The sequence below is a fragment of the Actinomadura craniellae genome (assembly GCF_003289645.1).
GTDB lineage: Bacteria > Actinomycetota > Actinomycetes > Streptosporangiales > Streptosporangiaceae > Actinomadura_D > Actinomadura_D craniellae.
The window spans coordinates 166,840-278,451 of record NZ_QLYX01000008.1 but is presented as its reverse complement, the minus strand read 5'-3'; the positions used below and the strand labels follow the sequence as shown (position 1 = coordinate 278,451).

General features: G+C 70.0%; 112 protein-coding genes and 2 tRNA genes (2 of these 114 cut by a window edge). 62 read left to right on the top strand and 52 right to left on the bottom strand.

Annotated elements, in window-relative coordinates; genetic code table 11:
- The 6 genes from DPM19_RS19325 to DPM19_RS19300 form a co-directional block, all read left to right on the top strand.
- A protein-coding gene (locus DPM19_RS19325; RefSeq protein WP_111869341.1) for a response regulator crosses the window boundary here: on the top strand, window positions 1-449 show its 3' portion. It extends 232 nt beyond the left edge of the window; only the last 449 of its 681 coding nucleotides appear in the window; the start codon falls outside the window, past its left edge; its stop codon occupies window positions 447-449.
- 190 nt (window positions 450-639) lie between these two features.
- Window positions 640-1,059 carry a peptidase inhibitor family I36 protein gene (locus DPM19_RS37080; protein ID WP_111869340.1) on the top strand — a complete coding sequence of 140 codons (420 nt, stop codon included), beginning with the start codon at window positions 640-642 and terminating at the stop codon, window positions 1,057-1,059.
- Window positions 1,016-2,092, top strand: a complete 1,077-nt coding sequence (locus DPM19_RS19315; RefSeq protein WP_199485172.1) for a hypothetical protein — start codon at window positions 1,016-1,018, stop codon at window positions 2,090-2,092. The genes DPM19_RS37080 and DPM19_RS19315 overlap by 44 nt, the downstream gene beginning before the upstream one ends.
- Window positions 2,093-2,219: 127 nt before the next feature.
- Window positions 2,220-3,362 carry a peptidoglycan-binding domain-containing protein gene (locus DPM19_RS19310; protein WP_111869338.1) on the top strand — a complete coding sequence of 381 codons (1,143 nt, stop codon included), beginning with the start codon at window positions 2,220-2,222 and terminating at the stop codon, window positions 3,360-3,362.
- Window positions 3,359-4,075, top strand: coding sequence for an ABC transporter ATP-binding protein (locus DPM19_RS19305; protein WP_111869337.1), 717 nt, complete (start codon window positions 3,359-3,361; stop codon window positions 4,073-4,075). Before DPM19_RS19310 ends, DPM19_RS19305 begins: the two co-directional genes overlap by 4 nt.
- Complete coding sequence (locus tag DPM19_RS19300) at window positions 4,068-5,324, top strand: ABC transporter permease (RefSeq protein ID WP_111869336.1); 1,257 nt, start codon at window positions 4,068-4,070, stop codon at window positions 5,322-5,324. The genes DPM19_RS19305 and DPM19_RS19300 overlap by 8 nt, the downstream gene beginning before the upstream one ends.
- Before the next feature lie 40 nt (window positions 5,325-5,364).
- On the opposite strand, the gene nhaA is transcribed toward DPM19_RS19300, so the two are convergent.
- Complete coding sequence (gene nhaA / locus DPM19_RS19295; RefSeq protein ID WP_111869335.1) at window positions 5,365-7,203, bottom strand: Na+/H+ antiporter NhaA; 1,839 nt, start codon at window positions 7,201-7,203, stop codon at window positions 5,365-5,367.
- 178 nt (window positions 7,204-7,381) lie between these two features.
- Between nhaA and DPM19_RS36350 the strand changes: the two genes are divergently transcribed.
- From DPM19_RS36350 to DPM19_RS19275, 4 genes are all read left to right on the top strand, one after another.
- Window positions 7,382-8,344: an AraC-like ligand-binding domain-containing protein gene (locus DPM19_RS36350; RefSeq protein ID WP_111869334.1), complete on the top strand. Its 963-nt coding sequence runs from the start codon at window positions 7,382-7,384 to the stop codon at window positions 8,342-8,344.
- Between the two features lie 66 nt (window positions 8,345-8,410).
- Window positions 8,411-8,782 (top strand): hypothetical protein, encoded by a 372-nt coding sequence (locus DPM19_RS19285; RefSeq protein WP_111869333.1) that lies wholly within the window; start codon window positions 8,411-8,413, stop codon window positions 8,780-8,782.
- A gap of 379 nt (window positions 8,783-9,161) precedes the next feature.
- A complete protein-coding gene (locus tag DPM19_RS19280; protein ID WP_233510458.1) occupies window positions 9,162-9,539 on the top strand; it encodes a nitroreductase family deazaflavin-dependent oxidoreductase in 378 nt (125 codons plus the stop codon).
- 101 nt (window positions 9,540-9,640) lie between these two features.
- Window positions 9,641-10,099, top strand: coding sequence for a hypothetical protein (locus tag DPM19_RS19275; RefSeq protein WP_233510450.1), 459 nt, complete (start codon window positions 9,641-9,643; stop codon window positions 10,097-10,099).
- 152 nt (window positions 10,100-10,251) lie between these two features.
- Here the strand turns inward: DPM19_RS19275 and DPM19_RS19270 are convergent, their stop codons facing one another.
- Window positions 10,252-11,091, bottom strand: a complete 840-nt coding sequence (locus tag DPM19_RS19270) for a helix-turn-helix domain-containing protein (protein ID WP_111869330.1) — start codon at window positions 11,089-11,091, stop codon at window positions 10,252-10,254.
- A 112-nt stretch (window positions 11,092-11,203) separates the two neighbouring features.
- Here DPM19_RS19270 and DPM19_RS19265 point away from each other — a divergent pair, with 112 nt between their 5' ends.
- Entirely contained in the window at window positions 11,204-11,797 is a 594-nt protein-coding gene (locus tag DPM19_RS19265; RefSeq protein ID WP_111869329.1) for an NADPH-dependent FMN reductase, read from the top strand.
- A gap of 39 nt (window positions 11,798-11,836) precedes the next feature.
- Here DPM19_RS19265 and DPM19_RS19260 read toward each other — a convergent pair whose 3' ends face one another.
- The 4 genes from DPM19_RS19260 to DPM19_RS19245 are packed head-to-tail and all read right to left on the bottom strand — an operon-like array spanning window position 11,837 to window position 15,332.
- The gene (locus DPM19_RS19260) at window positions 11,837-12,370 is read right to left on the bottom strand and encodes a hypothetical protein (protein WP_111869328.1); all 534 of its coding nucleotides are present in this window, start codon (window positions 12,368-12,370) and stop codon (window positions 11,837-11,839) included.
- Window positions 12,371-12,404: 34 nt separating this feature from the next.
- Window positions 12,405-14,150, bottom strand: coding sequence for an ABC-three component system protein (locus tag DPM19_RS19255; RefSeq protein WP_111869327.1), 1,746 nt, complete (start codon window positions 14,148-14,150; stop codon window positions 12,405-12,407).
- On the bottom strand, window positions 14,128-14,397 hold the full coding sequence (locus DPM19_RS19250; protein ID WP_111869326.1) for an ABC-three component system middle component 6: 270 nt from the start codon (window positions 14,395-14,397) through the stop codon (window positions 14,128-14,130). The genes DPM19_RS19255 and DPM19_RS19250 overlap by 23 nt, the downstream gene beginning before the upstream one ends.
- On the bottom strand, window positions 14,394-15,332 hold the full coding sequence (locus DPM19_RS19245; protein WP_111869325.1) for an ABC-three component system protein: 939 nt from the start codon (window positions 15,330-15,332) through the stop codon (window positions 14,394-14,396). Before DPM19_RS19245 ends, DPM19_RS19250 begins: the two co-directional genes overlap by 4 nt.
- Window positions 15,333-15,615: 283 nt before the next feature.
- Between DPM19_RS19245 and DPM19_RS19240 the strand changes: the two genes are divergently transcribed.
- Window positions 15,616-16,125 (top strand): hypothetical protein, encoded by a 510-nt coding sequence (locus DPM19_RS19240; RefSeq protein ID WP_199485164.1) that lies wholly within the window; start codon window positions 15,616-15,618, stop codon window positions 16,123-16,125.
- On the opposite strand, the gene DPM19_RS19235 is transcribed toward DPM19_RS19240, so the two are convergent.
- A complete protein-coding gene (locus DPM19_RS19235) occupies window positions 16,107-16,664 on the bottom strand; it encodes a hypothetical protein (RefSeq protein WP_111869324.1) in 558 nt (185 codons plus the stop codon). The two genes, DPM19_RS19240 and DPM19_RS19235, sit on opposite strands and share 19 nt — an antisense overlap.
- Before the next feature lie 340 nt (window positions 16,665-17,004).
- On the opposite strand from DPM19_RS19235, the gene DPM19_RS19230 reads away from it, so the two are divergent.
- Complete coding sequence (locus DPM19_RS19230; RefSeq protein ID WP_111869323.1) at window positions 17,005-18,162, top strand: phosphotransferase family protein; 1,158 nt, start codon at window positions 17,005-17,007, stop codon at window positions 18,160-18,162.
- A gap of 91 nt (window positions 18,163-18,253) precedes the next feature.
- Entirely contained in the window at window positions 18,254-19,114 is an 861-nt protein-coding gene (locus DPM19_RS19225; protein WP_111869322.1) for a hypothetical protein, read from the top strand.
- On the opposite strand, the gene DPM19_RS19220 is transcribed toward DPM19_RS19225, so the two are convergent.
- A complete protein-coding gene (locus DPM19_RS19220) occupies window positions 19,111-19,683 on the bottom strand; it encodes a TetR/AcrR family transcriptional regulator C-terminal domain-containing protein (RefSeq protein WP_146778920.1) in 573 nt (190 codons plus the stop codon). The genes DPM19_RS19225 and DPM19_RS19220 overlap by 4 nt on opposite strands.
- Window positions 19,684-19,911: 228 nt before the next feature.
- Between DPM19_RS19220 and DPM19_RS19215 the strand changes: the two genes are divergently transcribed.
- Window positions 19,912-20,118, top strand: a complete 207-nt coding sequence (locus DPM19_RS19215; protein ID WP_111869320.1) for a hypothetical protein — start codon at window positions 19,912-19,914, stop codon at window positions 20,116-20,118.
- A gap of 5 nt (window positions 20,119-20,123) precedes the next feature.
- Here the strand turns inward: DPM19_RS19215 and DPM19_RS19210 are convergent, their stop codons facing one another.
- The 3 genes from DPM19_RS19210 to DPM19_RS19200 form a co-directional block, all read right to left on the bottom strand.
- Window positions 20,124-20,363, bottom strand: coding sequence for an EF-hand domain-containing protein (locus DPM19_RS19210; protein ID WP_111869319.1), 240 nt, complete (start codon window positions 20,361-20,363; stop codon window positions 20,124-20,126).
- Window positions 20,364-20,741: 378 nt separating this feature from the next.
- Window positions 20,742-20,999 (bottom strand): DUF1876 domain-containing protein, encoded by a 258-nt coding sequence (locus DPM19_RS19205; RefSeq protein WP_111869318.1) that lies wholly within the window; start codon window positions 20,997-20,999, stop codon window positions 20,742-20,744.
- 67 nt (window positions 21,000-21,066) lie between these two features.
- Window positions 21,067-22,035, bottom strand: a complete 969-nt coding sequence (locus DPM19_RS19200; protein WP_111869317.1) for a CapA family protein — start codon at window positions 22,033-22,035, stop codon at window positions 21,067-21,069.
- Window positions 22,036-22,155: 120 nt separating this feature from the next.
- Here DPM19_RS19200 and DPM19_RS19195 point away from each other — a divergent pair, with 120 nt between their 5' ends.
- The 5 genes from DPM19_RS19195 (at window position 22,156) to DPM19_RS19175 (ending at window position 27,791) form a co-directional block, all read left to right on the top strand.
- The gene (locus DPM19_RS19195) at window positions 22,156-23,466 is read left to right on the top strand and encodes an ATP-binding protein (RefSeq protein ID WP_111869316.1); all 1,311 of its coding nucleotides are present in this window, start codon (window positions 22,156-22,158) and stop codon (window positions 23,464-23,466) included.
- Entirely contained in the window at window positions 23,463-24,674 is a 1,212-nt protein-coding gene (locus tag DPM19_RS19190) for a tetratricopeptide repeat protein (RefSeq protein WP_158566826.1), read from the top strand. Before DPM19_RS19195 ends, DPM19_RS19190 begins: the two co-directional genes overlap by 4 nt.
- A gap of 215 nt (window positions 24,675-24,889) precedes the next feature.
- Entirely contained in the window at window positions 24,890-25,735 is an 846-nt protein-coding gene (locus DPM19_RS19185) for a hypothetical protein (protein ID WP_111869314.1), read from the top strand.
- A 635-nt stretch (window positions 25,736-26,370) separates the two neighbouring features.
- Complete coding sequence (locus tag DPM19_RS19180) at window positions 26,371-27,210, top strand: universal stress protein (RefSeq protein ID WP_111869313.1); 840 nt, start codon at window positions 26,371-26,373, stop codon at window positions 27,208-27,210.
- Window positions 27,207-27,791 (top strand): SRPBCC family protein, encoded by a 585-nt coding sequence (locus DPM19_RS19175; RefSeq protein WP_111869312.1) that lies wholly within the window; start codon window positions 27,207-27,209, stop codon window positions 27,789-27,791. Before DPM19_RS19180 ends, DPM19_RS19175 begins: the two co-directional genes overlap by 4 nt.
- Here the strand turns inward: DPM19_RS19175 and DPM19_RS19170 are convergent.
- Both DPM19_RS19170 and DPM19_RS19165 read right to left on the bottom strand, forming a co-directional pair.
- The gene (locus DPM19_RS19170; protein WP_111869311.1) at window positions 27,781-29,403 is read right to left on the bottom strand and encodes an ABC transporter permease; all 1,623 of its coding nucleotides are present in this window, start codon (window positions 29,401-29,403) and stop codon (window positions 27,781-27,783) included. The genes DPM19_RS19175 and DPM19_RS19170 overlap by 11 nt on opposite strands.
- The gene (locus DPM19_RS19165) at window positions 29,400-30,308 is read right to left on the bottom strand and encodes an ABC transporter ATP-binding protein (RefSeq protein ID WP_111869310.1); all 909 of its coding nucleotides are present in this window, start codon (window positions 30,306-30,308) and stop codon (window positions 29,400-29,402) included. Before DPM19_RS19165 ends, DPM19_RS19170 begins: the two co-directional genes overlap by 4 nt.
- A gap of 112 nt (window positions 30,309-30,420) precedes the next feature.
- Between DPM19_RS19165 and DPM19_RS19160 the strand changes: the two genes are divergently transcribed.
- Entirely contained in the window at window positions 30,421-31,809 is a 1,389-nt protein-coding gene (locus tag DPM19_RS19160) for an MBL fold metallo-hydrolase (RefSeq protein ID WP_111869309.1), read from the top strand.
- On the opposite strand, the gene DPM19_RS19155 is transcribed toward DPM19_RS19160, so the two are convergent.
- Window positions 31,806-32,159 carry a hypothetical protein gene (locus DPM19_RS19155; RefSeq protein ID WP_111869308.1) on the bottom strand — a complete coding sequence of 118 codons (354 nt, stop codon included), beginning with the start codon at window positions 32,157-32,159 and terminating at the stop codon, window positions 31,806-31,808. The two genes, DPM19_RS19160 and DPM19_RS19155, sit on opposite strands and share 4 nt — an antisense overlap.
- 219 nt (window positions 32,160-32,378) lie before the next feature.
- Here DPM19_RS19155 and DPM19_RS19150 point away from each other — a divergent pair, with 219 nt between their 5' ends.
- From DPM19_RS19150 to DPM19_RS19140, 3 genes are all read left to right on the top strand, one after another.
- Window positions 32,379-32,780, top strand: a complete 402-nt coding sequence (locus DPM19_RS19150) for a hypothetical protein (protein WP_146778919.1) — start codon at window positions 32,379-32,381, stop codon at window positions 32,778-32,780.
- Between the two features lie 52 nt (window positions 32,781-32,832).
- A complete protein-coding gene (locus tag DPM19_RS19145) occupies window positions 32,833-33,327 on the top strand; it encodes a hypothetical protein (protein ID WP_199485163.1) in 495 nt (164 codons plus the stop codon).
- A gap of 395 nt (window positions 33,328-33,722) precedes the next feature.
- Window positions 33,723-35,186 carry a peptide deformylase gene (locus DPM19_RS19140; RefSeq protein WP_111869306.1) on the top strand — a complete coding sequence of 488 codons (1,464 nt, stop codon included), beginning with the start codon at window positions 33,723-33,725 and terminating at the stop codon, window positions 35,184-35,186.
- A gap of 116 nt (window positions 35,187-35,302) precedes the next feature.
- Here DPM19_RS19140 and DPM19_RS19135 read toward each other — a convergent pair whose 3' ends face one another.
- Window positions 35,303-36,241, bottom strand: coding sequence for an NAD-dependent epimerase/dehydratase family protein (locus DPM19_RS19135; protein WP_111869305.1), 939 nt, complete (start codon window positions 36,239-36,241; stop codon window positions 35,303-35,305).
- A gap of 458 nt (window positions 36,242-36,699) precedes the next feature.
- Here DPM19_RS19135 and DPM19_RS19130 point away from each other — a divergent pair, with 458 nt between their 5' ends.
- The 4 genes from DPM19_RS19130 (at window position 36,700) to DPM19_RS19115 (ending at window position 45,192) form a co-directional block, all read left to right on the top strand.
- On the top strand, window positions 36,700-37,290 hold the full coding sequence (locus tag DPM19_RS19130) for a hypothetical protein (protein WP_111869304.1): 591 nt from the start codon (window positions 36,700-36,702) through the stop codon (window positions 37,288-37,290).
- Window positions 37,291-37,300: 10 nt separating this feature from the next.
- Entirely contained in the window at window positions 37,301-39,310 is a 2,010-nt protein-coding gene (locus DPM19_RS19125) for a flotillin family protein (RefSeq protein ID WP_111869303.1), read from the top strand.
- Window positions 39,307-44,169, top strand: coding sequence for a DNA repair ATPase (locus DPM19_RS19120; protein WP_111869302.1), 4,863 nt, complete (start codon window positions 39,307-39,309; stop codon window positions 44,167-44,169). The genes DPM19_RS19125 and DPM19_RS19120 overlap by 4 nt, the downstream gene beginning before the upstream one ends.
- A 258-nt stretch (window positions 44,170-44,427) precedes the next feature.
- On the top strand, window positions 44,428-45,192 hold the full coding sequence (locus tag DPM19_RS19115; protein WP_158566825.1) for an esterase/lipase family protein: 765 nt from the start codon (window positions 44,428-44,430) through the stop codon (window positions 45,190-45,192).
- Between the two features lie 172 nt (window positions 45,193-45,364).
- Here DPM19_RS19115 and modA read toward each other — a convergent pair whose 3' ends face one another.
- Window positions 45,365-46,132, bottom strand: a complete 768-nt coding sequence (gene modA / locus DPM19_RS19110; RefSeq protein ID WP_111869300.1) for a molybdate ABC transporter substrate-binding protein — start codon at window positions 46,130-46,132, stop codon at window positions 45,365-45,367.
- 222 nt (window positions 46,133-46,354) lie between these two features.
- Between modA and DPM19_RS19105 the strand changes: the two genes are divergently transcribed.
- The 5 genes from DPM19_RS19105 (at window position 46,355) to DPM19_RS19085 (ending at window position 53,559) form a co-directional block, all read left to right on the top strand.
- A complete protein-coding gene (locus DPM19_RS19105) occupies window positions 46,355-49,459 on the top strand; it encodes a BTAD domain-containing putative transcriptional regulator (protein WP_111869299.1) in 3,105 nt (1,034 codons plus the stop codon).
- A 30-nt stretch (window positions 49,460-49,489) separates the two neighbouring features.
- Window positions 49,490-51,031: an MFS transporter gene (locus DPM19_RS19100; RefSeq protein ID WP_111869298.1), complete on the top strand. Its 1,542-nt coding sequence runs from the start codon at window positions 49,490-49,492 to the stop codon at window positions 51,029-51,031.
- Between the two features lie 145 nt (window positions 51,032-51,176).
- A complete protein-coding gene (locus tag DPM19_RS19095; RefSeq protein ID WP_111869386.1) occupies window positions 51,177-51,818 on the top strand; it encodes an RNA polymerase sigma factor in 642 nt (213 codons plus the stop codon).
- Window positions 51,815-52,558, top strand: a complete 744-nt coding sequence (locus DPM19_RS19090) for a hypothetical protein (protein ID WP_146778918.1) — start codon at window positions 51,815-51,817, stop codon at window positions 52,556-52,558. Before DPM19_RS19095 ends, DPM19_RS19090 begins: the two co-directional genes overlap by 4 nt.
- 236 nt (window positions 52,559-52,794) lie before the next feature.
- The gene (locus tag DPM19_RS19085; RefSeq protein WP_111869296.1) at window positions 52,795-53,559 is read left to right on the top strand and encodes an SDR family NAD(P)-dependent oxidoreductase; all 765 of its coding nucleotides are present in this window, start codon (window positions 52,795-52,797) and stop codon (window positions 53,557-53,559) included.
- A gap of 27 nt (window positions 53,560-53,586) precedes the next feature.
- Here DPM19_RS19085 and DPM19_RS19080 read toward each other — a convergent pair whose 3' ends face one another.
- A complete protein-coding gene (locus DPM19_RS19080) occupies window positions 53,587-53,871 on the bottom strand; it encodes a putative quinol monooxygenase (RefSeq protein ID WP_111869295.1) in 285 nt (94 codons plus the stop codon).
- Between the two features lie 165 nt (window positions 53,872-54,036).
- On the opposite strand from DPM19_RS19080, the gene DPM19_RS19075 reads away from it, so the two are divergent.
- The 6 genes from DPM19_RS19075 (at window position 54,037) to DPM19_RS19050 (ending at window position 59,389) form a co-directional block, all read left to right on the top strand.
- A complete protein-coding gene (locus DPM19_RS19075) occupies window positions 54,037-54,693 on the top strand; it encodes a Uma2 family endonuclease (protein ID WP_158566824.1) in 657 nt (218 codons plus the stop codon).
- A gap of 343 nt (window positions 54,694-55,036) precedes the next feature.
- Window positions 55,037-55,588 carry an NUDIX hydrolase gene (locus tag DPM19_RS19070; protein ID WP_158566823.1) on the top strand — a complete coding sequence of 184 codons (552 nt, stop codon included), beginning with the start codon at window positions 55,037-55,039 and terminating at the stop codon, window positions 55,586-55,588.
- A 19-nt stretch (window positions 55,589-55,607) separates the two neighbouring features.
- Window positions 55,608-56,798 (top strand): class I SAM-dependent methyltransferase, encoded by a 1,191-nt coding sequence (locus tag DPM19_RS19065; protein WP_111869292.1) that lies wholly within the window; start codon window positions 55,608-55,610, stop codon window positions 56,796-56,798.
- 11 nt (window positions 56,799-56,809) lie between these two features.
- Window positions 56,810-57,793: a GDP-mannose 4,6-dehydratase gene (locus DPM19_RS19060; protein ID WP_111869291.1), complete on the top strand. Its 984-nt coding sequence runs from the start codon at window positions 56,810-56,812 to the stop codon at window positions 57,791-57,793.
- Window positions 57,794-58,019: 226 nt separating this feature from the next.
- On the top strand, window positions 58,020-58,634 hold the full coding sequence (locus tag DPM19_RS19055) for an RNA polymerase sigma factor (RefSeq protein ID WP_111869290.1): 615 nt from the start codon (window positions 58,020-58,022) through the stop codon (window positions 58,632-58,634).
- Entirely contained in the window at window positions 58,631-59,389 is a 759-nt protein-coding gene (locus tag DPM19_RS19050) for a hypothetical protein (RefSeq protein WP_111869289.1), read from the top strand. Before DPM19_RS19055 ends, DPM19_RS19050 begins: the two co-directional genes overlap by 4 nt.
- A gap of 39 nt (window positions 59,390-59,428) precedes the next feature.
- Here the strand turns inward: DPM19_RS19050 and DPM19_RS19045 are convergent, their stop codons facing one another.
- Entirely contained in the window at window positions 59,429-59,836 is a 408-nt protein-coding gene (locus DPM19_RS19045) for a winged helix-turn-helix transcriptional regulator (RefSeq protein WP_111869288.1), read from the bottom strand.
- Between the two features lie 94 nt (window positions 59,837-59,930).
- Here DPM19_RS19045 and DPM19_RS19040 point away from each other — a divergent pair, with 94 nt between their 5' ends.
- On the top strand, window positions 59,931-60,584 hold the full coding sequence (locus DPM19_RS19040; protein WP_111869287.1) for an NAD(P)-dependent oxidoreductase: 654 nt from the start codon (window positions 59,931-59,933) through the stop codon (window positions 60,582-60,584).
- A gap of 182 nt (window positions 60,585-60,766) precedes the next feature.
- Here the strand turns inward: DPM19_RS19040 and DPM19_RS19035 are convergent, their stop codons facing one another.
- The 5 genes from DPM19_RS19035 to DPM19_RS19015 all read right to left on the bottom strand — a co-directional run bounded on the left by DPM19_RS19035 (window position 60,767) and on the right by DPM19_RS19015 (window position 66,126).
- Complete coding sequence (locus DPM19_RS19035) at window positions 60,767-61,873, bottom strand: PI-PLC domain-containing protein (protein ID WP_146778916.1); 1,107 nt, start codon at window positions 61,871-61,873, stop codon at window positions 60,767-60,769.
- 508 nt (window positions 61,874-62,381) lie between these two features.
- Entirely contained in the window at window positions 62,382-63,413 is a 1,032-nt protein-coding gene (locus tag DPM19_RS19030) for a zinc-dependent alcohol dehydrogenase (RefSeq protein WP_111869285.1), read from the bottom strand.
- 309 nt (window positions 63,414-63,722) lie between these two features.
- Window positions 63,723-64,295, bottom strand: a complete 573-nt coding sequence (locus tag DPM19_RS19025) for a TetR/AcrR family transcriptional regulator (protein WP_111869284.1) — start codon at window positions 64,293-64,295, stop codon at window positions 63,723-63,725.
- 214 nt (window positions 64,296-64,509) lie between these two features.
- Window positions 64,510-65,319 carry an acyl-CoA thioesterase domain-containing protein gene (locus DPM19_RS19020; protein ID WP_233510447.1) on the bottom strand — a complete coding sequence of 270 codons (810 nt, stop codon included), beginning with the start codon at window positions 65,317-65,319 and terminating at the stop codon, window positions 64,510-64,512.
- A 36-nt stretch (window positions 65,320-65,355) separates the two neighbouring features.
- On the bottom strand, window positions 65,356-66,126 hold the full coding sequence (locus DPM19_RS19015; RefSeq protein WP_267900902.1) for an SAM-dependent methyltransferase: 771 nt from the start codon (window positions 66,124-66,126) through the stop codon (window positions 65,356-65,358).
- Between the two features lie 147 nt (window positions 66,127-66,273).
- Between DPM19_RS19015 and DPM19_RS19010 the strand changes: the two genes are divergently transcribed.
- Window positions 66,274-67,680 carry a DHA2 family efflux MFS transporter permease subunit gene (locus tag DPM19_RS19010; protein ID WP_111869282.1) on the top strand — a complete coding sequence of 469 codons (1,407 nt, stop codon included), beginning with the start codon at window positions 66,274-66,276 and terminating at the stop codon, window positions 67,678-67,680.
- Window positions 67,681-67,687: 7 nt separating this feature from the next.
- On the opposite strand, the gene DPM19_RS19005 is transcribed toward DPM19_RS19010, so the two are convergent.
- Window positions 67,688-68,440, bottom strand: a complete 753-nt coding sequence (locus tag DPM19_RS19005; RefSeq protein ID WP_111869281.1) for an enoyl-CoA hydratase family protein — start codon at window positions 68,438-68,440, stop codon at window positions 67,688-67,690.
- Between the two features lie 238 nt (window positions 68,441-68,678).
- On the opposite strand from DPM19_RS19005, the gene DPM19_RS19000 reads away from it, so the two are divergent.
- From DPM19_RS19000 to DPM19_RS18985, 4 genes are all read left to right on the top strand, one after another.
- Complete coding sequence (locus DPM19_RS19000; protein ID WP_233510445.1) at window positions 68,679-69,986, top strand: sensor histidine kinase; 1,308 nt, start codon at window positions 68,679-68,681, stop codon at window positions 69,984-69,986.
- 103 nt (window positions 69,987-70,089) lie between these two features.
- Window positions 70,090-70,167: transfer RNA gene (locus DPM19_RS18995), tRNA-Asp, on the top strand.
- Window positions 70,168-70,182: 15 nt separating this feature from the next.
- Window positions 70,183-70,256 (top strand) — tRNA-Phe (locus DPM19_RS18990).
- 87 nt (window positions 70,257-70,343) lie between these two features.
- The gene (locus tag DPM19_RS18985) at window positions 70,344-71,315 is read left to right on the top strand and encodes a tyrosine-type recombinase/integrase (protein ID WP_111869383.1); all 972 of its coding nucleotides are present in this window, start codon (window positions 70,344-70,346) and stop codon (window positions 71,313-71,315) included.
- A gap of 325 nt (window positions 71,316-71,640) precedes the next feature.
- On the opposite strand, the gene DPM19_RS34885 is transcribed toward DPM19_RS18985, so the two are convergent.
- The 7 genes from DPM19_RS34885 to DPM19_RS34875 all read right to left on the bottom strand — a co-directional run bounded on the left by DPM19_RS34885 (window position 71,641) and on the right by DPM19_RS34875 (window position 78,673).
- Window positions 71,641-72,378 carry a hypothetical protein gene (locus DPM19_RS34885; protein ID WP_146778915.1) on the bottom strand — a complete coding sequence of 246 codons (738 nt, stop codon included), beginning with the start codon at window positions 72,376-72,378 and terminating at the stop codon, window positions 71,641-71,643.
- Window positions 72,375-72,746 carry a DUF4282 domain-containing protein gene (locus DPM19_RS18975; RefSeq protein WP_158566822.1) on the bottom strand — a complete coding sequence of 124 codons (372 nt, stop codon included), beginning with the start codon at window positions 72,744-72,746 and terminating at the stop codon, window positions 72,375-72,377. The genes DPM19_RS34885 and DPM19_RS18975 overlap by 4 nt, the downstream gene beginning before the upstream one ends.
- A 14-nt stretch (window positions 72,747-72,760) precedes the next feature.
- Complete coding sequence (locus tag DPM19_RS34880; RefSeq protein ID WP_146778914.1) at window positions 72,761-73,111, bottom strand: hypothetical protein; 351 nt, start codon at window positions 73,109-73,111, stop codon at window positions 72,761-72,763.
- Window positions 73,108-73,842: a replication-relaxation family protein gene (locus tag DPM19_RS18970; protein ID WP_158566821.1), complete on the bottom strand. Its 735-nt coding sequence runs from the start codon at window positions 73,840-73,842 to the stop codon at window positions 73,108-73,110. Before DPM19_RS18970 ends, DPM19_RS34880 begins: the two co-directional genes overlap by 4 nt.
- 251 nt (window positions 73,843-74,093) lie before the next feature.
- Complete coding sequence (locus DPM19_RS18965) at window positions 74,094-76,310, bottom strand: type IV secretory system conjugative DNA transfer family protein (RefSeq protein ID WP_111869277.1); 2,217 nt, start codon at window positions 76,308-76,310, stop codon at window positions 74,094-74,096.
- A gap of 16 nt (window positions 76,311-76,326) precedes the next feature.
- Window positions 76,327-76,506 carry a hypothetical protein gene (locus DPM19_RS18960; RefSeq protein WP_111869276.1) on the bottom strand — a complete coding sequence of 60 codons (180 nt, stop codon included), beginning with the start codon at window positions 76,504-76,506 and terminating at the stop codon, window positions 76,327-76,329.
- 982 nt (window positions 76,507-77,488) lie between these two features.
- Window positions 77,489-78,673: a hypothetical protein gene (locus DPM19_RS34875; protein ID WP_146778913.1), complete on the bottom strand. Its 1,185-nt coding sequence runs from the start codon at window positions 78,671-78,673 to the stop codon at window positions 77,489-77,491.
- A 99-nt stretch (window positions 78,674-78,772) separates the two neighbouring features.
- Here DPM19_RS34875 and DPM19_RS18955 point away from each other — a divergent pair, with 99 nt between their 5' ends.
- From DPM19_RS18955 to DPM19_RS18910, 10 genes are all read left to right on the top strand, one after another.
- Window positions 78,773-79,186, top strand: coding sequence for an ATP-binding protein (locus DPM19_RS18955; RefSeq protein ID WP_111869275.1), 414 nt, complete (start codon window positions 78,773-78,775; stop codon window positions 79,184-79,186).
- 7 nt (window positions 79,187-79,193) lie between these two features.
- The gene (locus DPM19_RS18950; RefSeq protein WP_111869274.1) at window positions 79,194-79,982 is read left to right on the top strand and encodes a helix-turn-helix domain-containing protein; all 789 of its coding nucleotides are present in this window, start codon (window positions 79,194-79,196) and stop codon (window positions 79,980-79,982) included.
- A gap of 490 nt (window positions 79,983-80,472) precedes the next feature.
- Window positions 80,473-80,940: a hypothetical protein gene (locus DPM19_RS18945; RefSeq protein ID WP_111869273.1), complete on the top strand. Its 468-nt coding sequence runs from the start codon at window positions 80,473-80,475 to the stop codon at window positions 80,938-80,940.
- A complete protein-coding gene (locus DPM19_RS18940; RefSeq protein WP_111869272.1) occupies window positions 80,937-81,293 on the top strand; it encodes a hypothetical protein in 357 nt (118 codons plus the stop codon). The genes DPM19_RS18945 and DPM19_RS18940 overlap by 4 nt, the downstream gene beginning before the upstream one ends.
- A gap of 384 nt (window positions 81,294-81,677) precedes the next feature.
- A complete protein-coding gene (locus DPM19_RS18935; RefSeq protein WP_146778912.1) occupies window positions 81,678-82,292 on the top strand; it encodes a DUF6000 family protein in 615 nt (204 codons plus the stop codon).
- Between the two features lie 327 nt (window positions 82,293-82,619).
- The gene (locus tag DPM19_RS18930; protein ID WP_233510443.1) at window positions 82,620-82,886 is read left to right on the top strand and encodes a hypothetical protein; all 267 of its coding nucleotides are present in this window, start codon (window positions 82,620-82,622) and stop codon (window positions 82,884-82,886) included.
- Window positions 82,887-82,982: 96 nt separating this feature from the next.
- On the top strand, window positions 82,983-83,276 hold the full coding sequence (locus DPM19_RS18925; RefSeq protein WP_111869270.1) for a helix-turn-helix domain-containing protein: 294 nt from the start codon (window positions 82,983-82,985) through the stop codon (window positions 83,274-83,276).
- A gap of 292 nt (window positions 83,277-83,568) precedes the next feature.
- Window positions 83,569-83,850: a hypothetical protein gene (locus DPM19_RS18920; protein WP_111869269.1), complete on the top strand. Its 282-nt coding sequence runs from the start codon at window positions 83,569-83,571 to the stop codon at window positions 83,848-83,850.
- 225 nt (window positions 83,851-84,075) lie between these two features.
- Window positions 84,076-84,282, top strand: coding sequence for a type II toxin-antitoxin system HicB family antitoxin (locus DPM19_RS18915; RefSeq protein WP_111869268.1), 207 nt, complete (start codon window positions 84,076-84,078; stop codon window positions 84,280-84,282).
- Window positions 84,282-84,506 (top strand): type II toxin-antitoxin system HicA family toxin, encoded by a 225-nt coding sequence (locus tag DPM19_RS18910; RefSeq protein ID WP_111869267.1) that lies wholly within the window; start codon window positions 84,282-84,284, stop codon window positions 84,504-84,506. The genes DPM19_RS18915 and DPM19_RS18910 overlap by 1 nt, the downstream gene beginning before the upstream one ends.
- Before the next feature lie 305 nt (window positions 84,507-84,811).
- Here the strand turns inward: DPM19_RS18910 and DPM19_RS35330 are convergent, their stop codons facing one another.
- Both DPM19_RS35330 and DPM19_RS18905 read right to left on the bottom strand, forming a co-directional pair.
- A complete protein-coding gene (locus DPM19_RS35330; protein WP_158566820.1) occupies window positions 84,812-84,949 on the bottom strand; it encodes a hypothetical protein in 138 nt (45 codons plus the stop codon).
- Window positions 84,950-85,336: 387 nt separating this feature from the next.
- Window positions 85,337-86,153, bottom strand: a protein-coding gene (locus DPM19_RS18905) for an IS5 family transposase (protein ID WP_233510482.1) whose coding sequence is annotated in 2 segments (ribosomal slippage) — window positions 85,337-85,804 and window positions 85,806-86,153 — 816 coding nt in all. Because the reading frame shifts where the segments join, the coding sequence is not laid out codon by codon here.
- A 1,428-nt stretch (window positions 86,154-87,581) separates the two neighbouring features.
- Between DPM19_RS18905 and DPM19_RS18900 the strand changes: the two genes are divergently transcribed.
- A complete protein-coding gene (locus tag DPM19_RS18900) occupies window positions 87,582-87,956 on the top strand; it encodes a type II toxin-antitoxin system RelE/ParE family toxin (RefSeq protein WP_111869266.1) in 375 nt (124 codons plus the stop codon).
- Window positions 87,953-88,282: a helix-turn-helix domain-containing protein gene (locus DPM19_RS18895; protein ID WP_111869265.1), complete on the top strand. Its 330-nt coding sequence runs from the start codon at window positions 87,953-87,955 to the stop codon at window positions 88,280-88,282. Before DPM19_RS18900 ends, DPM19_RS18895 begins: the two co-directional genes overlap by 4 nt.
- A 560-nt stretch (window positions 88,283-88,842) precedes the next feature.
- On the opposite strand, the gene DPM19_RS18885 is transcribed toward DPM19_RS18895, so the two are convergent.
- Window positions 88,843-90,048, bottom strand: a complete 1,206-nt coding sequence (locus DPM19_RS18885) for a HEAT repeat domain-containing protein (RefSeq protein WP_111869264.1) — start codon at window positions 90,046-90,048, stop codon at window positions 88,843-88,845.
- Window positions 90,049-90,266: 218 nt separating this feature from the next.
- Here DPM19_RS18885 and DPM19_RS18880 point away from each other — a divergent pair, with 218 nt between their 5' ends.
- Together DPM19_RS18880 and DPM19_RS18875 are read left to right on the top strand one after the other, a co-directional pair.
- Window positions 90,267-90,473, top strand: coding sequence for a type II toxin-antitoxin system HicB family antitoxin (locus DPM19_RS18880; RefSeq protein WP_111869263.1), 207 nt, complete (start codon window positions 90,267-90,269; stop codon window positions 90,471-90,473).
- 591 nt (window positions 90,474-91,064) lie between these two features.
- Entirely contained in the window at window positions 91,065-91,502 is a 438-nt protein-coding gene (locus tag DPM19_RS18875; RefSeq protein ID WP_233510434.1) for an HflX-like GTP-binding protein, read from the top strand.
- 112 nt (window positions 91,503-91,614) lie between these two features.
- Here the strand turns inward: DPM19_RS18875 and DPM19_RS34870 are convergent, their stop codons facing one another.
- From DPM19_RS34870 to DPM19_RS18865, 3 genes are all read right to left on the bottom strand, one after another.
- Entirely contained in the window at window positions 91,615-92,061 is a 447-nt protein-coding gene (locus tag DPM19_RS34870; protein WP_146778911.1) for a hypothetical protein, read from the bottom strand.
- Window positions 92,062-92,317: 256 nt separating this feature from the next.
- Entirely contained in the window at window positions 92,318-92,920 is a 603-nt protein-coding gene (locus tag DPM19_RS18870; RefSeq protein WP_111869262.1) for a cysteine dioxygenase family protein, read from the bottom strand.
- Window positions 92,921-92,991: 71 nt separating this feature from the next.
- Window positions 92,992-93,612, bottom strand: coding sequence for a dihydrofolate reductase family protein (locus DPM19_RS18865; protein WP_111869261.1), 621 nt, complete (start codon window positions 93,610-93,612; stop codon window positions 92,992-92,994).
- A gap of 130 nt (window positions 93,613-93,742) precedes the next feature.
- Between DPM19_RS18865 and DPM19_RS18860 the strand changes: the two genes are divergently transcribed.
- Window positions 93,743-94,672 (top strand): LysR family transcriptional regulator, encoded by a 930-nt coding sequence (locus DPM19_RS18860; protein ID WP_111869260.1) that lies wholly within the window; start codon window positions 93,743-93,745, stop codon window positions 94,670-94,672.
- Here DPM19_RS18860 and DPM19_RS35325 read toward each other — a convergent pair.
- The gene (locus DPM19_RS35325; RefSeq protein WP_158566819.1) at window positions 94,655-94,804 is read right to left on the bottom strand and encodes a hypothetical protein; all 150 of its coding nucleotides are present in this window, start codon (window positions 94,802-94,804) and stop codon (window positions 94,655-94,657) included. The two genes, DPM19_RS18860 and DPM19_RS35325, sit on opposite strands and share 18 nt — an antisense overlap.
- 50 nt (window positions 94,805-94,854) lie before the next feature.
- Window positions 94,855-95,787, bottom strand: coding sequence for a LysR family transcriptional regulator (locus DPM19_RS18855; RefSeq protein WP_111869259.1), 933 nt, complete (start codon window positions 95,785-95,787; stop codon window positions 94,855-94,857).
- A gap of 123 nt (window positions 95,788-95,910) precedes the next feature.
- On the opposite strand from DPM19_RS18855, the gene hisD reads away from it, so the two are divergent.
- Window positions 95,911-97,236 carry a histidinol dehydrogenase gene (hisD, locus tag DPM19_RS18850; RefSeq protein WP_111869258.1) on the top strand — a complete coding sequence of 442 codons (1,326 nt, stop codon included), beginning with the start codon at window positions 95,911-95,913 and terminating at the stop codon, window positions 97,234-97,236.
- Window positions 97,237-97,321: 85 nt separating this feature from the next.
- On the opposite strand, the gene DPM19_RS18845 is transcribed toward hisD, so the two are convergent.
- From DPM19_RS18845 to DPM19_RS18785, 13 genes are all read right to left on the bottom strand, one after another.
- Window positions 97,322-99,121 carry an ABC transporter permease gene (locus DPM19_RS18845; protein ID WP_111869257.1) on the bottom strand — a complete coding sequence of 600 codons (1,800 nt, stop codon included), beginning with the start codon at window positions 99,119-99,121 and terminating at the stop codon, window positions 97,322-97,324.
- Between the two features lie 5 nt (window positions 99,122-99,126).
- Complete coding sequence (locus DPM19_RS18840; protein ID WP_111869256.1) at window positions 99,127-99,864, bottom strand: ABC transporter ATP-binding protein; 738 nt, start codon at window positions 99,862-99,864, stop codon at window positions 99,127-99,129.
- Window positions 99,861-100,394, bottom strand: coding sequence for a PadR family transcriptional regulator (locus tag DPM19_RS18835; RefSeq protein ID WP_111869255.1), 534 nt, complete (start codon window positions 100,392-100,394; stop codon window positions 99,861-99,863). The genes DPM19_RS18840 and DPM19_RS18835 overlap by 4 nt, the downstream gene beginning before the upstream one ends.
- 84 nt (window positions 100,395-100,478) lie before the next feature.
- Window positions 100,479-101,102, bottom strand: a complete 624-nt coding sequence (locus DPM19_RS18830; RefSeq protein WP_111869254.1) for an isochorismatase family cysteine hydrolase — start codon at window positions 101,100-101,102, stop codon at window positions 100,479-100,481.
- A gap of 181 nt (window positions 101,103-101,283) precedes the next feature.
- Window positions 101,284-101,523 (bottom strand): EF-hand domain-containing protein, encoded by a 240-nt coding sequence (locus DPM19_RS18825; protein WP_111869253.1) that lies wholly within the window; start codon window positions 101,521-101,523, stop codon window positions 101,284-101,286.
- Window positions 101,524-101,594: 71 nt separating this feature from the next.
- A complete protein-coding gene (locus DPM19_RS18820; RefSeq protein ID WP_111869252.1) occupies window positions 101,595-102,380 on the bottom strand; it encodes a hypothetical protein in 786 nt (261 codons plus the stop codon).
- Window positions 102,381-102,458: 78 nt separating this feature from the next.
- Window positions 102,459-104,006: a glycoside hydrolase family 13 protein gene (locus DPM19_RS18815; RefSeq protein WP_111869251.1), complete on the bottom strand. Its 1,548-nt coding sequence runs from the start codon at window positions 104,004-104,006 to the stop codon at window positions 102,459-102,461.
- Window positions 104,007-104,063: 57 nt separating this feature from the next.
- On the bottom strand, window positions 104,064-105,023 hold the full coding sequence (locus DPM19_RS18810; RefSeq protein WP_111869250.1) for a carbohydrate ABC transporter permease: 960 nt from the start codon (window positions 105,021-105,023) through the stop codon (window positions 104,064-104,066).
- A 12-nt stretch (window positions 105,024-105,035) separates the two neighbouring features.
- Window positions 105,036-105,947 (bottom strand): carbohydrate ABC transporter permease, encoded by a 912-nt coding sequence (locus DPM19_RS18805; protein WP_111869249.1) that lies wholly within the window; start codon window positions 105,945-105,947, stop codon window positions 105,036-105,038.
- A 55-nt stretch (window positions 105,948-106,002) separates the two neighbouring features.
- Window positions 106,003-107,388, bottom strand: coding sequence for an ABC transporter substrate-binding protein (locus DPM19_RS18800; protein WP_111869248.1), 1,386 nt, complete (start codon window positions 107,386-107,388; stop codon window positions 106,003-106,005).
- A gap of 209 nt (window positions 107,389-107,597) precedes the next feature.
- Window positions 107,598-108,641, bottom strand: coding sequence for a LacI family DNA-binding transcriptional regulator (locus tag DPM19_RS18795; protein WP_111869247.1), 1,044 nt, complete (start codon window positions 108,639-108,641; stop codon window positions 107,598-107,600).
- Between the two features lie 139 nt (window positions 108,642-108,780).
- Window positions 108,781-110,112 carry an ABC transporter permease gene (locus DPM19_RS18790; protein ID WP_111869246.1) on the bottom strand — a complete coding sequence of 444 codons (1,332 nt, stop codon included), beginning with the start codon at window positions 110,110-110,112 and terminating at the stop codon, window positions 108,781-108,783.
- A 1-nt stretch (window position 110,113) separates the two neighbouring features.
- On the bottom strand, window positions 110,114-110,863 hold the full coding sequence (locus DPM19_RS18785; protein WP_111869245.1) for an ABC transporter ATP-binding protein: 750 nt from the start codon (window positions 110,861-110,863) through the stop codon (window positions 110,114-110,116).
- Window positions 110,864-111,279: 416 nt separating this feature from the next.
- Here DPM19_RS18785 and DPM19_RS18780 point away from each other — a divergent pair, with 416 nt between their 5' ends.
- Window positions 111,280-111,612: the 5' end (the start) of an undecaprenyl-diphosphate phosphatase gene (locus DPM19_RS18780; protein WP_111869244.1), read on the top strand. 504 nt of this gene lie beyond the right edge of the window; only the first 333 of its 837 coding nucleotides appear in the window; it begins with the start codon at window positions 111,280-111,282; its stop codon lies off the right edge, out of view.

Genomic DNA, 111,612 nt, shown 5'->3' with positions numbered 1-111,612 from the left:
TGTCGGGCCGCACCGGCAGCCAGGACAAGGTGGACGCCCTGGACGCCGGCGCCGACGACTACGTGGGCAAGCCGTTCAGCGTGGACGAGCTGCTGGCCCGGATCCGCGCGGTGACCCGCCGCGCCCCCGGCACCGAGGCCCCGCCGGCCGTCACCGTCGGCGACCACGAGGTCGACCTGGCGCGCAAGACCGTCCGCCGCGTCTCCGACGGCGCCGAGGTGCACCTCACCCCCACCGAGTGGGGCGTTCTCGAACTGCTGGTGAGCAACCCCGGCAAGCTGATCAGCCAGCGCCGCCTGCTCGCGGAGGTCTGGTCCCCCCAGCACGTCAAGGAGACCCACTACCTGCGCGTCTACCTGGCCACCCTGCGCCGCAAGCTCGAACCCGACCCGGCCCGCCCCCGCCACCTGATCACCGAACCGGGCATGGGCTACCGCTTCGAACCCTGAGCCGGGCGGTCACAACAGACCAGCTCGACCACACGCCCATCAAGGTGTGCATCCATTCTGACAGTTGAGATGTCAACCATTCAGATAACGGCTAAATAACGTCACTCTATGCATATTGCTCACAGCAAAATGCATATGGTCGAATCGTCTGGTCACCGAAGTTTTACTACCTCTCTGACTGGGGATCAGCATGGCAGTAAGGGCAACGGTACTGGCAACCTCTCTATCCGCCGTGACGGTAGCAGGTCTCTGCCTCTCGGCTGCGACCCCGGCGGCTGCGGAGCCCGCCCCGGCGGCCGCGGCGAATCCCTGCGACATCGGCGCGCTGTGCGTGTACGAAGACGCGGAGTTCGGCGGCAAGCACTTCGAACACCAGGGAAACCAGTCGAACTGGCTCAACACCTCGGCACCGTCGCAACTTCGAAACAAGGACTCTTCCTGGGCGAACCGCTACCAGAGCTGGTACTGGAGTTGCGTCTACGACAGGCCCGGGTACGTGGCCGTGACAGTATGGGTCAGCCGAGGGCAGTACCTCCCCCGAGCAGGCTCCGGAATGTATGTCAACCGTGGCGAAAGTCACCACGGCTGGAACGCCGGCGTCTCCTGCTGACCTAACCGAAGGGTACGAAGACGTGCCGATTATTCGGCAAGCTCGCTGCCGCCCGGACAGCCGTTCCGGGCGGCAACGGGCCACCATGTCGAAATATTTGCAGATCGGCCTGGCCGCCGCCATTTCGGCGGTGCCGCTCGCCGGCTGCGGAGGAGACTCCCCGGACCGGGGTCCCGTCAAGGGCGGCCCCGAGGTTCCCTGGCAACTGCCCCGGTCTCCGGATCCCGGCGTCCGGGACGCCCTGCGCGGTCTCTTCGACGGCTTCAGCACGCGGTTCGCCGCGGAGCAGGAACTCGTCCACCGGTGCATGGCGGCCAAGGGCTTCCGCTACGTCAAGCTGACGGCCCCCGCCACCGACGCGCACCCCACCATGGGCAAGGACGACTACGGCATCGGCGTCGCCGCGGCCAAACGTCACGGGTACAAGACCCAGGAGCGTATCGGGGGACCGCAGAACGACCCCGGCGCCGCTGACCTCAAGCTTCTTTCAGAGGCAGACAGGAAAAGATGGGGAGAAGCTTTCTACGGCCCGGACGATGTCAAAAGAATACGGGTTACCCTGCCGGACGGAAAGCAAATCGAAACCTCTCCCGTCGGCTGCCTGTCCGAGGCGCGCATCAAGATATTCGGCTCCCTCGAACAGATGCTCAAGGGCGAGAACTTCGCCGCGAACCTTCCCATCGAGGCCCGTCGTAGAGCCGGCGCCGACCCTGCCATGAAGACGCTCAACTCCACCTGGTCGGCATGCATGTCCGGCAAGGGGCACCCCGCTCTTCCCGACCCCGCCGCGGCCCGCAGTCAGGCCGCGACCCGCTACAAGTCGGCAAGCGCCGACCAGGCGTTCAGAGCGGAGATCAAACTGGCCGTCGCAGATGCGGAGTGCGAGCTCAAAAACAATTACGCAGCTCAACGTCGCCGGCTGGAAGATCTCTATTACACGGCTGGGATGCGCCGGTACGAGGCAGATATCACCGCCATCAGGGAGATGAACCAGGCTGCGCTCGCGCGGGCAAAGAAGATTCTGACAAGTTAGGGCGAACGGTCCATATGCGCTGCCGTTTCGGCACCCGCGATCGAGACGAAGGACCGACATGCCGGCCTTAGGGCGCAGCCGATGGGCGGTTTTCACCGGTCTGAGCGGCTTGGTACTGGGGACGGGAGTGACCTGGTGGCTCGCCGGCCAGGCCCGGACACCGCAACAGCTGGCGGCGGAGGCGAAGGCTCCGCCGAGATCGGTGATCACCGTGCCGGTACGGTTCGAAACGCTCGTGCGCACGGCGACCCTGGACTGCCGGGCGGAACCGAGTTCGGTGGTGCCGGTCCCGCTGGCGGCCGGCGAGGGGCAGGGCGACCCCGTCGTCACGGCACTGCCGGTGAAAAACGGGCACCTGATCGGCGAGGGCCGGGTCCTGGTGGAGGTCTCAGGCCGTCCGGTGATCGTGCTGGCCGGGCGGCTACCGGCCTACCGGGACATCCTGCCGGGAGCCAGGGGCCCTGACGTCGAACAGCTGCAGGCGGCGCTGGTCCGGCTCGGGCTGCTGCCCGCGCGGCGGCCGAGCGGCACGTTCGACGAGCGCACCCGGCAGGCCGTGGCACGGCTCTACCGCGACCACGGCTACCCCGCCCCCGGCGCGGCGCCACCGGCCGGTGGCGGGACGGAGGAACGCGACCCGCGATCGCCCGCCGCGGGCGTGACGATGCCCCGCCGGGAACTGCTGGTGCTCCCCCGGCTGCCGGCCCGGCTGGGCAAGGTCGCCACGGCCGTCGGTGAGCCCGCGCGGACCGGAGACGTGGTCGTGCAGTCCGGCCGGGTGGTGCTGCGCTGCGCGGTACCCGACGAAAGCGCCGTACACGGCCTGCGCAGGGGAGCCCCGGCCACCGTGACACCGCCGGCGGGCAGGGCGCTGCCGGCACGGGTCGACCGCATCGGCCCGGCCGTGCGGAACGATCCGCCGGCCGGCCAGGGCTCCCCGGCACCGGACGACGAACCGGGGGACGAACCCGGTCGGGAGGTGACGCTCCGGGCGGGGTCGTCCCTGAAAGCCGGCACGGGTTACCAGGCGCGCATCGAAGTCGAGAAAGCCGCCGCGAAGGGGCCCGTCGTGCCCTCCTCCGCGCTGTGGTCGCTGCCCGGCGGCCGTACGGTCGTCAAGGTCGTCCGTGCCGGGCGGCGGCTCGAAGTGGAGGTCGAGCCGGGCTTCGAAGTGGACGGCCAGGTCGCGATCTCCACGCCGGCGGGCGCGCTGGCCGGCGGCGACCAGGTACTGGTGAGCGCCTGGACGGTTCGCGAGGAGCCCCCGTGACGGCGGCCGTGACCCTGGAGGGGGTCTGCCGGACCTACGAGTCGCCGGCCGGGCCGGTCGACGCCCTCAGCGAGGTGAACCTCTCCGTCGCCGCGGGCGAGATCGTGGCGATCATCGGCCCGTCGGGATCGGGGAAGTCGACGCTGCTGAACACGCTCGGCCTGCTGGATCGCCCGACCTCGGGCCGCTACCTGCTGGGCGGGCAGGACACGGCACGGCTGTCGGAGGCCGAGCGGACCCGGGTACGGGCGCACCGGATCGGCTTCGTCTTCCAGGCGTTCCACCTCATCGGCCACAAAACCGCGGTCGCCAACGTCGCGCTGCCTCTCCTGTACAACCGCGGACCCCGCCGGGAGCGGCACCGGATCGCGCGGGAAACGCTCCACCGGGTGGGGCTGGGCCACCGGCTCCACGCGGTGCCCCGCACCCTGTCGGGGGGCGAGAAACAGCGCGTGGCGATCGCCCGGGCCATCGTGCACCGGCCCCTGCTCCTGCTCTGCGACGAGCCGACCGGGAACCTGGACACCGAAATGTCCGGCACGGTGATGGCCATGCTCGCCGACCTGGCGCACGACGGCGGGCCGGCCGTGGTCGTGGTCACCCACGACCTCGCGATCGCGGGCGCCGCGGACCGCGTGCTGCGGGTACGCGACGGGCGGCTCGGCGAGGTCACCGACCGGCAGGCGCTCGCCGAGCGTCCCCCGCATGGCTGAGCCGCGGCACCGGGGCGGCGCGGCGGCGCTGGACCTGGTGACCGAGGCGGTGGAGGCCGTACGGGGGCGCAGGCTGCGCAGTGCCCTGACCCTGCTCGGGGTCGCGTTCGGCATCCTGGCCCTCGTGGCGACCGTCGGCCTGACCGGTTCCGCGGCCGCCCAGGTGTCGGCCCGGTTCGACGCGCTCAAGGCGACCAGGATCTCCGTGGAGGGCTTCTCGGGTGCGGCGGGCGCTCCGATCGACACCGCGACCGGCCTGCGCGGCCCGGTCATCGGCCCCGACGCGCTGGAGCGGGCCAGGCGGCTGAACGGGGTCGTCGCCGCCGGAACGGTGGCCCTCGCCGGGGACCCCCTGCCCCGGGCCGGCCGGCCCGGCGACCGCGTGCCGTCGGCGGCGGTGGAGACCCAGGTGATGGCCGCCGATCCGGACGCGCTGCGAGCGCTGCGGATACGGCCCGTCTCGGGCCGGCTGTACGACCCCGTCCACCAGGACCTGCGGCATCGGGTGCTCCTGCTCGGCGACGTCGCGGCCCGCAACCTGGGGCTGAACCCGGCCGATCACAGCATCGCCGACGGGCGTACGGTCATCCACCTGGCGGGACGCCCCTACCTGCTGCTCGGCATCGTCACCACCGCGGACTTCGACTCCCAGGCACAGCTGTCGGCGATCGTCCCGGAATGGGTGGCACGTGACCCCACCTCGAAGATCTCGTTCCAGGAACCCAAGGTGGTCGTGCAGACCCGGCCCGGCGCGGCCCGGCAGGTGGGCACCGAGGCCAAGGTCGCCCTCGACCCGGCCCAGCCCGACCAGCTCGTCGCCCAGGTCCCGCCCGACCCGGAGCGGCTCCGGGCCGGGGTCGAGACCGACACCCGCACGCTGTTCCTCGTCATGGCCGCGGTATCGCTGCTGATCAGCGCGATCGGTATCGGCAACACCACCCTGGTCGCCGTCCTGGAGCGCCGCCACGAGATCGGGTTGCGGCGTGCCATCGGCGCCTCCCGCCGCTCCATCCTCGTTCAGTTCCTGCTGGAGAGCGGTGTGCTGGGCCTGCTCGGCGGGGTGGCCGGCACCATCGGCGGGCTGGACCTCACCATCGCGATCTCCCTGGCCAGGGGGTGGACCGCCGCCATCTCACCCTGGCTGCTGGTGGTCGGGCCGCTGCTCGGCCTGACCGTCGGTCTCGTGGCCGGCGTGTACCCCGCCGCCAAGGCCGCCCGCATGGAGCCCGTCGCCGCCCTAGCCACCTGAACCCCGCCGGCCGCGTTCTCTCCCCCGTCTCCCGCCGGGCTCAGGGGCCCTCCTCCAGGACGCGGATCAGGGTGGCGGCGTCGAAGGGGCCGGCGTGCCGGTGCCCGTTGACGAAGAACGTCGGGGTGCCCTGCGCCCCGCCGGTGCCGGCGCTCTCGACGTCCTCCAGGATCCGGGACGCGTACAGGGTGTTCCACATGTCGGCCTCGAACTCGTCCAGGTCCAGGTCGAGTTCCCGGGCGAGGACGTAGATGACCTCCGCGTCCAGGCGGTCGCCGTGCGCGAACAGCAGGTCGTGCATCTCCCAGAACCGGCCCTGGGCCGCCGCGGCCTCCGCCGCCTGGGCGGCCAGTTCCGCGTGCGGGTGCACGTCGGTCAGCGGCAGGTGGCGGAAGACGTACCGCAGCCGGTCGCCGAAGTACTCCCGCACCTCCTCCACCGACCCCGTGGCCTGGCCGCAGAAGGGGCACTCGAAGTCGCCGTACTCGACCAGCGTCAGCGGCGCGCCGGCGGGCCCGCGGACGTGGTCGCGCCGGGGGTCCACCGGCGGGTCGAGCCGGGTCGGCCGGGCCTCGGGGGCCCGGCCGGGCCGGCGGGCGACGAGGAACAGCGCCCAGCCCAGCAGCGTCGCCAGCACCGAGGCCGCCAGCACGCCGACCCGGGCCTCGTCGGCCAGCAGGGGGTCGTCCAGCGCCAGGTCGACGATGAACAGGGAGATGGTGAACCCGATCCCGGACAGGGCGGCCCCGCCGGCGAGCTGGAGGGCGTTCATGCCGTGCGGCATCCGGCCGATCCCCAGCCGGGTCGCGGCCAGCGAGCCGATCATGATGCCGATCGGCTTACCGGCCACCAGCCCGGCGATGATCCCCCAGGTCAGCGGGGAGCGCATCGCCTCGGACAGCATCCGCGCGTCCAGGTGGACCCCGGCGTTCGCCAGCGCGAAGATCGGCACGATGACGTAGCCCGTCCACGGGTGGTAGAGCCGCTGCAACCGCTCGTTGAGCGAGACCGCCCGCTCGACGCCCAGCCGCGCCGCCCGGGCCAGCTCGGGGCTCGGCGACTGGCGGAACGCGTGGGTGAGCCGCTCGGCGTCCTCCACCTCGCGCCGCCCCGGCGGGTGCACCGGCACGAACAGCGCGATGACCACCCCCGCGACGGTGGGGTGCACCCCCGACTCGTACATCGCCACCCAGACCACGATGGCCACCACGAAGTACGCCGGGCCGCGCCACACCTGAAGCCGCCGCAGCATCGCCATGACGGCCATGCCGAGCGCGGCGACCAGCAGCGGCCACGGCCTCAGCTCCTCGGTGTAGAACAGCGCGATGACCAGCAGCGCGCCGACGTCGTCGGCGACGGCGAGCGTCAACAGGAAGATCCGCAGCGCGGTGGCGCGGGCCGGCCCCACCACCGCGAGGATGCCCAGCAGGAACGCGGTGTCGGTGGAGATGACGACACCCCACGCCCGGGCCGCCTCGCCGCCGGGGTTCAGCGCCAGGAAGATCATCGCGGGGAGCAGGAGCCCCGTGACCGCGCCGATGAGGGGCACCGCCGCCCGCCGCCACTCGGTGAGCTCGCCCATCGCCAGCTCGCGCTTGACCTCCAGGCCCACCACGAAAAAGAAGAACACCATCAGGCCGTCGTTGACCCAGTGCCGCAGGTCCAGCGCGATGCTCGCGTCGCCCAGCCGAACCTCGAACTCGGTGTGCCAGAAGGTCTCGTAGGTGCCCGACCACGGCGAGTTCGCCCACAGCAGCGCTACGACGGTCGCCGCCAGCAGCAGCGCGGCGCTCCCCGACTCGGTCCGCAGGAAGCGGCGCAGCGGCTCGACCGGCCGGCCGATGACGCCGCTCGGCGGGGCGAGTGTCTGACCTGCCAAGATTCCTCCCGAAGGCGCGTGCTTCCCCCACTATTCACGACCCGCGCACATCGGTTCACTGCAGCCCGGCACCCGCACCGCAAGGTGACAATCCTCTGACTCATCGTGAGGAAACCGGGCGGGGCCCCGGCCCGATGCGGTATCCCGGAGGGACGGCACATCGGGGAAGGGGCCGGCGATGAACGCTGTGATCTGCACGGACGACGTTCCGGACACCGAGCGGTTCGCGTACTTCCGCGAGATCGTCTTCCGGGAGTCCTCCCCCATGGACGTGGCGTGCGCGCGGCCCGCCGGGTTCTCCGCCCGGCTGCGCCGGGTCGACCTCGGCCCGGTGACGGTCATGGCGCTGGCCACCCGGACACCGGAATGCTGCGAGGTGCGGCGCGACCCGGCCCTGATCCGCCGGTCCGACCCCGACGCCTACCGCCTGGTGGTCAACCTGCGCGGGCACGGGACGCTGGTGCACAACGGCCGCCAGATCTCCCTCGCCCCCGGCACCCTCACGCTGCTGGACACGTCCCTGCCCTTCCACGGCGAGCGGAGCCCCGGCGTCGACCGGTGCCTGTTCGTCCGGATCCCGCGCGACCTGCTGCCGCTGCCCGCCCGCACGATCCGGCAGGTGGTCGGGGCCGAACTGGACGGCCGGTCCGGTGTCGGCGCGCTGCTCACCGACGTCGCGGTCCGCACCGTCCAGGACGCCGAGCACTACCGCCCCGCCTGCGCGCACCGCCTGTCGGCCGCGCTGGTGGACCTGCTGGAGGCGCTGCTCGCCCAGGAGTTGGAGGCGACCGCAAGCTCACCGCAGGACGCGCTGTTCCACCGGATCGAGGCGTTCGTCCACGACCGGCTGGGCGACCCCGCCCTGTCCCCCGGGACGATCGCCGCCGCCCACCACATCTCCACCCGCTCCCTGCACGCCCTGTTCCGGGCGCGCGGGCTGACCGTCGCCGGCCATGTCAGGGCCCGCCGCCTCGACCGCTGCCACCGTGACCTCGCCGACCCGCTGCTGGCCGGCCGCCCCGTCCACGCCATCGCCGCCCGGTGGGGCTTCACCGACGCCGCGCACTTCAGCCGGACCTTCAAGGCGGCCTACGGGACGAGCCCCCGGGCCGTGCGCGGAGAGTCAACCACGACGCACTGAACGTCAAGGACTTCCCGGCCCGTTCTCCCGACACTCGTAGCAGGTCCCCAGAAGGGAGAACGAGAGATGCGCACGAAGTCCAGGCAGATCATCACGGCCACCGCCGTCGCCGCCTTCCTCGCCGTCCCGGCCGCCGCGGCCCACGCCGACGGGCCCAAGCCGGTGCCGCAGTCGTCGTCGAAGCGACCGGTCGGCGACACGGTACTGCTCAGCAAGGGCGAGAAGGCCGCACCGCGGTCGTTCACCTGCGACGGAGTCGGTCACAACGACACCCGCTGGTGGGGGAACTGCCGCGTCCACTCCGGGTACGCCCGGGCCGTCACCCAGTGCTCGAACGGCTGGCGGTACGGCGCGTGGGTGGGCGTCGGCTACTGGCGCTTCGGCGGCGACTGCCACGGCCACCGCCTGCTCGGCTACGGCGTCCAGACCAGCCCCTGACCCCTGCCCGCCCCCGCCCCCCGGCCCTCCCCGGCCGGGGGGCTTCCCCGTTCCCGCCGGCGAGGAGCCCGCTCATCCATGGCGGACTTCCCGGTCTGGACGGTCCAGCCCAGACCCGCCGGCCGTCCGGCGCGACGGTGAGACCCAACGTTCACGGCCGGGCGATCCGAGATCCCACCACCAGCGGTGCGCGGCGGACCGGTCAGGAATCGAGAAGCGCCCGCGGCCGGGCGCGCCTAGCGTTACCGCCATGGACATCGAGTCGACCGGCCGGAGGTAGTCGATGGCACGGGACCAGCAGGCAGGCGGCCGCGGAAAGCGCGAGAGCGGTTCGCCCGGGGCGGTGTCGCTGTGGATACAGCGGAAAATGAACGCCCGCATGAACCGCAAGATCCGGGGTGGCCGCGGCAAGCTCATGGGCATGGACGTGCTGGTCCTGAACACGGTGGGCCGCCACAGCGGGCAGCCGCGGGAAACACCTTTGGCGTGGTTCGCCGACGGCGAGGACACCTGGCTGATCGTCGCATCGGGCGGCGGGAGCCGGCACCCGGACTGGCACGCCAACCTCATGGCGCACCCCGACCGGGCGTCGATCGAGTTGCCCAACCGCGGTGCCGTGCCGGTGACGCCGCACCGGCTCGACAGCGCCGAACGCGAGCAGGCATGGCAGCACATCACAGCCGCCCAGCCCCGCTACGCGAAGTACCAGAGCAAATCCGACCGGGAATACCCGGTGATCCGGCTCACCCCGCGGTGACCGCACACGCCCGCGGTGGCGGATCGCCGGCCGCCGCAGGCGAAGACGGCAGGCATCACGTGGGCGAGGCCGGGCGGAACCGGCCGCTGTTCTTCCTCGATGTGGACGGACCGCTCCTGCCGTTCGGCGACGGCTCGCAACGCGACCCTTCGGGCACCGGGCCGACCGTGCACCTGGCCCGGCTCGACCCGCGGGTGGGGCTCCGGCTGGCCGCGCTGCCCTGCGACCTGGTCTGGGCCACCACCTGGGAAGACGAGGCCAACACGGTGATCGCGCCCCGGATCGGGCTGCCGCGGCTACCGGTGGTGAACTGGCCCGAGCCCGCCATCGAGGACGAGCGTGAAGACCAGTGGTTCGGGCTGTGCTGGAAGACCAGGCCCCTGGTGACGTGGGCGAACCGGCGCCCCTTCATCTGGGTCGACGATGAGATCACCGACGCCGATCAGGACTGGGTATCCGCGCACCACCCCGGCCGAGCCCTGCTCCATCGCGTCCCCCCTGCCCGGGGCCTCACCGACGCCGACTTCACCACCCTCGACCACTGGCTACGAGAAGCCTGAGGCCGCGACGATCCACGGAAGGTGAAGAGCGCACACCTCCCCGTTCGGCCCGCACGGGCACGCCCGCGATCGCCATACTGATCGGGATCTTCCGCGGCCCCGCGTCCGGCCGGACGTCCCGTCGGGGGCGTCCGGCGCCGTGCCCGGCCGCGTCAACCGATCGCGCGAAGGCCGCCGCCGGGCTGGCGGCGCAGACGCTCCACGGCCCGGGCCGTCGTCTCGTCGGCGGGCAGGAGGACGACCAGTGCCTGCGCGTCGGTGCGCGGCAGTTCCAGCCGTTCCCGCTGCCACCGCAGCTCGTGCGCGGTGGGGTGGTCGAGCCGGAGCGGGACCTGCGACGGGGGCAGGTGGCGGTCGAGCCGCCCGGTGAACTCCTGGCCGGCGAGCGGGGCGAGTGCGGCCTTGAACCACTCGGAGGTCTCCGTGGACGGCCCGAACCACAGGTCGAAGGCCTGCTCGTCGGCCACCTGCTCCCAGTCGGCGAAGAACGTCCGGGCCCGCGGGTCGGTGAACACGTAGCGCGTCAGGTTCGGCTCCCGGGTCTCCAGCAGCCCGCTCCCGCGCATCACCAGCTCGAACCCGCTGGTGTGCGCGAGCACGTCACCCAGGCGGTTGGTGACGTACGCGACCGCCGGTTCGAGGAGCCGGACGGTCTCCAGCACGGTGGGGCGGACCTCGCGGCTGGGCGGTTCCGGCCGGCGGCGCCCACCACAGGCCCCATTGGTCATCTTGACGAGGTAGCGCAGGTGGTCGCGTTCCGCGGCGTCCAGGCTCAGGGCGTCGGCAAGGGCGTTGACCACGGCGGGAGACGGGTTGCGGTCGCGGCCCTGCTCGATGCGGGTGAGGTACTCGACGCTGATCCTGGCCCGGGCGGCCAGATCCGAGCGCCGCAGCCCCGGGGAGCGCCGGCGGCCCCGGTCGGGCAACCCGAACGACTCGGGCTGGATGCTGTCGCGCTTGGCGCGGACGAAGTCGCCCAGTGGCGTACCCATGGCCGGAGTCTACGAGCGGTGCCGGCGCGCTCGAACACCGCAGGCTGGCCCTGCGGGGGCCAGCCTGCGCCGGGTCTGGTTACCGCCCTCGCGGCGGTGGACCGTGGAACGCATGAGCGAGAAGCACACATTGGCCATCATCATCGGGAGCGTCCGCGAGGGCCGGTTCGGGCCCGTCGTCGCCTCCTGGGTCGCCGAGCAGGCGCGCGTACACGGCGGGTTCGACGTCGAGGTCGTCGACCTCGCCGACGTCGAACTCCCGCTGTCGTTGCCCGCGACCCCGCCGAAGTTCGCCGGCGACTCCTACCCGCGCCCCGAAGCCATGGCGCCCCTGACGTCCAGCCTGGCGGGGGCGGACGCCTTCATCCTGGTCACGCCCGAGTACAACCACAGCTACCCCGCCTCCCTGAAGGCCGCCATCGACTGGCACTACACCCACTGGACGGCCAAGCCCGTGGCCTTCGCCAGCTACGGCGGCGCGGGTGGCGGCCGCCATGCCGTCCTCCACCTGGAGAACGTCCTCACCGAACTGCACGCGGTGACCATCCGCGAGAGCCTGGCGTTCCCGAACTACTTCGCCACGTGGCAGGACGGGCAGCCGCTGGACGCCGAGGCCCCCGGCTACGCCAAGGCCCTGCTGGACCAGCTCGCCTGGTGGTCCGCCGCCCTGCGCCCCGCACGCGACGCGACCCCGTACCCCGCCTGACAGGAGCCGCGCGGGGCACCCCGGTCCCGAACGCACCGCTCAGGCGTCGATCAGTCTGGCCAGGGCGGTGCGGCGGGCCGAGGGCGCGTTGCGCAGGACTTGGCGGGCGCGCAGCAGGACGTCCACCTCGGCGGCGGCGGTGGCGGCCTCGGCGGCGACCTGGTCGACGCGGCCGAGCCCGGCGCCGGCCAGCCAGCGCGAGACCTGGGCCCAGGAGTACAACCTGATCCGGCTGCTGCGGTGGATCACCGGTGCAGGGAAGCCGCCGGGGCCGCGCTCGCCGGTGATCCAGTGCCCGACCGCCTGACCTGACCGACCGGTCTTCTCGGCGATGTCATCGACCGTGACCAGGTCCTCGGCCACGCCCGTCACCGTGAGGCCCGCGCGCTCGCTGTCGTCGATCGCCGACAGGATCGCCTCGACGGCGTTGCGCGACTCCCGGGAGAACAGGACGGCGCCACCCCGCCCATCGCCGGACGGCTGGCCGTCACCGCAGATCGCGTACAGCCGCTCGGCGACCTCCTCCAGGTCGCCCACCGGACCGACCACGAGCTCGAACCAGTACGTGCTCATGCACCCTCCTCTTCCCGCGACTCGGACGTGCCGATTACCTGTCGAAGCGGAAACCGAAGAGGCCTCCTTCAGCGTAGGCATCTGTCAGTCGAGGCTCGATGATGTAGGGGTCGGCGCCAAAGCCCAGGGCCCGGGCCTTGGCGAGATCATCCTCGTTGATCGTGACGATGTACTGCATGTTCTCGGCTGCCATGGTCTCAACAGCGATCTCCAGAGCCCGGGTCAACTGACGATCATCGACACCGTCGAAGAGATGGCTGTCATGGACCAGGAAGTCCGGACCCCGGTTCGCGCGGCGGGCTATGACGGCGATGGTCAGGTCGAAGCAGAAGATCGCCATTCGGTTGATGCCCTGGCTGACATCACTATCGATCTTCGGGGTGATCCTCAGGCTGCTCGGTCCTGGCTCGATCTTGAGATAGGACGGCCTGGTCGTACCGTAGAGACGCTGAGCGAAGTCATTGAACAGAACCTGGGCCTCGTCGGTCTGGAGGCGACGCTCCTGCAGATCGGTCTCGATGGCCTGGTTCAATCTGAGACGCTCGCTCGCGATCTCCCGCTTGCCCGCCTCAACAGCCTGAGCCGCCTCCAAGCGGTGTTGCAACGCGCCCCGCGCGGCCTCCTCCTGGCCCAGCGCCTTCTGCAGAGTCGTCAGAGCGGCGAGCGCACCACCTGCACCAAGTTGCTTGAGGATGCGGCTCTGCTCCTCCCCGAGGAGAGCCCGCTCGGCCTTACGGTTCTCCAGCCGCGTTCGGGTATCTCGGATCTCTTGCTCAAGGTAAGTACGGCGGTTGGCGACCACGGCGGCATGGAATTCGCGTACATCCTCGAACCTGCGGAGCGTTCGATCGGGGATCGAAATGCCGAGTCCTTCGTAGACGTCTTGGAGGTAGTGGACTTCCGGGTCGATGGCTTCGGCCACCGCCTTCTCCAGGTGATCGAGGTTCCGCCGATCGATGATGTCCTCGGCGCTGAGCTCCTGGATCCGCCGCGTCAGCTCATCGGCCCGAGATTTGAGCTCCTCGTACTGGGGCACCACCCGGAACTCGGCGATCTGCCGGTTCAACGCGGTGATTCTCGATTCGACAATCGCTATCTGGCCGCGGAGGTCCGCGCTCTTACCGACGACCTGACCCCATACCGGATCGTCGATCGCCTTCTTCAGCTGGTCGCGGGTGGCCTTGCGCGCCGCGAGATCCTGGTATCGCGCCGCCAGATCGGAGTCCAATCCCAGCAGGTAAGCAAGGTTCGGAGTGGCCTGCGCCTCCGGCTGCCGCGCGAAACTCCGGATGGCCTCGTTGAATCCATGGTCTCCGACCTTGCGCATCAGGAAGGACAGCAGCGCCCGCCCGCTGACTCCCGGATGCTCACCGGACAGGCCGAACAGCGCAGACTCGGTAAGCGCCTGCCAATCCCCGACCGGGACCGCGCACCGGCCTTCCGGGAGAAGCCCTGCAAGGGATGTGGGACAGGGATCTAACAGGACGTTCGCGGCTGTTTTCCCGCTCCGGCTCACTTCCATGGCTCTCGCCTGTCCCGGCCAATCGAGGCGCAGCGTGAACGTGATGTCCCGAAGGCTCGGCCGGCTGGCGAGGTGATTGCGGCTGCCTCGCGCCCCGAGCAAGAAGTGCAGGAGCTCAACAAGACTCGATTTGCCGGAACCATTACGACTGTCGGTCGAGGATGACTCTGCGGTACTTCGCGCAACCAGAAGGTTGAGCCCCTCGCGGAATTCGACCGTTTTGAAGCGTTGGTCGTCAGCCGAGAGCCGACGCAGCATGGCCCGTCCTCACCACCGTCAGCAGATCGTCGTTCAACTCCAGGGCCCCGAGTGCGTAGAGCACATCGAGCGCGAGCACGAACCAGCCAAAGGATAACGGTGCCGGGTGCCCGTTCACCTGCCGCCAGGTGCGCAGACGAGCCCAAGTTTGGCTGACTGTCAGCGGCCGATCGAGCTGAAGGATGATCTGGGCGCCAACGGCTAGAAGCGCACGATCCGGAGTAATTCCCTTCGTCGGTGTGATCATGATGTTCCCGACTGCGGTCGGCGCCACCCGGGTGGCGGAACCTCGAAGATGTCGCATTGATCGAAGAAGAACGTGACCACGACCCTGGCCGCGTCGGCCCGTTCCCAGCGGGCATGCGCCTGACCCAAGACGTACCCTTCCAACTGCCAGAGGATCTCATCTGGCTGGTCGCCGTACTCCTCCCGCATCTGGCAGTAGTACGCCGTGAACCCGGCCGCCACCTCGTCCTGCTCAGTATGGTTGATCAACCCACGGTAGTACTCCTCCACTTGGTAGACGTAGGGGCGAGCCTCTCTGAACACCTGTTGGGAGCGAGGACTGAGCCGGTTGTAGTCCGCTTTCATGGTGCTCGGCAATGGGATATCCGCGGGTCGTACATGCCGTGGACGGTTGTCGGCCAGGTGTTTCAGCAGTGGTTCGATGTCCGCCATACCCACGGCGTAACGGACTTCGCTCACCGGAATCGGCTGGCCGAGGAGTTGCTCCATCCTCGGTAGGTCCAGGATCAACGCTTCGTTCCAGAGCTTGCGTGGCCCCATCTGCCGCAGCTGGGTCTTCGGCAGCCTCCGCTGAGCCTCAGAGATCAACCCTGCGACCACCGGGTGGATACCTCGCTGGTCGTTGTGCACGAACACGAAGGCATCGAACTGCTCAGGGCGCTGTATCAGGGCGCTCTCTAAATCGCCAAAGAACTTGTCCCGAACCTTCGAGACTTGGAACGTCTCTGGTGCATAGCAGGCATAGAGATGTCCGTGGCAGGTGCAGAGCCCATCCCCGCCAAGGTCACCGATATCACCATGAGTGCGTATCGGCACGTATCCGGGGTGGCACAGCTCCATCAGTCGGTGCACCAGCTTCTCGAACTCGTTACCGCTGCTCTCGTCCACGAGCGCGCGGAACATCCCCTGCGCGTACTGCCTCTGGTGCGGAAGCACCGATCCCCCTTACAAGACCCAATACAGATCGTCGGGATCGTAGTGACTCAGCGATGTCATGTCAGGAGAACGGCGAACCCGCTTGATACGGCCACAGAGCAGGGCACGCAGCATCTCGCTTGAAGCCCTCCGGACATGACACAAACACCCCATATCGCCCGCATATGGTCAGCCGAAGGCGGGGCGGGTTAGGTCTCTCTCATTGGGGAGACCCTGGCGCGGCGGAAGTTGGCAGTGGTTTGGAGCCGAGCAAGCCAGGCCGCAGACGTGGCATTGTGCTGGGATGTCGATGTCTTCCGAGTCCGGATGGGACCGCGCGCTGACTGCCATGGACGAGCAGGAGCGCGCCGCGGCGATCGCCCTTCGGGATCGTTTCGCCGAACTGGGCGCCGACGAGCCCGAGAGCCGGGCCCTCTCCGAGATCTCCGAGAGCATCCCCCAGCTGGCCGGGTTCCTGGCGTTGCGGCGCATCTGGCCGGAGATGATCGACGGCTGGGCCGCTCCCGGCGCGCTGGAGTCCCTTCCGGCGGCCGCCCGGCTGCTGGCCGCGGGGGCCGATCGCGACGACGTCATCCGGCTCGCGCGGTGCACGGCCTACGAGGCGGTGTTCGCGATGCTCTACCGGCTGACGGGCGAGGGGCGCGACCACGAGGCATCCGAGGACACCCCGGGCTGGGTACTGATGGAGACCACGCCGCGGGGCGATCTCACCGGCCGGCCGGTCCGGGGCCTGTACGAAGACATCCTGACAATGGACCCCTCGGGGCGCGACGGTCAGGACCTCTTCAAATGACGTCCGGCCCAGTCGTCTGATGGTTCCGGGCCGTCCGACCGTTCGTCCCCGGCCGGCGCCCGGACCACGCTGAGCGTCCGGCCGCCCGAGTACGCGCCGTACCGGCAGTCCCCCGCGCGATGCCGGCACGGCGGGAGGAGCCCGCCTTCGGGCTCGGCCCGCGGCAGAGGGACGACGGTCGCCCCCGTGGCCTGGCGGGGCGGCGGGGCGTCGTCCGGTGCGTTCCCGGTCAGCAGCCTGCCGGCGAGCGCCCCGGCCAGGCCGGCGGCGACGAACAACCCCAGCCGGCCACCGTCGGCCACGCCGGTGACCGCCAGCTCACCGGACCCGTTGACGACGAACCCGGTGCACAGCAGCCACGCGACCAGGCCGAGCGCCATGCCGGTGGCGATCCGCGTGTGCAGCGACCACAGCGCGACCGTGCCGGCCAGGAACGCCGAAGCGGTGGACACGGCCACGCCCTTGAAGGCGAGCGCGAGCACGAAGACGCAGCCGGCACCGGCGACGAAATGGAAGACCGAAGCCTCTCCCCGATCCATGGCTACCTCCTCGGGACCGGCGCTCCTCCCGGGGAGCACCCCACGAGTGAAACGCCGATCCCGCGGGGACGAGCGGATCCTTGACGGCTCCTTAGCGCCCGCCTCCGGGGTTTTAACGGCCCCACCAGGCCATCCCGGCGGACGACCTCAAGGAGCCGACCGGCGTTCACCGTCACCGGCCATCTCCGCGGTGTCACGAGCCGGCACGGCACCGCCACGTCCGGACGGCGTCGGCCACCCTCCGACTACACGCTGGCCGAGCGTTCAAAAGGCGGGTACGGCCGAAGCCGCTCCGGTATGTGTCTTGCAGTCATGACTCTGAGTGCAGGAGCAATCGCCCATGGTGCCGGATGGTGCTCGGCGCAATCCGGACAAGACCTCCACCACCCACGCTGCCGAGCTGTTCGGACTGGATCCGGCCGAGCTGTACGCGGCGGCCGCACGGTCTCCCGAGGCTGCCTGTGGTTTCTACAACCGCAACGTGCGAATCGGCGACCTGCTGGTCCGGACGCCCATCGCCGGGGCGGATGGCATGGACCTGCGGATCTGGCCCGAACATGAGGTCCTGGCCGCCATCGCTCCCCACCTGGAGCATGATCCATCAGGGTTCGAGGCGCCGGAGCACCCCGAATCCCGAAGGATCACCCGCGGCGCATCTTCGGTGGGTGAGCTTGCGGAGCCGGAGCGTGCCGGGGGTGGGAGGGGCAGTCGTGCTCCGCGATTGCTGTTCGTTTCGACGGAGCCCGCCTTTCAGGTGCACGAGTTCGTTGATGGGACTCTGCTCGACGAACTCGCGCCGCGCGGGACGCGGGTGCCGGTCCACGTGGTGGAGGACGTGGCGGAGCTGTTCCGGCGGTTGCTGGACGTGCCGTTGCGGGAGTTGCCGGAGGTGCCCGGCGACTGGCCCGGCGACGGGGACACGGCCGCCTTCGCGCGGCGGCTGTCGGCGACCACCGGGGAGGTGTACGAGACCTTCCGGCACGACTACGCGGTGGAGTTCCGGCGGCTGGGGATACCGGGGGCGCCGCTGGCGCCGGTGCGGTGGGACACGCTGGGGCGGCGGCCGTTCCGGCTGGTGCATTCCGACGTGCACCGCAAGAACATGATCGTGTCCGGGGGGCGTACCGTCTTCCTGGACTGGGAGCTGGCGCTGTGGGGCGACCCGGTGTACGAGATGGCCGTCCACCTGCACAAGATGGCCTATTTCGACGACGAGCGGCACGCCCTGCTGCAGCGGTGGGCGCGGGTCATGCCGGTGGACGCCGTTCGCGGCTGGCAGGCCGATCTGGAGACGTACCTGGCGCATGAGCGGATGAAGTCCGCCATCGTGGACACCGTCCGCTACACCCAGCTCGTCCGCTCCGGTGGGCAGACTCCCGAGCAGGACCGGCAGCTGATCGTCAAGCTGACGCACAAGCTGAACGCCGCCGGCCCTTACTGGGGGCGGCGGGTCCTGGAGAGTGATCACGTGGAGCGGGTGATCCGCGCCGGGGGGTGAGTGGCCGTACCCGGTCAGCGGCGTTCACCTCGGGTTTCCTTTGGGTGGGTATCACCTGAAATATCGGTGCATACCAGCCAAGGGGGACGGCATGGTCACCTTCCACTTTCCTCGGGTAAGCCGGCCGGCCTCGCCCCGGCGACTGGCCCGCACGTCCGACGGGGACACCCCGGTCATCGAGCAGCCGATCCGCATGGTGTCGGTCGACACCCCGGAGAAGGCCGCCTACGCGGGGGCGCCGCCGACCGCGCAGCACACCCTGGACCGGTGCCGGGCCCGGCTCGCCGACGGGACCTACGCCATGCTCCCGGAGGACCTGCGCGAGTACCTGATCTCCCGGCTCACCCCGGACGCCGCCGAGCGGCACATCACCGCCGCCACCCTGGCGAGCGCGGAGTTCGAGGCGCTCCAGGACCGCCGGCTCACCCGACCCAACGGGCGGCGCCGCCGGACCGCCGTGATCCCCACCGGAGAGGTGATCGACCGCTACGGGCGGATGCTCGCCTACGTCGCCCCCTGGTACGAGGGCGGCAACGTCGATCCGCTGCCGCCGCCGGACGATCCGGGACGGCGCACGTTCAACCTGGACATGGTCGCCTCCGGCTGGGGCGCCATGTTCCTGATCTACCCGTCCCTGCCGCACGACCGGGACCTGAACCTGCTGATCGACGAGGCCGCCCGCGCCTGGGACGGGCGGCGGGGCATGTGGGCCGAGTTCGGCGAGGACCTGCTGCTCGCCTACGAGTACCGCGCCTGCGTCAAGCTCGGCGTCGCCAAGATGGAGGACCCGGCGGAGACTGCCGCCGGCGCCTTCCAGCGCATCTGCGTCGACCTGCGCAACCTGCGGGTGGTCGGGCCGCACGGCTACTTCGAGGTCCCGCCGTCCCACCGGCTGTGGATCTGGGCGGACGACTTCGACCAGGCCAGCAAGGACCTCAAACTGCCGGGCTAGTCGAGCCGGAGCCCGTGCGCGATGCCGGCGGCGTACTCCTCGCCGGACGGCAGGTCGTCGCCGCCCATCAGCGTCATGTTGTACACGTAGCCGAGGCATCCGCCGGTCAGCAGCCGGGCGACGGCCAGGGGGTCCACGTCCGGCCCGACCCTGCCCAGCTTCTGTTCCCTGCGCAGGTAGTCGGCGATGGCCTCGTCGCCCCGCTCCGGGCCGAACCCGCCCGCCCGCATCACCTGGCGGAGCCGGATGAGCTGCGCGGGGCTGGCGAGGACCGGCAGCTTGGCGGGGAAGAGGGACCGGTAGAAGTCGATGGTCACCTGCGCGGCGGTGGTCAGGTTCCCGCGCACGGTCGCCTGCCCGGCCTGTCCGAGCAGGTCGGACATCACGCCCACGTAGACGGGCAGGCTGTCTTGAAGCAAGGCGAGGTAGACGTCCAGATGGCCCTGGCCGGAGGCGGGCTGGGCGGAGAACCGGGTGTCGCTCACCGCCTCGACCACGATCCGGCGCACGTCGCTCGTCGAGGCCGGACACGCCGGCTGGGGCGGGCTCTGTTCCCTGTTGGAGTACATGGCCTTCCACGGGGGTGAGAGGGCACCGATCGCGCCGCCGGGGGAAGCGGCGGGTGCCGATCCCGTCCCGGACGGTGAAGACGAGCTTATGTGTTCTACCTAATGTGCGCCCGCACACCGCGAGATTTGTTCATCAGATGAGGACGCGCGTCACGACGTGATCGAATCGCCGCGTAACGGAGCCGACGAAGGGCATGGGGGACGACGACCGGCTGAGAGAGGATCGGCATGAAACACGACGACGACGGGCTGCGGGCCGAGAGCGACACGGTGGCGGAGCGCTCCGGGGGCGAGGCCATGACGCCGAGCGGGCGGCGAGTCGTGCCGAGGGACGTCCCGGCGGACGACCCGGACCTGCCCGAGGAGCTACGCCGGGGCGAACCGGCGGAACCCGAGAGCGAGGAGCAGCCGCAGGACGTCGGGCCCACCTCCTGAGGGCTTCAGAGGTGGCGGGACCAGCCGTTGGTCTCGATGAGGACCTGGAACTCGGCGAAGGAGATCAGGCCGTCGCGGTCGGTGTCGGCCGTCTCGAAGCGGTCCTGCGTCTCGTGCCGCGCCCAGGACAGGCCCAGTTCCTCCAGAATCATGGTGAAGCCCATTAGATCGAGCTTGCCGTCGCCATCCGCGTCCACTCGCCGGAACGCGGTGGAAAGGCCGTGCTCGATCGGTTCGGCAGTCATGATCCTCCTTTTGGGGCGGCCCGATGGGTGCCCGCATCATGGCATATGCGTAGTAACTACGGGCGTCACATATCTGAACGGCCAACGTTGGAGACCCGCACGCGGTTCCGGCCCGGTCCCGAACCCCTTTCACCACGCAGGCCGATCCGAATAACGCACCGCCGAAACTCCGCCCGCTTCCGCGCAAGCCGGAACCGCGCGGCGGCCCGCACGCGCGGGACAGGCTTGGTCACCCGGCGCCGAGGCCGGGTCTCCTGGACGGTGGCCCGCGCACAAGACGGGCGACGCGGGACGCCCGTCACCGCGTAGCCGGCACCTGCCGGTGGCCCGCGCGCGGGACGGGCGATGATCCCCGCGCGGTGGTCTATGGCGGTTCCGTCAGGTGCTGGCGGAACCGGTGAACTGGGCGATGTCCTGCCCCGCGACGCTCTGCAGGCGGCCGGCCAGGTCGGCCAGCGCGCGGGCGACCGCGAGTTCGTCGCCGATCTCCGGGACCTCGCGGTCGGCCGGGTTGCGGCGGGCCCGGCCGACGCCGGTGGCCCGCATCGTCCCGTCGGTGGACAGCACGGCCCGGGCCACGGTGGTCGGGTCCTCTTCGCTGATGTGGATCTGGATGGTCCAGTCTTTGGCCTTCATGACAGCCCCCTTGATGCTCTTTCCAGAACGTCCCCGCTGGTCGGGGACTAATGCAGGGAAATGTCCTTTATGTCTGCTCGGTGGGTCGGACCGCCAGCAGGCCGTCCTCCTCCACCACCCGCGCCGCCCCCAGCGCCGCGCACGCCGTGGCGAACCGGGTCCGGACCCACTCCCGCTCGGCCCCCTCCGCCAGCCGCGTCCGGCCGTAGTCCAGGGCCAGCGGCGCCGCCCGCACCTCGGGCGGGCCGGCCCCGTCCAGCGTGACCAGGAACAGCAGGCCGAGATCGTTGCGCAGCCGCGGGTCCACCGCGTAGTCGTCGATGAAGTCGCCCAGGTCGTAGAGGACCCGGCCGGTCACACCGTGGAATACGTGCGCGGAGTGACCCGCGACCAGCGTCGCCCCCGCGCCGACCAGGTCCGCCGCGGCGGCGCGCACGTACGGCAGCGGGTCGGCGGTCATGTTCGGCCCCCAGTGCGGGGTGACGAGCACGACCTCGGCGTCGCCGCGCAGCCGCCGGATCTCCTCGGCCGCCCAGCCCGGGACACCGGAGAACAGGTCCGCGTGGGCGACCCCCGGCCGGTCCGGCGCGGCGGCGTAGTCCGCAGGGTGGTCGGTCAGCCCCAGCACCGCCACCCGGGTCCCCCCGGCCGCCAGGATCGCGGGGGCGCGGGCCGCGGCCAGATCGGGGCCGGCGCCGACCGTGCGGACCCCCGCCCGCCGCAACCCGTCGAGGGTGTCGGCGAGCGCGTCGAAGCCGAAGTCCAGGGCATGGTTGTTGGCCAGCGTGACGCAGCCGACCCCCAGCGCGGCCAGCGCCTCCGCCGCCCGCGGCGGCGCCCGGAAGTGGAACCGCCGCTCCGGCCACGGCTCGCCCCGGCCCGAAATGCAGCATTCGAGGTTGAGCACCGTCAGGTCGGCCGCCGCCAGGAGGTCGCGGACCCCGGCGGAGAACAGTTCGGCCGCGGGATCCGCGACCAGCCGGGCCGCCACCCCACGTCCCAGCATCGTGTCGCCCGCCAGCGCGATCGTCGCCATCGAAATCACCCCCTCGTCACGGCCCTGCCCGCCATACCGGCGGGCGCACCCGGTTCCGGGCCGGGCCCGTCATCCCGGAGACTGGACGCCTCACCCCCCGAGCCGAAGGAGCCGGAACCCGTGACCGACGCTGCCGCGCTGGACGCGCTGCGCGAGGCGGCCCGCCTGTCGCCCGACAACCCCCCGTTGCGGCGGCTGCTGGCGGAACGGCTGCTGACGGCCGGCCTCCTCGCCGAGGCCGAGACCGAGTTCCAGGCGGCCCTGCTCCTCGCCCCCGGAGACGCCGGCATCGTCACGGGCCTGGCCGAGGCGTTCGTCCGGCAGGGCAAGCACGGCGCGGCGCTGGCCGCGCTGGAGTCGCTGCCCGACCTGCCGCCCCGCGCCGGGGTGGTCGCGGCCCGGGCACTGGTCGCCGAGGGCGACCTGGGCGCCGCCAACCAGCGGTACTGGACGGCCCTCGCGGCGGACCCGTCCCTGGCCGACCCCGAACTGGCCGCCCGGCTCGTCCCGGGGGTCGCCGAACCGCTACCGGTGCAGGCCCCGCCCGTCGAGATCGCCGCGGAGACCGAGCGGCCACGCACCACCTTCGCCGACGTGGCGGGAATGGAGGCGGTCAAGGAGACTCTGCGGATGAAGCTGCTGCTACCCGTGCAGCGGCCCGAACTGTTCGCCGCCTACGGCAAGCGGGCCGGCGGCGGAGTCCTGCTGTACGGCCCGCCGGGCTGCGGCAAGACGCACCTGGCCCGGGCCGCGGCCGGCGAACTGGGCGCCGCGTTCATCGACGTCGGGCTCGCCGACATCCTCGACATGTACGTCGGGTCCAGCGAGCGCAACCTGAAGGCGATATTCGAGCAGGCCCGCGCCCGCCGGCCGTGCGTCCTGTTCTTCGACGAGGTGGACGCGCTGGCCGCCCGCCGCGCCGACATGCGGGCGGCGCACAACCGGCAGATCGTCAACCAGTTCCTGGCCGAGCTGGACGGGGTGGACGACGAGGCCAACGAGGGGGTGCTGGTGCTGGCCGCCACCAACGCCCCCTGGTACATCGACGTGGCGTTCCGGCGGCCCGGCCGGTTCGACCAGATGGTGTTCGTGCCGCCGCCCGACCTGCACGCCCGGGCCGCGATCCTCGCCCTCCAGCTACGGGACAAACCGCTGGGCGAACTCGACTTCCTCCAGGTCGCCAAGGCCACCGACTGGTTCGTCGGCGCCGACCTGGCCGGCATCGTGGACCGCGCGGTCGAAGCCAAGCTGCACGAGTCGCTGCGGGCCGGGCACCCGCTGCCACTGCACACCGCCGACCTGCTGGCCGCGGCGAAGGCCGTCCGGCCCAGCGTGGTGCGCGAATGGCTGGCCACCGCCCGCAACTACGTGATGCACTCCAACGAGAGCGGGGTCTGGGACGAGCTGCGCCCCTGGCTGGACCGGCGGTGAGCGACACCCTCGAACGGGCCCGGACGCTGCTGCGGCTGCGCCGCCCCGAAGCCGCCGAACGGGAACTGCGCGAGATCCTGGCGCGCGACCCGCAGCAGCCGATGGCGCACGCGCTGCTCGCGTACGCGCTGACGGAGGTCGGCTCCCTCGACGCCGCGCTGGCCGCGGCGAACGAGGCGGTCCGGCTCTCCCCCGACCACTGGTACCCGCACTACGTGGCGGCCCTGGTGCTGCGGCGCCGGGACCGCCCGCACGACGCCCTGCACGCCGCCCGCACCGCGCTGGCGATCGACCCGACCCGGCCGTCGGCCTGGGAGCTGGTCTCCCGGATCCACATGAGCCTGCACGAGTGGTGGCCCGCCGCCCAGGCCGCCCAGGAGGGGCTGCGCCACGACCCGCAGGACAGCGCGCTGACCAGCCTGCTCAGCGTCTCGCTCGCCGAGGTCTCCGGGGCGCCGGGGGCGCTGGCCGCCGCGGCCGAGGCGGTCCGGCTCGACCCCGAGACGCCGCTGCCGCACATCGCGTACGGGCGGGCCGCCCTGGCCGGCGGCGACCCCCGGACGGCGGCGGAGGCGTTCCGGGAGGCGCTGCGGCTCGACCCCGGCTGGACCCCCGGCCGGTGGCTGCTGCTGCTCTCGCTGAAACTGCGCAACCCCTGCCACCGGATCCTGTACCGGCTCGCCGGGCTGCGGGAGGCGTCGCGCGGACGGGTCCTGCTGACGCTGGCGCTCGGCGCGGTGATCCCGCTCGTCACCCTGCTCGTCCTGCTGCTCACCCTCGGGTTCTGGGCGTTGGCGGTGACCGAGACCTACCTGGCGCTGCGGCTGCGGGCCGACCCGCGGCACCGGGACCTGATCGGACGTGCGGAACGGCGGGCCGCCGGCATCTCCGTCACCGCCCTGGGGTCGGGTGCGGTGCTGCTGGGCGCGGGTGCCGCCCTGTCCCTGCCCGGGGTGGGGTACGCGGGGGCGGCCCTGCTGGCGCTCCCCGTCCCGGTCCAGGAGTCCCTGTTCTACCCCCGCCCGCGCGGGCGGGCGATCCTGTGGGGCTGGACGGCGCTGCTCGCCGTGCCGATCGCGGTCGGAGTGGCGCTGTCGCCGTTCCCCGCCACCGCGGACGCCGCGGTCGTAACGGGTGGTTTCGCGATGCTCGCCGCCCTGTTCACGGTCTGGCCGGCCGTCCTGGCGCACCCCCGCCCACCGAAGTAGGCGGGGAGGCGCCCGTGCGGACCGCAGGGCACGTGACGGTCCGCACGGGCACCGCCGCAGTGGCCGGTTGTCACCGGAACGCCGAGTCTTCCGAACCGGCACCGCGGAGTTCCCCCGGAACCGGCCGCATCCGCCGGCCGGTCCCGCACGCGCCGCCGAAGCGGCGCTCCCAGGGGTCGGCTTACTCGAAGCCGGCCCGTGCAGCCGGTCCACCGGTGGACTTCGCCGTCACCGGTGCCGGCGCGGAAGGCCGGGCTCAACGAGCCTGCCGCCCCTGGACGTCAATCCTGCTCGGGGCCCTGCTGCTCCCCGGGCCCCTGCGGGCCGTGCTCACCATGCCCATCGTGGCCGCCCTGCGGGCCGTGCTCACCGTGGCCGCCCTGCGGGCCGTGCTCACCGTGGCCACCCTGCGGGCCGTGCTCACCGTGGCCACCCTGCGGGCCGTGCTCACCGTGGCCACCCTGCGGGCCGTGCTCACCGTGGCCACCCTGCGGGCCGTGCTCACCGTGGCCACCCTGCGGGCCGTGCTCACCGTGGCCACCCTGCGGGCCGTGCTCACCGTGGCCACCCTGCGGGCCGTGCTCACCGTGGCCACCCTGCGGGCCGTGCTCACCGTGGCCGTCCCGCGGGCCGTGGCCGCCCCGCGGACCATGCTCACCGCGCCCATCGTGCGGGCCGTGCTCACCTCGCGGACCGTGCTCGCCCTGCGGACCGTGCTCACCGTGGCCGTCCCGCGGGCCGTGGCCGCCCTGCGGACCATGCCCATCACGGCCATCGTGCGGCCCATGCTCACCGTGGCCATCCCGCGGGCCGTGACCGCCCTGCGGACCATGCCCATCGCGACCATCGTGGCCATCGTTCGGGCCATGCTCGTCCCTCGGGCCGTGCTCGCCGTGCGGACCGTGGCCACCCTGCTCGCCGTGCTCGCCGTGGCCATCCTTCGGGCCATGCTCACCGTGCTCGCCCCGCGGGCCGTGCTCGCCTCGCGGGCCGTGGCCGTGCTGCGGGCCGTGCGGTCCGGCCTCGTGCCGCGGCCGCTCCTCCGGGCGCTGTGCGTGTGACGGCTGCTGGAAGCCCAGCAGGTCCATCAGGTCCGGCTGCGAGATGAGGTAGATCGAGGGCTCCGGGTACTCCCCCGGCCGGTGCTGGTTCGCCGGCTGGTGGTGCGCCGTCGGCCCGTAGGGCTGCGGGGAGTGCCCTGGCTGGTGGCCGTGCCGCGGGCGCTGCTCCTGCTGGAACTGGTACGGCTGGAACTGGTACTGCTCGGGCGCCTGGTGCGTGAACGGCCCCTGGAAGGGCTGCATCGGCTGGTGGTGGCCCTGGTAGGGCTGGAACTGGTAGTACGGCCCCTGCTGGTGCCCGGGCTCGGGTTCGGGCACCAGCGTCGACGCCGAGGCCGGTCCTGCGGTGGAAAGCGCGGCCCCGGCCGCTGCCGCGGCCAGGAACATGCGCCTTCTCGCTCGCGAATTCATTCGATCCCCCTTCGTACGGGCTTTGTGACCCGCACAGAGGACTATCCACACTCACCGGAGCGGGACCGCTACACGCAGTAAAGATACGGCCATTCAAACCCATCGGGCTGCCGGGCGAGTCGTATAGATCCGCTGAACTCCCCGTATTCAGGACCTTTGGCTTTGCCCGTCTAGGGAAGAGGACGCCTAACGTCGAGAAGATCCGATAAGACAGGAGAACCACCATGCGGGACCCGATCATCGTGGGAGTCGACGGCTCGGAGCGGGCCCGGCGGGCGATCGACTGGGCCGCCGCCGAAGCCGAGTTGCACGACCTGCCCGTCCGGCTGGTGAACGCGTCCATGCTGCTGGTCCGCGACGGGTCGCTGACCGAGGAGGGCTACGCGCGGCAGGACGCCACCCGCACCGAACTGCTGGAGGAGGCCCGGGACCGGGTGCTGCGCCGCGCCCCCGGCCTGGAGGTGACGACGGACCTGCTGGCGGGCGAGCCCGGCCGGGCCCTGCTCGACGAGAGCGAGAACGCCTCGATGCTGGTCCTCGGATCCCGCGGGGTCGGCGGCTTCGAGGGGCTGCTGCTCGGCTCGGTCTCACTGCACGTGGCGGCCCGGGCCACCCGTCCGGTGGTGGTGGTCCCGCTCACCGCACCCGACCCGGCGGACGCCCCCGCCGAGATCGTGGTCGGTGTCGACGAGGACTCCCCCGCCGGGTCCGCCCTCGACTGGGCGTACCGCGAGGCCGACCTGCGCAAGGCCCGGCTGACCTCCCTGTACGCCGTCGGCGGGGTGTTCGGCGCCCCCGAGCAGCAGGTCGGCGAGGGCCTGGGGCCGTCGCCGGTGCTGGCGGAACACGGGTCGCGGTACCCGGGTGTCCAGGTCTCGCGCACCGTGGTCGACGAGCGGCCGGGGTCCTCCCTCGTGACGGCCTCCGAGCGCGCCGCGCTGGTCGTCGTCGGCGCGCACCGGCAGCGCGGCATCCTGGGCCTGGGGCTGGGCCGCACCAACCACACCGTGCTGCACCACAGCCGGTGCCCCATCGTGGTCGTCCCCGAACCGGAGCGATCATGAACAGCAGGCTGCGGCTCGCGGTGCGCCTCGGCCTGGTGGTGGCGGGGCTGGCCGCCGCGTACCCCCGGATGTGGCGCCGCTGGTGCCTGACCTGGGGGGCGACCGCCGAGGAGGCCGAACGGGCGCTGCCCGGCGACGAGTTAATGCCGCATCCCGGCGTCCTCTCCACCCGGGCGGTCACGATCCAGGCGGCGCCCGCCGCGATCTGGCCCTGGCTGGTACGGCTGGGCGGCGGGCGCACCCACGACCGGCTGGAGAACCTGCTCGGGCGCGGCGCGGGCGGGCCCGCCTGGGACCCCCGGACGGTGCGGTCACGCATGCAGGTGGCGGTCCTGGAGCCGGAGCGCACGCTGGTGTTCCGCTCCCCCGCCGGCGACCGGGTGCAGGCGTTCGTCCTGCGGCCGGAGGGGACGGCGACCCGGCTGATCAGCCGTAACCGGGTCGCCGGCGCCGGCACCGGCTCGGCCGCTCGGCGGCTGCTCGACTCCGTGCTGCGGGAGCCGGGCGACCTGGTCCTGGAGCGCCGGATGCTGCTGGACGTCAAGGAGCGCGCCGAGCGGCGCCCGGAGCTCACATCGTGAGGTCGCGCCGCCGGAACGCCGCGACGCCCGCCGCGGTGAGCAGCAGCCCGGCGGCGAGCAGGCTGAGGATCGGCGTCACCGCGACCTCGGCGGCCGGCACCGGCGGCAGGTGCGTGAACGGCGAGATGTCGAGGACCGGCTGCGGCAGTTCGAGCAGCAGGCCGACCTGCCCCAGCAGCACGCAGACCACCAGCGCCCCCCACGCCAGGGCGACGGCCCGGCCCGGCAGCAGGCCGATCACGGCGACCACGGCCCCGGCGAGCGCCAGCGGCCCCGGCGCCTGGGCCAGCGCCGCCCCGGCCAGCGAGACCACCTGGCCCGGCACGTCCCCGACGATCAGGCCGTAGGAGAGCCCGGCGCCCGACCCCAGCAGCACGAGCAGGAGGACGGTGCCGGCCGTCGCGATGAGGATGTGGCCCAGCATCCACCGGGGCCGGCTCACCGCCGTGGCCAGCAGCGGTTCCAGCACCCCGGAGGACTCCTCGGCCCGCATCCGCAGCAGCGCCTGGACGGTGTAGCCGGCGGCCGCGATCGCCATCAACCCCAGCACCATGCCGAAGTACATGTCGGCGGGTGTGCCGTCGGTGCCGAACTGCCGGAAGACCTCGGCGAGCTGGGGGTTGTTCTCCAGCATCTCGTCGATCTCCTCGCCGAGCGCGCCGAAGGTGACGCCCAGCACCACCATCGCCACGGACCAGCCGAGCACGGCCCCGCGCTGCAGCCGCCAGGCCAGCCCGAGCGGGCGGAGCAGGCCGCGGGGGGCCGTCGCGGGCCCCGCCCGGTCGGGCAGCATCCCCGCGCCGAGGTCGCGGTGGGCGGTGAGCGCGTACGCCAGCGCGACCAGCAGCCCGGCCAGGACGGCGAGCAGCCCCAGCACCCACCAGTTGGTCTCGGTGAAGGGTTTCAGCTGGTGCCCCCAGCCGATCGGGGACAGCCAGGAGAAGAACGCGCTGTCGGTGGTCACCCCGCCTGGCGCCTGCTCGCCCAGCGAGTCGCCCACCGCGCGCAGCAGGAACGCCAGCCCGAGCCCGGCGGCGGCGAGCCCGTTGGCCCCGCGGGAGGTCCCGGAGAGCTGGGCGGCGACGGCGGCCACGCCCGCGAAGACGACGCCGACCAGGCCCAGGGCCAGGCCGATCCCCCAGGAACCCGCCGGGGACAGGCCGTTCGCGTTCAGCAGCAGCCCGACGAGCACCGCCAGCGCCGCGTTGGCGCCGGCCACCGTGATCAGCGCGGCGGTCAGCGGCGCGTGCCGCCCGACGATCGCGGAGCCGACCAGCTCGGCCCGGCCCGTCTCCTCGTTCTGCCGGGTGTGCCGGACCACCGCCATCGTGCTCATCAGGGCGACGAACACGGCCAGCACGGTGAACGTCTCGGTCATGGTGATCGAGCCGAGGTCGGTGCCGAGCACCGGGCCGTTGAACGCCATGGCGGCCGGGTTGGCCGCGGTGACCGCGTACGCCGCGCGCTCGGCGTCGGTGGTGTAGGCGCCGCTCACGCTCGCCGCGGTCGCGGCGAGCACGCCGCCCAGGCCGAAGACCCAGACCGGGAGCTGGACGCGGTCGCGGCGCAGCGCCAGCCGGGCCAGCCGCGCGGTGCCGGTGAAGGAGCTCATTTCGCCTCGGCCTCCGCGGGTGCGTCGCCGCCGTAGAAGCGCAGGAACAGTTCCTCCAGGCTGGGCGGCGTGCTGGTCAGGTCCAGCACGCCGAACCCGGCCAGGTGCCGCAGGACCGCGTCGAACCGGCCCGGCTCGATCTCGAACCGGGTGGTGTCGTCACCGTTGCGGACGTCGTGCACGCCCGGCAGTCCGTCCAGCCCGGTGACCGGGCGTTCGGTGCGCACCGACACGGTGGTCCGGGTCAGGTGCCGCAGCTCGCCCAGCGTCCCCGACTCGACGATGCGGCCCTCCCGGATGATGCTGATCCGGTCGCACAGCGCCTCGACCTCGCCGAGGATGTGGCTCGACAGCAGCACCGTCCGGCCGGCCTCCCGGGCCTCCTGGACGTAGCTCCGGAAGACCGAGTCCATCAGCGGGTCCAGCCCCGCGGTCGGCTCGTCCAGGACGTACAGCTCGACGTCGGAGGCGAAGGCGGCGACGAGGGCCACCTTCTGCCGGTTGCCCTTGGAGTAGGCCCGGCACTTCTTGGTGGGGTCGAGCTCGAACCGCTCCACCAGCTCGGCCCGGCGGCCCGGGTCGAGCCCGCCGCGCAACGCCCCGAACAGGTCGATGGCCTCGCCACCGGACAGGTTGGGCCACAGGTTCACGTCCCCCGGGACGTACGCCAGCCTGCGGTGCAGGGAGACCGCGTCCCGCCAGGGGTCGGCCCCGAGCACGCTCACCTCGCCGGAGTCGCGCCGCAGCAACCCCAGCAGCACCCGGATGGTGGTGGACTTCCCGGCACCGTTGGGGCCCAGGAAACCGTGCACTTCGCCCGTCCGGACGGACAGGTCGAGCTCGTCGAGGGCGCGTGTGGGACCGAACGTCTTGACCAGTTTCGTCACGGAGATCGCCGCCGTCATGGCACACACCCCATCACCACGACCCGACTCTTCCAAGCCCCTCACCGAACAAGGCCGCAAAAACCCCCGGAGATCAAACCCCTATGGGGTATATGCCGGGTAGGCGGAGAAGATGACGATCGACGTTCGGGTCGTGGAGACCTCCTCGCTGGGTGACCGCAGCCACCTGGCCACTGACGGCCAGGTCGCGGTGGCGGTCGATCCGCAGCGCGACATCGACCGGATGCTCCGGCTGGCCGGGCGGCTGGACGTCCGGATCACCCATGTGGTGGAGACGCACCTGCACAACGACTACGTCTCCGGCGGGCTGGCGCTGTCCCGGCTGACCGGGGCCGCGTACCTGGTGGGGGCGGCCGAGCAGGTGGACTTCGACCGCGTCCCCGTCGCCGAGGGCGAGGAGGTCGAGATCTCCGACCGGATGCGGCTGCGGGCGGTGGCCACCCCGGGGCACACCTTCCACCACCTCTCGTACGTGCTGTCCGGGCCGGACGGGCCGGTCGGGGTCTTCACCGGCGGCTCGCTGCTGTTCGGCACCACCGGCCGGCCCGACCTGTCCGGCCCGGAGCACTCCGGTGAGCTGGCGCACGCCCAGCACGCCTCGGCCCGGCGGCTGGCCGACCTGCTGCCCGACGGCGTCCGGGTCTGGCCGACGCACGGCTTCGGCAGCTTCTGCTCGGCCACCCAGTCGGACGCCGACGAGTCCACGATCGGCCGGGAGCGGGCCGTCAACCCGGTGCTGCTGCTGGCCGCCGACGAGTTCGTCACCGAGACCCTGGCCGGGCTGGACGCCTACCCCGCCTACTACGCGCACATGGGGGCGATCAACGCGGCGGGGCCGGGCCCGATCGACCTCAGCCCGGTGCGCCGCGCCGACCCCGGCGAGCTGGCGGGCCGGATCGCGGCCGGCGAGTGGGTGGTGGACCTGCGCAGCCGGCGGGCGTTCGCGCGGCGGCACCTGGCCGGCACCCTGAGCTTCGGGCTGGACGGGCCGATGGCCACCTGGCTGGGCTGGCTGGCCCCGACGGAGGCGCCGATCACCCTGCTCGGCGAGTCGGCCGAGCAGGTCGCCGCCGCCCAGCGGGAGCTGGCCCGGATCGGCGTGGACCGTCCGGCGGCGAGCGCTGTCGGGACGCCCGAGCGGTGGGGAGAGCGGCTGGGCGCGCTGCCGGTGGCCGCGTTCGAGGACCTGGCCGCCGCGCGGGCGGGCCGGTCCCCGCACGGGGCACTCGCCCCCGACGTCGTCCTGGACGTGCGGATGCCCCGCGAGTGGCGCGAGGGGCACCTCGACGGCGCCGTCCACATCCCGCTGCCCGACCTGCCCGCCCGGATCGACGAGGTCCCGGCGGGGACGGTGTGGGTGCACTGCGGGTCCGGCTACCGCGCCGCCGCGGCCGCGGCGCTGCTGCTGCGGGCCGGCCGGCGGGTGGTGCACATCGACGACGACTACCCGAAGGCCGCCGCCGGGGCGGGGCTGACGATCGTCGCCGAGGAGCGCCCTTAGGTCCAGAAGACGGCGACGCCCACGTTGACCAGGGCGAGCAGGCCGATCGCCATGAAGGCGCCCTTGGCCAGCGGCTTCCTGCGGCCCATGACCAGCAGCACCAGGACGGCCAGCACGACGAGCAGCTTCACCCCGACCTTGGGGTGGTTGACCGGGTCGTCCCCGCTCTCCAGCACCCCGACCAGGGCGAGGCCGGTGACGAGCTGGGTGAGCGCGCCGTGGAGCATCCCCGTGCCCGGGAGGTACCGGCCGTTCTCCGGCCGGGTGGCGACCTGGGCGACGAAGGCGCCGATGAGCACCGCCAGCCCGATGAAGTGCAGGAAGAGCAGCAGCTGCCGGACGAACTCCATGGGGGACCCTTCACGGTGGGCGGGCGAACCGACGAGGTCCCCAAAAGTTATCCGATACCCCGGCCGGTCCGGATCCGGGTCAGCGAAAGCGCCATGGCCTGCCAAAACGTGTCCATGACACGACATCTGGACACTGTAAGCAATCGGATGAATACTCTTCGGGCACGACTCATCCGCACCTTCCCGCAGCGTGGCGGGCGAGGCCAATGAGGAGAGCCCATGAGAGCGCGCATGCCCAAGGCCCTGCTCGGTGCGGCCCTGACGCTCGGCGCCGGACCGGTCATGGCGGGCGCCGCCCAGGCCGTCACCCCGGCGGATCCGCGGCCCGACCAGTACGACGGCTTCCAGCGCGACCGGCCTCGCGGCGGCCTCCTGCCGGGCCGGCACGATGGCTTCTCGGGCTACCAGATCATCCGCCGGCACTACACGAACGTGTGGGGGCAGCAGCAGCTCAGCGCGACCTGCCCCTGGGGGAAGCGGGTCATCGGCGGCGGCGGTCAGGTGCACGGCGACGGCGCCCAGCTGATCAGCTCCTACCCGGGTGACGCCCGGCGCTGGGTCGTCGAGGTCCGGCACGCCCGGGCCGTCACCGTCTACGCGATCTGCGTCCGCGAGTTCTGAGCCCGGGCAACCGCGGGCGGGCGGGACGCGTCTGTGGAGTATGCACGGTTATGTGAAGTTCGCGGCGCTGGGCATGGCGTTCGCTCTGGCGGGCTGCGGGTCCGGCGTGCAGTCCGGCGGGAAGGCCTGCACGGCGATCGGCGGCCTGACCGGGATCGGGCTGGACGTCGCCCCGTCCCTGGCCGCCGGCGTGGAACGCGCGTCCCTGCGGGTCTGCTGGGACGGCGCCTGCCACACCCCCGAACTCCGGCTCGACCCGGCCACGTCGGCCGCGCCGCAGACCTGCACGGGCACCGGGCCCGACGACACGTGCGGCGCCTCGGTCGTCCGCACCGGTGGCCTGACCGGCTTCGCCATGGTCCCTGACCTGCCCAAGCGTCCCGTCCAGGTCACGTTGAAGCTGCACGGTTCCGGCCCCGAACCCGCCTTGGACCGGAGCCTCACCGTCACCCCGCGCGGGAGCTTCCCCAACGGCCCCGACTGCGGCGAGCAGGGCGTCCAAGCCAGGCTCACCGCCGAGGACGGCCGGCTCCGCGCCCACCCGTGACCTGACCGGGCCCTCCGTCCGCTCCCCCGGATCGGCCCGCTCGCCTTTCTCCCCGGCATCCGCACGAAGATCTCGCGGATCGCCTTGTGCGCGCCTTCGAGTTCCCTCACGGTGGGGCGCGGCACCGCACGGCCGGCGTTGGGGCCGCGCGCGGGCGTCCGCAGCTCATACGCCCGCGCGCGGCAGATCTTCGCGGGCCCCTCCGTTCCGCGGGGGTCGGTGGCGGCGAGGGGTCACCGCGAGGCCGGACGCGACCTTCCACGCACGTCTTCACTGACCGGCAGCGGCCACGCTGGTGGAAAACTCACGAAATTAGGTAATCGTCTAGTTAGTGGGTGACGACAGGGTGATGGGCCGTCATTCACGGTTCATTCACACCGGTTCACGGGGGCGCGATGGACGACGTCGAGACGTTCGGGGGCGTGCTCACCCGGTGGCGCAAGCGCCGGCGGATGACCGGGCGGGCGCTGGCCGACGCCATGGGATTCGACCGGTCCTACATCTCGCACGTCGAGCACGGCCGGCACCCCGCCTCGGCCGACTTCGCCCGGCGGGCCGAGGCCGCGCTGAGCGCGGGCGGCGAGATCTGGCGGGCCTGGCAGTCCGCCGGGGGCACCGAGCAGCCGGCGCCGCCCGCCCCGCGCGGCTCGGGCGGGCTGGTGGTGGAGCACGACCACGCCGAGCTGCGCTACCGGGCCGGCGCCTTCACCGCCGTCATGCGGCGCGCCATCCGCAACACCGGGCCCGACCCGGTCACCCGGTACCTGATGCGCATCTCGGTGGACCGGCACCCCGGCGACCCGCAGGCCGCCAACCGGCTCTACCGGCGGCACCCGCTGACCTTCGACGAGCTCGCGCTGTCCGCCCGCTGCGACGGCGAGGAGATGGACTGGCAGGTCAAGCTCGACCGCGACTCGTTCAAGGAGGTGTGGCTGCGCTTCGAGAACGACCGCGGCCGGTTCCCCCTCTACCCCGGCGAGCGCGCCACCCTGGAGTACGCCTACACGGTGGGCGAGGACAAGTGGGGGCCCTGGTTCCAGCGGGCCGTCCGGCTGCACACCCTGCGGCTGTCGGTGCGCCTGGTGTTCCCCGCGGACATGGTGCCGGCGGTGTGGGGCACGCACACCTCGGCCACCGCCGAGGCCGCCCCACTGCCCACCCCCGTCACCCGGCGCCGGGACGGCGACACCGACGTGTTCGACTGGTCCACCGAGGACCCGCCGCTCAACAGCCGGTACCGGCTGGAATGGCGGCTGCGCGAGCACGCCGGGCCGGGGAACACCGCGCCACCGGAGCTCAGGACGGCCGGCGACCGGATGCGGGCGGCCGGGATCGTGCAGCGCGACGACCCCCGGCTCGGCCGGGCGGCCCGCCGGATCGACCTGCCCGCCCGGCCCGGCGAGGTGCGCGAACTGGTCGACGAACTACTGGCCGCGGTGCAGCGCGTGCGCGAGCACCACGTCTTCGGCAAGGGAATGGGGCTCGCCGCCCCGCAGATCGGGGTGGACCGGGCGGTCGCCGTCGTCCTGCCCCCCGGCGACGACGCCGAGCCGCTGGTGCTGCTCAACCCCCGGATCATCGAGCAGTCCGACGAGGAGGACGAGCGGTACGAGGGCTGCCTGTCGTTCTTCGACGTGCGCGGGCTCGTCCCCCGGCCGCTGCGGCTGGAGGTCGAGCACACCACCCCGGACGGACGGCAGGTCATCACCGTCTTCACCGACGCCCTCGCCCGCCTGGTCGCGCACGAGGTCGACCACCTGCACGGCCGCCTCTACACCGACCGGATGCGCCCCGGCGTCCACCCCATCGCCGTGGCGGAGTATCAGGGCACCGGCCGCCCGTGGACCTACCCCGGCTGATCCTTCAGCTTTCGAGGCGCGAGGGCGCCTCGAAAGCCGAAGGATCACCGGAGAATCGCCCTGACCTGGTGATCCTTCAGCATCCGAGGCGTTATGACGCACCGAAAGCTGAAGGATCAGCGGGGGGCGCGGGGGTTCGCGCCGTCGCGGATCCAGGCGTGGACGCGGGCGACGCCGTCGGTCATCGAGGTGGCGGCCTGCCAGTTCAGGTCGCGGGACGCCCGGGCGACGTCGAGGGCGCTGCGCGGCAGCTCGCCGGGGCGGGCCGGGGCGAACACCGGCTCGACGGGGGCGCCCGAGATGCGGCCGATGACTTCGACGAGGTCGAGGACGCTGGTCTCGCGGCCCGTGCCGATGTTCCAGATCCCGGGGCGGGCGGCGTCGGCCGCGGCGAGGAAGGCGGCGACGACGTCCCCCACGTAGACATAGTCGCGGGTCTGCGCGCCGTCCCCGTACACGGTGGGGCGCTCGCCCTCCAGGGCCCGGCCGCAGAAGATGGACACGACGCCCGCCTCGCCGGTCGGGTCCTGCCGCGGGCCGTAGACGTTCCCCAGCCGCAGCGCCGAGTGCGCGCCGCCGTGCAACCGGTTGAACAGGCCGATGTACTGCTCGGCGCAGTACTTGGCGGTGCCGTACGGCGCCTCGGGCACCGGCAGCAGCTCCTCCGGCGAGGGGATCTTGGCGTCCAGGCCGTACAGCGCCCCGCCGGTGGAGGCGAACAGCACCCGCGCCGACACCTCCTGGGCGGCGGTCAGCACGTTGATCGTGCCGATCACGTTGGTCATCGCGTCGGCGGCCGGGTCGGTGACCGAGATCCGGACGTCGATCTGCGCCGCGAGATGGCAGATCACCTCGGGCCGGGCCGCGCGGACCACGGCGGTCAGGGCCTCGGCGTCGGTGACGGAGACCCGGTGCAGCGCGGCTCCGGCGTTCAGCCGCACGGACCGTTCCTCGGACGCGATGTCCACGACGGTGACCTCGTCTCCCCGGTCGAGGAAGGCGTCCACCAGGTGGGAGCCGATGAAACCGGCTCCGCCGGTCACGAGTATGCGCATGACAACCGAGCCTAGCCCGAACGGCCGGATCCGGCCGGAACCAGATCCGGGCGGGCTCCGGACCTGCGGAAAACACAGGAATGGAGTAATTCAGGGCACTACAAACACCATCTCTGACATATCGCGTTCTTCCGGGTAGTCATGGAATGCGCTATAGTCACCCTTGGTGTGCCGGGAAGCCTGGTCGGCGATTGACCGTCGTGTCCCCGACCGGAAGGCTCCCGATGTTCGCATCGAACCGGCTGCGCCCGAGGGCGAGCCGCGAGCACTTGTGGTCGAGTTTCGTCACCACACCCCCTGAACCTCGCTGAGCCCGGTCGGGCATCCAGGCCCGACCAGGGCCGTCGCATCGCCGGCCGCCGCTTCGGCCGGCTCCGTTCACCCCTGATCCACACCATTCGGTGAACCTTTCACGCCATTGTTTCGCGTGCAATCAACCCTGCCCGAAGAAGGGAATCATGGGTGCCTTCATAACTGCCGCGCTCGGTTTTCCCACCGCAATTTTCAGCTACTCCCTCGTCGTGGTGGCGGGGTACTGGATCCTCGTCACGCTGGGCGGTGCCGAGCTCGGCGAGGACGACGGCCTCGCCGGTGTGCTCGGCCTCGGCGGGATCCCGGTCACCGTCGCCCTCTCCCTGCTGATCGCCCAGGCCTGGTTCGTCAGCCTGGCGGCGACCGCCGCCGGGCCGCCCGCCCCGGTCCGGGTGGCGGTGCTGCCGGCGGCCCTGGCCGTCGCCTGGGGCGGCACCCGCCTGCTCGTCGCGCCGCTGCGGCGGCTGTTCGAGGAGCGCCCGGCGCCGTCCCGCCACGACTTCGTGGGCCGCACCTGCGTCATCCGCACCGGCACCGTCACCGGGACCTTCGGCCAGGCCGAGGCGACCGCGCCGGACGGGTCCACCGCCGTCGTCCAGGTCCGCCGGGCCGGGACGGACGCGCTCGCCGCCGGCGACACCGCACTGATCTTCGACTACGACCCGGCGGGCGAGGTCTACCTCGTCATGCCGTACGACGCCGCGCTCGACCCGGACCGTCGTACCCCCGAACTCTGAAGGAGCCCCCATGGAAACCATCACCGCGGGCATCGGCATCCTGATCGCCCTCGTCCTGCTCGTCGTCCTCGGGCTGGCGTTCGTCGTCACCCGGCTGTTCCGCAAGGTGGAGCAGGGCAAGGCACTGATCATCTCCAAGGTCAAGAAGGTGGACGTCACCTTCACCGGGGCGATCGTCCTCCCCGTGCTGCACCGGGCCGAGCAGATGGACATCTCGGTCAAGACCATCGACATCGAGCGGACCGGCCGCGAGGGCCTGATCTGCCGCGACAACATCCGGGCCGACATCCGCATCACGTTCTTCGTCCGGGTCAACAAGACCGCCGAGGACGTGATCAAGGTGGCGCAGGCGATCGGCACCGGCCGGGCCAGCGACCGGGCCACCCTGCAGGAGCTGTTCAACGCCAAGTTCTCCGAGGCGCTGAAGACCGTCGGCAAGCAACTCGACTTCGTCGACCTCTACACCCAGCGCGACACCTTCCGCGACCGGATCATCCAGGTGATCGGCACCGACCTGAACGGCTACAGCCTCGAAGACGCCGCCATCGACTACCTGGAGCAGACGTCGCTGATGTCGCTCGACCGGTCCAACATCCTCGACGCCCAGGGCATCCGGAAGATCACCGAGCTGACCGCGATCGAGCACGTCCGGACCAACGAGTTCAAGCGCACCGAGGAGAAGGAGATCACCCGCCAGGACGTGGACGCCCGGGAGGCCATCCTGGAACTGGAGCGCCGCAAGGCCGACGCCGAACTCAAGCAGCAGCGCGAGATCGCCACAATGCGCGCCCGCGAGGAGGCCGAGACCGAGCGGGTGATGGCCGAGGAGCGGCTGCGGGCCCAGTCCGCGCACATCCGCACCGACGAGCAGCTCGGCGTCCAGCAGGAGAACCGCAACCGCGAGATCGCCGTCGCCGAGAAGAACCGCGAGCGCGTCATCGCCATCGAGAGCGAGCGGATCGAGAAGGACCGGCTGCTGGAGGTCATCGCCCGCGAGCGGGAGACCGAGCTGTCGCGCATCTCCGCGAACAAGGAGGTCGAGGTGGAGCGGCGGGAGATCGCCGACGTGATCCGGGAGCGGATCGCGGTGGAGCGGACGGTCGCCGAGCAGGAGGAGCACATCAAGCGGCTGCGCGCCGTCGAGGAGGCCGAGCGCGCCCGCCAGGCGCTGGTGATCCACGCCGAGGCCGAGGCCCAGGAGAACCTGGTCAAGGACATCAAGGCGGCCGAGGCCGCCGAGCAGGCCGCCGTGCACCAGGCGCGGCGGGAGCTGACGCTGGCCGACGCCCGCCGGCAGGCCGCGGAACTGGACGCCCAGGCCAAGATCCGCCTCGCCGAGGGCGTCCAGGCGGAGGAGGCCGCCGCCGGGCTGGCCGAAGTGCAGGTGCGCGAGCGCGGCGCCGAGGCCGTGGAGAAGGTCGGCCGGGCCGAGGCGATCGTGGCCCGGGAGCAGGCCCTGGTCACCGCCGAGGCGACCCGCGAGAAGCTCAAGGCCGAGGCCGAGGGGCTGTCGGAGAAGGCCGCGGCGATGGCCGCGCTGGACGACGTCAGCCGCCGGCACGAGGAGTACCGGCTGCGGCTGGAGACCGAGAAGGACATCCGGCTGGCCGGTCTCGACGCCCAGCGGCAGATCGCCGAGGCGCAGGCCACGGTGCTCGCCACCGGGCTGGAGCAGGCCAACATCAACATCGTCGGCGGCGAGAGCATGTTCTTCGACCGGCTGGTCGGCGCGATCTCCCTGGGCAAGGCCGTGGACGGGTTCGTCGAGCACTCCGACCTCGCGCGGGCGGTGGTCGAGCCGTACCTGAACGGCGACTCCGGCTTCCACACCGACCTGGCCCGGCTGGTGCGCTCGCTGGACACCGGCGACGTGAAGAACCTGACGGTGTCGGCGCTGCTCCTCAAGCTGATCGGGCAGGGCGGCCCGGACCTCGGCCGGCTGCGCGGCCTGCTGGCCGAGGCCACCCGGCTCGGGGTGGACGGCATGCCCGTCGCCGAGGTCGACCGGGTGGCCCGATGACCCTCGACCAGGGCACCTACGAGGTGCTCCGGGACCGGCTCGCCGGGCACGCCGGGGAACTCGCCCGGCGCGCCCGGGAGCTGAACGACCGGCGGCTGGAGGTGTTCGGCGGCACCGAGCTCAGGCTCGTCGGCACCGAGCGGATCCGGACCGAGCACAACTGCGTTCCCCGTGACATCGTCTCGCTCGGCGGGCTGATGCTCTTCGGCTACAACGTCTTCATCGGGCTCAAGCCGGAGACGGCCGTCGACGACGTGTTCTCGCTGCACCGGTTCGCGCTGACCGGCGACGGGCCGGTCTTCGAGCGGCTGCCCGCCACCGGGCCGCTGGGCGGCGAGCGGTTCGAACGCGACTTCGCGGAGCTCTACCGGTACTACCGGGAGGCCGGCCTGATGCAGCTGCGCCGGCTGGAGGGCCGACTGCTGGCGGTCTTCCGGACTGGCCCCCGGATCGAAGACATCCGGGTGCTGCGCTGGGCGGTCGGCCCCGACGGGGACGTCGAGTACCTCGACAACAAGGGCGAGCGCGAGCACGCCTTCCCGCCGCCGCACGACTTCGAGTGGACCGAGACCACCCGGGACGACCACGTCCCGGGCCGGCACCCGCACATCTCGATCGGCGGCGAGGTGTTCGTCGAGACCGTGGGCGGCACCCTCACCGTCAAGGTGGAGGACAACACCGAGACCGGTGCGGGGATCTTCAGCGAGCCGGTGAACGAGCCGCTGCAGAGCCTGGGCGACGCCGACGTCCGGTACGCGCGGGTCGGCACGCTGATCCTGCTGCGGATCCGCCCCTACAACGAGCCGGCCTGGCGGCACCTGGTGTTCGACACCCGCACCCGGGACGTCGCCCGGCTCGACGGCATCGGGCAGTCCTGCCGGCGGCTGCCGGAGGACCACGGCGTCATCTTCCCCGGCGGCTACTACCTGGCCGGCGGCGGCGCCCGGACCTTCGACACCGACGTGGCGGACCTGGAGTACGAGCGGACGATCCGCTCCCCCAACGGGGAGGACGTGCTCTACGTCTTCCACGCCCGGGCCGAGGGACGGACCCTGCTGCTGCCCTACAACGTGATCCGCAAGCAGGTCGGCGCCCCGATGTCCTGCCACGGCCACTCGCTGTTCGACGACGGCACGATGGTGGTCTTCCGGGCCGATTCCGACGAGCCCACCCGGGTGCACCCGATGCAGGTGTGGCAGACCCCCTACGTCTCCGACACGCACGCCGCCGCCCGGCCCGCCGGCACCGGGCCGCTGGAGCGGATCGGCAACGCGGACCTGGTGCGCGGGATCTCCGACTGCCTGGCGGTGGCCCGGACGGCGGCCGAACCGGCCCCGTCCACGGGGGTGTTCGAGGGGCTGATCGCCGCCTGCGCGCGGGCGTCCGACCACTACCACTGGCTCGGCGAGCAGGGCCTGGCCGGACCGCTCGGCGAGGTCAGGGCGACCGCCGAGCGGGTGCTGGACGAGTTCGAGACCGTCCAGGCGCTCACCGCCGAGGCCGCCGCCGCGCTCGACGAGGCCGCGGAGAAGATCACCACGCTGGTCCGCCGGGTCCGCGGCGAGGCGCCGGGGACGGCCGACGCCTGGGTGACCCGGCTGGCCGGGCTGCGCCGCGAGCAGGGGCACCTGGAGACGCTGCGCGAGCTGCGGTACATGGACCTGGACCGGCTCGACGAGCAGGCCGGGCGGCTGGCCGCCGAGCTCGACCGGGCCGGGCGGCGGGCGATCGCGTTCCTCCAGGGGCCGGACGCCTTCGCCGGCTACCACGAGGAGCTGGACCGGCTGATCGGCGAGGCGGGGGCGATCGGCACGGTGGCCGAGGCCGCCCCGCTGGGCGACCGGCTGGCCGAGCAGGCGGCCGGGCTGGAGACGGTCACCGAGGTGGCGGGCTCGCTCGACACCGGCGACGCCACCGTCCGGACCCGGATCCTGGAGCGGATCGGCGAGGTCGCCGGCGAGCTCAACCGGGCCCGCGCCGTCCTGGCGGCCCGCCGCCGGGAGCTGCTGGACGCCGAGGGCCGGGCCGGGTTCGCCGCCGAGTTCGCGCTGCTCGCCCAGGAGGTCACCGGCGCGCTGGCGGCGGCCGGCACCCCCGAGCAGTGCGACGAGCGGCTCGGCCGGCTGATGCTCCGGCTGGAGGACCTGGAGTCGCGGTTCGCCGAGTTCGACGACTTCCTGGCCGAGCTGGCGGCCAGGCGCGAGGACGTCCACGAGGCGTTCTCCGCCCGCCGGCAGGCCCTGCTCGACGAGCGGGCCCGCCGCGCCGACCGGCTGGCCGGCTCGGCCGAGCGGATCCTGGCCGGGGTCCGCCGCCGGCTGGCCGGGCTGGGCTCACCGGACGAGGTCAACACCTACTTCGCCACCGACCCGATGGTGGCGAAGCTGCGCGAGGTCGCCGAGGAGTTGCGCGCGCTGGGCGACCCCGTGCGGGCCGGGGAGCTGGACGGCCGGATCAAGGCCGCCCGGCAGGAGGCCGGGCGGGCGCTGCGCGACCGCACCGACCTGGTCGAGGACGGCGGCGCCACGCTCCGGCTGGGCCGGCACCGGTTCGCGGTCAGCACCCGGCCGACCGACCTCACCCTCGTCCCGCACGCGGGCGGGATGACCTTCGCGATCACCGGGACGGACTACCGGGCCCCGGTGCGCGACGCGGGCTTCGAGGGGACGCGGCCCTTCTGGGACCAGCCGCTGATCTCGGAGTCCCCGCGGGTGTACCGGTCCGAGCACCTGGCGGCGGCGGTCCTCGCCGAAGCCGGGAGGGACGAACAGGGGCCGTCCCTCCCGGCGCCGACGCTCGACACCGTCCGGGCGGCGGCCCGCGACCGGTACGACGAGGGGTACGAGCAGGGCGTCCACGACCACGACGCGAGCCTGATCCTGGACGCCCTGCTCGGCCTGTACGGCGGGGCCGGCCTGCTGCGTTACCCGCCGGCCGCGCGGGCCGCCGCCCAGCTCTTCTGGGCGCACGGCACCGACCAGCGCGCCCGTGACTCCTGGGCCCGGCGGGCCGCCTCGCTCGCCCGGGCCCGCGCCCGGTTCGGCGCCGCCGCGGCGGTCGAGGAGCTGCGCGCCGAGCTCGCCGCGGCCGTGGGGGGCCCGCCGCTCGCCGGGGAGTACCTGTTCGAGGAGCTGGCGGGCGGGTCGGGGTTCGTCACCTCCGCCGCGGCCCGGGCCCTGCTGGCCGGCTTCCACCGGGCGCTGGGGCCGCAGGCGCTGCGGGAGTACCAGGGCGACCTGCGCGCGCTGGGCGACGACCTGGACTCCCGCCGGCAGCTCGTCGAGGCGTGGCTGGGCGGGTACCTGGCCGGCGCGCCGGCCGACGACCTGCCCGAGGCGGTGGCGCTGGAGCTGTGCGGCACCGCACTGCCCCGGCGCGACTGCGCCGCCCCGCTGGCGGCCACCGTCGAGGGCCTGCTCGGCGCGCACCCGCGGATCAGCGGCGGGCGGCTGGAGCTGCGGCTGGACGAGACGCTGGAGCGGACCCGGGAGTTCCGCACCGAGCGCGTCCCCGCGTACCGGGCGTACCGGCGGCGCCGCACCGAGCTGGTGGAGCGGGAGCGGGAGCGGCTGCGGATCGCCGAGTACCGGCCCGGGGTGCTCGGCGGGTTCGTGCGCAACCGGCTGCTGGACGAGGTCTACCTGCCGCTGATCGGCGACAACCTGGCCAAGCAGCTCGGCGCGGCGGGCGAGGACCGGCAGACCGACCGGATGGGGCTGCTGCTGCTGATCTCGCCGCCCGGCTACGGCAAGACCACGCTGCTGGAGTACGTGGCCGGGCGGCTCGGCCTGGTGCTCGTCAAGGTGAACGGCCCGGCGCTGGGCCACGAGGTCACCTCCCTCGACCCGGCCCGGGCGCCGGACGCCGCCGCGCGCCGGGAGGTGGAGAAGATCTCGTTCGCCCTGGAGATGGGCAACAACGTGCTGCTCTACCTCGACGACATCCAGCACACCTCGCCCGAGCTGCTGCAGAAGTTCGTCTCGCTGTGCGACGCCCAGCGCCGGATCGAGGGGGTCCGGGACGGCCAGGCGCACACCTACGACCTGCGCGGCAAACGGTTCGCGGTGTGCATGGCCGGCAACCCCTACACCGAGTCGGGCACCGCGTTCCAGGTGCCCGACATGCTCGCCAACCGGGCCGACGTGTGGAACCTCGGCGACGTGCTGTCCGGCCGGGACGACCTGTTCGCGCTGAGCTACGTGGAGAACGCGCTCACCGCCAACCCGGTACTGGCCCCGCTGTCGGCCCGCCCGCCCGAGGACGTGCGGGCGCTGGTCGGCGCCGTCCAGGACGGCGAGCCGATCAGGCCCGACCGGCTGGCGCACCCCTACTCCCCGGTCGAGCTGGAGCAGATCACGGCGGTGCTGCGGCGGCTGGTCGAGGCGCGCGAGGTGGTGCTGGCGGTCAACCGGGCCTACATCGCCTCGGCCGCGCAGCCGGACGCGTCCCGCACCGAGCCGCCGTTCCTGCTCCAGGGGTCCTACCGGAACATGAACCGGCTGGCGGAGCGGATCGTCCCCGTGATGGACGCGGACGAACTGGCGGCGGTGATCGACGACCACTACCGGGGCGAGGCGCAGGCGCTGGCCTCCGGGGCCGAGGCCAACCTGCTCAAGCTGGCCGAGCTGCGCGACCGGCTCACCCCCGACCAGGCCCGCCGCTGGGCCGAGGTCAAGGCCGGCCACCTGCGGGCCCGGGCACTCGGCGGCGACCCCGCCGACCCGGTGGGCCGCGCCGTCGGCGCCGTGGACCTCCTCGCCGACCGGGTCGGCGCCGTCGAGAAGGCCATCGACCGCGCCGCCGCCGGCCTCAGCCCCGCCGGCCGGCACCGGTCGGGCCCCACCGACCACCGCGCGTGACCCGCACCGCCGGCCGGTGGGACCCGGGCGCGACCACCGGCGACCCGATCGCCGGGCGCTGCCTCCCGCCCGGCCGGTTCACGGCCCGCCAGGACCCCTGGGCGGGAACGGCGACCGGTGCGGGACGCTCCCGGCCCTGGTGGGCCGCATGTGGTCAGCGGGCGCCCATGGCCGCCCCGGAGGACGTCGCGAACGTACGCTGGGCCGGGTACCGGCCGTGCGGGTCCCACGGCGGTCTCCCCCCGAAAGGTCGCTCACGTGGCACGACAGCACCGCGCCCGGATCATCGGAACCCTCACCGCCCTCGCCGTCGCCCTCGTGTCGGCGGCCGTCACGGCCCGGCCCGCGTCGGCCGCCTCGCCCGCCACCGAGCCGGTGCTCTTCGTCCACGGGTGGGGTGGCAGCCCGTCCAACGGGGACGCGCTGGTCCAGTACTTCACCAGCAACACCGCGCACCCCGCGTACACCGTCAGCCTGCCGCGCCCCGACTGGCTGGGCGAGAGCAACGACAACCTGCACAACGCCGCGACGATCCGCGACACCGTGAACTTCATCCGCTGGATCACCGGGGCCGAGAAGGTCAACATCGTCGCCCACAGCATGGGCGGCCTGTCCACCCGGCACTACATCCGCTTCCTGGGCGGCGCCGACGTCGTCCGCCACTACGTGGGGATGGGAACCGTCGAGCACGGCACCGAACCGGGCTCCCCGCTCGAACCGATCGTGTGCATCCTGCCCTGGGCCGACGGCGGGCAGATGTGCCGGGACGGGTACCTCGGCCGGGACAACCTGTTCCTGCGCGCACTCAACGCCGGCGACGAGAGCTTCGGCCCGGTGAAGTACACGGTCCTGCGCAGCACCGCCCCGGACGGCGACGGCGCCGTCACGACCCGGCTCGGCGGCGGCGCCTGCTACAAGGAGATCCCCGGCGTCCCGCACGCCGGCGAACCCGCGAACACCACCTTCCTCGACAACGCCCGATGGGCGATCGACGTCGGCTGCCCCGGGATCACCATCAACTAGGGCGGTATCCGGCAACGTTCACCGGGCCCCACCTTGCGGCTTGCCCGGAGCGTGATCGTTGAGGATAGACGGGGCTGGAGCCCCGTCTATCCTCAACGATCACGCTCCGGGGCAGGGGTGGGCCTTGGTGAACGTTGCTGGACACCGCACTGGATCGCGCCTCGAAGCGAGGTCAGGGGGCCTGGAATCCGGCCCTGGCCAGGACGTCCTTGCCCTGGGTGGACAGCACCAGGGTGACGAACCGCTTGGCGAGGTCGGGTGCGGGTGCCTTGGTGAGGGTGACGATGGGGTAGTCGTTGACGGCCTTGTCGGCTTCGGGGAAGGCGATGCCCTTGACCTTGCCGCCGGAGGCCAGCACGTCGGTGGCGTAGACGAGGGCGGCGTCGACCTCGCCCAGTTCGACCTTGGTGAGGGTGGCCTTGACGTCCTGCTCGTAGGTGACCGGAGTGACCTTGAGGCCGGCGGCGTCCAGCGCCTTGGCCGCCGCGGCGCCGCAGGGCACCTGCTTGGCGCACAGGGCGACCTTGACCTTCGGGTTCGCCAGGTCGGCGAGCGCGTCGATCTTGGCGGGGTTGTCGGCGGGGACGGCGATCTGCAGTTTGTTGCGGGCGAACGTGGTCGGCGCGGTGGCCAGGCCGGCGTCGGTGACGGTCTTCATCGTGGCGGGGCTGGCGGCGGCGAACACGTCCACCGGGGCGCCCTGGGTGATCTGCTGGGCCAGCGTGGCGCTGGACCCGAAGTTGAAGGTGACCTTCACCCCGGGGTGGGACTGCTCGAAGGTCTTGCCCAGCCGGGTGAAGGTCTCGGTCAGCGACGCGGCGGCGAACACCGTCAGCTTCCCGCCGCCCGCCGACCCTTCGGAGTCATCCGATCCGCAGCCGGAGGCCAGCACGGCCAGTAGCGGGATCACCATGACCCACCGCGTCAGACGCCGCAACATCCAGGGCCCTCCTCACGACCTCGCTCCGGCCTTCCCGCGGCCCGGCGAGCTCACTAGCCAGAAATCATCACCCGAAGCTTAGCCACGCAATCACTACCAAGAACGTCACATAAGCATCTCATCTGCCAACCAAACAGGCCAAAGATCCCGAAATCTGCGCACTACTGTCCTTGCCCGCTCTCACCCTCCGCCGGTCCGGGTGGGAATGGGCGACAATGGGGCGTGCACTTCGGCATCCTGGGGCCGGTCGAGGCGTGGCGGGACGACGGTGAACCGGTGGCGCTCGGCGGGCCGCGGGTGCGGGCGCTGCTCGCCCTGCTGGCGCTGGACGCCGGCGAGGTCGTCGGCGTCCAGCGGCTGATCGACGAGCTGTACGGCGACGACCCGCCCGCCGAGGCGGCCAACGCCCTCCAGTCGCAGGTCTCCCGGCTGCGCCGGGCGCTCGGCGCCGGCGGGCTGGTCGAGCACGGGCCCACCGGTTACCGGCTGGTCGCCGGCCCCGGCGCCGTGGACGCGCACCGGTTCGAGCGGCTGGCCGGCGCCGGCCGGCGGGCGCTCGCCGAGGGCGACCCGGAGCGGGCCGCCGCCCTGCTGCGGGACGCGCTGGCGCTCTGGCGGGGCCCGGTACCGGCGGCCGGGGCCGCGCGGCTGGCGGAGTTGCGGCTGGCCGCCGTCGAGGACCGGATCGACGCCGAACTGGCGCTCGGCGCGGGGGACGTCGCGGAGCTCCGGGAGCTGGTCGCCGCGCACCCGCTGCGCGAGCGCCCCTGGGGCCTGCTGATGCGGGCGCTGGACGGCACCGGCCGCCGGGCGGAGGCGCTGGCCGTCTACGCGGAGGCGCGCCGCGTCCTGGCCGAAGAACTGGGCACCGACCCGTCCCCCGAACTGGCCGCGGTGCACCTCGAACTGCTGCGCGGCGGGCGGGCCGCCGGGACGGGCCTGCCCGCCCAGCTCACCACCTTCGTGGGCCGCGAGGAGGAGCTGCGCCGGGTCGGCAAGCGGCTGGCCGGGGAACGGCTGGTCACCGTGCTCGGCCCCGGCGGCGTCGGCAAGACCCGGCTGGCCGTGGAGGCTGGGGGGCGGGAGCGCGGCGACGTCTGCTTCGTCGACCTCGCCCCGCTGGGCGACGGGGCCGAGGTGCCGCAGGCGATGCTCAGCGCGCTCGGCCTGCGGGAGAGCCGGCTGCGCCCGGAGGGTTCCGGGCAGGCGGCCGACCGGCTGGTCGCCGCGCTCGCCGACCGGCGGCTGCTGCTCATCCTCGACAACTGCGAGCACGTGATCGACGCCGCCGCCCGGATCGTGCACCGGCTGCTCGCCGCCTGCCCGGGCCTGCGGGTGCTGGCCACCAGCCGGGAGCCGCTCGGCATCACCGGCGAGGGCCTGCACCCGCTGCCGCCGCTCACCCTGCCGCCGGACGGCGTCACCGCCGGGCAGGCGCTCGGCTACCCGGCGGTCCGGCTGTTCGCCGACCGGGCCGCCGCCGCCCGCCCCGACTTCTCGCTGGGCCCGGCCGAGCTGGGGCCGGTGCTGAACATCTGCTCCGCGCTCGACGGGCTGCCGCTGGCGATCGAGCTGGCGGCGGCCCGGCTGCGCGCGCTGCCCGCCGCGGAGATCGCGGCCCGGCTCGACGACCGGTTCCGGCTGCTGTCGCGCGGCAGCCGCACCGCGGCCCCCCGGCACCAGACGCTGCGCGCGGTGGTGGAGTGGAGCTGGGACCTGCTCACCGAGGAGGAGCGGGTGCTGGCCCGGCGGCTGACCGTCTTCGCCGGCGGCGCCACCCTGGAATCGGCCCGGGAGGTGTGCGGGCCGCTGTCGGCCGACGCCGCCGACACGCTGTCCGACCTGGTCGACAAGTCGCTGGTCATCGCCGCCGACGGCCGGTACCGGATGCTCGAAACGATCCGCACGTTCTGCGCCGAGCGGCTGGCCGAGGCCGGGGAGCTCGACCGGCTGCACGCGGCGCACGCCGACCACCTCATCGGGCTGGCCGAGGCCGCCGAACCCCGGCTGCGCGAGGCCGGGCAGTTGGAGTGGCTGGCCCGGCTGGACGCCGAGCGCGACGACCTGCACGCCGCGCTGCGCCGGGCGGTGGAACACGGCGACGTGCGCCGGGGCCTGCGGCTGGCCGCCCCGCTGGTCACGTACTGGCTGCTGCGCGGGCTGGGCGGGGAGGGCGCCGCGCTGGCCCACGAGCTGCTGCTGGTGACGGGGACCGAGCCGCCCGCCGACCTGGCGGAGGAGTACGCGCTGTGCGCGCTGACCGCGATCCGCAGCCGCGCCGACCGCTCCGGGCTGCGTCCGCACCTGGCGGCGGTCGAGGCGCTGGCCGAGTCGATCGGCTGGCTGTTCCGCCGCCCCCTGCTCCACCTGCTCTGGGCGACGTACTCCGGCCCGCCGCCCGACTCCTTCCCGGCCGCCGACGTCGCGCAGTACATGGAAGCCGCCGAACCATGGGTGATCGCCCTCGGGCGGCTCGGCGGCGGCCTCCAGCACACGTTCTCGGATCAGGGTGACTGGGCGGCCGCCGAACGGGAGGTCACCCAGGCCCTGGCGGAGTTCCGGGCCCTCGGTGACCGCTGGGGGACCCTGGTGTCGCTGGGCGAGCTGGCCGTCCTCATCGAGCCGCGCGGCGACCGCGACAGGGCCTGGGCGCTGATGGACGAGGCCGTCCGGCTGGCCGAGGAGCTGGGCGCCCTGCTGGACCTCGCCGAACTGCTGTGCGGCCGGGGCGACTGGCGGGTCCGCGCCGGCGAGCTCGACGAGGCCGCCGCGGAGTACCGGCACGCGGCGGCGATCGCCCGCCGGTCGGGCGGGTTGGAGGCGCTGGCCATAGCCCGGACCAGGCTCGGCGACATCGCCCGGCTGCGCGGCGACCTGGCCGAGGCCGACCGGCTGTACGAGCAGGCCCTCGCCGACCGGACGAGCGGGTTCAGCGCCGCCGAGGCCTACGCGCGCGGCTACGTGGGGCGCGGCCGGCTGGCCGTCGCGCAGGGCGACGCCGCCGCGGCCCGGGCGTGGCTGCACCGGGCGGTCACCTCGGTGCGCGACCAGCACAGCCACCGGATCTCGGCGGACTCGGCCGACGGGCTGGCCGAGGCGGTCCTGCTGGAGGGGGACGCCGAGCGGGCGGCGGCGCTGCTCGGCCTGGGTGCCGCGCTGCGCGGGACGCCCGCCCCGGCCGACCCCGGCATCGAGCGGACCGCCGCCCGGTGCCGGGCGGAACTCGGCCCCGCACGCTACGCGGAGGCGCGCCGGCGGGGTGGCGAGCTGGGGGTGGCCGACCTGCTGACCATGCTGGGCGTGGCGCGGTCAGCGGAGGGTGCGTGACCGGTCAGCGCCCTCCCGCACGCTGCCGGCATGAACGTGAACACCCGCAAGTGGGCGACCCTCGCCATCGGCTGCCTGGCCGTGATGGTGCTCGCCATCGACATGACCGCGCTGCATCTGGCCGTCCCGCACCTGATCAGGGACCTGGACCCGTCGGCCACCCAGATCCTGTGGATCGCCGACGTGTACGGGTTCGTGCTCGCCGGGCTGCTGGTCACGATGGGCTACGTCGGCGACCGGATCGGCCGCCGCCGGCTGCTGCTGATCGGCGCCACGGCGTTCGCCGCCGCCTCCGCGCTGACCGCGTACGCCGGCAGCGCGGAGCAGCTGATCGCGGCGCGGGCGCTGCTCGGGGTGGCGGGCGCCACCATCATGCCGTCAACGCTGTCGCTGATCCGCAACGTCTTCACCGACCCCCGGGAGCGGACCACGGCCATCGGCATCTGGAGCGGGGTCACCGGGGCGGGGGTCGGGCTGGGCCCGGTCGTCGGCGGCGCGCTGCTCGACCATTTCTGGTGGGGGTCGGTCTTCCTGATCAACCTGCCGATCATGGCGCTGGTCATCGTGGCCGGGGTGGTCGTGCTGCCCGAGTCCCGCAACCCGCGCCCCGGCCGGTTCGACGTGCCGAGCGTGCCGCTGTCGATCGTCGGGATGCTGGGCGTGGTGTACGCGATCAAGGAGTCGGCGCACGGCGGCGTGACGCAGGCCGAGGTGGGCGTGGCCGCGCTGGTCGGGGCGGTCGGGCTGGCCCTGTTCGGGTGGCGGCAGACCCGGGTGGCCGAGCCGCTGCTCGACGTCCGGCTGTTCCGGGCGCGCGCCTTCTCCGGCTCGGTCGGCGTCGAGATGTTCGCGATGTTCGCCCTGGTCGGGCAGTCGCTGATCTTCTCCCAGTACTTCCAGCTCGTCCTCGGCTGGTCGCCGCTGAAGGCGGGCCTGGCCGGGCTGCCCGGCGCGGTGGCGTCGATGGCGGGCGGCATGCTGGCCGCCACGCTGATCGGCGTGCTGGGCCGGGCGCGGACGATCGCGCTGGGCATGACCTTCGGCGCGGTGGCGTTCAGCCTGTACACGCTGACCAGCGTGGACTCCGGCTACCTCACGCTGCTGGTCGCGATGGTCCCCTGCGGCTTCGGGATGGGGCTGGCGCTCACCGTCACCGGTGACACCGTCCTGGCCACCGTGTCCAAGGAGCGCGCCGGGGCGGCCTCGGCGGTCTCCGAGACGGCGATGGAACTGGGCGGGGCGCTGGGGCTGGCGGTGCTCGGCAGCATCCTGAACGCCGCCTACCGGGAGCACCTCGACCCGCCCGCGGGGCTGCCCGCCGCGGCCGAGCCCGCCGTCCGCGACTCGATCGGCGGCGCGCTGGAGGCCGCCGCCGCGCTGCCGGCGCACCTCGCCGGCGAGGTGCTGCGGGCGGCCCAGACGGCCTACGTGGACGGCATGCATCTCGCCCTGGTGTGCAGCGCCGGCTTCGCCGCCGCCGTCGGCGCGATCGCGCTGATCACCCTGCGCGGCGTGCCCAAGGTGATCGTCGAGGCCGACGACGCCGGCGAACCCGTCCCGGCCAACCGCTGACCGTGGCCGCGGGAGACCGGCGCTGGTGGGGCCACCCCTCCTCCGGATGGCCCCACCAGCCCCCTCCTGTGGAAGTAAGCGCCTGATGCCATGGATCTGTCACTTCCCGGCCCGGTTTGATGATCGTTGGCGCAGAATGGGCTTGATGGATGGCGTGGCGGAGGTCGGCGGCACCGGGCGCCCGGCCGCGCATCCGGCGCCAGGCGAACCCGGTGCCGAACTCGGCGCCGCGCTGCACGCCGCCCGCGCCGGCGACGAGGACGCCTTCCGCCTGCTCTACCGGGCCGTCCAGCCCCGGCTGCTCAGGTACGTCCGCACCCTGGCGCCCGACGACGCCGAGGACGTGGCCTCCGAGGCGTGGCTGCAGATCGCCCGCGACCTGCGCTCCTTCCAGGGCGACTTCGACGACTTCCGCGGCTGGGCCGCGACCGTGGCCCGGCACCGGGCGCTCGACCTGCTGCGCGCGCGGCGCCGCCGGCCGGTCGCCGAGGCCGGAGTGGCGGAGATGGCCGTCCTGCCCGCCGCCGACGACACCGCCGCGCTCGCGCTGGACGGGCTGACCACCGAGGCGACCATCGCGCTGATCTCCCAGCTGCCCCGCGACCAGGCCGAGGCGGTGCTGCTGCGGGTGCTGCTGGGCCTGGACGCCCGGACCGCCGGCGAAGTCCTCGGCAAGCGGGCCGGCGCCGTCCGCACCGCGGCCTACCGGGGGCTGCGCCGGCTGGCCGAGCGCCTCGAAGGCCGCAGTGACGCGGCGGGCGCTCCCCGCGCTGAAGGAAGAGGATGAACGAGCGTCGACCGATGGACCCGGACGCCGCCGAGCGGTTGCTCGCCGGCGAACCGGTGCCCGAGCACGCGGTCCTGCGGCGGCTGCTGGACGCCGTGACCGCGCCGGGCGCGGCCGCCGAACTCGCGGGCGAAGACGCGGCGGCGGCCGCGTTCCGGGCGGCGCGCGCCCGCACACCGCACCCCGTGCGGGCCGGGCTGGCCGGGCTCCTGACACTCAAGATCCTTACGGTGGGGGGTGCGGTGGCGCTGGCCGGCGGGGTCGCGCTGGCCGCGGGCACCGTCGCCCTGCCGGCCGCCGCGCCGGACGCCCCGGTGCCCCGGCCGGTGGCCTCGGCCGGCCCCGGCGGCGCCCCGGCGCGGCCCGCCCCCGGGCCGTCCCTGGCCGACCGGTGCCGGAGCTCCGCGGCGCGCGGACACCGCGCGCTGGGCGAGCCCCGGTACGCGGAACTGGTCGCCGCGGCCGGCGGCCGGAACCGGGTCGCCGGCTACTGCGCCGGGCTGCTCGCCGCGGCCGGCCCGTCCCCGACGGTCACACCGAGCCCCGGGACGCCGTCGGCCACCCCCAAGAACAGCAAGGACAAGCCCGCCAAGACCAAGACCAAGACCAAGACCCCCAAGGACAAGCCCGGCAAGGACAAGCCCGGCAAGACCAAAACGCCCAAGACCAAGCCCGGCAAGACCAAAGCCCCCAAGGACAAGCCCGCCAAGGCCAGGCTTACCCGGGACCGTCCCGCCTAGCTCGACCGCGCCGTGCGCACGTGGCGTCCCGTACGTCGAGCGGTCAGACCAGGAGCTGCGCGTCGACCGCGCCGTGCGCACGTGGCGGCCCGGGTAGCGGATCCCGGCCGGGCGTCGCGCGCGGCTCAGGCCGGGCTGACCGCACGCCGCAGAGGTTGGCGCCCCCGGCATTGGTGAGGAACGACTTATGTCCGTCGCCGACCAGGGCGCCGTGCCGAACGCAGCGAGGGGGACACATGGTCTTCGATCCGGGAACGGCGTTCGACCTGACCGGCCGGGTGGCGCTCGTGACGGGCGGCAGCCGGGGCCTGGGCCGCGCCATGGTCGAGGGGTTCGCCCGCGCCGGCGCCGACGTGGTGATCGCGAGCCGGAACTTCGACTCGTGCGCCCGGGCCGCCGCCGAAGTCGAGCGGACGACGGGCCGGACGGCGCTGCCCTACGGCGTGCACGTCGGCCACTGGGCCGAGCTCGACGGCCTGGTCGACGCGGCCTACGACCGGTTCGGGCGGGTGGACGTGCTGGTCAACAACGCGGGCATGTCGCCGCTGTACGACTCCGTCGGCACGGTGGGCGAGGACCTGTTCGACAAGGTGATCGCCGTCAACCTCAAGGGCCCGTTCCGGCTCTCCGCCCTGGTCGGTACCCGGATGGCCGAGGGCGCCGGCGGCTCCATCATCAACATCAGCAGCACCGGGGCCGCCCGGCCGCGCCCGGACATCCTGCCGTACGCCGCCGCCAAGGCCGGCCTCAACGCCCTCACCACCGGGCTGGCGCACGCTTTCGGCCCCTCCGTGCGCTGCAACGCGATCATGGCCGGCACGTTCCTGACCGACATCAGCCGGGCCTGGGACGCCGCGGCCTTCGCCGCCCGCGCCCAGACCTTCGCGCTGCGCCGGGGCGGCGACCCCGACGAGATCGTGGGCGCCGCCCTCTACCTGGCCGGCGACGCCTCCTCCTACACCACCGGCGCCGTCCTCACCGTGGACGGCGGCCAGGGCTAGCAGGGCCGCCTCGAAGCGAGGCCCGGACTACGGGGCCTCGACGGCGGAGATGCGGTACCTGGCCACCTGCGCGTCGCGGATCAGGGCGGCCTGGCCCGAGTCCGGGCCCGCCCCGCGGAACCGCTCGACGTCGGCGTCGGACTCCCACCGCTCGTACACCAGGATGCGGCCGGGCTCGATCGGGTCGGCCGACAGCGCGAAGTCCAGGCACCCGGGAGCCTTCCGCGCCTGCGCCATGACGTCCTCACACCCGGCCAGGTAGCCGGCCCGCTCCTGCGGATCGACCGACAGCCACCCCGACACAATGATCATCTGACCCCTCCAGGATCGGCACCGGCCCGGTACGGTACGCCCCCGCACCGACAATCCCGATCCCCGCGGTGCTGGGCTCCCCGGCCGAAACGGCGTTCTGGGTACGCTGGCGGCACGGATTCCCTACGCTGACCGGAGCGGATCGTGAGGGAGGAGCCGCACACCGTGAGCATTGCCGTGGAGGCGCACCTCAATCTCGTGCTGCCCGACACGCCCTACGCGCTGTGGGCGCGGGGCGAGCTCGACGGGCACCTCGACCTCCCGCACGAGCGCACCCGAGTCGAGATCATCGGTGGGGAGATCGTCGTGTCACCGGCACCGGCCTTCGGGCACGGCGGCATCGTCCAGGACGTCGTGGAGCGCGTCACCGAGGCCCGGCTCACCGATCCGGCCTTCCCCTGGCGGTGTGTCCAGGGCGCGGGCCTGGACGTCGTCTCCGTGCACGACGGCTACGTCCCGGACCTGATGCTGCTCGACGCCGAGGTCTTCGCGGCGGCGCGCCGGGACGACGTGCTGTACCTCGTCCCCGACCAGGTGGAGCTCGTCCTGGAGGTCACCTCGCCCTCCAACGCCGGCAACGACCGACCCGGGCGGGACGGCCGCAAGCGCACCAAGTGGGCCGGGTACGCCCGCGCGGAGATCCCGTACTACCTCCTGGTCGACCGCGACCCCGCGGTGGCGCGCGTCACCCTCTACTCGATCCCCGACCCGGGGGCGGGCGCCTACCTGCACCGGGATGTCTGGGACTTCGGTGAGACCGTCCGGCTGCCCGACCCGTTCGGCCTCGACGTCCCCACCGCCGGCTGGCGGCCCTGGGCCTGACCGCGGCTCTCGACGGCGATCGGATCGGGGCGGCGGGTGCGGGACCTCGCGATCGGACGTCGGCACCGCCGGGGTGGTCCGATTCGGCGGTGGCCGCTCCACCCGATTCCGCATTTAATCGGGCTTCTTTCACTCAAGATCGGAACCTGCCGGACATAACCTTCCCGTAACCAGTGTTAACAAATCAGAAACGGCATGGATCCGATCACGAGGAAAGCGCGACCGGGTCGGAACAAGTTGCCGGCCGGGATTGCGGGTGCCGACTTCGCATGCGAAGCTTGCCCGGTAAGAACGACCTGTTATTTATGTCATCATGCCTTGTGAGAACCGCAGGGAGCGGCTGTTGAAACCCGTCATCCACGAGCTCGTCGACGACGATTTCACCCCACGGGACGTACCCGACTTCGGCCTGTCGGTGCCCGAGTACGGGCGCACGATGGACAACATCGTGCAGGCCAACGTCGATGTGGTCATCCATACGGGTGAGGGCCAGGTCCTCCTGGGATACCGCAATGACCTGCCACTACGCGACATGTTCTGGATTTTCGGCGGCCGCATGAAGCCGGGCGAGACCATGACCGACACCGCCGCGCGGGTCGTCCACCGCGAGTTGGGGCTCAAGGTGGAGCAAGATCGGTTGATCGTCGACAACATCTACAACATCCGGTGGGCGACCCGGAACGCGCCGCCCGAGGAACGCGGCTACCAGACCATCCTCACCATCATGAAGTACGAGTGCACCGAGGAAGAAGTTGAATCCGTCGCCACCGCCGACGTGACCCATGAATGGATTCGGTGGCACTCCCCCACAGAGCTGCGCGAACTGCACACCTCGGACTCCGACAAGCTCCACCCATTTCTTCCCATCATCCTGAAGAACGCAGGTCTTTATTAGGTGACTGCTGGAGGCACGCGTGCACTGCCGTTCCTGCCATGACACCGGCTTGACCGAAGTCCTCGACCTCGGCGACCAGTACCTCAGCGACTTCCGCGACGACGACCGGCGTCCCCCGCAGGGCCCGCTGGTGCTGATGCTGTGCGAGGGGTGCGGGCTGCTGCAACTACGGGACACCACCCCCCAGGAGCTGATGTACCACGAGCGGTACGGCTACCGCTCCGGGGTCAACGAGGCCATCCGCGCCGACCTGAGCGACATTGTGGACTACGCGCTGGCGGCCCGCCCCCGCGCGCGGCGGTGGCTCGACATCGCCTGCAACGACGGCACCCTGCTGTCGTTCGTGCCCGGCGGGATCCACCGGGTGGGCATCGACCCGGTGCCCACGTTCGAACCCGAGTCGCGCCGGCACGCCGACCGCGTCGTCGTCGACTTCTACCACCCGCGGTGGTTCACGGACGAACGGTTCGACGTCATCACCAGCATCTCCATGTTCTACGACCTCGACGACCCCAACGAGTTCGTCGCCGGCGTCGCGCGGGTCCTCGCCCCGGACGGGGTGTGGGTGATCCAGCAGAACTACGCGCTGACCATGCTCGAACTGGGCGCGGTCGACAACGTCTGCCACGAGCACCTCACCTACTGGTCGCTGGCCACGCTGGAGCACCTGCTCGACCGGCACGGCCTGGAGATCAACGACGTCCGGCTGTCGGGCGTCAACGGCGGCAGCATCCGGACGCTGGTGTCCCGCCGCGGCACCCGTCCGGTCGACCCGTCAGTGCAGGACCAGCGGCGGCGCGAGGCGCTGCCGCAGTTACACCGGCCCGCCGCCTGGCGGCAGTTCGCCGCGCGGGCCCTGAAGGCGTTCGAGGACCTGCGCCGGCTCGTCGACGACATCAACGCCGCCGGGGAACGCTGCTACATCTACGGGGCGAGCACCCGGGGCGGCACGATCTGGCAGGCCGCCGGCCTGACCTCGCGGGACCTGCCGTTCGCGGTGGAGCGGCAGGCCGCCAAGGTCGGGCGGAAGATCGCCTCGATCGGGGTGCCGATCATCTCCGAGGAGCAGGCCCGCGCGGACCGTCCGGAGTACATGCTCGTGTCACCGTGGTTCTTCCGGGACGTGTTCGTCGAGCGGGAGCGCGAGTACCTGGAGGCCGGCGGCCGGCTGATCTTCCCGCTGCCCGACCTGGAGATCGTGGGCGCCTGAGAGGAGTCCCGGTGCCACGTGCTCTCATCACGGGAATCACCGGCCAGGACGGCATGTACCTCGCCGAGTTCCTGGCGGGGAAGGGCTACGAGGTCTTCGGCCTGGTCCGCGGCCAGAACAACCCGCGGGCCCGGGCCGTGCGGCGGGCCCTCCCGTCGATCCGGCTGCTGGAGGGCGACCTGCGCGACCTGGCGAGCCTGGTCCGCGCGCTGGGGGCGGCCCGACCGGACGAGGTCTACAACCTGGGCGCGATCAGCTTCGTGGGGCTGTCGTGGCAGCAGGCCGAGCTCACCGGCGAGATCACCGGGGTGGGGGTGCAGCGCATCCTGGAGGCGGTCCGGCTGCACACCGGCGACGACATGTCCCGGGTGCGCTTCTACCAGGCGTCCAGTTCGGAGATGTTCGGCAAGGTCCGCACGGTGCCGCAGCGCGAGACCACCGCGTTCCACCCCCGCTCGCCCTACGGCGTGGCCAAGGCGTTCGGCCACTACATGACGGTCAACTACCGCGAGTCCTACGGCGCGCACGCCTGCTCGGGAATCCTGTTCAACCACGAGAGCCCGCGCCGCGGCCACGAGTTCGTCACCCGCAAGGTCACCCGGGCGGCGGCCCGCATCGCGCTCGGCCTGCAGGACGACCTCGCCCTGGGCAACCTGGACGCGCGCCGCGACTGGGGGTTCGCCGGCGACTACGTCGAGGCCATGTGGCTGATGCTCCAGCAGGACGAGCCGGCGGACTACGTGATCGCCACCGGCGAGACGCACTCGGTGCGGGACCTGCTCGACGTCGCCTTCGACCGGGCCGGCATCGCGGACTGGGCGCCGCACGTCCGGCAGGACCCCCGGCTCTTCCGCCCCGCCGAGGTGGACCTGCTCGTCGGCGACGCGTCGCGGGCCCGCGAACGGCTCGGCTGGAAACCCCGGGTGGACTTCCGCGGCCTCGTCGAGATGATGGTCGACGCCGACCTGGCCGACGCCAAGCAGGAGATCGGCTGACCGGGTTCGCCGGGGCCGCCCCGGCCACGGGCTCTCCCCGGACCGGGCCACGCCACCGCCCGCAGCGCGCCCGAGCCCGGCCCTCCGGCACGGCGCGCGAGCCGCGCAGAGAGCCATGTGGTCCCCGGTCCGGGGCAGATCGCGCGTCAGCCCGGAACCCCGGGTGAAGACGGTCATGCCGGGCGGGCAATAACAGGTGTTCGCGCCATGACACGGAAGGCCCCGGATGTATGGCAGTCACCCTCCCGCCCCCGGAACCGCTCAGGGCACGTCCCTCGACCCGAGTGACGCCGCTCTGATCGCCCAGTCCCGCGATGATCCGGAGTGCTTCGCGGTGATCTTCGATCGGTACTTCGCGGAGATCCACCGGTACGTCTCCTCCCGGCTCGGCACCGGCCCGGCCGACGACGTCGCGGCCGAGACGTTCCTTGCCGCCTTCTCCCAGCGGCATCGCTACGACACCGCGCGGGCGCAGGCCCGGGCCTGGCTGTACGGCATCGCCACCAACCTGGTCCGGCGGCATCGGCGCACCGAGGTGCGGGCGTACCGGGCGCTGGAACGCACTCCCGCCGAGGCCGACTCCGGCGGCCACGCCGACCGGGTCGCCGACCGGGTCAGCGCCCAGCGGATGCAGCCCCGTCTCGCGGCGGCGCTGGCGGGACTGTCAGCGGGCGACCGCGACGTCCTGCTGCTGGTGGCCTACGGCGAACTGAGCTACGACGAGGTCGCGCTCGCCCTCGGCATCCCGGCCGGGACCGTCGGCTCGCGGCTCAACCGGGCGCGGAGGCACCTGCGCCGGGTCCTCGGCCACGATCCTCTCGCCTCTGGAGGTACGGAATGAACGAGATGAAGATGCTGCGGGACCATCACGACAGCCACCCGGCTCCCGCACCGGCGGCGATCGCGGCGGCCCGGGCCCGACTGGCCGCCCGTGCCCGCCCGGAAACCGCCCGCACCCGCCGCCGTCCGGTGCTCCCGCTCGGGCGGCGACACGCGCTGGCCGCCGTGGGCGTCGCCGGTACCGCCACGGCGGCCGTGCTCGCCCCCGCCGTGCTCGGCGGCGACCACGCCGACCGGGCGTACGCGGTGGAGCGCCTGCCCGACGGCAGGATCAAGGTCACGCTGCACGAGTTCGCCGACTCCGCCGGGCTCCAGCGCAGGCTCGACGACCTCGGGGTGCGCGCGGTCGTCACCTACCTGCCGGAGGGCATGCGCTGCGCCGTGGCACGCCGCGCGCAGCCGGACCCCACCATGAAGGTGCAGCCCATGGTGGTCGAGGACCCGTTCGCCCATGCCGCCCCTCCCTCGCCGAGCGAGAGGAACACCTTCTACATCCTGGCGGAGCGCATCAGGCCCGGGCAGACGCTGGTGTGGACCATGAGCTACCGCCGCGACCTGGGTCCCCCGGAAGCAGGTACCGGCCGCACGGTCCCGTTCACCCTCAGGACGGGCGCCTTCCTCACCCGCGGTCCCGTCCTCCCCTGCCAACCGGTCCCGGTCACCCGTGCCGCTCCTCCCCTGCCGAGCGAGAGCGACTTCCACCACCTCCTGGTGATGGACGTCCAGCCCGGGCAGACGCTGAGACGGCCCGGGTGAGCTCCCTGCCACACGACCCAGCCCGCCCCGGGGCCTGCTCTAGGCCCTGGAATCCGGCGACCGTTTCAGCCGGGATGCGTGCGGCGAGGAGTCATGCGCGGCCCGGGCTTCGAGCAGCGCGGGCAGGTGCTCCCTGCTCCAGGCGCGGGCGGCCGCGACGAGGTCCAGCAGGCTGCGCCCCAGCGGGGTCAGCTCGTACTCGACCCGGGGCGGGTTCTCGTCGTAGGCAGTGCGGGTCACCAGCCCGTCGCGCTCCATCGCCCGCAGGGTCTGGGTGAGCACCTTCGGCGTGACGCCGCGCAGCGGCGTCTTGAGCTCGGTGAACCGGCGCGGGCCGGCTTCGAGGCAGAGCACGACCATCGCGGTCCACTTGTCGCCGATCTGGACCGGCAGGGCGCTGGACGGGCACACGGGGTCGAACATCTCCGGGTCCAGCGGCTCCACCATGGGAGCCAGGCTATCCCGGTATCGTTGAGGTAACCAGTATCCGAAAGATACCGTCCGAATCCGGCGGCGATACACGCGGCCGGATCGGAGCGACATGAGCGACATCGTCATCTTCGGCGCGGGCGGCCGGGCAGGCCGCGCGATCACCGCCGAGGCCCGCACCCGCGGGCACCGCGTCACCGCGGCCGTCCGCGACCCGGCCAGGCACACCGGCCTCGCCACGGACGGCGTCCACCTGGTGCGCGGCGACGTCACGGACGCGCAGGGCGTCCCCGCCCTCGTGCGCGGCCACGCCGCCGCGGTCCACGCGGTGAGCCCGTTCAGCGGCCCCGAGCAGGGCCTCGCCGGCCTGGACCCCGACTTCTTCGTCAAGGCGGCCGACGCCCTGCTCGGAAGCGGCGTCCCCCGCCTCCTGCTGATCGGCCTGTTCGCGAACCTCCGGGACGCCCGCGGCGGACTGGTGATGGACGACCCCGCCGCCTTCCCCACCGAACTCCGCCCGTTCGCCACCGCGCACACCGCCGGCCTGGACAGGCTCCGCACCCGGACCACGGCGACCGACTGGCTCATGCTCACCCCACCCGCCCGGCTGGACCCGGCAGGACTCCGAACCGGCCACTACCGGATCGGCGGGGAGACCACACCACCGGAACCGGCGCACCTGTCCTACGCGGACCTCGCGGTGGCAGTCATCGACGAAATCGAAACCCCCCGACACCACCACACCCGCGTCTCGATCTTCAACTGACCGGGAACGGCTTCACCGCCACCGCGGACGGCAGTTCACCGGCCGTTCTCTGCATCACCGCTCAGCCCGTTCCCGAGTCGGAGGTGTGAGCGGCCGAACACGGGACGGGCCTTTCTTCGGCCCAGCAGCCCCCTCGGCCCAGGCGGTCTCACCGGACACGCGGCAGGCAGATGGTCACGCCCCTACTTCTTGCTGCAGGAGCGCAGCCATTCGGCGCCTTGGGCGAGGTGGTTGGTGACCAGGTAGTCGACACCGGCGTCTCGGGCGGCCTGCCACCAGTTCTTGCGGATGCCGCCCTCGCACTGGTCGCGCGTCGGGAGTTTCGGGCAGTCGATGAACTTGCCGTAGCCCGTGCGCCAGTCGCCGTCGGGCCCGCCCCAGATACGGACCTTGCGGTTCGAGTTGTGGACCTGCTGGACCAGAGCCCTGAACCGCTCGTGCTCGCCCTGGCTGAGGTAGAGCTTGCGGCCTTTGTCGGTGTCCATGCACTTGTCGAATTCACCGTTCAGGACGGTGATCCTCTCAGCCGTTTTAGGGTGGTAGACACGTTGGCCGGTCTCGGGGTCGACGTCCTGGTTCTGCGGGTCGAGCCTCGGCGGAGGAAACGTGCAGTCGGGCCCGAAGCCGGTGGAGAAGGTGATGTTCGGGGGCGTCGGCGTGTTCCCGATGGTATTCATATCGGGATTGAAGTTCGGCGGGACCGGAATGACCACCTGCACGTCGGCCGGCAGCGGCGGCGGCCCCGCGATGTCCTGGGCTATTTTCTCGTACGCGGCCCCGCCACCACCCTTGACCTCGATGAATATCTCGAACTTCTGGCCCCGTCCGGGGTAGATCTGTCCACCGTTCCTCGCGGCCCGTTCGATGAGTGGCTCGAAGTACTCCTCGCGGAGATCGTTGTAACGGCCCGGCTCGTCCTTGTCGTGCTTGAGCCGCAGCCGGCCGTCCTCGAGCCACACGTCGGCCTCCACGCTCGTCGCGCCGTTTTCGAGCGCGTCGTCGAGCGGGTCTCCGTTCTGGTAGTCGTTGTGGGCGTGCAACCCGTCGACCCAGGGCGCGTTCGGATCGGCCTGGCAGATGGGTTTGAAGATCGGAGGCGGTGGCTGCGGCGCCGGGCTCGGTGCCGGGCCGCCCCCGGGAGTGGCCGCCCCTCGCGAGGGGTCGGGGCCGGGCGAGGCGAGCGGGGAGGTCCCCGGCCCGCCCGGACGCCGCCCCGGGCAGTCGTCACCCACAACGCGGCAGATGGCTTCCTCACACGCGTTCACGATCCGCGCCGAAACATCGGTCACGAGGAAGGCCGACACAATCGCAGAGATGAGCAATGTCGATGCAATATAAGAGATGGCGCCCTCACCGCGATCCAGGCCCGAACCCCTCACCTATCACCTGCCACAGTTCATCATAATTCCTTTGACAAAGATGAATATGATGTTAATCGAAGTTCCCGAACAGGGCCTGGAGACCCAATTTGGAACCATTCGAGGCCCACCAAAGGGCCCAGCCAGGGCCCAGTGAACCAGCCCCTTGACGTTTGTCGACGTTCTTCTTGATGAGTGGTTCTTCTCGTCCGGAAGAACTCGGGTCTCCCGCTCCAGCAAGGCTGTTCGCGTGGGAAGACCTGCCCCTGGGAACGTTCTGCTCGTAAAGATTGCGGATATGCACGGTTTCGCCTGCTGGCAGGCCCTGGCGGGGAGGAAACCGTGTATCTGCAGCGATGTTCAGTTGCCGACCCTGGGTAAACGTTGAACCAGGGCTGCTTCATCTACGCTGATCCGGCGGTGGTGGCGTCCCGGCCGCTCATGGCGTCCCGGTGCGGGTGGCGACCAGTTTCAGCGGGGCGGCCGGTAGTGCCTCGGGGGCGTCCTCCCAGTCGACCAGGGTGGTGGTGACCAGGCTTGGGTCGAACCGGCCGCGGGCCACCAGGTCCAGCACCTGGGGGATCGCCGGGCGGACGTGCGCCCGGCCGGTGTGCAGCGTGCAGCACCGCGAGTACATCTGGAACATCGGCAGCGGCGGGTCCTTCAGGTAGACCGAGACGCTGGTGCACACCCCGTCGGGGGCCGTGCTCCGCAGGGCCCGGCGCAGCCCCTCGTGGGCGCCGCTCGCGTCCACCGTGATCGGGAAGGCGCCGAGCCTGTCCTCGTAGCCTCCTTCCCGGGTGTCGGCGCCCAGCGCCGCGGCGATGCCCAGCCGGTCCGGGTCGTGGTCGAGGTAGACCACCCGGGCGGCGCCGAGCGCCACCGCCAGGCCCGCGGCGTACAGGCCGATGGACGAGGGTCCGCTCCCGCCGACCACCAGGACCTCCGCGCCGGGCTCGGCGGCCAGGTGCGGGGCGACGGCCCGGTAGGCGTCGGGGATGTTGTCGCTGGCGCTGGCCACCGTCTCAGCCGCCACCCCCGGCGGGACGTGCACCAGCATGGCGTCGGCGTGCGGCACCAGCGCCAGGTCGGCCAGCAGCCCGCCCCAGCCGAGCCCGCCCATCGGGCCGAGGCCGTAGGTGGACATCATCGGGTGCGCCGCGCAGTTCCCGGTACGCCCCCGGGTACAGGGCCCGCACGCGCCGCACGAGATCTGGAACGGCACCACCACCAGGTCGCCGGGCCGTACCTTCCGCACGTCCGCACCGACGGAGACCACCTCGCCCACCCCTTCGTGCCCGAAGGGGTAGGGCCCCGCCAGCGGGAAGACCCCGGTCAGCACCGCCGGGTCGATGTCGCAGGTGGCCACCGCCACCGGCCGCACGACCGCCTGCCCCGGGCCGGTGATCTCCGGCTCGGGATGTTCCTCCCACCGCACGGCCCCCGGCCCGTCCAGCATCAACCGCCGCATGCCCTGCTCCCACCGTCAGACGAACTCCTGACCGGAGTATCGCTAGAACGTTCTTTCTAGTCAACAGTCGAGCCCGCCATGAAGCCCCTTCAGAGCAGGGACATCAGGCGACCCGAAACCCGAAGGATCACCGGCCAGGGCCTTCGCCCGCTGATCCTTCAGCTTTCAGGGCGTCACAGCACCTCGGATGCTGAAGGATCAGCAAGCCAAGGCCCTGGCCCGGCTGATCCTTCGGTTTTCGGTGCGCTGGGGCGCCTCGGATGCTGGAGGATCACGGCTTCGATGCCGCCCGTGGCGTCGGGGCGCAGGTCAGGGAGTTTCCGGGAGGGCGGCACGGACCAAGGCGGTCATGGCCTCGCCGGCAGCCTGCAGCGGGGCGGGTGAGCGCTGGGCGCGGGCGAGCATGGTCGCGCCCTCGTAGGCGGCGATGATCGTGGTGGCCAGGTGGTCCGCCCGGTCTCCCGGCACGCCCAGCGCGGCCAGGCGCTCGGCCAGGGCGGAGGTCATGGCGGCGAAGGCGCCGGCGACGGCCTCCCGCACCGCCGCTGACTCGGTGGCGCCGTCCAGGGCGGGGGTGCCGATCGGACAGCCCCTGCCCCAGTCGGAATCCGACAGTTGCCAGACCATGGCCTCGAACATGGTCCCCGTGGCCACCACCGCCTGGTCGGGCAGGCCACGGATCATTCCGCCGAGGCGTTCCCCGCAGCCGGTGATCGCCGCGACGGCGATCTCCTCCTTGCCGCCGGGGAAGTGGTGGTAGATCGACCCGTACGGCAGCCCCGCCGCCTGGCTGAGCGCCTTCAGCCCCAGCCCGTGGTACCCGTGCCGGGCCAGCAGCTCGGCCGCCACGACTTCGATCCGTTCCCGCGACGCCCCTGCCATCGTTCCAGGCTACGCCCCTGGAACGATCGATCTAGCGAGGGCCGATCCATCCGGCGGTCACGGCTCCCACCGTCACGCCCGTCCGATCCCCACGCCACCGGCCATCCATCCGGCGGCACGGCTCCCACCGCCACGCCCGCCTGGACCGTCCGATCCGCTCGCCACTGGCCATCCATCCGGCGGCGCGGCTTCCACCGCCGTACCCCGTCCGGGTTCAGCGGGGAACGGGGTTGTGGATGGCCGAGACGGCGCAGTGCCCGAACGGGCCGGAGGCGTCGTACAGGGTGCAGTGGCCGGCGGCGATGCCGCCCTCGCTCAGGTGGCCGGCGGACTCGATGCCGATGACCTCGCCCAGCGGCAGCCGGGCCAGGTTGACGGAGTAGTCCGCGTTGATGAAGGCGGGCCCGCCCGACCCGAAGTGGGCGACCGGGCTGGCCATGTCGGCGGCCAGCGCCGTCCGGACGAACGGCGACACCGACTCGCCCTGGATCAGGGGGTGGCGCTCGCGCATCCACAGCCGGTTGCGGCGGGTTCCCGTCCAGCGGTGGGTGGCCTGCCGGCCGTCTTCGTCGATCCACCAGTGGTCGAAGCCGTTGCCGGTCGGCTCGCCGAGCAGTTCCGGCGGGTCCACGTCCCAGACGGGGGCGGTCCAGGCCGCGCCGGCGGGCTGCGCGGAGCGGCGCAGCAGCAGCGCCGAGGCGCGGGCGACCGGCCCGATCTCGGCGGTGACCTCGACGTCGACCGCCCGGACGCGGCGCCCGTCGCGGACCCGCCGGGTGGTGATCCGCAGCGGCACGAACGGGCTGTTGCGGTAGAGGTCGACGGTGAACCGGGCGAACCCCAGGTCCTCCCCGGCGTGCTCCCGCTCGACCGCGCGAGCCATCAGCCCGCCCAGCAGCCGGCCGTGGAGCATGCGGGACGACCAGGGGCTGCGCGCGTGCGGGTGGGGGACGAACTCGTCCCCCACCTCGGTGAAAAACGCTTCGACGCTCTGGTCTTCCGCCACCCGAACCACCCCGCTCACTGGAAACGAGCGTGATTCTAGTGGTTCGTTCTAGAATTAGCGGCGGCCGACTCCGCCCAGCCCGTACACCCCGTCCAGCTGGTGGGTCTCCGCGTCGGGCCGCCACGCGGCCAGGTCGACCACCCCGGGCTCCACCAGGGTGAAGCCCTCGAACAGCCGGGCGACCTCGGCCGTCGAGCGCAGGTGGACGGGCGAGGTCGACTTCTCGTAGACGCCGACGCTCCCCTCCTTGGTGTCCCTGTCCAGGCTCTCGTCGGTGCCGTGCGTCAACACCAGGAAGCTGCCCGGCGCGAGCGCCGCCCGGTAGGCCGCCATGATCGCGCCGGCCTCCTGGTCGTCGGTCACGAAGTGCATGACCGCCACGGCGATCAGGCCGACCGGCCGGTCCAGGTCCAGGGTCTGGCGGGCGGCGGCCAGGACCGCGTCGGGGTCGCGCAGGTCGGCCTGGTGCACCTGGACCCGGTCCCCGGTGAGCGCCCGGGCGTGCGCGCAGACGACCGGGTCGATGTCGACGTACATGATCCCGGCGTCCGGGATCGCGTCGAGCACGATCTCGTTCACGTTCCCCTGGGTGGGGATCCCGGTGCCCAGGTCGATGTACTGGTCGATCCCCTCGGAGATCAGGAACCGCAGGGCCCGGCGCAGGAAGGCCCGGTTGGCACGGGCCAGGTAGGGGATCTGGGGGACCAGTTCGAGGACCTGCTCGGCGGCCTCCCGGTCGACGGCGAAATTGTCCTTGCCCCCCAGGAAGTAGTCGTACATACGGGCGGGATTCGGCTTACTTGTATCAATATTCGACGTATCCACAGGTTCCTCAACCTTCCCTCACCGGACCCCAAACGTAACGACTTCTCTTCACCCCGTTCTAGAATTTCGCTCTAAAATTTGGTCGGCGGACCAGGAACGGGGGAGCATGGCGCGACGGCTGACCAGTGACCCAGCCCGGGCGGTCACATGCCGGAGGTGAACCCCTGGCGGGTGGTGTCCGTCGTCAGCCTGGGCACCGTGCTACTGGTGCTCAACACCACCACCCTCAACGTGGCCCTGCCGGTGGTGGTGGCGCACTTCGACGCCGGCGCGTTCGCCGCCAGCTGGCTGGTGCTGGCATTCATCCTGGTCGAGACCTCGCTGCTGATCGTGTTCGGCCGGCTCGCCGACGTGGTCGGCCGGCGCGGCACCTACCTGCTCGGCTTCGCGGTCTTCACCACCGCCAGCCTGCTCGCCGGGCTGGCACCGAGCGTCGAAACGCTGATCGCGCTGCGGGTCGTGCAGGCCGTCGGCGGGGCGATGATCCTGGCCAACGGGACGGCGATCATCGCGCACGCGTTCCCGCCCGAACGGCTCAGCCAGGGGCTCGGCGTCTACCTCGGCGCGCTCGCCACCGCCCCGCTGCTCGGCCCGTCGCTCGGCGGCTACCTGGCCCAGACCCTCGGCTGGCGGTGGGTGTTCTGGTTCAACGTCCCCGTCGGGATCATCGCGCTGACCTGGGCGGCACTCTCCCTGCCCCGCGTACCGCCCGGCCCGCGCGAGCCGATCGACCTGCTCGGGGCGGGCCTGCTGCTCGGCTGGATGGGCGGGCTGGTCCTCGCCGTCTCCGAGATCGGCTCCTCCGGTTGGAGCGGTCCGCTCGTCCCGGCCGGGGCCGCCGCGTTCGCCGTGACACTCCCGCTGTTCGCGCTGCGGCAACTACGGGCCGCCCACCCGCTGGTGGACCTGGACCTGTTCGACGACCGGCGCTTCACCCTGGGCAACCTCGCGGCCTTCGCGAACACCCTCAGCCGGGTCGGCACCGTGCTGCTGCTGGCCCTGTTCTTCCAGAGCGGACTGGGGATGACCCCGGCCCAGGCCGGCCTCGCCGTGCTCCCCGGGCCGATCGCCGGCCTGGTGGCGGCACCGCTCGGCGGCCAGCTCGCCCGGTACGTCCAGCCCCGGACCGTCGCCTTCATGGGCTCAGCCATCGCGAGCTGCGGGCTCCTGGTCGTCCTGCTCTCTCTGGAAGCGGGATACGCGCCGCTCATCGTCGGCCTCACCATGGTCACCGTGGGCGGCGGCGTCTTCTACACCGCCAACACCGCGGCGATCATGCTGGGCGTCCCCAAGGTGCGGCTGGGCGTCGTCAACGGCATGCGCCTGACCCTCAACCAGCTCGGCATCGTCTTCGGCACGGCCGTCTCGCTCACCGTCGCGGCCTCGGCCCTGGCCGTCACCGACCGCCACCTCCTGTACGCCGGCGCCCACCTGCCGGACGGGGCCCTGGACAGCCTCCTCACCGGCTACCACCGCGCCTTCGCCGTGCTGCTGGCCGCCTCCCTCACCGCCACCGCCCTCTCCCTGACCAACCGCCTCGCCGAACGCCCGTGACCGGCGGCTAGGAGGCCCAGCGCGGCGGGCGGCGCTCCAGGAAGGCGCGCATGCCCTCGGCGGCCTCCTCCGAGGCGAACAGGCGGGCCGACAGCTCGCCCATCGCCGGGCCGTCGACGTCCAGCGACCGGACCAGCCCCGCGGACAGCAGCCGCTTGGACTCGGCCAGCCCCTGCGGGGAGCAGGCCCGCAACTCCGCCAGGAGCGCCTCGACCGCCCCCTCCACGTCGTCGGCTGCCTCGGTGACCAGACCGATCCGGGCGGCCTCCGCGGCGTCGAACGTCTCGCCCGTCAGGAAGTAACGCCCCGCCGCCCGGTCGCTCAACCGCGGCAGGGTCGTCAGCGAGATGATCGCCGGAGTCACCCCGATCCGGGACTCGGTGAACGCGAACGTGGACCGGCCGCCCGCCACCGCGATGTCGCACGCGCCGACCAGGCCCAGCCCACCCGCCCGGACATGCCCGTCCACCTTGGCGACCACCGGCTTGGGCAGCGCGGCGATCGCGCGCAGCAGGGCCAGGATCCGGTCCGGGCCCGTCCCCGCCGTGCCGACCTCCGACAGGTCAGCCCCCGCGCAGAAGGTCCCGCCGGTGTGGGTCAGCACCGCCGCCCGGACCGTCGGATCGTCCGCCGCCTCCGCCAGGGACCGCTCCACCCCCGCCATCAGCCGCGACGACAGCGCGTTCCGGTTGTGCGGCGAGTCCAGCGTGATGACGGCAACACCGCGCTCGACGGCATAACGGACGAATTCCTCGGCCATACAGGTCCTCCCCTTAGACACCCGTTGCCCGGACTGTACGCCGCCGGGACGCCCCGCCGCGGGCAGGGGCGGCATGTCCCCGACCGCTCGCCCCGTGAACGGCTTCGCCCAATCCGGGCGGTCATTGATTGTTTGCCGGAAAGCGGGCATGGCCTGCGCAACCCCGGATCATGCCAGTTGAGGGGTGATCGCCTCGCCTGTCGGAAGGCACACTTGGTCACTGCGGACCCGGCTGACGATGCTCGCCACCGGGGTGATGCTGCTGCTCGGCCTCCTGATGAGCGTGCTGGCCGACTTCGCCGTCCGCAGCCGGGTCGAGGACTACCAGCGGAACCAGATCACCGACACCGCGCTACAGACCGCCCACATGGCCGCCCGGAACCGGCTGCCCCCCGTGCTGCCCGCCGACGGCGTCGAAGGAGTCCAGGTGGTGGACGCCCGCGGCCGGGTGGTCGCCGCCTCGGCGAATCTGCGGGGCCGCCCCCGCATCGCGCACTTCACCCCCGCCGACGACCTCGCCCGCACCACCAGACTGGTCTGCCCATCTTCGGACCAGGCCGACTGCCTGGTCGTCATGGCCCTCCGGGTGTACCGGCCGGGGGAGGAATGGCTGGTCTACGCCGCGGACGGCGCCGTCCCCTGGTACGTCGCCCCCGAGTTCATCGCCGCCGACATCTGCGTCCTGGCGCTGTTCCTCCTCCTCACCGCGTACATCACCTCCCGCGCGGTCGGCCGGACCCTCGCCCCCGTCGCCGAGATCCGCGCCCAACTCGCCGAGATCACCGCCACCGACCCCGGCCGCCGGCTGCCCCTGCCCCAGTCCAACGACGAGATCCGCCGGCTGGCCGAAACCGCGAACGCCACACTGGACCGGCTCGAAGCCGCCATGGACCAGCTCCGCCGGTTCACCTCCGACGCCTCCCACGACCTGCGCAGCCCGATGACAGCCATGCGCGCCCAGGTCGAGGAGGCGCTGCTGCACCCCGACGACACCGACTGGCCACAACTCGCCCACGCCACCCTCGAAGGCCTCGACCGCCTCCAGGCCATCGTCACCGACCTGCTCACCCTGGCCCGCCTCGACGCCGGCCCGCAACGCGGCTCCGACCGCGTCGACCTGACCCGGCTCGTCACCGACGAACTCGACCGCCGCCACCCCACGGTCAAGGTGACCACCAACCTGCAACCCGGCGTCGTCGTGACCGGCAACCGCCTCCGCCTGGCCCGCCTGCTCACCAACCTGATCGACAACGCCGAGCGGCACGCCGCGTCCCGGATCAAAATCACCGTCCGCGCCGAACGGGACGCCGCCGTACTGGAGGTCCAGGACGACGGCCAGGGCATCCTCCCCAAGGACCGCGAGGCCATCTTCCAGCGCTTCGTCCGGCTCGACTCCGCCCGCCGGCTCGACTCCTCCGGCACCGGCCTCGGCCTCCCCATCGCCCGCCAGATCGCGGAGGCGCACGGCGGCACCCTCACCATCGAGGAGTCCTTCCGCGGCGCCCTCTTCCGGCTCCGCATCCCCTTCACCTGCCCACCTCCCTGAGCGAGGAATCGAGTTGGCGCATGTCCAGGGCATCGCGTATGCTCTCGGACGTTGCCAAGGTCATGCGGGGGTCTCCCCACCAGGCCGGGCGATCTTGTAGCAAGGTCCTGTGGAGCAGTTAGGAGTGCTCGCCACCCTGTCAAGGTGGAGGCCGCGGGTTCAAATCCCGTCAGGACCGCCAAGCAGCTCAATGCTTGGGCAGGTAGCTCAGTCGGTACGAGCGTCCGCCTGAAAAGCGGAAGGTCGGCGGTTCGACCCCGCCCCTGCCCACTCACCACCTCTGACCAGCGAAAACGCCGATCTGGCGGTTCATCAAGATCGCGTACACCGCTGGAACAGAGGTAAACTATGGCTGTCATGCCAGCTACCCGCCCCCGGGAGCGGAAGAATCTCAACGCCGGAGTACTCCAGTCAGAGATCGATTCCTTCCGTCTCCACCTGAACTCCGAGCGTAAAGCCGAAAAGACGGTACGCACCTACATCGAAGCGGCGCAATGGTTCGCCGCTCACCACCTCCTTAGGAAGCCCGGCCAAAAAGCGGGTCTCGGTGCGGGGAAAGATGAATGGCAGGATGTCAACGCAGAGGACATCCGGCGATGGATGGCATGGCTTCTCGGACGCTATTCCGACAGCTACGCGAACAACCAGTACCGCGCACTACAGGCGTTCTTCAAGTGGTGGGCCAAGGAAGAAGAACTTCCCAACCCGATGGATAAACTCAAGCCCCCCACGATCGACGAAAAGGCCGTACCGTTCTTCACCGATGAGGAGTTGAAGAAACTCCTACGCGTGAGCGAGGGACGCACGTTCATGCAACGTCGCGACCACGCGATAATCTCTCTGTTCCGCGCAACCGGGATACGACTCTCAGAGCTGGCAGGAATCCGCTACGTTCCAGGCGACCCGGAGCGAAGCGATATCGACCTCTACCATCGGGAAATCCTCGTACGCGGGAAGGGCGGGAAAGAGCGAGTCGTCAAGTTCGACCACCAAACGGCTCGCAGCATTGACCGTTACCTGCGAATGAGGAAGCAGCAGGCATACGCGCACAGCGAAAAGCTCTGGTTGGGCATCAATAACCGATGCCCGATGACAGCCAATGGCGTCTATCAGATGATCAAGCGGCGGGGAAACGAGTGTGGTGTTCCCGTCAATCCACATAAGTTCCGTCACCACTTCTCTCACACCTGGCTGGACAAGGGCGGCCCGGAAGGTGACCTTATGGAACTGAACGGCTGGACATCCCCTCAGATGCTACGGCGATACGGAGCCAGCGCGAGAAGTGCACGAGCGCGACGCAGCTACGATCGGATCATGGAGCAGGAGTAACCTATCTACGAAGAAGTGCCCTCCGGTACGGCGACCGGAGGGCACTTCTTTTGTTGATTTCTGGCTAGCCGGTTCGGCGCTTGCGTGCGAGTGCTGACAGTTTGGCGAGGCGGAGCATGTAAGCCTTTTTTGCGTGTTCGGCGCGTGTACGGCGTTCGTCTTCGGGAAGGACGCCATCCGGATCTACCTCTCGTTCGAAGCGAGCGAGGAACGCGTCTCGCGCTGGTTTGGTTCGCGCGGATCGGTCGCGCGTGCGACTCCAGGACGTTTCAGCCGCTATGCGTTTGTTGATATCCGGCATGGCGTAGCGATCATCTCCTTATCGTTACTTGTTGAGTTTGGCGGTGAGTGCCGAGAAGAGTCGTTCAGTGATGTTGGGTTGTGTTCCGTCCGGACGTACTTCCTCATAGCTGGTGACCACGAGGAGATTATTGCGGGTGAGGTAGTCAGTGATGAGGACACAGCGACCGGCGCCCGTGTAGCAGGCAATGCTTTGTGTACGCCGGTAGTGTTTCCACTCGCCTGCGTTGCCGGCTGTCCTTTTCTGGGGCCGCTGGCATGTGTAGTGCCATAGGGCGTTGAGGTCTTTGGAGAGTTGCGCGGGATTGGTATAGACGATCGCGATTTGCCGGTAGACGCGTTGTGGGATTCGGGAATTGCGGCGGGAGTCTCCGTCACTCCAGAGGCGGTAATCGTAGGTAGAGGTGATCTTCCGTTCGGTCAGCCGTAGATACCGCCAGTCGCATACGGGCGCCAGGACCACGCTGCCGGTTGCGCTTCTACGGCGGGGGAAGGTTCGCCTGCCGACTTCGGCCGGTGCCAGCAGGCGCGAACGGGCCTGTGTCAGCGTGTAGGCGCCAGTGTGGGCGCCACAGCCGACCGAACCCGGCGATGGCGTGCAGGGAGCCTCTGAGAGGCCCGTGGACGGCCGTCCGGGAGTCGCCGGGACGTTGGGGCCGGGGACGGCCGTCCGTGGTGCCTGCGAGTGCGGGGAGCCGTCGGCGCATCCGGTCAGCAGCAGCGCGCAGACCAGGGTGAGCGCGGTTGGTTGTGAGGGATTCATCGGGGGTCTTCCTTTCCTGTGGTTGTGTTCCTTCCATTCAGGTGCTGATTCGCGTTTTGTGCGATGTACCGGATTTCCGCGATGTTCTCACGAATACTCATCACTGCCATGAAGAACTCAAGCGTCATGCGGACGCCGAGATTAACGATGAACCACACCACAGGGGCCATCGCGAATCCCACGAACAAGAGAGTCGGGCCTATCCAGTAGCGGAAGGCTATGAGGAACGCCATAAAGCAAGCGCACTGAACGGCCGTGACCATCTGAATCGCCCGGTAGAGGTCTTTTATGAACCTGGGCGCGGCGTAGTAGTCGAATTCCGAATCGAGCACGGCCATGAGATAGGCGAGCCGGTTCCGTCCACTCATCGGTGCGCGGTCCATCATTCGGGCCTTACGGAATCGATGTAGCTCATTCCGGCCCGGTACTGGTCCATTTCCTCACGGGTGATCGCGACAGCTTCGTATTCGACGCCGTCGAATCTGCGAACCGCACTGTAGAAAGCGCGAGCGAACTTGTAGCTTGTAGCGACCCCGAGAATCGCCGCTATGCGGTCCACTTCCGTGCGTTCGCTGTCGTCGTCTTCACCTCGTACGGAGTAGTTGACCGTGATGAGCGAGGGAATCGGCAGGTGCGGATTCTGCCGGATGAATTCCGCAAAAGCGCGTAGACCTGTGATGATCTGGGCTCGCTTTTCGTCATCGGGTGAAGTGGGCGGGGGGTTGCCTTTCATTGGTTGGGGTGTCCTTTCTGTGGGATGGGTGTGGTGATTTGCGCGGCGAGCGTGGGTACAGCCGCATCGAATGTCACGATGTGAATTACTTTCCCGGCGATGTCCGGGAAACTGCTTAGTGCACGTTTCAGGGCTGCACACCGGGCCGAGTCGGGAGTGGTCACCAGGACGCGCGGGATTACCTCGCCCGGACCAGGAATACCGGCTTGCGCAAAAGCCGTGTACGCCGCGAATTTAGCGCGGATCACGGGAACGCTTTCGGTTCCTAGGTCAACCTCTATCCACCAATGGTCTGTGAATTGTTCGGCGACTAGTGCTGTATACGCATCGGGTTTGAGGTGACTTCCGGTTCCATCTGGCCACCAACAATCAGGTTCGGCCTGGAATTCGGTGATCTGGTAGGCGCTATCCCGGGAGGTTTCGGCGAGCCTCGTATAAAGCTCCGAGACGGCCAGAGCATGACTTTGCAGGCGTGGCGCGCGAGTGATTCCAGCGGGAATGCGTGCGGTTTCTTCGGTATTTTCACGTAGCCGCAAGAGAAGAATGGCCGCAGGGTCTAGGCCGTAGACGTACGGACCTGATCCGCCGTCGGGACCACCGACACGGCGAGGCATGGCCACGAGCGCGCCGATATCGGTCAGCCTGCGCAGTACGCGAGCGCGAACGCGAAAAGCCGATTTGAGTTCAAAGAAATGCAGGCGTTCTATTTGCCCACCGGTCACGATATGCAACTGGTCAATTGTTGAGATGATTTCCCAGTCTCGGGAGTTCAGCCGTTTTTCCAGCCATACCGCCCGAGCAGGAGACTTACGGGGAGGAGGGGAGCCAGCTGGCCGGTTGGAGCGCCTACCAGCCGACAGGGAGAGATTCGGCATCCTTGACGCTCGGAGAACGGCCCCTACCAGCCAGGACGCGAGGCCCGTGTATGCACCGAACTGCACACCGAGATGAACACCGAAGTGAACACCGAGATGAACACCCGTCATGAGTGCCCCCCTGCAACACGGCCGATCGGGGGCACTATCGAGATGGCAGGCCGAATACGGGCCTGACAAGCCGCCTCCACATCAGCGCGCGGTACCCCATACCTGTCGAGCGTGAAGTCCAGTACTTCACTCGCGTCCCGCAACGGCTCATCCAATGGCATGGTGAGGCCGGTAACGGGTGCCATCGTGCGAGCGTCCACGCAGGGACGCATAGCGACTTCAAAAGCATCCAGGCCGGTAAGGTCCTGTCGCGTGAGCGGCGTGAACCGCTTCGCCATGGTTTCGGCATCGCGGTATTCGAGTTGGAACACGACTTGTGTTCGGACGGTACCGAGAACAGCCGCCGTGACATCTGCCGACAGCTGATCCAAGTACTGATAAGCGAGCGTGAGCCCTAGGCCAAGTCCACGCGCCTGCGCGAGCATATCGGCCAGTTCTCCACCTGATCCGAAGCGTATGAACTCTTGGAATTCGTCCAGGTAGGCGAATGCCGGTCGGCGTTTTTCGGCCGCAACGGTGGCGCGTCCTAGAGTTTCCTGCCATAGGAACGCCACGAGCAAAGAACCCAATAGGTGAGCGGCTTCCGGTCCGATGACCCCTTTGGAAAGGGGAACCAGTAGGATTTTCCGTTCCCGGAACACTGCACCAAGGTTTATTCCTGTGCTCTGTCCGAGCATGAGCCGTAGCGCTGATCGCGTCGTGAACGTGCGGATTTTGTTTATCGCAGGCCCGATAACCTGCGCTCGTTCCGGCTCGCTCATCGCCTCATAGGCCGCCCAGAACTGACGCACCGATTCGGGTATTTTCTGCCGCATGACCTGTCGCCGGAACGCCTCATCCGTGAGAAGTTGCGGGATTTCCACGAGCGTGAACGCGCTACCGTCCGGAGCTTTCGCGTACACCAGGGACAGCAGGCAACTACGCAACACATCAGCCGTGCGCGGACCCCATGAGGAACGCCACAGTTCCGCCAGGACATAAACGATTCGATCGACTACCAGTTCTTTGGAGTGCTCGTCACGGCCGCTGCCGAGAATGTTGAACCCAACAGGCCGGCCCAAAGAACTGGCATCCATCACGATAACGTCGTTCATCCGGTCATCTGGGATGCGCCGTAGGATCTGCTCTATCAGGTCGCTTTTCGGGTCTATGACCACGGTTCCGTGACCCGCGCGAATATCCTGCAACGCCAGCCTGGCGATGAGTTCGGACTTGCCCGAACCTGTCGGGCCTTGAATAAGCGCGTGCCTGAGTCGGTCATCAGTAGCGAGCGCAAGCGGCCTTTCCCGCATTCCCGGGTAGTTGCTCATCGCGACCACAAGGCCGGTACGGCGCATGTCCACCGATGGCGGAAGTTGACGAGCGGACCCAACGGCCAGGCCAGGAACTCTGATTCCCTCTGTCGGGAATCCCACCAACGCGGTTAGTTCTTCCGCATTGAGTAGAGCAGGCCACAAGGTCAGCGGAACCGATCGGGCCTGGAGACGACCGGCGACCACTCGTGTCGGCAGCACGCGCCCCCGTATGGCGCTGTGTGGCCCGTTCACGGCCGCAAGAGCGTTCATCACCCCCGCCAGCAGTAGAGCCGCCCGCGCACGGTGAGAAGCGCTCACGGCCACTCTTCCGCAGGCGTCCGCCAATGGGGCCGCTTGTTTGTTGGCGATGTCGCGTAGAGCCTCGCTCGGAAGTTCTTCGCTGGCCCTGATTCGGCGAGTGGCGGACACGATCCACTGAACGCGGATCACCTCACCTGATCCGAGGGGGTACATGGCCGCCAGTACTCCCGCTATGGCCACCTGCGACCGTTGTGACGCCAACGGGCGCCACAGGCGTGTAGTGCGTAGTTCACGGGCGAGACGCGCCTTAGGGAACGTCGCAAGGTAATCGGGTGACTGCTCCAACCGGATTCCTGGGAAACCGGTCGTGAATCTGGTCAGCGTTCCCGGCGACATGTGATCAGGGATCAGCACGTAATGCTGTATCCCGCGATGATCGGCGATGATTTCGAAAGCGATCGGCCAACGTGCTGTGGAAACCGCGATGACCGATAGCGCGCCTGTGATCGACTCATGGGAAAGTCCATCGGGCAGGCGTAGCCGATACGCCAGCAGGGACCCCCGCCACTGCCGGGATTCCCGCCAGCGCTGGCCGAATACCGTGAGGAAGACGAGTGCGGCGAACATCAGCACTACGGCGGCAGGTCGGAATTCCATCACGGTTCAGCCCTCATCAGTACCGGCGACGCAGCGTCAGCCAGTAGAAAACAATGATGAGAATCGCACCGCCTACCAGCGGGAGAAACGGCGTGATCCATTCGTAGGTCAGTTTCGCCAGGTAGGCGATGACCGGGATGGCGACGAGAACCGCCAGGACACGCCCGAGAATCGAGCGACGGTAGTAGACCGGCATGGTGTTCCTTTCTTAGTCGGTGGCCGGCGGGACTTCCGGAGTCACACCCAAAATGCACATGAGTTCTTCCGTCGCTCGCCTGGCCTCTGGCAGGCGAACCGCAGAAAGAGCGATCGGCTGACAACCCGTCTCCCGCAAGTACTCCCAGACGACGAAAATCACGTCATAGGGATCATGGATCAGTGAAACAGGCTGCACGCGTTCTCTCCTCATGCGAACGGAAAACCCTTAGGCAGGGCTGACTTCTTACTTTCATCCAGCCTGCGCCCTGCATTCCGGATGAAACAAGTCACCATTCATGGCGTCTTTCCTGGTGCGAAACCCGGCACCGAACGCATGATGGAAGTGGGAAAGTTTCCGGCATGCCGTAGGGACAAAAGATGGCATCGATGCAGGTGAGAGGGGTTTACACGTAAGATGACAACGAGCAACCAAGCGTCCGCTACCTGCAATTGCATAGCCAGCACAACGGAGTGCCGGTGACCTGCGGAAACGCGCCTTTCCGCGCACGAGGAGAGACACGCCAGGATGGAAGAGAGGCCCGTACACCCGATCGACCTAGGCCAGCTGCACGAGGGACTACGGCAGTCCCTACGCCACGGAGCACGAGCGGCGAGGCTGGCCGTCTACTCGCCCAACCTCATCGACGTTCTGTCACCCGTAACCAACGAGCTAGAGAACGAATCAGCGCTCTACCTACGCGCATTCCGCACAGAACAGCTCATCCGTGACGGAATCAACGAAATCGGTGGACAAAGAGCCACTGCGCTACTCATCATCTTCGGGCTGACACGGCAGGCCGGTCACCAATCCCTAGAAGAACGGCGAAGACTCGCAGCACGCGAACTAAGAATCCAGCCCGATACCCTCCGCAAACCTGGGCACGAACCACTAATGATCCTAGATCTCACCATGGAGATATACCGTCTCCTTACAGCAAAAAATCCTTCCACCGAAAACGGGTAGGGCCTTTTGCCTAAGGTCACATGGTACGGGGCTCGCTGATCACTGTTCGTAGGAGTTCACGGGCCTCACGCATTTCAGATACGTGCGAATAAGACGCCGACTTCGCCAGAACCTCCCGCACGTACTTATCCACGCGAGCGGAATTTATATACGGCACTGCGTATGCGAGTTCGATAATCCGCATTGCGGCCAGTTGCAGCTTTCCGGAATCCAGCATAACCGGAATTTCACGAGCTAGGAATTCAGCACCCCATGCACGCATCGAATTGATATCGTGGACGGCGTAATCCAGTTCCTCAATAGCTTCTTCGTGGTCTCCGAGATCAGCCAGTGCTAGGCCGATATTTCCACTAATTGAGAGTGCCTCAACGGGACTCAGCGAAGAATTGCGACCGGCTTCTAGAACCTCACGAATCTCAGTCACGTCTTGCCCGCGAATGTTCGCGAGGGAGCGACCTAGGCGAATGTGCAGATTTGCCCGCGAGTAGTCTGTGAGATCAGATCCGAAACTCAGGCCCTTTCGTGCGTATCTGATGCCGCGATCGGCATTTCCTCCGTAAGCGGCTATCTGGCTGAGGCTTGCATAAATATTCGCCTGGCTTTCGAGATCTCCCGCTTCGCGGGCTAGCTTGAGCGCCTTTCCCGCCAGGTCTTCGGCAGCATCCACATAATCTGCATCATACAGCGTCAATGCAGAAACGCGGACGAGTTCTGCGGCCGGTTCCCGTAGTTCGCTATTCCCGTTGTCAACGGCAGATATAACGTGTCGGGCGTGATGAACCACTGCCTTTATGGAATCGGCCCCTCCCTGATTTTGCCGCATCTGACGAACGTGATTCGCCAGCGATGCGACATACTCAGGGTCGTCATAAGGACTGGTCTTAGCCGCTGCTACAAGGCTAGGACCCACAGCCGCATCTATGGCAGCGATACCTGTAGCACCTGCAACCCCACCGAGGAACTGTCGTCGTTTCATACGACCTGTTTTCCCTTCCGCGCGCGGAACTATGCGGATCTCCCACCCTACGCGCGACAGCATGCGGGCCGCAGTCCCGATCGTTGCGTCTTTCAGCCCCCGGCTGGCACGCGAGACCCACGCTTGGGTGATCCCCTCTCCTAACTCGCCCGCAAGTTGAGCTTGCGTCCATCTGCGTTCTTCCATGATCAGGTTAAGAGCTTCTGCGAGCGTCCGCGCTTCCATGCCCAACAGGGTATGCCCGATAGAGCATTTTCACCCACCGTATGCATCAGGTGACATAGATCCTTGGGTCACCAACCAACGGTGCGAGGTGATCCCCCGATGACGATCGACAGCCCCCCGCTCAGTGAAGTGTTAGCTCAGATCAGTCTTCCGGCGACCCGTATGGCTCCCATGATCGCGCGAGCCATAGTTGTCACGGTCGCGAAGTCTTTCCATCTCGACAGCGAGACGATCGACTCTGCGAGGCTGGCCACATCTGAACTAGTGACCAACGCTTGGGAGCATGGCGAGGTAATCGATTCCATCGGAATCGTCATCGCTCGCATCGAAGATCGATTTCACGTCGAAGTTCATGACACCTCTGATCTGCTTCCGGTCCTGCAAAAAGCACAAACATGTGAGACGCACGGACGTGGAATGCACATCATCGAATCGATAACAGACGCATGCGGGGTCACCAGGACTCGCGAAGGAAAGGCCGTATGGTTCCAGCTGAATACACGATGGAACTGAGGTATTGATGGCTGCCAAAAAGCCGTCACCTTGGCTGAAAGAGTTCGGCGCGGAAGTCACCCGGATCCGGGAGGGGGTTGGCCTGACTCGTACAGAGCTGGCCACATCGATGAACGTGACCCGTAGCTACGTGGGTCAGGTCGAAGCCGGTACAACTCGTTGCCGCAGAGATTTCGCGATGCGGCTGGACAGCGCGCTCAACAGCGGAAGCACCCTGCTGGACAAATGGGAGGATTGTTTTCGATCAGTAGACTATCCACGGTGGTTCGTGGGCTTCCTCAAAGCAGAGGAAACGGCCACCCTTCTACGTGTGCATGAGAACACCCTCGTGTACGAACTGTTTCAGACCGAAGCCTACGCTCGCGCACTGTTGTTGACAGACGATCTACTCACCGGCAGAACAAAGCGACAGGCGACCCTGACGCGCAGTGACTCGCCTATGGTGTTCGTGGTCATGAACGAAAGCGTGCTGTACAGGCAGGTCGGATGCCGAGAAACCATGCGTAAACAACTCGAATACCTGATCACGGTTTCCGGCTGGAACAATGTGACTCTACAGATAGCTCCCACGACGCACTACCACGGCGTAAACGGGTCATTCACTGTCGCGACGCAACGCGACGGAAACGAGGTCGTTTATCTGGCCACCGCGATCGGCGGTAGCGTCTCCAAACAATCAGACGACATCTTGCACGTGGCGAAACTGTTTGCGACGCTACAAGCGCATGCGCTCCCAGTAGGCACTTCCCGGGATTTGATTCAAAAAGTCACCTTGGAACGATGGGCGTGCTCATGATTGAACGTTTTATCCAGAAGGGTATCTTTCGCAACCTATGCCGGGACCCTGGGGGCTACCGGGGCGATCGTCGTTCGTTGTCACATCCGGCCCGTACTTGCAGGTCAGGGCCATGATCAAAAATCTTCACTTGACAGGCAGACCGGAAGGGCGTAACTCTGGGAACGCAATCCGCTTATCGGCTTCTCGCTCGTCCGTGAGGTGAGTTTTTGCAGGTCAGCACACCGTTGAGGCGGGTAGACCTGAAAAGCGGAAGGTCGGCGGTTCGACCCCGCCCCTGCCCACCACCCCTGAACAGCCAGAACGCCCCGGAGCCAGCGGCCCCGGGGCGTTTTTGACGACAACGCGACAGCGGACGGTCGTTTCACATTGCCACCGGGCAGGCCAGCAAGTACGACGGACTCCTGGGACGCGGGGAGCCTGGTCCGCACCAGCAGCTCTCCACACAGGTCAACCGAACTTCAGAACACGATCTGAGTATACTGGGGGCATGAGCACCACCGCGGACGCAGTGACCTTCTCCGACCTGTCCCGCAACCCCAAGTCCGTAGCCGAGCGCGCCGCGCGCCTGGGCCGGCTGCGCGTCACCCACCGCGACGCCCCTGACTTCTACCTCACGGCCGCCGACCGCGAAGAACAACGCGACGAGAGCCTGACGACCGCGTCACGGATCTTCCTGGCGCTCATGAAGCACGACCCCAGCGCCCGGGCGCTACTGCTCGCCATGCCCGACGTGTTCCCCTGGGTACGCCACCTGAGCACCGAAGAGGTTCGCGCCTTCACCGTGGAGCTGGTCGACGCCCTGTCCGACGCGGCCGAGCTCGATCTCGACACCAACGCCCAAGAGGTCATCACGAGCTGGCGCGCCACCGCGCGGATCAAGGCGGATCGCACGGAGTACGAGGAGGCGCTTCAACCGACTTCTGGTGACTTCGGTCCGGTCGAGGTCGCTCCTTGAGCCCCAAACGAGGGGACAGGGTCACCGTCCCACCTCCAGACGACGAATGGGACGTCAGGTTCGGCACCAGCGAGGCGGTACGAGGCTGGGAAGAGCTATGCCGCCTCGCCCTGTCCAACACCCGCCGATGCCTGGAGGCCCTGCGCAACGGGCCACGTTCCCGCTCCAACCACGAGCGCCAGCACCGGCTCCGCGGGGACCTCGCAACGCACCGGCACAACGGCCGGGACCTCGAACAATGGGAATACGAGGTCACCAGCGGCGGCCGCGTACGGTACGTGATCAACGATGACGACCACACCGTGTGGATCATCTACGCGTCCCCTCGCCACCCCAAGGACACCGACCGCTGACGGCAACCCTGACGGCAACGTCGGCAACCACCAGCAGCCACAAGCACCCACCGACCACTGCCCCACCTCGGAGATCCGGCCCAGGGCAGCGCGCTTCCTACTCCTGAAAAGCGGAAGGTCGGCGGTTCGACCCCGCCCCTGCCCACCTCTTGCAGTACGAATCAGCGCCCGACCTGCATATATGCGGTCGGGCGTTCTCGTTGTCGAGTCCGGTCGTGTCCGATTGTCATTGGGGTGCAGCGGCTCGCTGCGCCGAATGCGTGCCCAAGCCAGTAATGCGTGCTGTGAGTGGACTCCAATGTCGCAGGGGAGCCGTACACTCTGCACACGACGCTGAGCGAAATGGTGTCGCCGTGGCCCAGTTGCTCCAGCCACACTGTGCTCATGCGACCTCCCGCACCGAACGGCTCCGAGCTGCGTGCGTTGGACAGGCGCTATGTCTTTTGGAGTTATGAGGGCCCGCTTCGCCAGCGCTATCTGAAGATCATGGGTGTCAACGCCCTGCGGGACGGCGAACCACGACGGTCCCTGCTGATGCGGTCGCTAGCCGAAGACGCGCGCCTGATCACCGATGACGAGCTCGACCGCCTGCTCACCAGCGAGTGGCGGGCCCGCCTCACCGCAGCCTGGCTGATCGGCCTCGACCGCCGGACCGGGTTCCGGGACCGTCTTGGTGAGCTGCTGTACGACGGTGCCTTCATCAAGGCCGACGCCGGTTACGCCCTAGCCCTCGCCCGATTCGGACAGCTCTCCGACGCGGCGCTCCTCGCCGCTGCTCTCACCCACAGGCTCTCGGAGCCGAAGCCGTTCCACGAGCAGATATTCGTGATCGGTGCGCTCCGCCACTTGGACGAACGCCTGGGGACGGATCACGCGGAGGAGCTACTCGGCCGTTCCTGGCGACAGCCCATCCCCGCCCGACCGGACCAGGAGCGGTTCACGGGCTACATGAAGCGGCTGTGCGCCTTCGCCGACGAATGCATGCACCACCCAGACTGAGATCCTTCAACAACGAACTGGACCAGCCACCATCTGACAGCAACGGTGACAGCAACAGCGGCCACCAACCACGACCACCGGCACACACCGACCACCGGCACACCTCGGGAAGCCGGCCCAGGGCAGCCCGTCCGCTACTCCTGAAAAGCAGAAGGTCGGCGGTTCGACCCCGCCCCTGCCCACCAACCCTGAACAGCGCAAACGCCCCGGAGCCCTCAGGCCCGGGGCGTTTTTGACGACAACGTGGCGGCGGATGTGGGCGATCGTGCAACCGGCTTATCCGGGCGGGGTAGCGCCATGCCTTGAGATGCATATAGCGTTGGATGCATGGACCTGTATGTCATCGAGCTTGAGCCCGAGGTCGAGGCATGGCTGGACTCCCTGAACGATCGGGAGTACGGCCGGGTCCTGGCGTACGCCGAGATCCTCGCGGAGGAAGCGGCGACGTTAGGCGAGCCGTACTCCCGACACCTCGGCGACAGGGTCCGGGGAACTGCGCATCCCATTGCATCCGCTCGACATGCGCGTGTCATATTGGCTCGCACCGGGCAGACGGGCCATCCTGCTCACCGTCTTCAGAAAGACCCGCAATAAGGAAGTCGCCGAGGTCGAACGGGCCAAACGGGCCCAGAAGGCCTGCGAGGCCGAGCACGATCACGCCCGACGCACATACACGAGGGAGGCCTGACCATGAGCGAACACGCACAGTGGAACCTCGGCCGTCGCCACCGTGACAACACCGAAGTCCGCGCAGGATACGAAGAAGCCAAGCGCGCCATCGCCATCGGCAGGGCAGTACGGGACCGCCGCCTGGCGCTCGGCTTCTCCCAGACTGAACTCGCCAAGCGAGCAGGCATGACCCAGCCGGCCCTCTCCAGACTCGAAGCCGGCGCCGCAGTACCCACCATCCCCGTCCTCGACAGACTCGCCCACGCACTCGACGCCGAACTCGTCATCGGCATCAGCCCACACGCCGCAGCCTGAACAGAGCCGTGCCATCAGACAGAATGAACGAAGGTCACCAGAGGTCACTCGCAGACGGCAGGATCGGCAGACCAACGGCCTGATCCCGGAAGCGCCGAAGGGTTCCCAAGCTGAATTCAAGACGGTCGCCGTGGGTGGCTAGGCACCGTTCGGGGCTGGGGGCTCCCGACTAATGAGATGCTCGGCCCCTGCTCCCGCAGACCAGAGCACCCACCCACGTGAAACACTTCATCACCACTCCTCGCCGTTCACGAGGCAGACACTCCGGAATGACACGCGGTACGTTCGAAGCGTGGACGAGGCTGAGGCCAGCGGCAGAGCGTGGCGGGAAGAAATCCGTCGCCGGGTCACCGTCGAGCAGGACCGAGCTGCCCTCGGCCGACTTATCGAACACGACCACGACCCCTTCGAAGTCGAACTCTATGAACACTCCTCCGACCCCCTCGTGGTCCTCATCGACCGCGCCCAACGATCCCGCGCCGGCCAGCACACCCGGCACGAACGCCGCCGACGCAACCAGGCCAAGCACGCACAACGTGACGACAACCCTGACGACAACGCCCCCACACACTGACAACTGAAAAGCGGAAGGTCGGCGGTTCGACCCCGCCCCTGCCCACCATCCCTGAACAGCCAAAAGACCCCGAGCGATCACCGTCCGGGGTCTTTTCGTTGACAGCAACAGCAATGAGTTCGGCCAGTGGACGGTCACGTCTGGCTTCTGGGAGCCCCGGTGCGGTGAGCGTGGGCTGCGGCCAAGGGCCGGTGCGCCAGAAGGCGGAAGCGTAGACTCGGCGGCATGAAGCAGATGGTCCAGATCCCCTACGAGCTGGAACAGGAAGAGGACGGCACCTGGGGTGCGCACGCTTCCTTCCCCAGCGGAGGGGCACACGGTGTCGGGGACACTCCCGAAGAGGCCGTCGCCGACCTTTATGAGGCCGTGAGCCTGGTCATCGAGGAGTTCGGCGTCCCGCCGGTCCTGACGATCGTCCAGGACGTCGCCTGATGCCACCACTGCCCGTGGTCTCCGGCGCGGAAGTGATCAAGGCACTGGAGAAGGCCGGCTTCGCACTGACCCGCGTCAAGGGCAGCCACCACATGATGCGCAGCCCCGAAGGCCGCTTCACCGTCGTCCCCGTCCACCAGGGCAAGGACCTTCCGCCTGGCACGCTCCGCCGGATCATCCGCGACGCCGGCCTGTCGGTCGCCGAGTTCATCGCCCTGCTCTAACGAACCACCGGCCCAAGCTGACAGCAACGGTGACAGCAACAGCGGCCACCAACCACGACCACCGGCACACACCGACCACCGCCCCACCTCGGGAATCCGGCCCAGGGCAGCCCGTCCGCTACTCCTGAAAAGCGGAAGGTCAGCGGTTCGACCCCGCCCCGGTCCACTACACGTGAGAGGGCTCGGGTGAAGTTGCTGCTAGCCGCGGCTCGCCGGCAGTGAGAGTAATTTCTCTGAAAGTTTGATCTCGGGGCCGGGTGTCTCGCTCTAGTGACGAGACGCCCGGCCCTTACTGCACGCTTTCGTTAGCTTCCGGTCACCTTGTGGAGCAAGGTGAGGATGCCGACGCCGACGCCGATCGGGATAGCGACTTCGGGGAAGAAGATCGTCAGACTGGCGACGCTACCCGCGATGGTGAGCAGTACGACCGCTCGCAGAGACATCAGTGGGCCATCTCCCGGAGGGGCCGGGGGGGATGCCTCGTCAAGGCGGTTTGAGCGTAGTCTCATCTGCAGGGACTCCTGTTCTCGCATCGTGTGGATGTCTTGAGGGGCACGGGTCTTCAGCGGCTCTCCTGGTGGTTCAGGGGAGCCGCTTCTTTCTTCTTTCTTGCGCTGCTTCTCTCCACACCCTCTTTGGTGCAACCTAGCATTATGCAATGTAGCATTTTGACACATGGCATGCAAATCGGTACAATGCGGCCCTTGCTTGGGTGGGCGGGTGGACCTGCTGTGCGCTCAAGGCGCCAGGGGCGGCGTATAGGGCCCAACCTGGCGACGTCGGGTCCCGGAAGACAGCAGCGATGGGGTGAAGCAGGCTTAGAGCGTGTCCTATGTGGTGAGTCGGATGAGCCGTTTATGGCACACAAGCGCTGCGGCCAAGCCGAGAAAGGCCAGGTAGTTGGCTGGGTGGCGTTCGTAGCGGAGGGTCAGGCGGCGGTAGCCGGTCAGCCAGGCCAGGGTGCGTTCGATGACCCATCGGTGTCGCCCGAGGCGGTCATCGGGCTCGATTCCCTTGCGGGCGATCCGGGGTTTGATCCGCTGCCGTGCCAGCCATCGCCGCAGCTCAGGAATGTCATAGGCCTTATCGGCATACAGCTTGCCAATACGCCGCTTTGGACCTTTCTCGAAGGCGTGTCTCATATGGCCGTCGATCATCGGCTTCAGACCCTGGCTGTCGTGGACGTTGCCGGTTGAGATGCCAACGACGAGGAGCAAGCCCCGCCGGTCGGACAGGACATGCAGCTTGGAGCCGGGTTTGCCCCGGCCCACGGGGCTCGGGCCGGTGTGCTCGCCCCCCCCTTTTGGCCCGCACGTGCACCGAGTCGAGCACGGCACGGAACAGATCGAGCAGATCCTCATCGGCCAACCGATCCAGCAGCACCTGGTGCAGCCGGCCCCACACCCCGGCCCGCGACCAGATCAAGAACCGGCGATGCACAGTGGACTTCGACGCACCGAAACACGGCGGCAGATGCCGCCAGGCCCACCCGCTGACCAGCACGTACATGATCGCCGCGAACACCGCCCCATCATCGATGTTCACCGTCCCACCACCCTGCGGACGCACCCTGGCCGGCGGCAGCAACGGCCGCACGACCTCCCACAACCCCTCGGGGACGATCCAGCTCCACTGTCCACCTGGCACACCAAGATCAACGAGCAATCACCACATAGGACACGCTCTTAGTTAGCTAGTTGAATGCATGACCAAGAGGAGGTCGGTAGATACATGTAATGCATGCAGCACAAGCACTCGCCCCCTCGCCTGTGCTGATCACTCAGGATGAGAGCCCTGCCCCTCCGGACTCATGAATAACTTACTTACTCCCCGGTATTAGAGAGGCTTAGCAAACACCACCACGGCTCTCAGCCTCGTTCGCTACTCAGCAGTACGTACACTGAGGAGCAATGACCATGGCCTTCGGTGGTCGCCAGGAGGACCAGCCTCGTCATAGAATCCCAACTGGATAACGGCTCGCCTCTTCGATCCGGAACCACGATCGCAGGCTTGGATGCCAGGCAGTTAATTGATTGTCCGGGCCTAAGCGCCGAGGGCATCCGTAGCGTGAGGAATTCTTGGCAAGGTACGGCGAACACTTCGTCCCGACCAGGCACGGTCGAGGAACTATAGAGACGCTGCCAGCGACGTACGTCCCATCTGGTTCACTGGCGCAGTAAGGCGATGTGCTACTGACACGACTACAGGTGGCCGGATGGAAGGTCAACATCGTCACCAACGGTGGTGATGAACAACCAATCCCGAAAGTCTAAGCTAACGAAGCTGACTAGAGCCGTCGACACTTACGCGCTTCCCACCTGCTTCGTCCTGAGCTGACTGCTGACCCTAGCCTCTAAGCAGAGCCAGGAGCTCAAGCCGTAGTTACTAACTAGCTAACTACCGCAAGAAAGAAGGCACGACCCAGGAGGGGCAGCGGGTGGTCAGCCTCAGGACCTGTTCTGTATCGCCAGGGTCAGTCATGTTCAGCTACCTGCCTGTGTTGGTTTTCCCAAGCTGATGTACCGGATGATTTCCTCGGGTCGTTATGTACTTCAGGCCAGGGGTTTCTACCATCGTCCCGCTTCCGTTCCTCGGGCTTATGGCTAACCCAGCAGCCGGGGTCGAGAGCTCTTGATCGCCAAGACTTTGTAGCGTGCCGGAGCCAGATGTCGCGTCCCATACCTGCTCACAGGGCGGTGCTCACCTACCAGAGGGTTGGACGAGCCGGCGAGACACAAACGACCATGGGATGCGAAGTCAAGCTGGCTTCAGCTGACGATAACAGTGACGACAATGCCCCGCACGCCGACGACCGTCAGTACACGCCCAGCACCGTCCGACCTCGGCAGACGGACCGGCGGCAGGGGGTTGTCACTTCTGAAAAGCGGAAGGTCGGCGGTTCGACCCCACCCCTGCCCACCAACCCTGAACAGCCAGAACGCCCCGGAGCCACCAGGCCCGGGGCGTCTTTGTTGACAGCAACCGCGTCAAGATCGTGAGCGGACGGTCGGCGGTGAAGCAGAGCCTGTCACAGAACCGAACCGAGCGATATGAGTCACGGGTTATATTTGCGGAGTGGTCTGGGACGTCATCCTTCTTGAACCGGTCGAGAGCTGGTTCCTCAAGCTGCGTGAGTCCGACGTGCGCACCGCCGCGCTGATCGAGCAGGCGATCGACCGGCTGGCCGCTGTGGGGCCGACGTTGGGACGGCCGCTCGTCGACACGTTGGAGCACAGCGAGCTGCGCAATCTCCAGGAGCTGCGGCCGGGTTCCCGGGGCCGGTCCGAGATCCGCATGCTGTTCGTCTTCGACCCCGACCGTGCCGCGATCTTCCTGGTCGCAGGTGACAAGGCCGGGCAGTGGTCCCGTTGGTACGACGAGGCGATCCCGCTGGCCGAAGCACGCTACGCCGAATACCGGGCAAGCAAGGACAAGGAGGCCGGACGATGAGCACCGGACGCCGCTGGCAGGACATCAAGGCCGAAGCCCACCGCCGCCACCCCGAACTGGCCGACCCCGAACGGCAGGCCCAGGCCCGCGCCGAACTCGACGCCTATGTCGCCGGCCACCACCTCAAGGAACTCCGCAAGGCCATCGGCAAGACCCAAAAAGAGATCGCCCAGGTCCTCGGCGTCTCCCAGTCCCGCATCTCCCAGATCGAAAACGGCGACATCGAAGCCATGGAACTGGAAACCCTCCGCGCCTACGCGGCCGCCCTCGGCGGACACCTCGACATCACCATCAGCGTCGGCCCCCACTCGGTCAAGGTCGCCTAAACACTGAAGAAGCCCGCACCGACAGCAACGGTGACAGCAACAACAGCCACCAACCACGACCACCGGCACACACCAACCACCGCCCCACCTCGGGAATCCGGCCCAGGGCAGCCCGTCCGCTACTCCTGAAAAGCGGAAGGTCGGCGGTTCGACCCCGCCCCTGCCCACCGCCCCTGAACAGCCAGAACGCCCCGGAGCCAGCAGGCCCGGGGCGTTTTGACGGCAACGCTGACGGCAACGTCCTCAGTCGAGGGCGCCCCCAGCTTCCGCAACGCGGCCCGCTTCTCCTCCAGCGACGCGGGGAGCGTAGATGGTCATGGTCACGCCGATGTCGCTGTGCTCGGCGATCTCCCGGACGACGTGCGGCGGGGCTCCGAGGGCTGGCAACAGCAAGGCGCAGGTGTGTGCAGTCGCATGCCTTCCAGGCCGGCCGCTGAGCACATACTGTCCCAGCTTCGGCGCAGGTTGTCCGGTTCCGTGGGGGTGAGCTTCCCCCTGCGGGACCGCTTGGCATCAGGGAGATGCACGTTTCTGCCGCAATCCGGATATTGCAGGCGCACTCAGCCACCGTCCACGAAAGAACTCATGGCTTCGACGTTGCGCGGCAGGCCATAGGAGCTGAGCATCATGCTGAAGTTGCCGAATGTCTTGTACTGCCTCCACCCCCAGGTCGCCGGGGAGGCGGCCAAAGCCAGCAGGAGACGTTGCTGCCGCCGGTCCAGGGTGGTGAAGCGGGTTTCCGTCGTGACTGGTCCGGCTGGGAACGCTCGACGCAGGGCTTCGCCCACAACCGGTAGGGCTTCTGGGCCGCTGACCGCTGGGATCCGGGCGAGGAGGGCGTCAAAGGCGGACTCGGCGTGGGCATCGCCGAGTTGACGCAGCGCCAGTCCGGCATAACCGGCCACGTTGCCCTCAAGGTAGGGGATTTCGGCGCGGCTTGGAATGTCTCCGCCGGCCCAGGCCAGCAACTCGGTGGCCACGGCCGCGTCGGCGGCTGGGCCGTGCATCCGGGCGAGCGCGACGGCCGCACCCCAGCGGACGAGGTCCCTGCTATCGGTCAGCGCGGCACGGACGGTCTGCGCGGCGACTGGGTCGTCGGTATCGATCAGTCCGAGTGCGACCAACGCCGTGGCGGCCACTGGCGCTTGAGGGTCGCCGACGGCAGACGTCAGCGGGCCGCCACTGGCGCTGGCGTCCTCGCCGAACCAGGCCAGCGCATATGCGGCGGCTACCCGCATCCGCGGATCTTCGTCGGCCAGCAAGTCGCGATACAGCGGTACACCGGTACGAACCGCGTCGTATACAGCGATCTCGATGTGCGCGAACATCTGTTCCTGCTGCCGCTCGTCCAGCGACTCCCAGTACCGATAGCCGCTGTCGTCGTCCTCGTCACCGGTTGGGGCCGGTGCCGCCTGCAGTACCTGCTCGCCACCTACGGCTCGCCGCCGATGGGAGGTGACGGGGAACGTGTCGGGCAACCAGCTCTCGTCGTACCCGATCGCTAGCGATGTCAACAGTTCCAGGATCGCGGTCCGTTCCGGTGTGGCCGGGTCGGCCAGCAGCTCAAGCAGGAACGGCGCGGCGTACGCGCTCGCCTCGTATCGCGTGCCCTGGTGGAAAATGTTGCCGTACAGCTGCCGCCGCGCGTGCTCACGCGCCTGCGGGTCGGCTGCCCGCAGCGCACGGATGAGGTCGGGAACGTCAGCCGCGGACCCATACGCGTGCTCCAACCCGGCCCACGCCACATTCGACAGCCTCTTCAACATGAAGGAAACCTACCGTCGACCACCGACATAGCTGAGCTTTTCTCCGTAGTACGGACGCTCGCGCCCTCAAACGCAGGGTTCTGTCGCAGATCAAGACGGCTGCTGTGCAGCAGGGAAATACAGCAACATCACCGCACACCGCCTCACCTGCCCGTATGCCAATCTACGTCCCGGCCAAGGCCCGGTGTGCCGGGAGGCGGAAGCGTAGATTCGGCGGCATGAAGCAGATGGTCCAGATCCCCTACGAGCTGAAGCAGGAAGAGGACGGCACCTGGGGTGCGCACGCCTCCTTCCCCAGCGGAGGGGCGCACGGCGTCGGGGACACCCCCGAAGAGGCCGTGGCCGACCTGTATGAGGCTGTGAGCCTGATCATCGAGGAGTTCGGAGTCCCGCCGGTCCTGACGATCGTCCAGGACGTCGCCTGATGCCACCACTACCCGTGGTCTCCGGGACGGAAGTAATCAAGGCACTGGAGGAGGTCGGCGGTTCGACCCCACCCCTGCCCACCGCCCCTGAACAGCTAGAAGACCCCGAGCGATCATTGCCCGGGGTCTTTTCGTTGACGGCAACCGTGATGAGGCCAGTCGGCGGACGGTCACACCTGACGCCGCAAACCACGGAGCTCCGGTCCAGCAAGTGCGGGACATGGTCACGCTCAAGCAGGTCCAGCGACCAGGGCATGGACTCGATTCAGTGAGCACTCCGGGTCTGTCCGAACGTGAGCGGCGTGCCCGTTACGTGCCCATCAGAGCGGGCCGCAGCGGTCACGTACGGTCGTCGACGGGGAGAGCCACGCGTGGCCGTAAGTCAAAGGACCGCAGGTCAGGGTAACCATAGGTGGTGATTTCCCAAGCTGGGAGTGCAGGGCGGTAGCCGTCCTGCTGAAAATTCACTCGTCAGTGGTCGAGGGCTTGCTTACCGTGGGGCGCATGGGTCATAGGCATCATTCGCGGAGGGTCGGCAGCCAGCGCCGTGTGGTCTTGGTGCCTCCTGCGATAAAAGACGCTGGGGACCTGGTGGCCGGAGCCGATGTGTTGATCGCGGGTCTGTTCTCTGCCAAGTGCAAGGATCACGTTGATCTCATGGATGCGCTTGCCGCCGAGGTCTCCGCACGGGGAGGTAGGGTCGCCGGGCGATTCGTTCAGCGCCGAGGGATTTCGGGTGGCAAGAAAGGCGGGGCGCCCGGTGGGAAGGCGAACATGGACCGGCCCTACTCCTCACGGACGCTGATGAGCACGGGCAAGGTACGCGAGATGGCCGAGGCCCGCATGAGGACCCATGCCAGGGTCATTGTCTTCTTCAACGAGCTGACCGACAGGCAACGGGCCGTGCTGCCCGAAATCATCGGATGCCCGGTACTGAGCCGCAGCGACCTGCAAGCCGCACAAGATTCCGTACCCAGACCACCCGCGACTGGCCTTGCGAACCCGCCGCACCACCCTGACCGCTGTTAACGCCAGCGCTGCCGGGGCTGAAACGGCGCTGCGTGGTGAGGATTGAGTGTACGGCGCCTGCCCTGTCCAGTCCCGCCGGACCGTATCAGCCAACCGCTAGGGGTGATCTTGATCAGCTATGCGCGAACGCATAAGCAGCTGCGGTCAGGAAGACAGTAGCGACCACACCACACATTCCACTGCCGATCCAGGATGTCCTTCGCCAGCGAGGAGCGGAACTGACTTTTTCGATCATTCGGAGCCCGTCAATACCTAGGCTAGTAGCCAGGCGGCTCTGGATTTCCTTAAGCGGGACAGACGCCGTCGCCAGTCGCTCCCGTGCACGTCGAGCCAAAATTATGTAGATCACTACAGAAAGTGCAGCCATCAAGGCAACAAATCCCGCCACCAAGTGCAGCTTGGCCTGGATAGCGGCAATATAGGCCGCAAAGTTGCCTGCGACGATCAGAAGATAGAAATTTGCCATCTGGAATCGATGATTCATGCTCATCTCATACCAGGCCCATGCATGGTTTAGAGCGGTCGTCAGATCAGACTCAGCGGATTCTGTTCCTGCCATACACCAAGAGTCGAGGAAGTCGGCGGCCCAGAGGGCTTAATCACATCACAAAGCCGTGACGATCGCTGTGGATGGCTGTACCGCTCGGAATGGGAAACTCGGCCCACAGAGTGGTTTCCAGCCAGGTCAAACTCATACACCACCTCCACGGACGCAACCTGTAGCCGCGGACAGCCGACCTGAGGTGACCGGTAGGTCGCTGTGGGGAAGAGGCTGTTCGTGCTAGGGCGGAGCCCATCTGGCCCGGCGTGAATAATTACCGGTCGCTCGATGGCTGGGGATGGCCGCTGTCGGCTGCCGGGGTGTTCCAGCCGGAGACGAACCATCGGACCGCTCCGGTCGCCGGGTCGTACGACCGCCGTTCGATGGTGCCGATGTCGGCTCCGTAGACGTGGATGCCGACGGTGGGTGTGTCGCCGACGGCCGCGACGGCGTGGACGTCGTCGTCGGTCGTGCAGCACACGGTGACCTGTCCGCGTTCCCACACGTGCTCGCCGGCCGGGGTGAGGGGCCTGCCCGGCTCGGCGGCCGTGGGTTTGGCGTAGCGGAACTCGTGTTCGGATCCTGAGTAGATGCCGGCGACGCCCCATGTCTCGTGTCCGTGCACGGGTGTGCGTTGACCTGCGTTCCAAACAACGGCGGCCAATGACCAGCCGTTGTCGGGGGCGATGTGGAGGGGGTAGTTGACATGGTGCTCGTCCGACGGCTGGGTGACCTCGGGTGGGAGCCGGTAGCCGCCGGCCAGTAGGGCGGACAGCCGCTCCGCGACCCGCTGGGTGATCTCGTGCTCGTCGTCGGTAGTGCTGAGCACGGACTCCACGTCGTCGATGAAGGTCTGCAAGGCGCCATCGGGTTTCATTATGATCCCCCTAAACGTGCGGTGAACCGAGTGCTGAGCCGCCGGCTCTGCCCGTGCTGTCCTGCTCGGGGTCAGGGCAGCACGCGGTAGGTCAGGTGCGTGACCGAGCCGGCCGCTCGCGACTCCACCTGCTCGAGGTTCAGTGCCGGGACGCCGTCGAACAGCCGCGTGCCGGCGCCGAGCGTGATCGGCACGATGTGTAGCCGCAGCTCGTCGATCAGGCCGGCGGCGAGGTACTGGTTGACGGTGGTCGCTCCGCCATGGACGGAGATGTCGCCGCCTCCGGCCGCTTCGCGTGCGCGGATCAGTGCGGATTCGATTCCGTCGGTGACGAAGTGGAACGTGGTGCCGCCGTCCATCGGCTGCGGGTCGCGCGGGTGGTGGGTGAGCACGAAGACCGGGGCGTGGTACGGCGGGTTGTCGCCCCACCAGCCGGTCCACTGCCGGTCCCACTCGCCGCGCACTGGGCCGAACATGTTGCGGCCCATGATGAACGCCTTGGCCGCCGTCATCCGGTCCAGTTCGGCCCGGTGCTCCTCGGGGTTTTCGACGTACCAGGCGTGCAGCTTGTCGCCCCAGCCGTCGCCGCCGTCGGCGCCGAACGGGCGCTCCTCGGTCTGGTCGAGCCCGGCCGAGTACCCGTCGACCGAGATCGAGAGGTCGCAGGTCACCTTGCCCGTGCGTGCGGTCATCGCCGTGTCCTCCTCGGGGCGACCCTGCTGTCGCCTTCGCGGTGCGCTTCCTATCAAGAATCAGCATGGAGCAGACATGACATAACGTCTAATGCCAACTATCCGGAACTATCATTGATATTCTTGATGAATGCTCAACCTGGTCCAGCTCAAGGTCCTGGCCGCGGTGGCCCGGCACGGCTCGGTGACCGAAGCGGCACGAGAGCTGCACTACTCCCAGCCGTCGGTGAGCCACCACCTGTCCCGCCTGGAAGCGGCCGCCGGCGTCAAACTCGTCCAGCGGATCGGTCGCGGAATCCGGTTGACGCCGGAAGGGCAACTGCTGGCCAACCGGGCCGCCGAGATCATCGGACGGGTCGACGCGGCGGCCAACGAGCTCGCGGCGCAGGTCGGCCTGCAGGCGGGGCGGGTCCGGCTGGCCTCCAACGCGTCCACGCTGAGCACGATCGTGCCGAAGGCGGCCGCCTCGCTGACCCAGGCCCACCCGGGACTTCAGCTGAGCCTCTTCGACCGCCACCCCGTCGAAGCGCTACAGATGCTGCGCCACGGCGAGATCGACGTCGCACTCGTCTTCCGCCACGCCGACGCCCCGCTCGAGGACGAGGGATTCCGCCTCGTCCACATCGGCGACGACCCGATCTACCTCATCAGCCGGCGCCCCGACGACAACCTCGCGAACCACCGCCACTCCGCCTGGATCGGCGGCTGCGAACGGTGCCAGAACGAGCTGACCGCCATGTGCCGGCACGAGGGCTTCACCCCACGCATCACCTCGCACAGCGACGACATGGTCGTCGTGCAAGCCCTCGTCGCCGCCGGCATCGGTGTCACCACCCTGCCTGGCCTCGCACTGCAAGCCCACCGCCGGCCGGACGTCCACGCCACCGAACTCACCGGCTTCCGCCGGCAGATCCACGCCGCCACCTACGGCGACCCGCCCGACCCGCCCGCCGTCACCGCCGTGCTGGACGCTCTCACCCGGGCGGCCGCGCCGACGGCATCGGCCCGCACCGCCGTCGACCAGATCTCACCGAACACCCCGCTAGACCTCTCCCCGTAACGGCGTCGCCCAGGGGTTCTCGGTGCGGGTCAGGGCGTGGAAAGCGACCTGGTGGTCGCCGACGGTCTGGTCCCGGTCGGTCAGGCTCGGCTGCTCGGGTGAGGGGATGCCCAGCCCGCGGGCGGTCTCCACGAGCAGGCCGGGGAGCGCCTTGCCGTCGACCGCACCGGCGCCGGACCCGGTCAGCCGGGCACCGGGTGGACGCGCTGCGCCGGGTCGGTGATCCTGGCCAGCAGGGTGCTGCGTGCCCGCCGGGCCAGCTCGCGGGCGCCCGGGGACAGCGCCGAGGAGGCGCGCTGGACGAACGCGATCGTGTCGTACAGGGGTTCGGCGAACGGGACGGTGCGCACCTCGGGCGGGCAGGACGGGCTGTCCGCGACCGCACGCGGGATGACGGTGTCGCCGACGCCGCGCGCAACGAGTTTCAGCGCCGACTCGACGTGTTCCACCTCGATGATCGGTTCGATCTTCAGGCCCTCCAGCTGGGCGCGTTCGGCCAGCTGGCGGCGGGTCGGGGCGGCCCAGCCGTAGCGGGCGTCGTACATGACCAGGTCGGCCGCCACCATCCGGCGGAGGTCCATGGGCACGGCCAGCCTGCCGGGGTCGGCACTGGCGTAGAGCACCTCGTCGCGGATCAGTGGCGTGACCTTCAGCCCGGTGTCATCCACGGGGAGCACGACGAGGCCGGCCTCCAGTTCGCCCGCAGACACGGCCGCGGCGACCTCTCCGGAGCTCTGGCCGACCAGCTTCAACCGCACGTTCGGATGCGCCTCGTGGAACTGCTGCGCCAGGTCCGGCATCAGGTAGTAGGAGGCGTTGCGCAGCAGGCCGAAGGTCACGGCACCGCCGTCCAGGGAACCGATCGACTTCAGCACCTGGCGGCCCTCGTCCACCGACGAGACCGCCCGCTCGGCGTAGGGCAGCAGTTCGGCCCCGGCGGGGGTCAGCACGAGCCGGCGGCCGCCGCGGACGAACAGCAGCATCCCGGACTCGTCCTCCATCCGGCGGACGAGTTCCGACACCGACGCCTGGGCCATCTTCAGCTCGGCCGCCGCCGCGGTGAACGATCCGGTGCGCACCGCGAGGAGGAACGCGCGGAGCTGGTTCAGGGTCATAGGGTGACCCTATGGGAAGTGCGGGACAACTCAGGCTAGTCCTGTCCTTTCGGGTTGCCTAGCCTTCCAGGGGGATGCTCCAGGCGCCCGCGGACGAGCCCGCCACCTGCACGCGAGGATGAAATGATCACCTATCTCAAGGAAGCCGTCTCCCGCGACCGGGTCGCCGCGGACGACGACCGCGTCGCCGCGACGGTGCGCGACATCCTCGGCGAGATCCGGGCCCGCGGGGACGCCGCGGTCCGCGAGTACTCCGCGAAGTTCGACGACTGGTCCCCGCCCGCCTTCCGGCTCTCCCCCGAGCAGATCGCCGAGATCGTCGCCGGGGTGCCCCGGCAGGTCATCGAGGACATCGAGTGGGTCCAGGCGCAGGTGCGGCGGTTCGCGGAGCGGCAACGCGCCTCGATCAGCGACTTCGAGGTCGAGACGCTGCCCGGCGTGCGCCTGGGCCAGCGCAACGTGCCGGTCCGCGCGGTCGGCGCGTACGTGCCGGGCGGCCGGTACCCGCTCACCGCGTCCGCGCACATGACGATCGTGACCGCGAAGGTCGCCGGCGTGTCCCGGGTCGTGGCCTGCACCCCGCCGATCCGCGGGCAGGTGCCCGCCGCCACCGTCGCCGCCATGCACCTGGCCGGCGCCGACGAGATCCACATCCTGGGCGGGGTCCAGGCGATGGCGGCCCTGGCGATCGGCACCGAGTCCGTCGAGCGCGTGGACCTGATCGCCGGGCCGGGCAACGCCTACGTCGCCGAGGCCAAGCGGCAACTGTTCGGCGAGGTCGGCATCGACCTGTTCGCCGGGCCGACCGAGATCCTGGTGATCGCCGACGAGCACGCCGACCCGTTCGTCGTGGCGGTGGACCTGCTCAGCCAGGCCGAGCACGGCCCCGACTCACCCGCGGTGCTGGTCAGCACCAGCGAGCGGGTGGCGCGCGCGGCGATGGCCCACGTGGAACGGATCCTCGGCGACATGCCGACCCGGGACTTCGCCGCGCCCGCCTGGCGCGACCACGGGCAGGTCCTCGTGGTGGACGACCTGGACGAGGCGTTCGCCGTGGCCGACACCTTCGCCTCCGAGCACGTGCAGGTCCTCACCCGCGAGCCGCGGCGGGCCCTGGAGAAGATGCGCGACTACGGCGCGCTGTTCCTCGGCGAGGGCACCTGCGTGTCGTACGGAGACAAGGTCATCGGCACCAACCACGTCCTGCCCACCCGCGGCAGCGCCCGCTTCACCGGCGGCCTGTGGGTCGGCAAGTACCTCAAGACCGTCACCTACCAGGAGGTGACGGACCGCGACTCCAGCGCCCTGCTCGGCGAGGTGTGCGGCCGGGCCTCCCGGGTCGAGTTGTTCGAGGGGCACGCCCGCTCCGGGGACGTCCGCGTCGCCAAGTACCGGGGCGAGGCCCTGGCGTGGAGCGAGCACTCCTTCACCGGGGCCGCCGGCACCTGACCAGGCGGACGGCGGGATCACCGGTGGCCGCGGACGCGACCGCTCCCTTGATCCGAACTGAGAACAAGCCCGCGAGCCGAGCCGCTCACGCCGACTCGGCGCTGAGTGTTCGCGCCACGGATCGACGGACCGTGATGCGGGCGGGGATGGCGGTGAGTACCGCTGTCGCCAGCACGGTCGTGAGTGCGGCGCCGAGCAGCCACCACACGGAGGGCATGATCATCTTTCCGGGGCCGGAGGTGAAGAGCCAGCACAGGACGAGGCCCAGGGGGATGCCGGTGATGGCGCCGGGGAGGGTGGGCACCAGTTGGGCGGCGGACAGTCCGGCTGTGATCTGTCCAGGGGTGGCGCCGAGTGTGCGCGCGATGGCCATGGTCGGCCGGGCTTCCAGTGCCGTGGTCCAGGTGATCGTGATGGTGTTCACGATGGCGAGCACGATCACCACGGCGGTGACGGCCAGCAGCAGGTGGCGTCCTTGGGCGGTTTGCTGATCCTTCGCCATGGGAGAGCCCGGGTAGCCCGTCACGGGCTGGGCGTAGACCATCAACAGAGCTGTGATCGCGATCAGCGTGGTCGTGATGTTGCACCCGTGCAGGACGGCGCGGCCAGGTCGACGGGCGATCAGACGCAGTCCGAGCAGGAGGGGGGTCGGCAGCAGCGCGGACGATCTGGTCAGCCAGGCCCGGCGTCGGGGCCGGTGTGCGGTGTCGGCCAGCGCGGAGACGGTGCCGGCGCGCAGCGCCCGCAGGGTCGGGCCGAGGGTGGTGAGCGCCGCCACCGCCAGGGCGACAACAGTCGTGACGGCGATGGTGCCACCGGTAGGACCGGTGGGGGCGGTGATCAGGCTGCCGCTGGGATTGGTGATGGCGGGCTCGACCAGACGTGCGACCGCCAGGCCCAGTGCGTCGGCGAGGAGCGCCAGGGTCAGGTATTCGGCGAGCAGGACGACGGCGATGAGGCCGGGTGTGGCGCCGACGGCCTTGAGCAGTCCGACCCGGCGGGTTTGCCTGGCGGCACGCCCTGCCGCCAACGTGGTCACGCCGGCGATGGCCAGGAAGCTGAGCAGCCAACTGCCGATGACCAGGATCGGCTGGCTGTCCCGGAGCATGACGGAATCCTGCCTGGCTATGAACTGCCAGGATTGGAAGTTCACCCAGGTGTCCGTGAACTCCGGGGCTATGGCGGGATTGTGCCGATTTATCGTCTCGGCCAGGTCGGGATCACTCAGTTTCAGGTAAATGAAGGAGGTCACCGGGAGATCCGCGGATGCCAGCGCCCGGGTATCCCGTTCGTCCAGCCAGACCAGGCCGCCGCCGTCACTCGGCCCGCCGTTCGGGCCGATCATCGGCGCCCACGGGTAGACGTGGTGGGCCGCGGTCACGGCGATCCCGACGATGGGAAACGAGCGGCCGGCAACGGTGACGTGGTCGCCGACGCCGACGTCCAGAACCGTGGCGAAGCCGCGTTCGACCACGGCGCCTCCGGGGCGAACCCAACCACCCGAGGTCACCAGCGGGCGATCTACCGGACCCGGTGTCGTATCGGCGACTTGCACCACCGCGGCGGCCGTGGAACCGCGCGCCGTGAGCTTCGTATGGAACTGGCGGTACGGTCCGCTGTGCGCGACCACCCCGGGTGCGTGTTCCAACGACTTCAGGGCCGCGATCGTGGTCTGGTCGGTGCCGGGGGAGAGCGCGACCACGTCCGGCCCGGCTGTGGCTTCCCTGGTCTTCTGGTAGAGCGCGTCGGTCGCCCCGGGCATGGACAGGCCGAGGGCCAACGTCGCGGTGGCTGCGGTTATCGCGAGAAGGAGCATCGCGGCCTGGGCGGGATACCGGCGCAGGTCGGCCGAGACAAGGCGGAAGACGAGCAGGATGCGGCCCACGGCGGTCAGCCCCCCAGCTCGATCAGGCCCTCGAGCGGCCCGGCGTGGTCGGCCAGCCAGGTGTCGTCCACGAACGTGCCGTCGCGCATCGAGATCAGCCGGTCCGCGTTCGCGGCGACCCGTTCATCATGCGTGACGATGACGAGGGTCTGCCCCGCGCACCGCAGGTCCTCGAACAGCCTCAGCACATCGAGCGTCGCCGCGGTGTCGAGGTTCCCGGTCGGCTCGTCGGCCAGCAGGACCAGCGGCTCGTTGGCCATGGCGCGGGCGATGGCGACCCGCTGACGCTGCCCTCCCGACAGTTCCGAGGGCAGGTGCCGGGCTCGGCCGGCGAGCCCGACCCGCTCCAGCAGCACGGCCGCGCGCCGCCGCGCCGCGCGCGGTGAGCAGCCGGCCAGCAGCGCGGGCAGTTCCACGTTCTCCGCCGCGGACAGTTCCTCCACCAGATGGAATGCCTGGAAGACGAATCCCGTCGAGCCGCGCCGCAGCCGGGCCAGAGCCCGCTCGCTCAACGTGTCGATGCGCCGGCCGGCCAGCCACACCTCCCCGCCGGTGGGTCGCTCCAGGCCACCCAGCAGGTGCAGCAGGGTGGACTTCCCGCAGCCACTGGGCCCCATCACCGCCAGCATCTGTCCCGCCGGTACGTCCAGGTCGACTCCATCGACCGCGCGGACCAGGCCCTGCCCGCGGCCATGCTTCTTGAACAGGTCGCGGACCTGCAGCACATCGCCGGATTCGTTCATGCATCCTCAGATTCGTTCTCGGCCCTCGACCAGACCCGCTCGCAGGCTTCCAACCAGCGCAGATCCGCCTGCAGCCGCAACGCGACCCCTTGCAGCAGCAAGCCGGGGGTCGAGTCGTCCGGCTCGGCCAGCACCGCGCGCTGGACATCACGCAGGCGGCGCAGTAGCTCGCGGCGCTGCGCGGCCACCAGCTCCACCGGGTCGGCGAGTCCGCCCGCGGCCGCCACAGCGAGTTTGAGATGGAACTCCGCCAAGTCCGGTTTGGGCCAGTTCACCTCGGCCAGCCAGGCGGCCACCCGCTGCTGTCCGGCCGGAGTCAGCGCGTACACCTTGCGACCCGGCCGGTTCGGCAACCCATCCGCCCGTTCGCAGACGACCAGTCCCGCTCTCTCCAGCCGGGCCAGCGTCACGTAGACCTGACCCGCGTTCATCGACTCCCCCAGCGGGCCGAGAGCCCACCGCAGCCGCGCACGCAGGTGGTAACCGTGCGCCGGTTCTTTCGCGAGTATCGCCAGCACCGCGTCTTGCATGCACCATACCTAACCGTTAGCTTATGGATATCGGTTAGCCGATACAGGCGTCAAGCACTACTGCGAAACCGGCCGGTGGGCCCGTCAGCGCGTCGCGTCGAGCGCGCGGACCAGGTCCGCCGTGGTGGTGATGGAGTGGGCGTACGTGGGGCCGTTCAGCTCGTGGGCCGCGTGCATCAGTTCGGCGCTGTAGGCGGCCGTGGCGTCGCGGACGAGGGTCACGTGATGGCCGAGTTCCATGGCGAAGCGGCCGGTGGACTCGATGCAGGTGTTGGCCAGCACGCCGATCACGATCACGTGGCTGATGCCGTGCTGGTTGAGCTGGAGGTCCAGGTCGGTGTTGGCGAAGCCGCTCTGGCCCCAGTGCTGCTTGGCGACCACATCACCCGCCCGGGGCCGGAGATCGGGGTGAAACTCGCCTCCCCAGGTACCCCGGGCGAACGTGTGGCGCTGCTGCATCTGCCGCTGGGTGGGGTTGGGGTGATCCCAGCCCTCGTAGTCGCCCTCCTCCCACTGGCGGTGCGGGACGAACACCACCCGCGCACCCGCCGCGCGGCCCGCGGCGACGACCTTCCGCAGGTTGTCCAGGAGCCCCACCTCGGTCGCGACGCCGTGCAGCCGCGGCCAGAGCTTGCCGCCCTCGGAGATGAAGTCGTTGTAGGGGTCGACCAGCAGAACGGCCGTCCGGCGAGCCTCGTACTCGGCCACGGCGCCCTCCCCGGGGTGACCAGTGCCTTCTCCCAGGAAGGTTCACTTCATCCGGGCGGTCAAACGGATCGACCTCCTCCGTATCACGGCCGCTGGCGGGGCCGTTCCAGGACGCGGGTCGACAGGTGGCCTGGCCGGGCGGACGGATTCCGGTGCGGAGGTGATGCGCGGGCCGGGCGTTCTAGTCCTCGGAGCCGAGTTCGGGAAGGTTCTCCGCCAGCGGCACGAACTCGGTCACCGACAGCAGCCCGTCGTGATCGGTGTCGTACTCGGCGAACAGCGCCTTGACGATCCCCGACAGGTCGGCCACCTCGGCCGCCGGGAACATCCCCGCGATCGCCGCGGTCACCTCGTCCACGGTGAGCTGCCCGTCCCCGTCGAGGTCGTACCGGGCGAACACCGCCTCGTACTGATCAGACATGATTCCCTTCCGCACAGGCGACCGTGGCCCCCGATCGTAACCGCTCCCGGAGAGCGGCCGTCCCGGCGGCTTCAGAAGGGCGGCTCGTCGAACCGGCCGTCATGGGAGATGCCCTGCCCCCGGCGCCCTCGCTCCCACTCCTCCTGCCGCCGCTCGTGCTCCGCCAGCTCCGCGTGGGCGTCCAGGGTCGTGGTGTCCGCCCCCCAGGCGCGCAGGCCGCAGATCGCGGCGAAGCGGTGGTCCTGGTCGGCGCACGTCGCCAGCTCGCGGCGCACCTGCGGGGCCAGCGCGGTCCGGTGGTGGCGGAGTGCGGGGTCGTCCAGAAGGGGGATCGAGGCGGCGAGGGCGGCATGGTGGACGGTGGGATGCTCGTCGTCCAGGCAGGCCGAGACCCCCTGGAAGAGGGCGGGGCGCAGGGCACGGATCTCCCGGAACCGCGGGGTGCTCGCCGGGTCCGGGTGGCCGAACTCCCGGGCCTGCTCCTCGCCGGCGTCGCTGACCGCGTGGGCCACCCCCGCCAGCCAGTCCAGCAGCTTGGCGCGCAGCGGCCGGCGCCCGGCCTCCCAGGCCGGGGCCAGGGCCCGCCGGCTGCCGGGGTCGGCGAGAAGCGCGGCGACGTAGCGGGCCGCGGGACCCGTCGCGTCGTAGAGGGAGCCCTGGTGGCGCAGGTCGTCCGAGAGGTGGTTCAGGGCGGCGGTGACGGCGTCCCGGTCGCCCGACACGAGAGCCGCCAGCGCGTCCGGCGTGGCCGTCGCGGGGTCGAGCGGGTGGTACGGACCGGCCCACATCGCGTCCAGGGCACTCCAGTCGGTCTCCGCGAGCAGCGCACGCGGATCGGGGAGATCGTCGATCGTCACCCGCCGAGTATGCGGCCCCGCTCCGGCGGGCGCACGGTCCGGACCACCGCTCGTCGGACCCCGACGACGGGCGGCCGCTCAGCGCAGCCAGACCGCCGTGTCGGGTGGGAGCAGGCCGTCGGGCAGCGGGCCGCTGGCCAGCCGGATCTCGCCGGTGACCGGGACGGGTTCGGTGCCGAGGTTGACCACGCAGGTCAGCCCGGAGTCGCGGGTGAAGGCGAGCACGTCCTCGCCCAGCGGGAGCCAGCGCAGGGTGCCGTCGCCGAGTTCGGCGGCGCGGATCCGCAGGGCCGCCCGGTAGAGGGACAGCATCGAGGACGGGTCGGCCTGCTGGGCCTCGACCGTCAGGTCCTTCCAGCCGGCGGGCTGCGGCAGCCAGGGCTCGGCGCCGCCGAACCCGAACGGGGGTTCGACGCCGGACCAGGGCAGCGGCACCCGGCAGCCGTCCCGGCCCCGGTCGGTGTGCCCGGAACGGTGCCAGATCGGGTCCTGGAGCAGCTCGTCCGGCAGGTCCTCGGCCTCGGGCAGGGCCAGTTCCTCGCCCTGGTAGACGTAGACGCTGCCGGGCAGCGCCAGGGACAGCAGGGCGGCGGCGCGGGCGCGGCGCAGGCCGAGCGCGAGGTCGGTGGGCGTTCCGTGTTTGCGGTCGGCGTGGTCGAACGAGGTGTCCGCGCGGCCGTAGCGGGTGACGGTGCGGGTCACGTCGTGGTTGGAGAGCACCCAGGTGGCGGGGGCGCCGACCGGTGCGAGCGTGGCGAAGGTGTCGTCGATGACGGTGCGCAGCGCGGTGGCGTCCCAGGGGGCGCCGAGGAAGGGGAAGTTGAAGACGGTGTGCAGTTCGTCGGGGCGCAGGTAGCGGGCCAGCCTCTCCTGGTCGGGCAGCCACACCTCGCCGACCAGCATCCGGCCGGGGTAGGTGTCCGCCAGCCGCCGCCAGTCCCGGTAGATCTCGTGGACGGCGTCCCGGTCGGTGTAGGGGTCCAGGCCGTCGGGCTCGGCGTCCGGGTCCTTGATCAGGACGGCGGCCGAGTCGATGCGGATGCCGTCCACGCCCCGGTCGAACCAGAACTTCAGCACGTCCAGGAAGTCGGCGCGCACGTCGGGGTGGGTCCAGTTGAAGTCGGGCTGCTGGGGGGCGAACAGGTGCAGGTACCACTCCCCGTCCGGCACCCGCGTCCAGGCGGGGCCGCCGAAGATGGACTGCCAGTCGTTGGGCGGGGCGTCGCCGGTGCCGCGCCGGAACCAGAACCTGGCCCGTTCGGGCGAGCCCGGCCCGGCGGCCAGTGCCTGCCGGAACCAGTCACTGGCGTCGGAGGTGTGGTTGGGCACCACGTCGATGATGATCCGGATGCCGAGGGCGTGCGCCTCGGAGATGAACGTCCCGGCCTCCGCCAGGGTGCCGAAGGACGGGTGGATGTCGCGGTAGTCGGCCACGTCGTAGCCGCCGTCGGCCAGCGGCGACGGGTACCAGGGGTTCAGCCAGATCGCGTCGATCCCCAGTTCGGCCAGGTAGGGCAGGCGGGAGCGCAGGCCCGCCAGGTCCCCCACGCCGTCGCCGTCGCCGTCGGCGAAGCTGCGCAGGTAGACCTGGTAGATCACGGCTCCCCGCCACCATGTTTCGGGCATGCTGACGTACTCCTTAGGGCTGTTGGAAGGGTGTCCGGGTTCGCTCGAAGGGACGGGTCAGCCTTTGAGGCCGCCCGCGGTCAGGCCGGCCATGATGTGCCGCTGGAAGATGAAGAAGACGACGATCGTGGGGATGCTCGCGATCACCAGGGCCGCGGTCATGGTCGTCTGCGGCATGTTGGCCCGCAGCGACGCGATGCCGACGCTGATCGTCATCTTCTCCGGGTCCTGGAGGACCAGCAGCGGCCAGGCGAAGTCGCGCCACACGTTGACCACCGTGAAGATCGAGACCACGCCGAGGATCGGCCGGGACACCGGCAGGACGACCGAGAGCAGGACCCGCAGCGGCGAGGCCCCGTCGATCTGCGCGGCCTCCAGCAGTTCGGTCGGGATCGAGTCGAAGAACCGTTTGAGCAGGAAGATGTTGAACCCGTTGGCGACCGCGGGCAGCCAGATCGCCCACGGGGTGTTCAGCAGGTCCAGGTTGAGGATCGGCAGGTCCTTCACCGTCAGGTAGGCCGGCAGCAGGATCACCGTGGGCGGGATCATCAGCGTGGCCAGCATGCCCAGCAGGATCACGTTGCCGAAGAACGGGCGCAGCTTGGACAGCGCGTAGGCCGCCCCGACGTCGAAGGCGAGCGCGAAAGCCCAGGCGCCGGCCGCGTACTGCAGCGTGTTCAGCAGGAACCGGTCCAGGTTCATCAGGGTCCACGCCTCCCGGTAGCTGTCGAGGGAGAACCTCGACGGCACGTAGGTGGGCGGGATCCGGGCGAACTCCTCGCCGGTCTTCATGGCCCCGGTGATCATCCAGTACAGCGGGAACACGAAAATCGCGGTGAACAGCAGCACGACCGACACCAGGACCAGCCAGTAGATCCGGCGGCCCCACCGCGAGTTGAGCTGGTGCGGCGACAGCACCGTCCGGTGCTGGGAGGTGAACCGCCGGCGCGGTCGCCACGCGGGCTCGGCCTTCGCCGGGACGGTGCCGGGTGGGCGGGTGGCGGTGAGATTCGACATCGTGGCCGGCCCCTAGGTGTTGTCGCGCGACAGGCGCAGGTAGGCGGCGGAGAAGACGAAGAGGACCAGCATGAGCATCAGCCCGAGAGCGCTGCCCCCGCCGAAGTTCCCGAAGTTGAAGGCGTACTGGTACATGAGGTAGACGACGCTGATCGTGGCGTCCTCGGGGCCGCCCCCGGTGAGCAGGTACGGCTCGATGAACACCTGCATGGTCGCGATGATCTGCAGCAGCAGCATCACCAGCAGGATCAGCCGGGTCTGCGGGATCGTGACGTGCCAGATCCGGCGCAGCACGCCCGCCCCGTCCAGCTCGGCGGCCTCGTACAGCTCGCCCGGGACGCTCTGCAGCGCGGCCAGGTAGATCAGCGTCCCGCTGCCCAGGTTCATCCAGGTGGAGACGATGACCAGCGAGATCAGCGCGGTGTCCCGGGAGTCCAGCCAGCTCAGCCCGGGCAGGTGCGCCAGTTCGAGGATCTGGTTGAACAGCCCGGGCCCCGGGTCGTAGAACCACTTGAACAGCAGCACCGACACGGCCGGGGGCAGCATGACCGGCAGGTAGACCACGAACCGCAGGTAGCCGCGGGCGTGCCGCAGCTCGTTGAGGACCAGCGCGATCACGAACGGGATCAGGTAGCCGCAGAGCAGGGCCAGCAGCGTGAACACCGCGGTGTTGATCCATGCCGACCTGAAGGCCGGGTCCTTGAACACGGTGGTGAAGTTGTCGAACCCCACCCAGACGGGCGGGTCGACGAAGTTGTTCTCCTGGAAGCTCAGGACGACCTCGCGGAACATCGGATACCAGGAGAAGAACGCGAAACAGATCAGCGCTCCGCTCAGGAATCCGTAGGCGGTGATGTTCCGCCGCGCCACCAGGCCGAGCCGCCGCCCGTCCGTCTTGCGCGACCTGTTCTGCAGTGCGGTCATCGTCGTCCTCGCCGGTGGGCCGGGGGGCGCCCCGCGGGGCGCCCCCCGGTGGCTTTCAGTTGGTGCGGGCCAGCAGGGCGTTGACCTTCTTCTCCGCGTCGGCGAGAAGCTGGTCGATGTCGGCGTCCTTCCTGGTCAGCACCGCCGACATCGCGCTGTCGAGGATCGCGTAGATGGCCTGCGCGTTGGGCGGCTCCACCTTCGGGGTGATGTTCGCCGAGCCGCTCTCGTAGGGGGCGAAGTTCTCGACGGGGACGGTGGCGAACTGCCGGCGCAGCTCCCGCTCCTTGGTACCGCTGGCGTTGGCGCCCCACAGCAGGTTCTCCGGGACGCCGACCGGCCGGCCGATGTCCTTGAACCGCTGGTAGTCGAACTGCCCCTGGCCGGGGGTCAGGTTGCGGAACTCCAGCCACAGGATCGCGGCCTTGATCTGGTCGGGGCTCGCCTTGGGGCTGATCATGTAGCCGTCACCGCCGAGCAGGGACGCCTTGGCCTCCGGCAGCGTGGTGGTGCCGAGGTCCTCGATCTTCGCGCCGAAGTTGAGGAAGACCTCGACGGCCACGTCGGGGGCGCCGACCATCATGCCGAGCTTGCCGCTGCCCATCATCCGCATGAGGTCCTCCCAGCGGTGCAGCTGTTTGGTCCCCATGGAGTTGTCGGTCCAGCGCATGTCCTTGAGGTTCTGCAGGACGGCGCGGCCCTGGGGGCTGTTGAAGGCGGCCTTCTTGCCGTCGGCGGTCACCACCTCGCCGCCCTGGCCGTAGATCTCCGAGGTGAAGTGCCAGCCGCCGGTGTTGGCCGCGCTGTACTCGCCGTAGCCGACGTGGCCGGCGCCGAGGGCGGCGATCTTCTTGGCCGCCGCACGGACCTCGGCCCAGGTCCGGGGCGGGTTGGCGGGGTCCAGCCCGGCCTGGGTGAACAGCTTGCGGTTGTAGACGAGGCCGGTGGTGTACGCCTTGCGCGGCAGGCCGTAGACGCGGCCCTTGTCGTTCTTGAACGCCTGGAGGAACTTGGGGTTGACGTCCTTGACGCTCTGCACGCCGTTCACGTAGGCGGTGATGTCGGCGGCCTGCCGGTTCCGGATGATGTTCTGGACGTCGGTGTAGTAGACGTAGTAGACGTCCTCCATCTGGCCGCCCGCGAGCTTGGCCTGGAAGGTCTCCGGGACGATGCAGGGGAACGCGTCCTTGCTGACGATGGTGATGTTCGGGTGTTTGGCCTGGAACTTCTTGACGTCGTCGTCCCAGGCCGCGCGCTCGGCCTTGGCGGTCTTGGGGGGCTGGCAGCCGACCGTGATCGAGACCTTGGTGTTGGGGTCCAGTGGTCCGGCGGTCTCGAGCGGGGTGGACCCTGAGCCGTCCTCGCTGGACTTGACGCCGCAGGCGGTGCCGGTCAGGGTGAGCGCCGCGCTCAGCAGCACGGCCAGGTGACGGAGTCTCATCGGAGGTTCCTCCTGGGGGCGGTTGCGAGGAACATATAGAGACCTGCATCACAGCGCAATAGTCGAACTTTCCAGCACAAATTTGCGACAGAACCAGCAAAGATCGACCGCTGAGAAAGAAATCCCTGCTCAGACGACCGAAGCCGCCCCCCTGATCGGGGGACGGCTTCGGAAGGACCGGACCGGGTGACGAAAAGTAGCCGTCACGATCACGTAACGACGGTGCGGGCGGGTGCGGTGGAGCCCCGGACGACCAGCTCCGGCTCGTACAGCAGTTCCTCGGCGGGCACCGACCCGCGCTCCATCTGGTTGAGCAGCATGCTGACCGCCGCCCGGCCCATCGCCTCGATCGGCTGGCGCACCGTGGTGAGCGGCGGGTGCGTGCAGTTGATGAACGCCGAGTCGTCGAACCCCACCACCGACAGGTCCTCCGGGGCCGACAGCCCCGCCCGGCGCACCGCCCGGATCGCGCCCAGCGCCAGCACGTCGCTCGCGCAGATCACCGCGGTGAACCCCGCCGCGATGATCCGCGAGGTGACCGAGTGGCCGCCCTCGATCGAGAACATGCCGTGCTCCACCGCGTCACCGGGGACCTCCCGCCCGCTCCTGGCCGCGACCGCCCGGAAGGCGGCCAGCTTGCGCTGGGACGGGATGTGGTCCTCGGGGCCCAGCAGCAGGGCGATGCGCTCGTGGCCCAGGGACGTCAGGTGGGTGTACGCCTGCTCGACGGCGACCGCGTCGTCGGTGGACACCCGGGGGAACGCCAACTCCGGCACGGCCGCGTTCACCAGCACCACCGGCAGCCCCAGCTCCATCAGCCGGAAGTAGTGCTCGTGCGGGGAGTCCAGCTCAGCGTAGTGCCCGCCGGCGAAGACCATCCCCGACACGTGCTGGTCGACGAGCATGTTCACGTAGTCGGCCTCCGACAGCCCGCCCGCCGTCCGGGTGCACAGCACGGGCGTGAACCCGCGCTGGGCCAGCGCCCCGCCGATCACCTCGGCGAGCGCCGGGAAGATCGGGTTGCCCAGCTCCGGCAGCACCAGCCCGACCAGCCGGGCCCGCTCTCCCCGCAGCTGCGTGGGCCGCTCGTATCCGAGCACGTCCAGGGCCGTGAGCACGGCCGCCCGGGTGGCGTCCGACACCCCCGGCCGCCCGTTCAGCACCCGGCTGACCGTCGCCTCGCTGACCCCGACCTTCTTGGCGACTTCGGCCAGTCGCCGAGTCCTTGTGGAATCCCCAGTTGGCTGACCCATTGCGCAAGCATATGACGCAATCGCGCAACTCGCTTGCAAAACCGGGTCCATCCAGCTCAAGTCACCGTCGCGGCAACCGGACCATGCGCGGGAGAGCGAAACGGTCGGCCGGGATTCCACGGGAGGAGTACGGCCCCGGTCATACGGTGACGGCGGCGGTGGTGGGGACGGACAGGGAACGGCGGGCGGTGAGAAGGGCGGTGGCGAAGGTCAGGACGGCGGTGAAGCCGACGGCGGCGAGGTACGTGCCGGGGTCCAGGTCGGGGGTCCACGTCCCGGTCCGGGCGTAGGCGAAGGGAAGGATGGTGACCAGGGACGCAACGGTGCCGAGGACCGTGCCGGCGACAGTGATCGCCAGGCTCTCCAGAGCGACCATCGACAGGACCTGGCCGGAGGTGGCCCCGGCCAGACGGTACTGGGCGAACTCGCGGGTGCGCTCGGCGGTCGAGGCGACCAGGGTGTTGATCAGCATGATGCACAGGAACAGCGCGATCATGCCGGTGACGACGTAGTTGAGCGTCTCGATGATGTGCTGGTCGGCGCCGACGGGCCGCCCGGCGGACGCCCGGTTGTCCAGGCTCTGCATGTAGAGGGTGCCGACTCCCACGCCGATGAACAGCACGATCGGGGTGAGCGCGGCGGCGAGCGGTGCGCTCCGCGAGCGCAGGTTCTGCCGTGTCACGGCGCCCACGACGCCGAAGCCGGGCAGCGGGAGGCGGCGGACGATCGCGGGCGCGAAGCAGGCCAGGCCGATCGCGAACAGGATGTCGGCCGAACCGGCGTACTGCTGCGCCTGGAAGCCGGTACCGCGCCCGACGGTGACGGTCAGCACCGCCTGGTTGACCGCCCCGGCGAAGAACAGCAGCCCGAAGGCGACCCGGCGGCGGGTGAGCCGGGCCCGCGGCGCGGCGGCGTTCAGCAGCGACTCGGTCACCCTCGTCCGTACCGCGCGGCGGGCGGTGATGAGCGCCGCGCCGACCGCGGAGCACAGCGTGACGCCGATCCCCTGGCCGAGCGCGACGGGCCCGAAGGCGTGGTGGATTCCGGCGCCGACCTGGCCACTGTCCTGGAGCAGGCCGAGGAGCGTTCTCCCGGCCAGCATCCCGAGCGGGACGGCCGGCACCACCGCGACGAGCGCGAGCACCAGCACCTCGGCAAGGATCATCCAGGTGAGCTGGCCGGGGGTCGCGCCCGCGCTCTTGAGCAGCGCGATCTCCCGGGCCCGCTGGTGGACGCCCAGGGTGGTGGTCGAGGCGACCGCGAAGACCACCAGCAGCAGGCTCCAGCCGCCGACGACGCCGCCCATGATGGCCAGCACCTCCTCGCTGACCGGGTCGACGCCCGGGCCGAGCGCCGTGTCGACCAGCGATCCGAACGTCATGACCAGAGCGGCGCCGAGGAACAGGGCGAGGAATCCGGCGGTGAAGGCGGCGGTACGGTGTCGCAGCGAGGACAGGGCCAGCACGAACATCTCAGACCCCCTTCCCGGCGAGGTCCTCGCCCAGGTGGGTCAGCCGTTCGGCGACGGCCTCCGCGGTCGGGGCGACGAGGTGGCCCACGATCCGCCCGTCCGCCAGGAACAGCACGGAGTCCGCGTGGGCGGCGGCGATCGGGTCGTGGGTCACCAGCACGAGCGTCTGCCCGTACACCCGGACCGACTGCTGGAACAGTTTCAGGACGGCCCGCGCGCTGCGGATGTCGAGCGCGCCGGTCGGCTCGTCGGCGAAGATCACCGAGGGGGAGGTGACCAGTGCCCGCGCGATCGCCACCCGCTGCTGCTGGCCGCCCGACAGTTCCTGCGGCCGGTGCGTCAGCCGGTCTCCCAGCCCGACCTGATCGAGGACCTCCGCCACGCGCCTGGCGTCGACCCGTTTGCCGGCCAGCCGCACCGGCAGCGTCACGTTCTGCAGTACGGTCAGCGCGGGCAGCAGGTTGAACTGCTGGAACACGAAGCCGACATGCTCGCGCCGGAATCTCGTCAGCTCGGTCTCGCTGCCCGCCAGTTCCCGGCCGGCCACGAAAACGCGCCCCGCGGTGGGACGCTCCAGCCCCGCCGCGCACTGCAGCAGCGTGGACTTCCCCGACCCCGACGGCCCCATGACCGCGGTGAACGTCCCGGCCGCCAGGCTCAGCGAAACCTCCGCCAGCGCGATCACCTGATTGTCGCCGGTGCCATGCACCTTGCGCACTCCGTCCAGCCGCAGTGCTTCCGTGTCAGTCATGCACCGACGTTCCCGCCCGTCCCTGACCGGCCGCGCACCATCCGCTGACCGTCCCGCCGCCGGCCGGTGAGCCGCCACGGGCACTGCACAGTTCTCGGCGGCGGAGCGGAGCCCGGTCCCGGCAGGGCTCGAAGAACACGGTTTCCGCCGGTACCGCCCGCGGCCGATCACGTCGTCGCGCCGCGATCTCCCGCCTCGGGCACCCCCGCCAAAGTAAAGTTCACCCAGTGGCCAAGGACGGGTTTTGCCCCTCCGGCGATGATCAGTACTGTCTCTGCCAGCGCCGAAGAAGTTCCTCGGCCCGGCCGTGCCCCGGAGCCCGGCGGCTCGCCCTCAAGCAGCGAGGCCCGGCCGGCCGCTGCGGACTTCCGGGCCCGCGCCGTGGCGTACACCGATGAGCGAATACGAGGGTCACCTTGAACATCCTGGAAGCGGTCTTCCTCGGAGCCGTGGAGGGGCTGACCGAGTTCCTGCCGATCTCCAGCACCGGCCACCTCACCATCCTGGAGAGCATTCTCGGGCACTCCCCCAACGACCCCGACATCACGGCGTTCACCGCGATCATCCAGGTCGGTGCCGTCCTGGCGACCCTGATCTACTTCCGCGCCGACTTCCAGCGGCTGATCACCGCGTGGGTGCGCGGGCTGGCCAGCCGCGAGCACCGGAGCGCGCTCGACTACCGGCAGGCGTGGGCGGTGGGCCTCGGCGCGATCCCGATCGGCATCGTCGGGCTGGTGTTCAAGGACCAG

Bases quoted from the DNA above. Each gene is read 5' to 3' on its own strand.
- DPM19_RS37080 (WP_111869340.1), top strand. From the start codon at position 640: ATGGCAGTAAGGGCAACGGTACTGGCAACCTCTCTATCCGCCGTGACG.
- DPM19_RS19300 (WP_111869336.1), top strand. From the start codon at position 4,068: ATGGCTGAGCCGCGGCACCGGGGCGGCGCGGCGGCGCTGGACCTGGTG.
- DPM19_RS36350 (WP_111869334.1), top strand. From the start codon at position 7,382: ATGAACGCTGTGATCTGCACGGACGACGTTCCGGACACCGAGCGGTTC.
- DPM19_RS19285 (WP_111869333.1), top strand. From the start codon at position 8,411: ATGCGCACGAAGTCCAGGCAGATCATCACGGCCACCGCCGTCGCCGCC.
- DPM19_RS19280 (WP_233510458.1), top strand. From the start codon at position 9,162: ATGAACCGCAAGATCCGGGGTGGCCGCGGCAAGCTCATGGGCATGGAC.
- DPM19_RS19270 (WP_111869330.1), bottom strand. From the start codon at position 11,091: ATGGGTACGCCACTGGGCGACTTCGTCCGCGCCAAGCGCGACAGCATC.
- DPM19_RS19265 (WP_111869329.1), top strand. From the start codon at position 11,204: ATGAGCGAGAAGCACACATTGGCCATCATCATCGGGAGCGTCCGCGAG.
- DPM19_RS19260 (WP_111869328.1), bottom strand. From the start codon at position 12,370: ATGAGCACGTACTGGTTCGAGCTCGTGGTCGGTCCGGTGGGCGACCTG.
- DPM19_RS19255 (WP_111869327.1), bottom strand. From the start codon at position 14,150: ATGCTGCGTCGGCTCTCGGCTGACGACCAACGCTTCAAAACGGTCGAA.
- DPM19_RS19250 (WP_111869326.1), bottom strand. From the start codon at position 14,397: ATGATCACACCGACGAAGGGAATTACTCCGGATCGTGCGCTTCTAGCC.
- DPM19_RS19240 (WP_199485164.1), top strand. From the start codon at position 15,616: ATGTCGATGTCTTCCGAGTCCGGATGGGACCGCGCGCTGACTGCCATG.
- DPM19_RS19235 (WP_111869324.1), bottom strand. From the start codon at position 16,664: ATGGATCGGGGAGAGGCTTCGGTCTTCCATTTCGTCGCCGGTGCCGGC.
- DPM19_RS19230 (WP_111869323.1), top strand. From the start codon at position 17,005: ATGGTGCCGGATGGTGCTCGGCGCAATCCGGACAAGACCTCCACCACC.
- DPM19_RS19225 (WP_111869322.1), top strand. From the start codon at position 18,254: ATGGTCACCTTCCACTTTCCTCGGGTAAGCCGGCCGGCCTCGCCCCGG.
- DPM19_RS19220 (WP_146778920.1), bottom strand. From the start codon at position 19,683: ATGTACTCCAACAGGGAACAGAGCCCGCCCCAGCCGGCGTGTCCGGCC.
- DPM19_RS19215 (WP_111869320.1), top strand. From the start codon at position 19,912: ATGAAACACGACGACGACGGGCTGCGGGCCGAGAGCGACACGGTGGCG.
- DPM19_RS19210 (WP_111869319.1), bottom strand. From the start codon at position 20,363: ATGACTGCCGAACCGATCGAGCACGGCCTTTCCACCGCGTTCCGGCGA.
- DPM19_RS19205 (WP_111869318.1), bottom strand. From the start codon at position 20,999: ATGAAGGCCAAAGACTGGACCATCCAGATCCACATCAGCGAAGAGGAC.
- DPM19_RS19200 (WP_111869317.1), bottom strand. From the start codon at position 22,035: ATGGCGACGATCGCGCTGGCGGGCGACACGATGCTGGGACGTGGGGTG.
- DPM19_RS19180 (WP_111869313.1), top strand. From the start codon at position 26,371: ATGCGGGACCCGATCATCGTGGGAGTCGACGGCTCGGAGCGGGCCCGG.
- DPM19_RS19175 (WP_111869312.1), top strand. From the start codon at position 27,207: ATGAACAGCAGGCTGCGGCTCGCGGTGCGCCTCGGCCTGGTGGTGGCG.
- DPM19_RS19170 (WP_111869311.1), bottom strand. From the start codon at position 29,403: ATGAGCTCCTTCACCGGCACCGCGCGGCTGGCCCGGCTGGCGCTGCGC.
- DPM19_RS19165 (WP_111869310.1), bottom strand. From the start codon at position 30,308: ATGACGGCGGCGATCTCCGTGACGAAACTGGTCAAGACGTTCGGTCCC.
- DPM19_RS19160 (WP_111869309.1), top strand. From the start codon at position 30,421: ATGACGATCGACGTTCGGGTCGTGGAGACCTCCTCGCTGGGTGACCGC.
- DPM19_RS19155 (WP_111869308.1), bottom strand. From the start codon at position 32,159: ATGGAGTTCGTCCGGCAGCTGCTGCTCTTCCTGCACTTCATCGGGCTG.
- DPM19_RS19150 (WP_146778919.1), top strand. From the start codon at position 32,379: ATGAGAGCGCGCATGCCCAAGGCCCTGCTCGGTGCGGCCCTGACGCTC.
- DPM19_RS19140 (WP_111869306.1), top strand. From the start codon at position 33,723: ATGGACGACGTCGAGACGTTCGGGGGCGTGCTCACCCGGTGGCGCAAG.
- DPM19_RS19135 (WP_111869305.1), bottom strand. From the start codon at position 36,241: ATGCGCATACTCGTGACCGGCGGAGCCGGTTTCATCGGCTCCCACCTG.
- DPM19_RS19130 (WP_111869304.1), top strand. From the start codon at position 36,700: ATGGGTGCCTTCATAACTGCCGCGCTCGGTTTTCCCACCGCAATTTTC.
- DPM19_RS19125 (WP_111869303.1), top strand. From the start codon at position 37,301: ATGGAAACCATCACCGCGGGCATCGGCATCCTGATCGCCCTCGTCCTG.
- DPM19_RS19120 (WP_111869302.1), top strand. From the start codon at position 39,307: ATGACCCTCGACCAGGGCACCTACGAGGTGCTCCGGGACCGGCTCGCC.
- modA (WP_111869300.1), bottom strand. From the start codon at position 46,132: ATGTTGCGGCGTCTGACGCGGTGGGTCATGGTGATCCCGCTACTGGCC.
- DPM19_RS19100 (WP_111869298.1), top strand. From the start codon at position 49,490: ATGAACGTGAACACCCGCAAGTGGGCGACCCTCGCCATCGGCTGCCTG.
- DPM19_RS19095 (WP_111869386.1), top strand. From the start codon at position 51,177: ATGGATGGCGTGGCGGAGGTCGGCGGCACCGGGCGCCCGGCCGCGCAT.
- DPM19_RS19090 (WP_146778918.1), top strand. From the start codon at position 51,815: ATGAACGAGCGTCGACCGATGGACCCGGACGCCGCCGAGCGGTTGCTC.
- DPM19_RS19085 (WP_111869296.1), top strand. From the start codon at position 52,795: ATGGTCTTCGATCCGGGAACGGCGTTCGACCTGACCGGCCGGGTGGCG.
- DPM19_RS19080 (WP_111869295.1), bottom strand. From the start codon at position 53,871: ATGATCATTGTGTCGGGGTGGCTGTCGGTCGATCCGCAGGAGCGGGCC.
- DPM19_RS19055 (WP_111869290.1), top strand. From the start codon at position 58,020: ATGTATGGCAGTCACCCTCCCGCCCCCGGAACCGCTCAGGGCACGTCC.
- DPM19_RS19050 (WP_111869289.1), top strand. From the start codon at position 58,631: ATGAACGAGATGAAGATGCTGCGGGACCATCACGACAGCCACCCGGCT.
- DPM19_RS19045 (WP_111869288.1), bottom strand. From the start codon at position 59,836: ATGGTGGAGCCGCTGGACCCGGAGATGTTCGACCCCGTGTGCCCGTCC.
- DPM19_RS19040 (WP_111869287.1), top strand. From the start codon at position 59,931: ATGAGCGACATCGTCATCTTCGGCGCGGGCGGCCGGGCAGGCCGCGCG.
- DPM19_RS19030 (WP_111869285.1), bottom strand. From the start codon at position 63,413: ATGCGGCGGTTGATGCTGGACGGGCCGGGGGCCGTGCGGTGGGAGGAA.
- DPM19_RS19025 (WP_111869284.1), bottom strand. From the start codon at position 64,295: ATGGCAGGGGCGTCGCGGGAACGGATCGAAGTCGTGGCGGCCGAGCTG.
- DPM19_RS19010 (WP_111869282.1), top strand. From the start codon at position 66,274: ATGCCGGAGGTGAACCCCTGGCGGGTGGTGTCCGTCGTCAGCCTGGGC.
- DPM19_RS19005 (WP_111869281.1), bottom strand. From the start codon at position 68,440: ATGGCCGAGGAATTCGTCCGTTATGCCGTCGAGCGCGGTGTTGCCGTC.
- DPM19_RS19000 (WP_233510445.1), top strand. From the start codon at position 68,679: ATGCTCGCCACCGGGGTGATGCTGCTGCTCGGCCTCCTGATGAGCGTG.
- DPM19_RS18985 (WP_111869383.1), top strand. From the start codon at position 70,344: ATGCCAGCTACCCGCCCCCGGGAGCGGAAGAATCTCAACGCCGGAGTA.
- DPM19_RS34885 (WP_146778915.1), bottom strand. From the start codon at position 72,378: ATGAATCCCTCACAACCAACCGCGCTCACCCTGGTCTGCGCGCTGCTG.
- DPM19_RS18975 (WP_158566822.1), bottom strand. From the start codon at position 72,746: ATGAGTGGACGGAACCGGCTCGCCTATCTCATGGCCGTGCTCGATTCG.
- DPM19_RS34880 (WP_146778914.1), bottom strand. From the start codon at position 73,111: ATGAAAGGCAACCCCCCGCCCACTTCACCCGATGACGAAAAGCGAGCC.
- DPM19_RS18965 (WP_111869277.1), bottom strand. From the start codon at position 76,310: ATGGAATTCCGACCTGCCGCCGTAGTGCTGATGTTCGCCGCACTCGTC.
- DPM19_RS18960 (WP_111869276.1), bottom strand. From the start codon at position 76,506: ATGCCGGTCTACTACCGTCGCTCGATTCTCGGGCGTGTCCTGGCGGTT.
- DPM19_RS34875 (WP_146778913.1), bottom strand. From the start codon at position 78,673: ATGGAAGCGCGGACGCTCGCAGAAGCTCTTAACCTGATCATGGAAGAA.
- DPM19_RS18955 (WP_111869275.1), top strand. From the start codon at position 78,773: ATGACGATCGACAGCCCCCCGCTCAGTGAAGTGTTAGCTCAGATCAGT.
- DPM19_RS18950 (WP_111869274.1), top strand. From the start codon at position 79,194: ATGGCTGCCAAAAAGCCGTCACCTTGGCTGAAAGAGTTCGGCGCGGAA.
- DPM19_RS18945 (WP_111869273.1), top strand. From the start codon at position 80,473: ATGAGCACCACCGCGGACGCAGTGACCTTCTCCGACCTGTCCCGCAAC.
- DPM19_RS18935 (WP_146778912.1), top strand. From the start codon at position 81,678: ATGCGACCTCCCGCACCGAACGGCTCCGAGCTGCGTGCGTTGGACAGG.
- DPM19_RS18930 (WP_233510443.1), top strand. From the start codon at position 82,620: ATGGACCTGTATGTCATCGAGCTTGAGCCCGAGGTCGAGGCATGGCTG.
- DPM19_RS18925 (WP_111869270.1), top strand. From the start codon at position 82,983: ATGAGCGAACACGCACAGTGGAACCTCGGCCGTCGCCACCGTGACAAC.
- DPM19_RS18915 (WP_111869268.1), top strand. From the start codon at position 84,076: ATGAAGCAGATGGTCCAGATCCCCTACGAGCTGGAACAGGAAGAGGAC.
- DPM19_RS18910 (WP_111869267.1), top strand. From the start codon at position 84,282: ATGCCACCACTGCCCGTGGTCTCCGGCGCGGAAGTGATCAAGGCACTG.
- DPM19_RS35330 (WP_158566820.1), bottom strand. From the start codon at position 84,949: ATGTCTCTGCGAGCGGTCGTACTGCTCACCATCGCGGGTAGCGTCGCC.
- DPM19_RS18895 (WP_111869265.1), top strand. From the start codon at position 87,953: ATGAGCACCGGACGCCGCTGGCAGGACATCAAGGCCGAAGCCCACCGC.
- DPM19_RS18885 (WP_111869264.1), bottom strand. From the start codon at position 90,048: ATGTTGAAGAGGCTGTCGAATGTGGCGTGGGCCGGGTTGGAGCACGCG.
- DPM19_RS18880 (WP_111869263.1), top strand. From the start codon at position 90,267: ATGAAGCAGATGGTCCAGATCCCCTACGAGCTGAAGCAGGAAGAGGAC.
- DPM19_RS34870 (WP_146778911.1), bottom strand. From the start codon at position 92,061: ATGGCAGGAACAGAATCCGCTGAGTCTGATCTGACGACCGCTCTAAAC.
- DPM19_RS18870 (WP_111869262.1), bottom strand. From the start codon at position 92,920: ATGAAACCCGATGGCGCCTTGCAGACCTTCATCGACGACGTGGAGTCC.
- DPM19_RS18865 (WP_111869261.1), bottom strand. From the start codon at position 93,612: ATGACCGCACGCACGGGCAAGGTGACCTGCGACCTCTCGATCTCGGTC.
- DPM19_RS18860 (WP_111869260.1), top strand. From the start codon at position 93,743: ATGCTCAACCTGGTCCAGCTCAAGGTCCTGGCCGCGGTGGCCCGGCAC.
- DPM19_RS18855 (WP_111869259.1), bottom strand. From the start codon at position 95,787: ATGACCCTGAACCAGCTCCGCGCGTTCCTCCTCGCGGTGCGCACCGGA.
- hisD (WP_111869258.1), top strand. From the start codon at position 95,911: ATGATCACCTATCTCAAGGAAGCCGTCTCCCGCGACCGGGTCGCCGCG.
- DPM19_RS18840 (WP_111869256.1), bottom strand. From the start codon at position 99,864: ATGAACGAATCCGGCGATGTGCTGCAGGTCCGCGACCTGTTCAAGAAG.
- DPM19_RS18835 (WP_111869255.1), bottom strand. From the start codon at position 100,394: ATGCAAGACGCGGTGCTGGCGATACTCGCGAAAGAACCGGCGCACGGT.
- DPM19_RS18825 (WP_111869253.1), bottom strand. From the start codon at position 101,523: ATGTCTGATCAGTACGAGGCGGTGTTCGCCCGGTACGACCTCGACGGG.
- DPM19_RS18815 (WP_111869251.1), bottom strand. From the start codon at position 104,006: ATGCCCGAAACATGGTGGCGGGGAGCCGTGATCTACCAGGTCTACCTG.
- DPM19_RS18810 (WP_111869250.1), bottom strand. From the start codon at position 105,023: ATGTCGAATCTCACCGCCACCCGCCCACCCGGCACCGTCCCGGCGAAG.
- DPM19_RS18805 (WP_111869249.1), bottom strand. From the start codon at position 105,947: ATGACCGCACTGCAGAACAGGTCGCGCAAGACGGACGGGCGGCGGCTC.
- DPM19_RS18800 (WP_111869248.1), bottom strand. From the start codon at position 107,388: ATGAGACTCCGTCACCTGGCCGTGCTGCTGAGCGCGGCGCTCACCCTG.
- DPM19_RS18795 (WP_111869247.1), bottom strand. From the start codon at position 108,641: ATGGGTCAGCCAACTGGGGATTCCACAAGGACTCGGCGACTGGCCGAA.
- DPM19_RS18790 (WP_111869246.1), bottom strand. From the start codon at position 110,112: ATGTTCGTGCTGGCCCTGTCCTCGCTGCGACACCGTACCGCCGCCTTC.
- DPM19_RS18785 (WP_111869245.1), bottom strand. From the start codon at position 110,863: ATGACTGACACGGAAGCACTGCGGCTGGACGGAGTGCGCAAGGTGCAT.